Raw genomic sequence first — 114,692 nt, forward strand, 5'->3', positions numbered from 1 at the left:
ACAGAACTGGATCAATCAACTCCCCCGAAAGTCCTTTCACTACAGTTCGCCGGAGGAATTATTTCAGACTGTCCTACTTGATCTTGCAATCTAGAAAAAGTTAAAAAGTTAAAAAACTAAAAGTTTTAATTTTTATCAGTTGTATCTTTTATCTTCTGACCGCTGATACAGCGGTACAGCTGAAGCAGACACTCTGATCGGAATGTCTGCTTCAGCTGTATCCACTTTATATATGTGCTTGGCACGGCGACATATAAAACATCTCGCCCCTTTTACTGCTTTTCTCTTCTGCCCATAATGAACAGCACCAGCAGACCTGCCAAAAGGGTAGTAAACATTCCGGCAAAGACAACTGTCTCGCCAGTCTTCGGGAGTGATTCTGTTCGCCGTAACGGCGCACTCTCTGCCGGCGGCTGTATAGGATCGGCTGCGGAGATCACCGCTTCCGGTCTGACTGTCTGTTTCGCAGAAATCCGGCTTCCGCCCGTTCCTTTCGAAGTTGTTCCACTACCTGATGGAGCGCCATTGCTTGGGGTGTTCGGCTTATCCGGAATACTCGGTGTTGCCGGTTTATCCGGAACATTCGGTGTTATCGGCTTATCCGGCTTATCCGGCTTGTCCGGCGTCTCCGGCTTATAGTGATTCGTTATCTCTACAACCGCACCATTTTCACGAACCTCATAGCTTGCAGTGTAGCGTTCCCCTGCATACATGCTCTCCTGGACTTTCCACACAAGATGATACTCTTCATCTCGGCCAAAAAGGGCTCCAAGCGCCATATCCGCTGCCCGGTCAAGCGCTTTACCGATCTGTTCCGTGACGTGATTCCAGATATCATTCAGCACAGCACCGTCAAGCAGTGTTCCATCATCGTCGATCAGCGCTGCTGAAGGTGATGCGTCTGCGAGAGAGGCTGCCTCGGAGGCCGAGGCATCTGCCGCGCTCCTCTTAAACTGTTCCCTCGCCAACTTATTCACATTATTTCCGGACGCATTTGAAAGGCTGGCAATCGTCGGCAGTCCATCCCAGCCGTCATAGTACCAGAAGCCCTGTTCATCTGGTTCTATGTCGACAGAACGAATCTCATCTCTGAGCACTTTTACGACTGTTCCATCTTTTTTAACAAGCTCCGGCACCAGAACCAGATGAATGGAATTCGGACGCCGATCCGTCGCGTTTTCATCCCCACTCCAGTTCTTTCTCACAAACACTCCGGTCGTTTTGTCCCTGCGGTTTGCAAACAGCGCATAGAACGAGCGGTTGGCTTCCATAGCTCCCTCTTCTTCAAAGGAAAGCACTTCATAGCCCTCGCAGCTCTCTCTTAATTCTTCGATGAGGTAATGATTGCCTGCCGGGATCCCCGAAATGCTGAGCGCCTCACCATCGGAAAGCTCCACATCTGCATAATACTTGTATGCCGCATTATGTGAGCTCTGCGGCTTCTCTCCGGCAGCCTTTTTAAATTCAAGCTCCAGCCCTTCTCCATCTTTCGTAAGAACTGCGCCTCCCGGCATTTTCCGATCCAGCCACACGCGGAACTTAAATCTCCTGCCAGACTGCCGGTCTGCCTCTGCTCCTGTTCCGGAAAGGAGAAGTTTCAAACTCAGCACACCGGCGGGCTGAGCAAAAAAGCTGACTGCAGCAGTTTTCAGGCTCTGAATTGAGCGATTATCATTGATATCGAAATCAAGAGCCGGGCGAATAACATCCCTCATTCCGCTGAAGGCGGAGCTCAGCGCAGGATTTACCTTATATTTCACAGATACACTGCCGCCGTCTCCCTTGCCGAGCGCCACTTTTGAAACCATCATGATCATATTGGCATCCGCGGCATCCACCTCGTCATATTCCCCGGGCTGCGGCGACTGATCAACCCCGTAGCTCTGTCCATCCTTCACACGGATATAATGCAGGGTAAAGTTTGGAGACGCCTCCGCCCCCAGCAGCTCCAGCGGCAGATGATTGGCGCCCTCCGGCATAAAGCCCGCTCCGAGATCCAGTTCCTTTGTGAGCAGCGGGACAAAGAGCGTTGCGTGATCAATCACTTCCTCCGTGGTGTTCGTAACGGATATATCCAAAGAGGCTGTATCGCCTCTGGATAATACCGCTGTCGTATTCTTCTTTGTCTCCTCGCTCTGCGGATCATAACGATATACCAGGCTTCCTCCGTCAGGCTTCGGCACAGTCAGCACCGAATCTGCGCTGATGGCATAGGCCTGCTTTACCGCAATACCCGGCCGTTCTGCAAGTGAAACCAGTGCATTTCCGCTGTTCACCCTGTTGCCAAAAGCAGCTGTATAGCGCTCTAGGGTGATCCAGTTTGCACGATCCCACTTCATCGGCTTATTGACCGCCTCAATTTCCTTGAAATCCTTTGTGGTAAAGCCCATAAAGTCATTGATATGATAGGTGCCCACAGCTGCGCGCTTATTTGTCTTTACATCAAAGCTTATCAGGATATCTTTATTGGTGAAATCCGGCTGATACTGGCCGCGGGTCTCCTGACCAATATCAAGCATGTACTTCCAGACCTCTACCTTTCTCAGCTTGCCGTCACCCCTGAAATCATACTGAAAATCGCCTATCTTCTCAGGCGCTCCGAGAGCTGCATTGCTGACCGTCAGATTCTCATAGGAGAAGCCATCCGGCATAATCATGTAGAGCACCGGCTCCTGCAGGGGATTCCAGTCCCAGTTTGCATCATTCAGTCTTCCGGATATATGAAAGCTCTCGCCTCCGAGCACCTGTGTCCTGTCAATTTCCCCTACTCCGTTCAGCACTCTCGGCGCGCTGTATCTTCCGGTTATCACATGTGTGGTGGTCTCATCCGGAGTATCTCCCTCCGTATAAAACTTCACCGTGCTCTTCACATCCTCCTTGCTGCCCTTCTTCCAGCTTCCATAGACGCCGCAGGAAATACGATTCCAGCCATAGAACTCACCGCTGACATATGTATTCTTCGGATCCCAGCTGTCCAGAATGTCGGCCATCGGCTGTATCCCATCGTAGTTCGCAGGCAATTCCCCTATATTCAGCCTGATGGACTTAATGGAAACATCCCTCCCAAGTCCCAGTGCGGTATTGGTAATCAGTGCCGACACCTGATTCGATGTCTTCAGAACGCTTGCCGGAGCTATTCCGTGTGTTCCGTCAGAAGCTGTCCACTCGATGTCACTATACTGCATGCCCTCTTTATACGGAATCGTGACTCCTCTGATAATAGCTGTATCTGTCTCATCAATCGAAAGCTCCAGCATCTTTTTCTTTGTCGGTATCGCAAGTCTGTTTTTGACAAGCATCGCCCCCAGCCGCACATTGTAGCTTTCATACTTCTTATAGGCCCAGTCCGGTGCGTAGTCTACCAGATCGTGAAAGGCAAGCAGCTCCGGATCCTGACCGTCATAGATCAGTACGTTCATGGTCGCACTGCTATTCTGTGAACTTCTGTTTTTGTCCGGTGTATCGTTCCATACTGTTTTGGTCAGATTCTTAAGGGTGACCTGAAAGCTTGTAAGGTTTTCCCTCGGGCTGTCAGCCGGAACCTTAAGCTTCGGGAAAAAGCGATAGCCTCCGCTATAGGAACCCGGTTCATCCCACTCAAAGGTTGTCGTTTTATTCCGGCCGTCGTCCTCTGTTCTGACAATACGTCCCGCAGTGTGATAGACAGCAGTCTCCTCCAAAGAAATCAGCTCTATATCACTCGGATAGACCAGCTGCACGGTCGTCTTACTGTCTTTCTCAGTGAGCACACGGTCGGAGACCTTGCTCCATGCCGCAGAAAAGGAGGTCCCGGCCTGAATTTCTTTCGTCGTTCCGCCTTTTGAGACAACCTCATTTCCCTTCTCTGTCCAGAAGCCATAGCTGTAGGCGTCTGCCGCAGTCACAGCATAGCTTCTGGTGTCAATATCCGCCCCATCCTTTGTCCTGCGAAGACTCAGCCTGAAAGCATCTGCCATTTTCTGATTGGGATCCTCATTGATGAACGCCTCATCGACGGCAAAATAGATCTGCCTATTGGAGGACGCGCTGACCATTCCATTCTTTGTCTTAAGAATCAGTTCACCACTTCTCTTTTTATTCGCATTCACTTTATCTGCACTGTTAATATAGGCATCGGGATAGCCATAAGGCGCAGTTCCCGTACCGCTTGGCGTCTTGGTGAGTTCCTCATAGCCTGTCGCCTCGATTGGCCCCTCCTCAAATTTTGCCCCCGGAAGACTCGTAAAGTAAAGACCATTCCCAAGCGTCAGAGAAAAATAACTGGGCTGATACTGGAGCTCCTGCGGGATTTCATAAATGATCTCCAGCGCATAGGTCTCTCCCACCTTAAGCTTTGGAACTTCACCCTTCAGCAGATCCGCCAGCTTTGTGTAGTTGCCGCCCTCTGTTTTCCATACCTCTGCTTTTGTAAACCTGAGTTCTCCCGCCGCATGTACAGTTTCTCCTCCCGGCACAGTAAAACCTGTAACCAGAAGCAGCACCGCCAGAATAGAAGAAAGCAGTTTTTTAAAACGTTTCATCTCAACCCCTCCACTTGAATTCTGCCAAGATCTCTCCTATAACCCTAGGATTTGATTATAGCACATCCTTCTCCCGGTCAAAATTATTTCTTGATCTTCGTTCCCTTCCCGTCCCGGTGGGCCTGCTTCAGGCGATTCAGGCTGATGCTTCTTCCGCGGAAATCAACCGTGCTCTCCTCGCTCAGGAAATGCACTGCCGCTATACAGTCTGTCGCGCCGAGCTTCATCCCCCGCACGCCCCTGGAATTCTTCTTGAGCTCTGACACCTCCTCCAGCGCAAACCGCAGCGTAAAGTCCATATCACTGATCAGCACGATATCGCTCTGCGAATCAGCAATCACCCGCACCGCACAGAGGCTGTCTCCCTCTGCCAGCCTGGTCGAGACAACCGTCTTATTCACCGTCTCGAATTCCTCTGCCGCTACCTGCTTCAGATATCCCTGCTTCGTCGCAAAGAAAAGCTTCTTTCCGCTGATCTCCTCCGGCGTCGTGATCAGCAGTATCGCCTCCCGCTGTCCGTCGAATTTACTCAGATTGTCAATCGGCGTTCCCTTGTCCTTCAGCTTCCCCGCGGGGACATCTGCCGCCTTAACCTGGTGCATCTGCCCGGAATCGGTAAATACCAGAAGGCGCGAGGTGTTCATCACCGGGACAACTGTGCGGTACTCCTGTTCCACGCTCTCCCGGTTCCTGTCATAGCTTCCGCGATCCAGCGTCTTGCAGTAGCCGAAGCGATCCATCACAAAGATAAGCTCCTCCTCTGCAGGAGCCGCCTCTACATAGACCGCCTCCCTGCCATCCTCCAGCGCAGTGCGGCGCTCCGTCGCATACTCTCTTTTAATCGCCGCAAGATCTGCGATGAAGAGCGCATCCATCTGTTCCCTGCTTCCGAGATAGCGCTGATAATTTTCAATATTCTTCAGCGTGTTCCTGTGGTCCTTCAGAAGTGCATCGATCTCCAGGCCGATCAGCTTATACAGCCGCATATCCAGTATCGCCTGCGCCTGACGCTCCGTGAAGCTGAGCTTCATCGCGTCGCGGAGATAGGCCGGATCACGAAAATGAATTTTTGTAATATCCCCGCGTGTCAGGCAGGCCTTTGCATCCTGGAGTGTCTTTGCGCCGCGCAGCACCGCGATAATCACATCTATGCAGTTGCAGGCCTCGATCAGCCCCTCCTGCACCTCGCTTCTCTCGCGCTCACGCTCCAGCAGTATCGTATATTTTCTGGTCGCATTTTCATACTGAAACTCAAGATAATTTTTCAGAATCCCCTTGAGATCCAGAGTCTCCGGACGCCCGTGTGAGATGGCAAGCATATTGACACCGAAGCTGTCCTCCAGCTTCGTCTTCTTATAGAGTATGTTTTTTACCTTCTCCACATCCGCATCGCGGCGCAGCTCCAGAACAATTCGCATCCCGTCCTTCGAGGACTGATTGGAGATGTCCACGACCTCCGGCAGCTTCTTTGCCTCTACCAGAGCCGCCACATCACAGAGGAATTTATCAATTCCGGCGCCGACCATGGTATAGGGAATCTCTGTAATAACCAGCTTGTCCCGGTCTGCTCTCCGCTTTCCGAGCTCTATCTCCATGCGCCCCCGGAGCTTCAGCTTCCCCACGCCCGTCTTGTAGAGCAGCGCAAGATCCTTCCGGTTCGCAACAATCCCCCCCGTCGGGAAATCCGGTCCGGGCATGAGCTGAAGCAGCTCGTCCACAGTGATATTTCTGTTTTGAATGTAAGCCGTGCAGGCATCGCAAACCTCGCCGAGGTTATGCGGCGGGATTGAGGTCGACATACCGACCGCAATTCCCTCTGCCCCATTTACCAGCAGATTCGGCACGCGAACCGGCAGCACCTCGGGCTCCCGCTCCGTCTCATCGTAGTTTGGAATGAAATTTACGGTCTTATCGAGATCCTTCAAATAGACCTCCTCCGCAAATTTCTGGAGCTTCGCCTCCGTATATCGCATGGCCGCGGCGCTGTCTCCCTCGATGGAACCGAAATTTCCGTGTCCGTCCACCAGCGGCATGCCCCGCTTGAAGGCCTGACTCATCACCACCAGCGTGTCATAGATCGAGGAATCTCCGTGCGGGTGATACTTACCCATGGTATCGCCGACGATACGCGCCGATTTCCGGTGCGGTCTGTCGTGGTTCAGATGCAGTTCGCTCATATCATAGAGCACGCGCCGCTGCACAGGCTTCAGCCCGTCCCGCGCGTCCGGGATGGCTCTCGCAGTAATGACGCTCATAGAGTAGTCGAGGTAGCTCTTCTGCATTTCCTCGGAATATTCAGTTTTTAATATCGTCTCAGCCATCTTCTCCCTCTCCTCTTAGCTGCATTTTCCGCGAGGCCTTGCCTCAGCGTCACGCATCGATCTCCGCTTCATCCGCATGGTCGTGAATGAAGTCCCTGCGCGGACCGACCTCGCTGCCCATCAGGAGCTTTGTCACCTCACTCGCAAGGCGCGCATCCTCTATCTCCACCTGCTTCAGGACACGATTCTCCGGATTCAGCGTCGTCTCCCAGAGCTGCTCCGCATCCATCTCGCCGAGGCCCTTATAGCGCTGCAGGGTGAAGCTCCCTTCCGCGTGCTTCCTCCTATAGCGCTCCAGCGCCTTGTCATCGTAAATATATTCGCCCTCCCCGCGCTTCGGCACGACCTTATAGAGCGGCGGCATCGCGATATACACGTGCCCATCGTAAATCAGCTCCGGCATAAAGCGATAGAGGAAGGTGAGCAGCAGGGTGTCAATATGGCTTCCGTCCACATCGGCATCCGTCATCAGCACGATCTTGTCATAGCGAAGCTTTGAGATATCAAAGTCATTTCCGTAGCCTTCAGAGAAGCCGCAGCCAAACGCATTGATCATCGTCTTGATCTCCGCATTCGCAAGCACCTTGTCCATGGAGGCCTTCTCCACATTCAGGATCTTTCCGCGGATCGGAAGGATTGCCTGATACAGACGGTTCCTCGCCGTCTTGGCAGAGCCGCCTGCGGAATCCCCCTCCACGATAAAGATCTCGCACTTTGAGGGATCACGTGACTCGCAGTTTGCGAGCTTCCCGTTCGAGTCAAAGGAAAATTTTGGCTTGACCAGCATATTGGTCCTGGCCTTCTCCTCCGCCCGCCGTATCTTCGCAGACTTCTCCGCACATCCGATCACAGCCTTCACCGTCTCCAGGTTGCGATCAAAATAGCGCGTCAGCTCATCTCCCGCAACAGAAAATACTGCCCGCGTCGCGTCCGCACTCGCCAGCTTGGTCTTCGTCTGCCCCTCAAAAATCGGGTCCGGATGCTTGATCGCAAGCACCGCCGTCATCCCGTTCCTCGTATCCGCGCCGGTAAAATTGCTGTCCTTCTCTCTGAGAATTCCAATCTCACGCGCATAGCTGTTGATAAGCTGCGTGAAGCGCGTCTTAAAACCCGCAATATGCGTTCCGCCCTCCACCGTATAGATGTTATTGCAGAAGCCGAGTATCTTCTCCTCAAAGGCATCCACGAACTGAATGCAGCACTCGAGCTCCATGGTCTCGAACTTTCCCTTAAAATAAATCGGGTCGTGAATCGGCGTCTCCCCGCTGTTCAGTGCGCGCACATACGCGATCAGCCCCTCCGGCTCGTGAAAAACCTCGCTCTCCGCCTCTCCCTCTCTCCGATTCTCATAATAAATGCTGAGCCCCGGATTCAGATAGGCGGTCTCATGCAGACGCGACTTCAGCCAGTCCGCCTTAAAGCGCGTCTTCTCAAAAATCTCCGAATCCGGAATAAAATTGATCTCCGTCCCGCTGACCCTGCTCTTCCCGACCACCGGGAGCAGCCCCTTTAAAAGCTCTGTCGTAGGAATACCTCTTGAATAGCTGTCGCGGTAAATGCTTCCGTCCCGCGAGATATTCAGCGTCATGCGTTCCGACAGCGCATTCACAACCGAGGAGCCGACGCCATGCAGACCGCCGCTGGTCTTATAGGAGGTGTTATCGAACTTTCCACCCGCGTGCAGTGTCGTCATAACCACGCGCTCTGCGGATACACCCTTGCTGTGCAGCTCCACCGGGATGCCTCGCCCGTTGTCCCGCACTGTACAGGAGCCGTCCTGCTCCAGCGTGATCCAGATCGAGTCGCAGTACCCTGCGAGGTGCTCATCCACGGAGTTATCCATGATCTCATAGATCAGGTGGTTCAGGGCCTTCTGACCGACGCCGCCGATATACATTCCGGGGCGCTTCCGCACCGCCTCCAGTCCCTCCAGCACCGTGATACTGTCCGCATTATACTGTGTCTTTGCCATTTCGTTCCTCCGTGTTTCAATCAAGCTGTAGCTCCGGCTCTGCAGCAGGGGATCCTCCCCCCTTTGCAAAACAAAACACGGGAATCAGAAAAGCTTTGCGCCTTTGCCGATTCCCGTACCTAACTTCGCGGAGAGGATGGGATTCGAACCCACGCGCCCCGTAGGACAAACGGTTTTCAAGACCGCCTCGTTATGACCGCTTCGATACCTCTCCAAAATTCCTGTCTATTGTAGCTGCAAAGACCGGCTTCTGTCAACCGCTTTAAGAAATCCCTTTTTCTTTCCGCGTCCTGAGATATACCTCCGCCGCGAGCATATCCTCCGGCGTCGTGACCTTCAGATTCTGATAATCTCCCATAACAAGCTTCACACGGGTATCTGTGCAGCGCTCCAGTACCATGGCATCATCTGTGACGCCTCTTAAGAGCGCCGGGTCTCGCATCATTCTGTCATAAGCGCTGAGACAGAGCTCATAGCGAAAGCTCTGCGGCGTCTGTACGGCCCAGAGCTGCTTCCGCGGAAGTGTCTCCGCCGCGCAGAGCTCCTCGTCCGCCCGCTTGATTGTATCCTTCACCGGCACTGCAAGCACACAGGCCCCGTAAATCTCCGCCGCCTCACAGGAAGCGGTGATGCGCTCCGCTGTAATGAGCGGCCGCGCGCCGTCGTGAATCGCCACAATTTCGCAGCCGCTGCCCCGCAGCGCATTCAAGCCCGCGTAAACCGAGTCATAGCGCTCTGCTCCGCCCTCCACAACCGCAGCGATCTTCTCAAAGCCCCATTCCCCGACATATTCTCTGCGACAGCGCTCCACATAGCTCTCTGCGGCATCTGCCATCTCCACCGGTCTTACCCCTGAGACACGACCAGCCCTCTCCATGCCGTGCTTTTTCCCCGGCACGACCAGAACAAGCTGCTCCACGGGACTTTCAGAAAAAGCCCGCAGCGTATGCCAGAGCAGCGGGCGCCCGGCGAGCTCCAGAAACTGCTTCGGTGTGGCGCTGCCCATGCGGCTCCCGCTCCCGCCTGCAAGTATAATTCCGGCCCATTTTTTCATAGTTCACCTCCGGAAACGTTCTTCAGCGCTCTCCCAGCTTCAGTCCCGGCACAGCATTCAGATCAAGACCGCTGCGCCGTCCGGCCATATATTCATAATAAGCCGCTGCGCCTATCATCACAGCGTTGTCCGTGCAGAGCCCCGGCGAGGGATAGTAGAGCTTCAGTCCCTCTTCCGCACAGCGCCGGCCCATGGCTTCGCGCAGCGCGGTGTTTGAAGCGACTCCGCCCGCCATCGCAAGCTGACGGAAGCCACACTCCTTTGCCGCCGAAATGCTGTGCTCCACCAGAACATCAACCACTGCCTTCTGAAACGAGGCGACGAGATCTGCAGTGTTGATCTCCTCTCCTGTCATCCTTGCGTGATTCTGATAGTTCAGCACTGCGCTCTTCAGACCGCTGAAGCTGAAATCGTAGGGAGAGTCCGTGACCCTGGCCTTCGGAAAAACAATGGCATCCGGATTGCCCTCCCTCGCCTTCCTGTCTATCTTCGGGCCGCCTGGATAACCAAGCCCCACACTGCGCGCAACCTTGTCAAAGGCCTCGCCCGCCGCGTCGTCCCGCGTCCTTCCAAGTATGCGGAAGCTCCCGTAGTCCTCAACAACCACAAGATGCGTATGCCCTCCGGAGACAATCAGACAGACAAAAGGGGGCTCCAATTCCCTGTGCTCCACAAAATTTGCAGAGACATGCCCCTCGATATGGTTGACACCTATCAGTGGCTTCCCGGAGGCCCAGGCCAGCGCCTTTGCAGCAGAGACACCGATGAGCAGCGGCCCCACGAGTCCCGGCCCATAGGTCACCGCAACTGCATCCACCTCCGGGAGCTGCATTTCCGCCTCCCGAAGCGCCGCCTCCACGACCTGATTGATCTTCTCAATATGCTTTCTGGATGCAATCTCCGGAACCACACCGCCATAGAGCGTATGCGTCTCAATCTGAGAATATATAATATTGGAGAGCGGCTCCCTGCCATTTTTTACCACTGCTGCCGCAGTCTCATCGCAGGAGCTCTCAATTGCAAGTATACAGATATCTTTTTCTTCTTTCATGTATTCACCGTAATATTTCTGCAGGCTGTTCTCAGTCCGTAAAGCCGAGCTCCAGCGTCCATCCGTCCCGCGCTGCCTTCGCAGCCGGGAATATCTTCCTCACCGCATCCATGTACTCCTCCGGATAGTTCAGAGACGGGCTGTAATGCGTGAGCCAGAGCTCCTTCGGCTGCGCCTGTCTCGCGAGCTCCGCCGCCTCATACATGGTCATATGCTTATGCTCCCGCGCCTTTTTGAGCTTTTCCGGTTCCCCGTACATGCCCTCGCATATCATGAGATCGGCGTCCTTTGCATACTCTGCGATCACCGGAACCGGCCTCGTATCCGTACAGTAGCTGACCTTCAGCCCGCGCCGTGCATCCCCAAGCACCATATCCGGTGTGTAGATTCGCCCTTCATCCGTGACAGTCTTTCCCTTCTGCAGAGGATTCCAGAACTTTAAGGGAATATTCTGTGCCTTCGCGCGCTCCGCGTCAAATTTCCCTGTGCGCGGAATCGTGACGGCATAGCCGTAGCAGACAACATTGTGATTCACGCGGTAGGCATCGATCAGATACGGGCCAATTCTGTGCTGTTCTCGCGGCTCTGTCAGCTCCAGAAAGTGAATGGGAAACGGAAGCTCCGGCGCAATGCAGCGCAGCGCAGCGACGACGCGCTCCAGTCCCTTTGGCCCTATCATGAGCAGAGGCTCCGTTCGCTCCGCATTCCCCATAGTAAGAAGCAGGCCTGGCAGACCGCTGATATGATCCGCATGATAGTGCGTAAAGCAGATCACATCTATGGGCTTCGGGCTCCAGCCCTTTTTCTTCAGCGCAATCTGTGTCCCCTCTCCGCAGTCGATCAGAAGCGAGGATCCCTCACAGCGCGCCATCATGGAGGTGAGCCAGCGATACGGAAGCGGCATCATTCCGCCGGTTCCGAGCAGACAGATATCAAGCATACAGCACCCTTTCCCTCTTAAAATCCGGGCCGGCAGCCTTCTTGAGCACAGCCCGGTCAGTCCTTAAATACCTCTCTGAGAGTTCGGTTCCAGTAGATCAGCGCATCCTCCACAGGCGCACTGTAATAATTTTTTCGAACTCCCTCCAACACAAAACCGTGCGCCTCGTAAAGACGCACGGCAGCAGTATTTCCATTCCGCACCTCAAGTGTCGCCTCAGAGGCGCCGCGGCAGAGCATCTCTCGCAATCCGCTCCGGAGAAGAGGTACAGAAAGCCTCTGTCCACGGCTCTCAGGCCGCACGCAGATACGCATGAGCTCCGCCTCTGTTCCAAGCACTCGAATATTGATATAGCCTAACAGAGTGCCGTCCTCCGCAGTCATAACCGCCGCACTGTCCCAGCTGCTCCGGAGCATTTCCCGCAAAAGATGCTCTGACCACGCATCTGAAAAGCACGCACGCTCAAGAAGCGTGACAGCAGGAACATCTTCTTCCTCCATGGGGCGGATGCAATACGCCTCGGCCCCTGTAATCCCGCTCATCTTCCTCTCTCTCCAAGCTTCGACGGCGCAATTCCCGCGGCAAGCTCACGCTCGGCAGAGAGGCGCACCGCCTCCTCCCGCTCGCGCTCCGCCTGACTGAGCCGCAGATAGTCCGGCGAAAATGCGGCTGCCTCCACAACATCGCCCGTCTGAAAGAGCTCTGCTCCCAGCGCTGCAACACTCGCAGCTCTCTGACTGCTCATATGCGCCGGTGCGAAGGAATATGGAATCTGAAGCGTCGCTTCTGCACTCTCACGCAGCACCGGCACACCATCTCCCAGAAAGATAACTCGCTCCCCGCGCTGGTTCAGCTCCTTAAGAAGCTCTGTGACGGAGAGTGCCCGTGCGGGCACTAGGGTCTTAAGCCGCTCCGAACACCGGTAAAGCCCATTGTACACCTGATTGCGCCGCGCGTCCATAATCGGGCAGAGCAGGGCCTCACTTCCCCATAAATTATAGGCCAGCGCTGCCGTCGTCGGCACAGCGACGAGCGGACAACCGAGCGCCAGCCCCAGCCCCTTTGCAGTCGCAGCGCCGATGCGGAGCCCCGTAAAGGAACCCGGTCCCGCCGAAACTGCAACTGCATCTATATCCCCTTTGTCCAGCTCCGCCATTCTGGAAATTTCATCCAGCATGGGCAGCAAAGTCTGCGAGTGTGTCTTTTTATGATTCAGCGTATATTCCGCGGTGAGCAGACCATCTGTGACAATCGCCACAGATGCCGTCAGCGCTGCGCTCTCAATCCCCAGTATCTTCATCCCTGACTCATCTCTCTCCCGAAAGGACTGAAATCCAACCCTTCCACTGTAATTTTACGGTAATCAAAGCCCCTCGCTGCATCCTTCTCAAGTATCACATGTACTGCATCCTTCGGAATCAGCTCTGAAATGAGCGAGGCCCACTCCACAAGGCTCACGCCCTCTCCATAGAAACAGTCCTCAAAGCCGATCTCATACATCTCATCCGGATCCTCGATGCGATACACATCGAAATGCCAGAGCGGCAGCCTTCCGCCCTCATAGCCATGCAGTATGGTGAAGGTGGGACTGACTATCGGCTCTGTGATCCCGAGTCCCCGCGCAAAGCCCCGCGCAAAAACAGTCTTTCCCGTTCCGAGCTCCCCGTCAAGGCATATCACGGTCCCGGGCTCCGTGCGCTCCGCCAGCTTCGCGGCAAAGCGCTCCGTCTCCTCATCTGAATGTGTCTCTGCTGTCATGCAACTCCTCTACTTCTGTTCCTCCAAAACGCAGCCTCAGTCCAGTTCTGCGCGTATCATACTGATAATATTGGAAAATCCTGCTGCGATTGTGCGGTACTCCCGCTCTCTCATCCGCGGTGTGAGCAGGGCAAATTCTTCCGTTCCCTCGAGAACGATGAGCTCTGCCCTTCCAAAGCGCTCCGCCGCCTCCGCACCAAGCTCTGCCGCGTTTCCGGCAAAACGGACGAGATAGCGATGGCTGCTCTCTGCCACAGGCTTTGGTGAGAGCGCTTTTCCATGCCAGCCATAGAGAAGATTCTCCGCCGGATGCTTCGCTGCCTCCAGCATATCTGCAAGCACCGCACTCGCGGTCGGGAGCATTCCTGCTCCGCTGCCATAGAGCATGGTTGTGTCAAGCAGATTCCCCTTCACCAAAATGCCATTATAGACACCGCTGACAGAATAGAGCGGATTGTCCTGCGCAATCAGCAGCGGAAACACTGTAACCGCAATGCCATCCGCCTCCCGAAGCGCAGAGCCGACCAGCTTGATTGAAGCGCCAAGTTTCGCCGCATAGCGGAAATCAAGGCTGTCAATTTTCGTGATTCCCTCAGTATGGACCTCCTCAAAATTCACTTCTCTGTCCGTCATGATGGAGGCAAGAATGGCAATTTTACGACAGCTGTCATAGCCCTCAATATCTGCCTCCGGGTTCCGCTCCGCATAGCCCAGCTCCTGGGCCTCACTGAGAACCGCGGCAAAATCTGCGCCTTCTCTCTCCATACGCGTCAGAATGTAGTTTGTGGTGCCGTTCAGTATTCCGGTAATCTCTGTGATCACCTGACCCGCGTAGCCGCTTCCCAGATTGCGTATCACCGGAATGCCTCCGCCGACAGCCGCCTCAAAGAAAAAGTTGATCTGCTTCTCCCGTGCGATCTGAAGCAGCTCCGTGCCGTGCGCGGCGACAAGAGCCTTGTTGCTGGTGACCACCTGCTTTCCCGCGAGGAGACAGGCCTTCACAAACTCGTAAGCAGGCTTTGTTCCTCCCATGGTCTCAACCACAATGCGGATCTCAGGATCCGACACGAGTTCCTGAAAATCGTGTACCACCAGCTTCTCGAAGGGCTCCCCCGGAAAATTCCGGAGATCCAGAATTTTTGCAATGCGCAGCTCTTCCCCGAGCTCCCGCTGTATCACCTCCTGGTTCCTCTCTACCGCCTCATAGACGCCGGAGCCTATGGTTCCGCACCCCATAATTGCTGCTTTTATCATGATCTATCACTCCCTCGACAAAATCTTTACATCCTTCACGCCTGCAATCGCCTCCATCTCCTCGACCATCCTGGAGAGATTTCCTGTCTCCTTCAGCACCTCAATAGAGAGTGAGACAGACGCGAGACCACTCACCGGAATCGACTGATGAATTGTCATTACATTTGCGTGAAAGCGCGCCACGACTGCGAGCAGATCCGACAGAAGACCCGGCTCATCCAGTATCTCAATGGACAGGGTGATCATCCTGCCCTTCGCACTGTCGCTGAAGGGAAAGATATCCTCCTTATACTTATAAAAGGAGCTGCGGCTTATGCCGGTCCGATCTGTGGCCTCCTTCACCGTCATCCTTCGGTCCGCATTCAGAAGCTTTTTTGTCTCCACAACCTTCAGGAGAACCTCCGGAATTGCCTTCTTACGGACTACGTAATACTTACCTTCCTCTTCCATGTGTACGTCCTTTGAAAACACTTGTTTTTACTCTGCGCATTCTATCACGCGTTTTTCAAAAAATCAAGGGCCCATGGGGGCCCTCATCAAGGTGTTCGGTAATCAGTCTGCGCTGTCTGCGCCCTTCATATCCGGGCAGCCAAGGCTCTGCCAGGTAAGATAGGCCGTCATAAAATCATCAATCTCACCATCCAGAACAGCATCTACATTTCCTGTGGAGAAGCCGCTGCGATGATCCTTCACCATGGTGTAGGGCTGAAGGACATAGGAACGGATCTGATTGCCCCAGCCGATCTCCTTCACTGCACCGCGGATCTCGTCTGCCTTCTCCGCCTGCTGCTGCTGCTCCAGAAGGAAGAGCTTCGCCTCCAGCATCTGCATCGCCTTGTCCTTATTCTGGAACTGGCTGCGCTCATTCTGGCAGGTGACAACAATGCCCGTCGGAATGTGTGTGATGCGGATGGCCGAGGAGGTCTTATTGATGTGCTGACCACCTGCGCCGCTGGAGCGATAGGTGTCCACGCGAATATCATCGGGGTTGATGTCGACATGGATATCCTTCGAGAGCTCCGGCATAATGTCGCAGGACACAAAGGAGGTCTGCCGTTTTCCTGCCGCGTTGAAGGGAGAGATGCGCACCAGCCTGTGTACGCCGTGCTCGCTTCTGAGTCTCCCATAAGCATTCTCTCCATTGATCTGTATGGTCACGGACTTGATTCCGGCAACATCGCCGTCAAGAAGATCCAGCACCTCAACGGAGTAGCCCTGCCGCTCCGCCCAGCGGGTATACATGCGGTAGAGCATGGAGCACCAGTCACTCGACTCCGTGCCGCCCGCCCCTGCATTCAGACGCAGGATGGCATTGTTTCTGTCATATTCACCCGTGAGCAGAGTCTCCGCCTTCAGCGCATCCAGCTCAGAGATGAATTCATCCAGCATCTCCCGGATCTCCGGCACCATATCCGGATCATTTTCCTCATTGCCCATCTCTATCATGCCGCCAATATCCTCGAAGCCCACCGCAAGCTTCTGGTAGCGCTCCACGGTATCCTTCAGGCTCTTGTTCTCCCGCACGATTTTGGTGGATTCATCGGGATTGTCCCAGAACCCCGGCTCCTCCATCATGCGGTCCAGCTCAGCGATGCGCTTTTCCTTGCTCTCGAGATCCAGAGAGTCCTTCACTTCCTGAAGGGGCTTCTGATAGGTAGAGAGCGTATATTTCATGTTATCTAATTCGACCACGTATGCCTCCTGTCTCTAAAGCTTATATTGAAGCCGGCGGATTCTGATTTCCGTTCTGCAGGCTGTAAAGCTTTCTGCCGTGGCACTGCTTGAACTTCTTTCCGCTTCCGCAGGGGCAGGGATCGTTCGGATATATCTTCTGTGCCGCGCGCTGAACCGGCTTTCTCTCCAGCGATTCGCCGCGGTTTGTTCCCGTGACCTTCGCAGCCGGCTCTCTCTCCACCTTCTGCTCCACCTTGAGATGCGTGAGAATGCGAACTGTATCCTTCGTGATCCCCTCTGTCATCTCCTCAAACATATCATAGGCTTCCATCTTGTACTCAACCAGCGGATCCCGCTGACCGTAGGCCTGAAGCCCTATGCCCTGACGCAGCTGCTCCATGTCATCGATGTGATTCATCCACTTGCCGTCGATCACCTTCAGCAGCACAACGCGCTCCACCTCACGGATCTGGTCTCCGCCCGGGAACTCCGCCTCCTTCGCCTCATAAAACTTCGTCGCAGCCTCCTTCAGGCGGTGTGTCAGCTCGTTCTTCTTAAGCTGCGCCATGCCTTCCTCATAGAACACCGGCTGCATCGGAATCTCAGAGATGAGAAGCCGGTTCAGCTCCTCGTAATCCCACTTCTCCGGCGGAACCTCCTCGGAGACCGCCCGGTTCACAGCGCCCTCAACAACGTCGTTGATCATGCGCATGATGGTCTCGCGCATATTCTCGCCGTTCAGAACCTTGTTGCGCTCCTCATAGATCACCTCGCGCTGGTCGTTATTGACCTCATCGTACTTCAGCAGCTGCTCACGAATACCGTAGTTATTGGTCTCGATCTTGATCTGCGCCTTCTCAATCGCATTTGTGAGCATCTTGTGCTCAATCTGCTCGCCCTCCGGCACGCCCAGCGCATTGAACATGTTCATGAGACGCTCGGAGCCGAAGAGACGCATCAGATCATCCTCAAGGGAGATGTAGAAGCGGGATTCACCCGGATCTCCCTGACGGCCGGAGCGGCCGCGCAGCTGATTGTCGATGCGGCGCGCCTCATGGCGCTCTGTTCCTATGATCTTCAGACCGCCGAGCTCTCTCACCTCTTCATCCAGCTTGATATCGGTTCCACGTCCGGCCATATTGGTCGCGATGGTAACCGCGCCGAGCTGACCCGCGCCCGCAACGATCTCCGCCTCCTTCTCGTGATACTTTGCATTCAGTACCGTGTGCGGAATCCCCTCTTTCTTCAGCATCGCGGAGAGCATCTCTGAGGTCTCGATGGTGATGGTGCCAACCAGCACCGGCTGTCCCTTCGCATGCGTCTCCCTGATCTCCTGCACAACCGCGTTGAACTTCTCGCGCTTCGTCTTATAGACGACATCGTTTCTGTCAATTCTCTGCACCGGACGGTTTGTCGGAATCGCAATGACATCCATGCCGTAGGTATTGCGGAACTCCTTCTCCTCCGTGAGCGCCGTACCGGTCATGCCCGCCTTCTTCCGGAACTTATTGAAGAAATTCTGGAAGGTAATGGTCGCAAGGGTCTTGGACTCTCTCTTTACATTGACGTGCTCCTTGGCCTCAATCGCCTGATGCAGGCCGTCTGAAAAGCGACGTCCCGGCATGATACGGCCGGTGAACTCATCTACAATCAGGACCTCATCGTCCTTCACGACATAGTCCTTGTCCTTATGCATCATCTCCTTTGCGCGGAGCGCCAGAATGATGCAGTGCTGAATCTCCAGGTTCTGCGGATCGGAGAAATTCTCCAGCTGGAAAAACTTCTCCACCTTGGCGACGCCCTGCTCCGTGAGGTTTACAACCTTATCCTTCTCATCAACGACGTAATCGCCTGTCTCGGTGATCTCCTCGCCCATGATGGCATTCATCTTTGTAAATTCACCGCTCGCCTCGCCGCGCTCCAGCTGATTGGCAAGGACATTGCAGACCTCATAGAGCTTGGTGGACTTTCCGGACTGACCGGAGATAATGAGCGGCGTTCTCGCCTCGTCGATCAGGACAGAGTCCACCTCATCAATGATGCAGTAATCCAGCGCGCGGAGCACCTGCTGCTCCTTGTAGATCGCCATATTGTCGCGGAGATAATCAAAGCCCAGCTCGTTGTTCGTGACATAGGTGATGTCACAGCGATATGCCTCCTGACGCTGCTTGGAATCCATGCTGTTTAAGACGACACCGACAGAGAGCCCCAGAAATTCATGAACGGCCCCCATCCACTCCGCATCTCGCTTTGCCAGGTAGTCGTTGACCGTGACGATCTCGACTCCCTTTCCGGCCAATGCATTCAGATAGGCCGGGCAGGTGGAGACCAGCGTCTTTCCCTCACCGGTGCGCATCTCTGCGATACGTCCCTGATGCAGAACAATGCCGCCCAGAAGCTGCACGGGGTAATGCTCCATTCCGAGCACGCGCTTTGCGGCCTCTCGCACCGCGGCAAAGGCCTCCGGCAGAATATCATCAAGCGTCTCTCCGCTCTCAAGGCGCTCTCTGAATTTTCCGGTCTGTGCCTTCAGCTCCTCATCGCTCAGCGCCTGCATCGCCGGGCGCAGCGCCTCAATCTCTCTCACCCTCGGCCACAGGAGCTTTACTTCTCTCTCACTGTGTGTACCAAACATTTTTTCTATTAAATTCATCTTACGCTCCTGAATAAAATAACCCTAGAGTACCATAACCGCTATATTTTAACACCAAGGCTCCGGAACTGCAAGTTTGCATTCCAAACCACCGGCAGGAATCCCATAAAAATTTCAACATATTTTGCCTATATTGCGTTTCTATTCTTGAGAAAACTCTCTTTTTTTATTAAAAAGGAGAATTTTTCCATGAGAAACATGAATATATCCGAAAGAATTGACCTGTATAAAAAAGGCGACGGCGCACAGCTGGAACATATATGGCGGCAGATGCACCCCCTGATCAAAAAATATGCAGGCAGAACGCACTTCATGGAATATGCGGATGCCTGTCAGGAATATTCTCTGACACTGATTGAAGCGGTCCAAAAAATCAAAAGTTATGATACGGATAGACTATTTTTAGCCTATGCAGTAAAATGTATTAAAAATAAGTTCTGCACTTTATATAAAGAGCATTGTGCAGAGGTACCAACAGAATCGGATACAGAAATCCTTTTGGAAAAGAACAGTAATGCCTATACAGAGGAAGGATATCGCGATATTGTCCTGGCTATTGATCTGAACGCCTTCATCAGGGGGATCAATTCCGGGAAGAAGCAAAAAATTGCTATATTATTCCTGGTGTTCCAAAAAAGTGACTCAGAAATCGCCTCAATGCTGGGTGTCTCCCGCCAATATGTGAATCGAGTCAGGCGAGAGCTGCTGACAGAGCTTGCCTCTTTCTACTCGTAACTTTTCAGGTCGTTTGTGCCGCTGCTTTCAGGAGGAGATAGATGGAGCAAAAGAATGAGATCCTTGAAATCAGTTTGACAGATATAAAACCAGAAAAACTTTTAAACCATGTTGGCTATCAAAAGCTATTCCTATGGACTCTAAAAAGGATGTTTTCATTTCGCCTTGTGTGTTTTTTGCCGATTCTCGTTCTTTGTATTCCGCTTCCTTTCTTAGGTGCTGACATTTATTTTAAAGTTCCCATAAAAATACTGATTCATCATATTTTGTGGTTGGTGCCTCCTGCAACTCTGCTGCTTCTTTTACATACGCTCTATCCCCAAATATGCTACAGAATTCATTTTAAATTGAGCAGGCGAAAGTACGGAGACAGCTACACCGCAGTTTGCAGGGAAGACGGCATCCATCTTCACGCAAAAAAGGATCTGCTAATCGAATGGAAAAATCACAGAGTCATGGAGGGAGACTACGGTATCGCAATCGTTTCATTTTTTCAAATGATCGTCCTGATTCCAAAAGATGATTTTCCACCAGAAGGATATGAACAGATCCGGCGCTGGTGCTCCTTAAAATAAGAATAACAATCAAAGAGTGGTCTCCCGATCAAGAGAGACCACTCTTTGCAAATTTTATTTCTTAAAACATTATCTCGCTATTTTAACGAGCAGCGTTTAGCAGTATCAGCGAATACTGTCCAGCAATAAAACTTGGAAGCGAAACTCCTGCCCATCCACCCGTCATTAGTGTGGCAACTATAATTATAGCAATGCACGCAACAGCTACGGTGGCTCCCCATTCCTCAGAATTACTTGGCGAATAAACATAGTCGTGCACCGATACTGTTACAGGACTGAGCTGATTGTCCGGAACATTCCGTATCCAGATGGTAATTCCATAGGCAACCGTGTCCTCATGAACCTTCCCCTTAAAGATGGTACCCTCCGCAATATAGGACAGCTTCTGCCACTCTCCCTCGACACTGTACTCGATTTTAAGGGGGACATTCTCCGCGCTGAGTGTCAGCTTGGGAATGATACCAAGAATCTGCTCTTTATTTTCCACCCCCTCCAGTGCAATATTGATATTCGGTATCAGATTTATGCCCAGACTGGGAACCCCATAATCAACATTCATCTCAAAGGGACTGTCGGCATTCGCATACCAGCTGCTCTCTCTCGTGCACTTAAAGCTGAGCTTCATATAAGGATCCTGATAAAGCAGCAAATCCACGTTTTCAACAGGCTGGAATGGTGGAAGAAGCTGAAAGCCAAGGCCTTCCGTAATCTCAATAATCAGCTCTCTGACAGCCTCTGACACTTCATGCTCCGTCACTGCGGGAGGCTGCGAAATCGGAATACCTCCGTTGTCTCCATAGCCGTCAATTGTATAGTGGTTTCTGCTGTAGGTACGCCTTTCCACAGCATTCGCCGCAGTATTCCCCTCAATCGTAACGACCGTATCCTCATCTCCATCCACAACAATTCCGGTGTGTGTGACACGTCCTGCGGCATCGCTGTAAAAGAATATAATATCTCCCTTTTTCGGAATATAACCGCTGTTGCGTTTATGATATCTTCCTGCGCGCCTGTATTTCTCCATTCCGAAAGGGCACCACGCGTACCTTGGAACCAGAGAAGCATCCACTCCCGCCTGATCAGCACAATAGGATACAAACATGGCGCACCATGCCGCGCCATTCATACCATACCACTGACCATAGGGGGTGATATTGTTTGCGTTGTCTTCCGTAAAGCCCCAGTCAAGTTCATGTTCTGCCACCTGAATCAGCTTTTCCGCATCCGTTCCTGCAGGATTGATATGATAAAGCTCAAACAGCTTTTTCCATGTTCCGCTGCCAATCACACCGTCCGCAGTCAGATGATTCGCAGTCTGAAACGCAATTGCAGCTTCTCTGGTTTTCTGCGAAAAGACACCGTCGATCGGACTTGTATACCCCAGTTCATTCAGCAGACGTTGGAAATAACGAGTCAGAGAGCCGTTGGAGCCAAGCTGAAGCACGGCAGAGACCGTTCCGCCTCCGTTGCTTCCTCCCAGGAGCATAGCTTTGGTCGCACTGCCTATCATACCGTCCGCACTCAGCTGATGATCCTTCTGGAACTGAAGCACCGCATGATAGACCGCTTCTGTCGCAATTCCATCTATCAGTCCGACATGGTACCCTCGGTTTGCCAGTGCTCTCTGCAGGGGAAGGATATCCAATTTCATCTTTTCCCACGTGTCCGTGTCTATCTGACCATCCTCAGCGAGGTTCTTCCTTGCTTTATAACGATTTACCGCCGCCTGCGTCCCCGGGCCAAAGACACCATCCGTTCCGTTTGGGTTGATGCAGCAAATACGAAGTGCATACTGAAACTGCAGAACGCGCGGTCCTCTGGAATGCAGCTTTAACGGAAGCGCATCTGCTGCGCCGTCCGGGATATCACTGAACAGGAGCGCATAGGTCGAGGGTCCTACCTGACCGTCTGTGCTGAGCCAGTTTGCCTTCTGGTACTCCTTAATCACCTCTATCAGAGAGGAAGAGGCAAGCCCATTCACCACTGGAACGCTATAGCCCTTTGCCTGAAGGCGCTCCTGAATACCTGAAATCTGTCCTGTCAGATGATCCCAGACATTTTTATTTGCAATCCCTGTCTGCTCAAAGCCATATTTACTCTGATATCTTTTAACAGCATCGGAAGTATCATCACCAAAGATACCATCTGCATTCCCCGGACTGCAGCACAGAATTCTCAAACCATACTGCAAGTTCAGAACATAATCCCCTTTAGCACCTGCGCTGAGAGGCAAAATGGAGGCGATGCTTCCATCCTCTGCTTCATCAAATAAACGAGCCCGTGTCGTCGGGCCGACCATACCGTCATCTTTCAGATTGCGACTTCTCTGAAAGCTGAGAACCCCATTGTAGGTTCTGTCCGTAGCGACACCGGATATGACTCCGGAAAAAAATCCCTTCTGTTTTAGCGCCTGCTGAATGGATTTGATCTCATTGATAAGACAATTCCATGTGGCATTTCCAACAGTGCCATCGACGGACAGTCCCCATTCCTCCTGAAACTTTTCTACAGCAGCCTGCGTTCCCGGCCCATAAGAGGAATCCAAACTGCCCGGATTGCAGCACATGATTCTCAGTCCCTGCTGAAGATATTTTACCTGAATTCCACTGTCTCCATTTTTAAGTAACATGTTTCTCCCTCCTTGTACTATTTTGAATTTGCAAATTCAATTAGTAAGAAGTTCAAACAGAGGCAAATGTCAACCCAGAAGCAAGATTTTGCAAGAAGCCGCAGCTTCCTGCAAAGCACAAAGTTCAATTCAATTCTTCAGCTTGCCGTGTAATCTGTCGCTAAGAGTGTTTAAAACAGACAATTTTTCCGTCAGCTCCAACAGTAAACGCTGGTACTTTTCTTCTCTGCGCTCCTGTATCTCATCCAGACGATCATTTTTTCTAATGGTATACAGCAGCATAAAGACAAAAAGAACCGCCCAGACTCCCTGCGCCTGAATCAGCTGAATCAAAACTTTCTCCATTGTTTATCCCTCCTGTCACAATATGCATTTGAAAGTCCTGCCAATCAGACAAATTTCTGACTGCCTCGAAATTTGAACTCATGGTATAATAAAGCTATTCTGAGCCATTTTAGAAACAGGATATTTGGTCTTTTCTTAAATTTTTCACAGTTTTTCCACTCTTTTTTTTCATAACTATGGTATAATGTGCTCAAGCACAGGAGATGCCGATGAAAACAGCTCAAAGTCAGACATCTCAGACTACTTCGACATCCTTCCGTGCAAAACGTGAAAAGGAGTTGATGAATATGCGTATTACGATTACCGGAAGAAACATCGACCTCACGAACGGCCTGAAACATCAGGTGGAAAAAAAGCTCGGAAAGCTGGAGAAATACTTCATCCCGGATGCGGAGGTACGAGTCGTCTTAAGCCGGATAAAGGACCTTGAGAAGGTAGAGGTCACGATTCCGACCAAGAGCGGTTTAGTTCGTGCCGAGGAAGCGACGGACGATTTCTACGCCTCCATTGACCTTGTTGAGGAGGCAATCGAGCGTCAGATCAAGAAATACAGAACAAAGCTGATCGACAGGAGGCAGTCAGCTCCCACCTTCTCCGATCTCTTTCTGGAGGATGAGGAGGAGCTCCCTGATGAGGATATCCGCATTGTAAAGAACAAAAAGTTTGAGATCAAACCCATGGATCCCGAGGAGGCCTGCCTCCAGATGGAGCTTCTGGGACACAATTTCTTCGTCTTCTTAAACGGAGAGACGGAAGCGGTCAATGTCGTCTACAAGCGGCGGGACGGAAGCTTCGGTCTGATCGAGCCGGAGTTCTGAGCATCCTGACGCAGTCTGTCCTGCAGGAGCAGCAAATCATCTTTTGTTTTGAATACCGATATACAGAAGGACCGGCGGAAATTCCGCCGGTCCTTTGCTTTACACCTCAAACAACAGATCTCCGTAACATATGATGGGCCATATCTTCACATCCACCATGGTCTCCAGCGCATCAATCGGCGCACGGAGTGCTGCCATAGCCGGCACTACGTTCTCGCGGTAGTTCTCCGCTCTCTGCCGCGCAGTCTTCACAGCAGCGGCCTCCTCATTCGCTCTCTTCAATGCATTCAGAGCCCTCTGTGCCTCTGTGAGCAGTCTGCTGAGCTCCAGAAGCAGCTCCCGCTGTGCCTCCGTTCCCGCCTCCGGGCAGGCTGCCTTGACGGCCGCAAGGGAAGCGGCAACCTGACCTACATAGCTCACCACCGCCGGAATATAACGGCGTGACGCCATCTCTATCATCGTCCTCGCCTCGATATTGATCGCCTTGGCATAGGCCTCAAAGTCGATCTCCATGCGGGACACAAGCTCAGCCCTGGTGTAGACTCCGAAGCTCTCAAAGAGCTTCACAGCCTTCTCCGTACCCATGGCCGGAATTGCCTCCACCATGGAGCTGATGCACGGCAGTCCTCTCCGTCTGGCCTCCGCAGCCCAGGCCTCCGAGTAACCGTCACCGTTGAAAATAATTCTCCTGTGCTCCCGCAGCAGACCTTTGATCATATCGTGAACTGCCGCATCGAAATTCTCCGCCTGCTCCAGCTCATCTGCCGCCTCGCGGAAGGCCTCCGCAACAATCGTATTGAGCACAATATTCGGGCTTGCGATAGAATCCGAGGATCCAACCATGCGGAACTCAAACTTATTTCCCGTAAACGCAAAGGGCGAGGTTCTGTTTCTGTCCGTCGCATCCTTATCGAAATCCGGAAGCGTGGCAACCCCGGTCCTCAGCTTGTCGCCGTGTTTCGAGTGCGTGGCGGTTCCGGTGGCGCAGAGCTGGTCAATCACATCCTCCAGCTGCTCTCCGACAAAGATAGAGATGATCGCAGGCGGCGCCTCATTCGCGCCGAGTCTGTGGTCGTTTCCGACATTGGCCGCAGACATACGAAGCAGGTCTGCATGGCGGTCCACCGCCTTCATGATGCATCCGAGAACCAGAAGGAACTGTATATTCTCATGCGGCGTGTCGCCCGGATTCAGCATGTTGATGCCGTCGTCCGAGGTCAGGGACCAGTTGTCATGCTTACCGGAGCCATTGACCCCTGCAAAGGGCTTTTCGTGCAGAAGACAGACCAGTCCGTGCTCCTCCGCAATGCGCTTCATCACCTCCATGGTGATCTGATTGTGATCCGCCGCCACATTACACTGCTCATAGATAGGAGCCAGCTCATGCTGCCCCGGCGCGGCCTCATTGTGCTCCGTCTTCGCCGGAACGCCCAGCTTCCAGAGCTCATGGTCGAGGTCGTGCATGAAGCTTCCGATCCGCTCGCGTATCGTTCCAAAGTAATGATCGTCCAGTTCCTGTCCCTTTGGCGGCATGGCCCCGAAGAGTGTGCGCCCGGTGTAGATCAGGTCGTCGCGCTGCAAATACTTCTCCCGGTCCACGATAAAATATTCCTGCTCCGCACCGACCGAGGGAACCACCCGCCTGCTCGTCGTGTTCCCGAAGAGACGAAGAATGCGAAGCGCCTGCTTATCCAAAGCCTGCATGGAGCGAAGCAGCGGCGTCTTCTTATCCAGGGCCTCACCTCTGTAGGAACAGAAGGCTGTCGGAATGCAGAGCGTCACCCCCAGTGCGTCCTCTCTCAAAAAAGCGGGGGAGGTGCAGTCCCAGGCCGTGTATCCGCGCGCCTCAAAGGTGGCGCGCAGACCGCCGGAGGGGAAGCTCGAGGCATCCGGTTCGCCCATAACGAGCTCCTTGCCGGAGAATTCCATCAGTACCTTTCCGTTTTCTCCCGGCGCGGAAATAAAGGAGTCATGTTTCTCCGCCGTGACTCCCGTCAGCGGCTGAAACCAGTGTGTGTAGTGTGTCGCCCCGCGCTCAATGGCCCACTCTTTCATACCATGCGCAACGCTGTCTGCAATTTTGGGATCCAGCTCCTTGCCCGCGTCTATGGATTCTCTCAGTTCCTCATATACGCGCTTCGGCAGATGATCCCGCATCGCCGCGTCATTGAATACATTGTTGCCGAACAGTTCCGGAATGTTCTTTCCTGTGCTCATCTGTGCCCCTTCAGTTTTAAAATATCTGCGACCTCCTGCTCCATTGCATCCGGATCGCATTCTCTCCTGTGACGGATCTCCGCCTCACGTATCTCCTCCACCGCGGGAGGCAGCGGAATCCCGGCGGTCTCCTTAAGGAGCTCAAGAATCTCCCAGTCATCCATCTCTCCGAGCTCTCCGCGTATCGCCGTCATCACCGCACGGGAGAACTTAAAGGGACTTGCGGTCGATGCAATCACCGTTTTTGTCTCATCTCCGCTCTCGGCTCTGTACTTCTCATAGACCGCAGAGGCCACTGCCGTGTGCGTATCGATCACATAGCCCGTGTTCTCATAGAGCTCCCGTATTCTCACGGCGACCTCCTCCTGATCCGCATAATATCCGACAAAATCCTTCATGCGCTCACGCATATCGAGGGTCACCGTGTAGCGGCCCACAGACTTCAGCTGACGCATCATCACACGGTTTTCCGCGGCGTCTCCGCCACAGCTCATGTAGAGCAGCCGCTCAAGATTGCTGGAGACGAGAATGTCCATGGAGGGAGAGCTGGTCAGAATGAACTCTCTGTTTCTGTCATAGCGCCCGGTACGGAAAAAGTCAAAGAGCACCTTGTTGTCATTGGAAGCACAGATCAGCTTCTTTACCGGAAGTCCCATGCATTTTGCAAAATAAGCCGCCAGTATATTTCCAAAATTCCCCGTAGGAACACAGACATTGATCTGCTCGCCCTTTTCAATCTCCTCCGCCTCGCGGAGCTTCAGATAGGACCAGACATAATAAACTACCTGCGGCACCAGCCGGCCGATGTTGATCGAGTTTGCGCTGGAGAGCTGTATCCCCTGTGCTGCCAGGCGCTCCTCAAACGAGCGGTCTCCAAAAATATTCTTCACCGCGCTCTGCGCGTCATCAAAATTCCCGTGAATGGCAACCACCGAAGTGTTTTCTCCCCTCTGTGTCACCATTTGAAGCTCCTGAAAGCGACTCACGCCTCCCTTTGGGTAGAACACAATAATGCCTGTCCCGGGAACATCTGCAAATCCTGCCATGGCCGCCTTTCCCGTGTCACCGCTGGTAGCCGTCAGGATCTCTATGGTATTGCTGACGCCGTTTTTCTGCGCCGCAGTCGTCATGAGATAGGGAAGAATCGAGAGTGCCATATCCTTAAATGCAATGGTCTTCCCATGAAAAAGCTCCAGATAATAGGCGCCATCCGCCCTGGAGAGCGGAGCGATCTCCTCTGTATCAAATTTCCCGTCATAGGCGCTGTCGATGCAGTGCCGCAGCTCCTCCTCCGTATAATCCGTGAGGAAGAGGCGCATCACCCGGTATGCCACCTCCTGATAACTGGCTCCGATGAGCTCCTCCGGATCAAAATCAAAGCCCGGAATATGCTCCGGCATGAACAGACCGCCATCTCCCGCGAGTCCCTTCAGCACCGCCTGTGAAGCAGAGACTCCGCACTCCCCGCCCCGTGTGCTGTTATAGAGAACTTCTTTCATTCCTTCTCTCCTTTTGCCAAACATTCCATGTATCTGCCCTGACGGCGCTTCTCTGCCGCGCCTCACGCGCCGGCACCTCAGCAAAAACTCCGACAGTTCTTTTCATCATACTCTGCGGCGTCCGCCTTTGCAATCAAAAGCATGAACTTTACCGCTGCATACCGGCCGCTCAGAACTTCCTTCCGCCTCCGCCGTGGCGCATACCGCCCGAACTCATGTGCGTGGTGGAAGGACCAAAAGGACCGCTGCCGTTCCCGCCGCGCCCGGAAGCACCTCCCGACGGAAGGAGACGCCGCTCTGTACTGCGGTGCAGCAGCTCATCTGCCTGTGTGTGAAAGGAAAAGGCCGCCCCCGTGATCGCCAGAAGACCTGCTGCCGATGCGCTCGCCTGCGCCACACTGTCCTTCATCGCATACTTCCGCTTCACATTGCCGACCGCAGTGAGACCTGCCAGAGCGGACAGCAGCGCTGAAACCAGCAGCTTAAGAGGCGTGAGCGCGCGCTTTTTCACCGCTGCTGTCCAGCTCCCGCTCTCCGCGTCGTAGCTCCACCCTTTCTTCATCGCCTGATCATAGTAGTCTGAAGCCAGATGCAGCACGGCTTCCGCACTGCCCGCATATTCCGCGTCTGAGAGATAATGATAGGCCTCATTCAGGAGCTTCTCGATATTGGAATCTGAGAGCAGCTCTATCGCTCCTCCTGCCGTGGAGATATAGACCTCCCGCTCTTCCATGTCGATGAGATACAGAAAGCCGCTCCGCGCACTGCCCTTTCCATAGCCTCCCTGCTCATAAAAGAGATCTGCATAGGCCTCCGCGCTGTATCCCTCCTTATCCGTCGTCGTCACAATTACTGCATCTATCCCTGTGTGCTGCTGAAACGCCGCGATCCCCTCCACAAGTGCCGCTGTCTCATCCTCCGCAAAGAGCCCGGCCATATCCGCGACCGGGGTGCCTTCCGCGGCACAGACCGGCATCACGCACAGCAGCGCCAGCAGAAGACTCACAAGACCTATTTTCATCATTCGCTTCACAGTCTTTACCTCCTGTCAGAGAAAGAAATAGCTGAGCGCCAGCAGCGCTGCCAGTAAGGGGACAAAAATTTGCAGGAAATAAAGCGCCAGAGCCTTCCGATCCACCGGAAGCTCACCTATCACCTTGCCGCTCTGCCCGTTCAGAGAGAAGTAGTAGAGCTTATCAGATCCGGGATCCTTATAGGTCATAGTCCAGACCGGCATGAGCGCATACTTCCACTCTGCTCCGCTAAACTTCAAGTTGTCCCCGCTGACAGTGACATCCTCATAGCCCGAAATGCTTGACTTCAGCCTGCTCAGTGCATAGCTCCGGACCTCCTGCTCCACAGCCTGTGCAAGCTCCTCCGGCTTCGTATCCTTCCTCTCCGCCAGAAAGCCGGAGAGGTAACTCATATGAAAGGGCTTCAGGCCCTCCGTATTGAAGGGCTGCACCCCCTCTACCAGCACGCTGTTCGCCTTCTTCAGCGCGTTCTTTGCGACACTGTTCACAGGCAGTGTTCCTTCTCTCCGGATGTGATAGGTACTGGTCGTAATATTTTCATAGTCGCCCGCCCGGCTTCTCTCGATGCGTCTCGCGTTCACATCAATCGAACCGCTCACCTCGCAGCTGTAGAGCAGGTATGGGAAATAAACCCCTGAGAACTTCTCGATCTGCTGCTTATTATAAAAAGCGCGCGGCACAAACTTCTTCTGCCGTATCCAGCTGTCAAAGATCTCCAGTGCCCGTTTTCTCTCTATGGCAAAGGGAACCACATAATCCGGGCGGTAAGCCCCTCCGAGGCGCCCGGAGAGCACCACCGGGTTGTGACAGTAGTAACAGAAGGTCGCCGCAGTACTCTCATCTGTGACAATCTCCGCCCCGCAGCTCGGGCAGCTGTACTGCAGTATCTCCCCGCTCTCCGCGGCACCCTGCTCCTTCTCCGCCTCCGCTCCTGCCGCATCGGAGGATGCGTCCTGGCTCTCATAGAGCTTCTCCAGGGCTGCAAGATCAAAATGCGAGTCGCAGTACGCGCAGCCGTAATCGCCCTTTTCCGGCATGTAGCGAAGATCTCCACCGCAGTTCGGGCATTTATAGGATATCAGTTCAGACATTTTGCTTCCTCCTCCGCACTCCCGCGGAGCTCTCGCTCCTCTCCGTGCTCCATGTGGGTGCCCCCCAAGTACATCCTCCCTCTCGCAGGCAGGCCTGCGGCGGGAGGATGCACTTGGGTAGCTGTGATCATCATACCACACTTATCTTCTGCCGAAAAAGGAGGAAAATTGTTCCTGTCTCTCTCCTTCGCAGGACAGCGCCTTCTCCGCAAGGACGAGAAGGAGCAGGGAGAGCAGCAGCTCCATCGCAATTCCACAGACCGCAATCAGCTGTGCGGAAACTGCTATATCTGTATACAGAGCAGCCGGGAAGAGCGCCCCTCCGGATATCACAGAGAGCACCGCAGAGTATACCGTAAGCGGAGACAGAAAGAGTACCCATTTTGACAGCGCTGCTCCGCCAAGTCCCCGCAGCAGAAAATCGAGTCCATAGGGCGCGAAGAGGATCAGCACAAGCAGGGCATAGGTCTCCGCCGCCGCTGTGCTGCTCAGCGCTGCACGCGAGGAGAAGAACATCCCCGCACTTCCCACAAGCAGCGTCAGCGCTACACAGGAAAGGAACAAAAACAGCAGCCCTGTGAGCTGAACTCCTCCGTACAACAGCACCGCCGCAAAGACAGGAGCGGCAGAGACGAGCAATACCATCATGGAGCTGAGCTCTGAAAAAAGATTTCCCAATACAAGATCCATGCTCTTCATCTGTGTGCTCCGCAGAAGATCTAGGGTGCCGCGCTCCCGCTCCCCACTGATGCTTCCGGCTGTGCGCGCCGGCATGAGCACGGCCAGCACCGCGAATTCCATCCAGGCGAGGGCCCGGAAGAATTTCAAAAAGACCGCATATTGCAGCTCTCCCGTATTCCCCGCCTCCCGCAGAGCCACCGCCATAGAGAGCAGCGCCGCTGTCACAAGCACAGTATTCAGAATCAGCAGCAGCAGCGAATAGCGGCTGTTTCTCGCCGTCCGTCTCTGTTCGCGCTCATAAATCGGATTCATCATCATTTTTAAGAATCACTCTCTCCTCTCCTCCACCAGTCATCTGTAAAAAGAAGGATTCCAGATTCCCGGGCTCCCTCATAAAGCCGCTGACAGGAATATCGCTCTCGATCAGCTCTCTCAAGAGCTCCGCCTCCTGCTCGACCGTTCCCTCAAATGCGAGGCTGAAGCTGCGGTCCATGAGTGTCACCGAGCGCACCAGAGGATGTGCCCGGAATATCCCAAGTGCCGTCTTCTCTCCACTCAGAACGGAGATGCGCAGCGGATTGGAATTCTCTATCCTGGCCAAAATCTGCGACACCTCTCCGCTTACCTTGACCGCTCCGCTCTCCAGAATCGCAATATCCGTACAGATCTCGGAGAGCTCTGAGAGCACATGGGAGCTGATCAGCACAGTCTTTCCGCTGTCACAGAGCTCGCAGAGCATTTCCCGCACAGAAAAGCGACTCCGCGGATCCAGACCACTCGTCGGCTCATCCAGAATCAGATAAGCCGGATCGTGAATGAGCGCACGTGCAATGCTGATTCGCTGCTGCATTCCCCGGGACAGCGCCCTCAGCTCACTCCTGCTCCGGTCTGCAAGCCCCACACGCTCCAGAAGCTCCTCGCAGCGCACCCGCCCGGTTCTTCCGCACAGCCCAAAGCCCGCCGCAAAAAATTCCATGTATTCAATCACACTCAGATTGTCGTAAGCCCCGAAGTAGTCCGGGACATAACCAATCAGCATGCGGGCCTCCGCCGTCCTGCGCAGTGTGTCCAGTCCGTCGATCTGCACCTCCCCGCTGTCCGGGCGCAGCAGCCCCGCTATGATACGGAGCAATGTCGTCTTGCCCGCACCATTCTGCCCCATCAGCCCGAAGAGCGCGCCCTCCGGGACCTCCAGCGAGAGCTGCTTCAGGGCCCGCAGCTCCCCGTAATGCTTCTCCAATCTGGAAACCCTCAGCATCACTCCTCCTCTCCGATCACGGTGAGCATGGGGAGAGCTGTATCAAGCCGCCCCGCCGCGCTGTCTGTCCCCTCCGCGTAACGAACCGTGATCATATTGTCCGGAGAGAGATAATGCCTGAGCTCCGACGCCCGGAAGGAACGCTTGCCGCTCTCAATATCTTCAAAATTTCCGTTCTCATAGTTATAGAAGGAAATGCTTCCGCGGAAGCTGTGTGCACCGCTCTCTCCGTCTGTGTGCTCGAACAGTGCATCCGGCTCCTCCAGCACGAGCTCCTCTACCTTAAAGGAGCTTCCCAGCAGATAGCCCAGCACCACCGGGTCGCCGCGGTAGTAGGAGTTTGTCGCCGCAATATAATCTCCGCTCAGAACCTCCGGTGTCCGGATCAGAGCCGAGCGGCAGATGCTCCCGTCACGCTCATTGTTCACAGAGATCGTGGAGGTCACAAGCGTCATCCCAAAATTCTTAAGCCCGGCATCCAGCACAGGACTTTCGCCATCTGCGGACTCAGAAAAGGCAATAATACGCGCATCCGCGGAGTAGGAGGTCGTCGTATCTGAGAGATAGAAGGCGAGGAAATTGGCCCGCTCCAGTGCTCTGAGCCTTGCATCCTGCCCCGCGGCGCCGTCATAGACTCCGCTCAGAAAGGCCGCCACTGTCGCGCTGTCATTCAGCGGAATGTGATAGAGCGTGCGCTCACTCACATTGATGCTCTCTCCCTCCTTCATGCTGCCGAGCGGGATAATCTTCCCGTAGAGCACGACAGCTGCATTGGAGACTGCAAAGGGGAAATGATTTGTGACCTCCCCCGTACAGTCATCACCAAACACAGAGAGCTCTCCCGAAAACCCGATGCCCTCCTGATTTGCCCTGCCGCTCCTGATCTTAAAAAAATGAGAGCGGAAGGGTTCCGTGCTATTCACGGTCAGCTCCCGGGACTTTCCCTGCTCCCGGATGATCACATCTGCCTCCCCCCCCTCCGCGCGAAGCTGCTTCTGGTTCAGCGCTGTCGTGAGCGGTGAGAGCTCACTTCCATCCCGAATTTGTACGCTGTAGCTGCTGCTGTAAGGATTCCGGAGATTCAGGTAGCTCGTATCATTCACTGCATCCTCTCCCGCCTCACAGATACGGGCATAGGAATAAAAACTGTCCTCAAAGCGGGTTGCAGAGCTCAGGGCAAAAATCACAGCCGCAAAGCCCAGCGCAAGCACAGGCACAATCCGCCTGTAGTAGAGCTCCAGCGAGTGTTTTCTCAGCGTGAGATACAGCAGCGGTCCGACACAGAGCAGATAGAAACCCAGCACCGCACCATAAGCCCCGAGATTTGGAAGCAGACCCGGGGAGCCGCTGTCTATCAGGGACTGCGCAGACCAGTATTCGTCGTGCTCCGTCCCGTATGCCTCTGAGGCCAGCCGATCCAGCCGCGTGCTTCCGAGCGTTTTTGTGAGGAGCATATCCGTAAAGCTGCTGTGCGTCTCCGCGTAGGAGGAGATATCCGAAAAATCGAAGGAAGCTACCGCGAGCGCGCCCTTTCCCTTATTTGCAGCGGTAATCAGCGGCTCAGAATCCGAAGAAAACAGCACGGTGCCGCCGTGCAGAGAAAAGTGTACCAGCGGGAGCGTCAGCTCCTCCGCCCCCGGCGCATCCGCCTCCTGAAGCTCCGAGAGATTCAGCGTCAGCTCCTCCGGGCTCTCATAGATATCGTCCAGAAATTCCGGCGCGATGATGCCCAGCGTATCATTCACCCGCTCTCCGGTTCCCAGCATCAGCACGCCGCCGTCCCGCATCCACTGCATCAGAGCGCGCATCTGCTCGACATCCAGTCGCGAGAGCCTGTAGCCATTGACGACGATCACATCAAAGGAATCCAGCTGTCTTCGCTCGGAGGGGAAGCTGTCTCCCGCAAGAACATAGCTGTGGGTGCGCAGCTGCCCGTAATTCACAGAGGCGCGATCCAGATAGGAGAGCGCCTCGGGCCTGTCCGAGAGTATGCCAATGAAGAGCTCCGGCGTCGTCACATTGATATTCAGCGTATGTGAAGACTCCGAGACGAGCTCTCCCGCCTCATTTTTGATGAGCAGTACCAGCTGGTCCGAACCCACGCCGATCGGTACGACATACTGCGCCCGCTGCGTCTCTGCGGCCGCAAGCTCCAGCGGATATTCATAGGCGTAGCACTCGCCGTCCGACTGACGCGTCAGGATCTCAAGCGTTCCCTTCAGCTCTGTCTGCTCCTCATTCTTTAAGCTCAGCGTCAGGGGAAGCTCTCGCCCGCCCTTTGCGCTGTTTCCGTATCCATACTCAAGCTCGATCGCTACCATTGGCAAATTTTTCCTTGTCCAGATCCAGATGCACCGGCAGCGTCACCGTGAAGGAGGTCCCCGAGAGGTCGCTCGTCACCGCGATGCTTCCGCCGTGCATCTCAACAATATTTCTCGCAATTGCCAGCCCCAGCCCCGTGCCGCCGGTGTTCCGGGAGCGCGACTGCTCCACGCGGTAGAACTTCTCAAAAATCAGCGGAAGCTCCTCCGCCGGAATCACGCGGCCGTAGTTGATCACGCGAACGGTGACTGTCTCTGTCTCAGCCTCCACCTTCACGCGAATCTGCTTGCCCTCCGCCCCGTACTTGATCGCATTGTTTACGAGATTCTCAAAGAGCCGGGCCAGAAGATTCGGGTCCGCCGTAATCGTGAGCGCCGGGACATTGCTCTCCAGCGCATACTGAAGTCCCGCGGAGACAAAATTCGGATAGAACTCCGTGAGCAGCTGCTCCAGAAGCTTCACTATATCTATACTCGCAACCCGCATCGCGATCCTGCCATAGCTCAGCTTCGTCAGGCCAAAGAGATCATTGATGAGCTGCTGGAGCTTTCGCGACTTCGTGTAGGCGATCTCCAGATAGCGCTCCCGCGTCTCCCCGGGAAGCTCCTTCTTCTCCGAAAGTATCTCCAGATAACCGATGATCGAGGTGAGCGGTGTCCTCAGATCATGGGCAATGTTGGTAATGAGCTCATTTTTCGTGCGCTCGGACTCCCGCTCTCTGTCCATCAGCTTCCGTATATCCTCGGTCATGGAGTTCAGATTTGCCGCCATCTCCGCAAACTCATCGTCTCCCTCCACCTCCACAGAGGCATTCAGATCGCCTCCCGCAATGGCCTGCATGGTCTCTGAGATACGGCTGATGTAGACAAAGGATTTCCTCTGCAGCAGCCAGAAGACAAGCGCAAAGAGACAGATTCCGAACAACACAAAGAGAAGGACAGCAATCAGACGGAAATCTGCCACGGATGCCAGAAATCCTTCCTCTGAATGTAGCTCCTTCTCATAGTCCGCCACTGTGAGCAGATTCCTCACCAGAAAAAATTCAGCGACCAGCGTCACCAGAAAGCTGTAAGAAATCGAAACAAAAACCTTTCTGCGGAAGCTCTCCCCCGCATTTGGTCTCTCACTTTTCAATTTTGTATCCCACTCCCCAGACAGTCGTTATGATCTTCTCGCTGCGGGTGTCCTCCTTCATCTTGCCGCGGAGCCTGCGGATATGGACCATAACTGTGTTATTGGCCTCGTATACCTTCTCATTCCACACCTTCTCAAAGATCTCATCCGTCGAAAAGACCTTGCCCGGATTGCTCGCGAGGAGAAAGAGTATGTCAAATTCAATCGGTGTGAGACGTATCTCCTCCCCGTCGATTGTGACCTTGTGGTTGTCCCGGTTAATCTTTAGGCTGCGCACGGAGATCTCATTCTGACTCTGCTCCTCCACCGCGCCGCTTCTCGGATTGAGCTGCATATACCGGCGCAGCTGACTCTTTACGCGGGCCGTGAGCTCCAGCGGATTAAAGGGCTTCGTGACATAATCGTCCGCTCCGGTTCCGAGCCCCTTGATCTTATCGAGATCCGCGCTCTTTGCGCTCAGCATGATGATGGGAATATTTCTGCTCTCGCGTATCCTTTCGCACATCTCAAGTCCGTTCATTCCCGGCATCATAATATCCAGAAGCACAAGGTGGATTTCCTCCCGCTCCAGCAGCGCCAGTCCCTCCGCAGCGTTCTGCGCCTTCAGCACCCGGTAGCCGTCGCTCACCAGATAGATCTCCACCAGCTCCGCAATTTCCTTCTCATCGTCCACAACCAGTATCGTTGTCTGCTCCATTTCGCTCCTTTCTTCGCCTCCGCTAAAGACTCTCTCAGTCTGCCGGCTCCCCGCGAGGAACTCACACCTTGAAGCGGTAGCCCACGCCCCATATAGTCTCAATATACTGCGGCTTTGAGGAATCCAGCTCTATTTTCTCTCTGATCTTCTTGATATGCACCGTGACCGTCGCAATATCTCCTACGCTCTCCATACCCCATATCTCACGGAAGAGCTCATCCCGCGAATAGACGTGATTCGGGTTGGAGGCCAAAAAGGTCAGAAGGTCAAATTCCTTCGCAGTCAGTACCTTCTCCTCTCCATTTACCCAGACCTTTCTCGCAGTTCTGTCTATCTTCAGTCCCCGTATCTCCAGAAGCTCGTTCTTTCCGGAGCCTATGAGGCGCTCGTAGCGATCCAGATGCGCCTTGACGCGCGCCACCATCTCCCCCGGAGAAAAGGGCTTTGTCATATAGTCATCCGCGCCAAGTCCCAGCCCGCGTATCTTGTCGATATCCTCCCGCTTTGCGCTGATGATGATGATAGGAGTGTTTTTCTTCTCCCGCACCATGCGGCATATCTCAAAGCCATCCATTCCCGGAAGCATGAGATCCAGGAGGATGAGATCATAGCTCCCCTCCAGCGCCTCCTGAAGGCCTGATGCGCCATCCTCGCATATCGTCGTCTCAAAGCGGTTGATCTCAAGATAATCCCGCTCCAGCTCCGCAATGCTTCTGTCGTCCTCAATAATCAGAATTCTGCTCACGCTTAAAGTTCTCCTTCCACATATTTTCTCAGTGAAAAAATAACTGTCGTCCCGACGCCGAGCTCACTGCGGGCCCACACTCTCCCGCCGTGGTCCTCGATGATCTTCTTTACGATGGACAGGCCTATGCCGCTGCCGCCCTTTGGATTTCTCGCGCTGTCCGCGCGGTAGAAGCGGTTGAAAATATTCGGGAGCTCATCCTTTGAGATTCCCCGGCCGTTGTCCTGTATCTCCGCCAGGACAAAGTCTCCGTCATCCTTTAAACAGATCGAAATCTCCCCCTGCTCCTTATTGCTGTACTTCACAGAATTTCCCACGATATTATTGATGACCCGCTTCATCTGCTCCACGTCCGCGATCACCAGCACATCCTCAGGAACATTGCCCTCGTAGAAAAAGCGTATCCCGGCCGCAGCCATCTCCGTTCCCACCTCATCCGCGCAGTCCCGGAAGAAGGAATTCACCGCGATTTTTTCAAAATTGTAGGGGATGCGGTTCGCGTCAATCTTTGTGTAGAAGGTGAGCTCATCAATCAGACGATCCATGTCGTTTGCCTTGTTGTAGATGGTGCGGATATAGCGGTCCATCTGCTCCGGACTCCGGGCGACGCCATCGAGTATCCCCTCCACATAGCCCTTGATCGAGGTGATCGGGGTCTTCAGATCGTGGGTGATGTTGCTTAAGAGCTCCTTGCTGTCCCGGTCCGCCTGCAGCTTCTCCTCCTGATTCTCCTTCAGGCGGATGCGCATCTCCTCAAAATCCTCCATGAGCTGCCGCACCTCGCTGTTTACATCCTCCGCGTCCAGCGCGTCCTCCAGATTCCCTTCCCTGATCTCATGCATCGCCTGCTGAAGCTTCTCCAAGGGCTGGATTATGCCGCTGTAAACCCAGAATGCCATGGAAAAAGCCACTATAACAAGCACAGCGATCCCCGAAGTGAGCACCTGTGTGGTCAAGTGGGAATCGCTGTTTTTCCAGATTCCCAGGATGAACAGTGCCATGGGAATGATGATGATCATCAGGACCGAACCGAACAATCTGATTCTGGTCTGCTTCACAGACAGTCCCTCCGATATAATAAATAATTAAATCATCTGATATAGCTCTTTAGTGCCTCTGCCTTATCGGTTCTCTCCCACGGAAGCTGAAGATCATCTCTTCCGAAGTGCCCGTATGAGGCAGTCTGACGGTAGATCGGCCGCTTTAAATCCAGCATGCGGATGATGCCGGCCGGGCGCAGATCGAATTCCTTCCGGATAATCTCGCAGAGCTTTTCATCCGAGAGCACGCCGGTTCCGAAGCTGTTTACAGAGACCGAGGTGGGCGTCGCGACGCCGATCGCGTAGGAGAGCTGAATCTCCACTGCGTCCGCAAGTCCCGCGGCGACAAGATTCTTTGCGACATAGCGGGCGGCATAGGAGGCGGAGCGATCTACCTTCGAAGGATCCTTCCCCGAAAAGGCGCCGCCGCCGTGACGCGCATAGCCGCCATAGGTATCAACGATAATCTTTCTTCCGGTGAGACCGGAGTCTCCGTTCGGCCCCCCGATCACAAAGCGCCCGGTCGGATTGATATAAAAGCGGGTGTGCTCATCTATCATCTCCTGCGGAAGCACAGCGTCAAAGACATAGCGTCTGATATCCTCATGAATCTGCTCCTGCGTCACATCCGGATCATGCTGGGTGGACAGTACCACGGCATCAAGACGGGAAGGCTTCCCCTCTTCATCATATTCCACCGTGACCTGGCTCTTGCCGTCCGGGCGGAGGTAGGGCAGGGTTCTGTCCTTCCTGAGCTCTGAGAGCTTCAGGCAGAGTCTGTGTGCAAGAGAGATCGGATACGGCATGAGCTCCTCCGTCTCGCGGCAGGCATAGCCGAACATCAGCCCCTGATCTCCTGCTCCCTGATTCAGAAGCTCCTCCTCGCTCCCCTCTCTCGCCTCCAGCGCGTGATCCACGCCCTGTGCAATATCCGGCGACTGCTCATGAATTGCGGTCAGCACCGCGCAGGTGTCGCAGTCAAAGCCGTACTTTCCTCTGGTGTAGCCGATATCCCGTATTGTATCTCTCACGATCTGCTGGTAATCAATATGTGCAGTGGTCGAGATCTCCCCCATCAGGACGACCAGTCCGGTTGTGGTGCTGGTCTCGCAGGCGACCCGGCTCTCCGGATCAATTGTGAGCAGCGCATCCAGAACCGCGTCAGAAATCTGATCGCAGACCTTGTCCGGATGTCCCTCCGTCACCGATTCGGAAGTAAATAATCTTCTCTCCATCTCTCCATCCTTTCAATCATCCCGCACTGTCCGAAGCAGCCGCGCTGTCTCAGACTGCACAGAGCATGAACTTCTGCGCCTCCCGCTCATCATTCACAAGAGCGATCTCCGCGCCAAGCCCCTTGAGCTTCTCCTCAAAGTGCTCATAGCCTCGCTGAATATACTGAATATCCGAAACTGTAGTGATACCCTCTGCAGAGAGTCCTGCCAGCACCAGAGCTGCTCCGGCTCTCAGGTCGCACGCCCTGATCGGCGCCCCGCTGAGCTTCTCGACACCGGTGATAATCGCTGTATTTCCCTCTACCTTGATGGTAGCCCCCATGCGGGCGAGCTCGTCCACATATCGAAAGCGACTCTCGAATATACTCTCTATCACCACACTGGTACCCCGGGAGAGAGCCAGCGCTGTGCCGGCCTGCGGCTGCATATCTGTGGGAAACCCCGGATAAGGCAGCGTCTTCACATTGGTCGGACGCAGGCGCGCTGTCCCGACAACCCGGATGGAGTCATCAAATTCCAGTATCTCACAGCCCATTTCGATGAGCTTTGCGCTGATCGCCTCCATATGCTTCGGGATGAGATTTTTGACCATAATATCGCCCCGCGTGATCGCCGCGGCAAACATAAAGGTCCCCGCCTCAATCTGATCCGGAATAATGGAATAGGTCGTGCCGTGGAAGCGCTCCACGCCGCGGATCCGAATCACATCTGTTCCGGCTCCCTTGATATCCGCTCCCATGCTGTTCAGGAAATTCGCCACATCGACGATGTGCGGCTCCTTCGCCGCATTTTCAATGATGGTTCTGCCCCGGGAGAGCGCCGCCGCCATCATGATATTGATGGTCGCGCCGACAGAGACGATGTCCAGAAAGATATGGCTTCCGGCGAGCTCCTTTGCCCCTGCGACCACGCGTCCGTTCATCACCTGACAGTCCGCGCCGAGCGCCCGAAACCCCTTTAAGTGCTGGTCAATCGGCCTCGAACCGATATCGCAGCCGCCCGGCATGGGTACATCCGCCTTGCGGTATTTCCCGAGCAGTGCACCGATGAGATAGTAGGAGGCGCGGATGCGCTTCATATTATCACTCTCAACACAGACCTCATCGACTGAGCTCGCGTCAATATTGACCGTATGCCTGTCGATGCGCTCGATCCTTGCTCCGATCTCCCGTATCGCATCCAGCATCACATTGATATCTCTGACATCCGGCAGATTTTCAATCCGGACGGGCTCGTCCGTCATCACCGCTGCTGCCAGTATTCCAAGGGCTGCATTTTTCGCTCCGCTGACGGTGACTTCCCCAACCAGTGGATTTCCGCCCCTCATTATATATTGCGCCATGTTACTCCTTTGGGGGAGCCGAAAATTTCGGCACACCAAATAATTCATGTAAACCAGACATGATGAACACAGTATAGCACAGGATATCACATCATGGGGATAAAAATCTAGCGGACGCAGGCAAAATCATTTCTGCCTCTTAAGAACAGCTCCTCCGCATCCTGAAGGCCAAGCTTCAGCCAACTGCCGTCCGTCTGCTGCCAGAGCGATACGCTCGCCTGATCATAGGCGTAGATCAGGAGCGCAGTCCCGTCCTCAGTCCAGCCCATCACCGGAACGCCTCTGCTGACAAAATAAAGCACTGCGCGAAGATTGGCGCCATAGAGCTCTGTCGCCGTTCCGGCGCTCCGCGCCTCAAGTACCGCCTGCGCTGCGCTCTCTGCGCCGCGGAGGGTGCGTATGCTTGCCGTCCCGGCACGGCAGTAGCAGAGACTTCCGCCGCAGCGCACGTAGCCCATCGCCTCATAGGCAGCATTGACCGCGTCCCCCTGACGCACATAGCTTCCGAGATAGCTTCCATGGCCGTAGGCCGCATAGCATTTGCCGCGGGAGGGCTCCGTCGGAATTGTGAGCTCCGCACTGCTCTCATAGCGGATGGCTCCCGGCACGAGCACCTTCGGCTTTCCCGACGCAAAGCCATGCGAGAGCAGCAAGTGATAGCTGAGCCCTCTCTGCTCGGAGCTCTCCGTCTGAATCGCTGTGTCCGTCGCAGTCGGATGGTTGCACACGATGGTATCGCTCCCGGACATGCGAAAGCTGTGCTCCCCCGTCCTGATGAGCTTCGTCAGGTGTATCCGCGAATTCTCCGTCCGCGCATCTGTGAGCAGAACGCCCGCCTCCTCATAGTGCTTCTGGGAGTTGAGCGCGGCATCCACAATCTCCACTGCTGTATAGGGAAGCTCACGGTCTGTGCCGTTCAGCTTCCACACATTTCCCCGCTCCGCAATGCCGACTGCAAGATCCTCTCCGATATAGCCGATGGGACGCAGATACTGATTTTCACCGGAATTCAGCTCCTTTCTGTCTCCCTTCTCAAGATCCATGAGCTGAATCAACTCTGCGCCAAAGGGATCCGTCCCCTCCTGCCATGCGATTTCCGACTGGCTCGGACTGACGGCATACCCCCCTTCATGAAGTTTGTCACAGAGGACAATGTACTCGTTGCTCCGGACATCCAGCCCGTAAAAGCCATCCCCAAATTTAAAATAAAACATACCTCCGGCACTGAGATAGGACAGAACGGAGAGATCCGCCTCCACTTCCTCGCTGCCTGCCGCAGATGGGATAAAGGCACGCTCCGTCACCGCGTTCTCCCCGCGGTCATAGGAGAGGAGAGAGATGCCGACCTGCCCCTCCCGCTTTCCGCGATTCATATAACCGCCGACCAGAAAGTTCAGCTCCCCCTCATCTGTGAGAGAGAGAATCTTCACGCTGTGCTTTGTATAACCGCCGCGAAGCCCGGCATCCGTGCCGCTTCGGAAGGACCACACACGGATACAGCTGCTGCCGGCGCTGTCTGCCAGCCAGAGATCTCCGGCGCTCACAAAGGCGCAGAAGCTTCCATCCGGACTCTCCACAGACTGAAGCGCGGATGTCCCGCTGATGCCGAGCTGTATCCCCTTCTCGGAAAAGGCACTCTCTGCTCCGAGAAAGACCTCGTGCATACTGCGGCTGTAATCCATCATATAGATGCGCTCCGGCCCCTTTCGCATCACAAAGGTCTCACTGATCTCAAACTGAGAGAGCGCTCCGCCGCTGTCCTCTCCCGTCGCGGTGAAGTCGCGGCGGACAATTCCCACGCTGCCGCTGTACTCCAGGAGGCGCAGATCCGCCTCCCCCGTCGGGGTGAGGCTAAGCTTCCTGTAAGTCAGCTGATCATAGCCCGACTTCAGATTCACAGAGCTCAGATCCGTATCCTCTGCCCCCGCCCCGGGCTCCAGATAGGTCGTGTTCTCTCTCGCCGCGTTGTAATCAAAATTTCTTATTGAAAAGCCCTCGGCCAGTGCGAGCATGTCCGGTGCAAGCCCGGTCGAATCAAAGCCAACCCGCGCGTAATAGTGCAGCGCGCCTCTCTCCTCTGTATTGAGCACGACATCCAGCCGGTACTCCTCATCCTGCTTCAGAAGATTCTGAATTGGCAGTGTGAAGCGAAGACCCCGCTCTGTAGTCTCCCAATCCTTAAGCTCCGTCCGCTCAATCAGGTTGCTCCTGTCCGCTGAGCGGAGCTCATACTGAAGCCCCGTCACCGTGAGACTCCCTCCCTCCACGGAGAGCGGAAGTTTCCTGTCCTCCGGAAGCAGTATCAGCGTATCCGCAGCAATATCCGCAGCCGTATCCATCACATAACCGCGCATCACGTCGAGCCGGCGGCCGGCACTCTCCGCCCAGATCAGAGGAAAGCTTGGCTCCTCCAGCGTGGCATAGCGAAGCGCAGACTCCGCCCCTCCCTGCTTCACAGAGCTTCGAAACCACAGGCAAAAGGCTGCCGCAAAGAGAAGCAGCAGAATGAATATTTTCAGCTTCAATTTTTTTATCATGTACCAAAATCCTCGACATATATATATAACTGGTTTTTTTATTAACTCTTGTTGTTTTTTTCCCAAACTCTCGCTATACTGCTAGTAACAATATAAATGATGCTCTGGAGGTAAATACGATTATGGCAGCCGAAACAGTAGATCGCCGTGTCCGCAAGACAAGAGCTACCCTGCGCCTATGTCTCGGGAAACTCCTGAAGGAAAAGAAAATACAGGAAATCAGCGTAAAGGAAATATCCGAGCTCGCCGACATCAACCGCGGCACCTTTTATCTGCACTACCGCGACGTCTACGATCTTCTCTCCCACATTGAAAACGACCTGTTTCAGCAGTATACGGAGATTCTGGATCGTCACAAGCCGGCAGAAATCAAGGAGAGCCCCAAGATGCTCCTCACGGATCTGCTCTTCTTCATCCGGGAGAATGCGGATCTCGTGCAGATACTGATGGGGCCGAACGGCGACATTCAGTTTTTAAATCAGCTTCGCGATGTGTTTCGCATTAAGATCATGGAGCCCTGGGCCAGAACCATGCATAGCGTGACGGAGGCCAATTACCAGTACTTTTACGCCTATATCACAGAGGGAACCATAGGCATGATTAAGCGCTGGGTTGAGAACAGCACCGATCTCGCTCCGGAGGAACTCGCGGCGCTCTCCGAGCGCTTCATCATAAATGGCGCGGCAGGTATGATCAACAATCCCCTCTGACAATCAACGGATCGATTCGTCCTGCCGGCGGATGCTTTAGATGCACCCACCGGAAAGACTCATTCCTCTGACAGAAAAGAGCATCGGTCCAACCGATGCTCTTTTTATGCATGCAAAGTTCCAAATCTGCAATTTTTCAGTTCGCATCAGGCTTCTCAACCTGAACAATCGCAGTCTTCTGCATCGGAATGCGGCAGTTTTTGTTGTTGCCGAACTCTACAATCACGGTGTCCTCCGTCATATCAATCACAACGCCATAGAAACCGGCTGTCGTGAGAACGGAATCTCCGACTGCGACACTGGAAAGAAGCTGCTCCTGCTGCTTCTTCTGCTTCTGCTGGGGTCTGTACGCCATAAAATAGATCAGCGCTCCGAAAAATACAATGTAGACCACCCAAAACAGTATGTTATTCATGCCACCGACCAGCAAAATTTCCTTCATGCCTTCGCCTCCATACCTTCCATTTTTTTCTTCTTGTACTCCGCAAACCGGCCCTGCTCGATCGACTCACGAATTTCGTACATCATTGTATTATAAAAATACAGATTGTGCAAGACACAAAGCCGCATTCCGAGCATCTCCCCCGCCTTCAGAAGATGGCGGATATAGGCCCTCGAATAAGAGCGGCAGGCCGGACAGCCGCAGCCCTCCTCTATGGGGCGGGAATCCAGCTCGTACTTCCGGTTAAAGAGGTTCAGCTTGCCCTGATTTGTATACACGTGACCGTGACGGCCGTTCCTGCTGGGATAGACACAGTCAAAGAAATCCACGCCGCGCTCCACGCCCTCCAGTATATTGACCGGCGTTCCGACTCCCATCAGATAGGTCGGCTTCTCCTTCGGAAGGTGCGGCACGACGGCATCCAGTATGCGGTACATCTCCTCCGCGCTCTCTCCGACCGCAAGTCCGCCGACCGCATAGCCGTCGCAGTCCATCGCAGAGATCTCGTCCGCATGGGCGATGCGCACATCCTCCAGAATACCGCCCTGATTGATGCCAAAGAGCAGCTGCTCCCGGTTCACCGTGTCCTCCCGCCCATTGAGCTCCGCAATTTTTTCCTTGCAGCGCCTGAGCCAACGCGTGGTCCTCGCGACGCTCTTTTCAATATAGCTCCACTCCGCAAGGCTCGGCGGGCACTCGTCAAAAGCCATGGCGATCGTAGAGCCGAGATTTGACTGTATCGTGATGCTCTCCTCCGGCCCCATGAAGATCTTCCGCCCGTCAATATGAGAGTGAAAGGTCACTCCCTCCTCCCGTATCTTTCTGAGTCCGGCGAGGGAAAAGACCTGAAAGCCGCCGGAATCTGTGAGTATGGGTCTGTCCCAGTGCATGAAGCGATGCAGTCCTCCAAAGGCGCGGATCAGCTCGTCGCCGGAGCGCTCCCTGTCACCGGGACGCACATGCAGATGATAGGTGTTGGAGAGCTCCACCTGCGTGCCGATTTCTTTTAGATCGTCCGTCGACACGGCACCCTTGATCGCCGCAACGGTTCCCACATTCATAAAGACCGGCGTCTCAATGCTGCCATGCACCGTCTCCATATGCGCGCGCTTTGCGCGCCCCTCTGTCGCAAGTATTTTATATTTCATCGCTGCTCCCCCTCGCAGAAAGAGGGCAGGAAGACCCCGCCCTCAGCCTGTCTTTGTACAAGATTCCCCCCTGAACTCCTGACCCGACAACTTATTTTTCTTTTTTCTGACCGCCCTTGGCGCGCTTCTCTGCCTTTGCAGCCGCTGCTCTCTGACTCTCGGCGGCCTTTGCCTCCGCCTTTCTGCTCTCGCGGCGCTTCTCCATGAGATCCCAGAGCGGCGTCGCCACTGCAATGGAGGAGTAGGTTCCGCAGAGTGTTCCGATCATCAGCGGAAGCGTGAACTCGCGGATAGAGGACACACCCATGATATAGAGTATGAATATCGCCACAAAGGTCGTGATCGAGGTGAGCAGGGATCTGGAGAAGGTCTCCGTGATGCTCTTGTTTGCGATCTCCTGCCTGTCCGCTCCGTGCATGAGCCGCTGATTCTCACGGATGCGGTCGAAGATGACAATGGTATCGTTGATGGAGTAGCCGACCAGCGTCAGCATGCAGGCGACAAAGGTAGAACCAACGCTCCAGCGGAACACGACGTAGGCCGCAAAGAGCACCAGCACATCGTGGCAGAGGCAGAGGATGGCCGCCGATGCAAAGCGGATATCCGCAAAGCGGAAGCGGATATAGATCAGCATGAGGAGCAGCGCCACAATCACTGCCATCACCGCATCCCTCCGCATCTCTCCGCTGATGGTTCCGGAGATGCTCTCCGCGGTGATCTTCTCCTTCTCAATTCCAAACTGATCTGCCAGAGCCCGATCCAGTGCCTGACGCTCATCGACGCTCAGGCTTCTGGTCTTGATGATGACCTCATTCGTTCCCTGCACCTTGGAGGCCTGAATATCGCTGTCTCCCGTCACAGAGGCCACCACAGGCTTCACCTGCTCGTCAATCTGCTCCAAACTCAGATCCTCATTGAAGGAGACATTCGTGGAGGTTCCGCCCTTAAAATCAAGCCCCAGATTCAGCGGAGCTCCGCTCGTCGCGGTATGTACCGCCATGCCGATGAAGCCGGAGGCTATCAGAGCGATGGCTATGCCGAAGAAAACCTTGCTTCTTCCGACAAAATTAAATACCTTTCTCTCCTTCACCTCACCGAAGAGCTTCTTCTGATCCAGACCCAGATCGCAAAAGGCATAAAGCCAGGCTCTCGTGATGAGCAGCGCCGTGAACATGGAGACCACAACGCCCAGACCGAGGGTCGTGGCAAAGCCGCGTATGGTTCCGGTTCCCATGATAAAGAGCACCGCCGACGCAATGAGTGTCGTGATATTTCCATCCACAATGGCAGAGAGCGCCTTGCGGAAGCCGGTCTTCACCGCGCTTCGCACCGTCTTTCCGAGGCCGATCTCCTCGCGGATTCGCGTAAAGATAATCACGTTTGCATCCACCGCCATACCGACAGAGAGGATGATACCTGCGATGCCCGGAAGGGTCATCGTGATATCGAAGGCAGAGAGCAGGCAGATCGTGAGGCAGATATAGAGAGCCAGCGCGAGTGCCGCCGCAATTCCCGGAAGCCAGAAGATAGCTGCCATAAACGCCGCGATCACCGCAAAGCTCACTGCACCCGCTCTCAGAGAAGTGCTGATGGCCTTCTGACCGAGCTGCGCGCCGACGACATTGCTCCGCATCTCCTCGAGCTCCAGCTTCAGCGCACCGATGCGAATTGTGGAGGCGAGACGCTCCGCCTCCTCATAGCTGCTCATGCCGTCGATGGTGCACTGCCCGCCTGTGATCGCCTCGCGCACCACCGGGTTCGAGTACATGACGCCGTCGTAGATGATTGCAATCTGCTGTCCCACAAGACGCGTGGTCGCTTCTGCAAAGGCCTTTGTGCCCTCATCCGTGAAGCTGAGCTCTACCACGTACTGTGCCGCGCCGGTCGTATTGTCCGTCCCCTGACCCGCCTGCGCGCTCTTCACCTGATTTCCGTTCAGGATCACCTTCCCGTCCGGATCCACAAAGGTGAGGGAGCCGGGCTGACCGAGCTCCTCCAGTATCGTATTGGCATCAGAGACGCCCGGAATATCAATGTTGATCCGGTTCTTTCCCTCCTGATAGACCTGCGCCTCATTGGAGTAGCCGCTGACACGCTGCTGAAGCTTGTAGATCGTGTCCCGCATATCCTGATCGCTCGGGTTTTCCTCCTTGGCCTGGTAGGTGATGCTGACGCCGCCGGCGAGATCCAGTCCGAGCTTTATCTTCCCCTGGCTCAGGCTGATGTAAGCCAGGTAGATGAAGCCTGCGAGAATCGCTAGCAGCACGAGCAGACTTAAAGCGCCCTTCTGTTTACTGTTCTTCATGACACATCCTCCCCCTCTGGGTTCAAAATATTATATAAATCCCTTCCGGGATTCACTGTCATCTCTCTGCCGCGTCCATCATCTCCGCAGCCTTAATCATAATAGCACACTCGATGCGCTTTTTCTGCATCCTGCAGCCGATGTCATAGGCATCCGTGAGACTCTGATGAAACTTCCACGAATTGGCTGCGCAGCCGCCGCTGCAGTAGAAGCGCGCAAAGCAGTCCCTGCACTTTGGCTTCGCATAGACATTGCAGAGCTTGAACTCATCGCAGATATCCGTGCGGACAATTCCCTGATCCACTGAGCCGAGCAGATAGCGCTCATCTCCGACAAACTGATGACATGGGTAGAAATCTCCCCAGGGTGTCACCGCGAGATACTCCGTCCCCGAGCCGCAGCCGGAGAGCCGCTTCGCGACGCAGGGGCCCTGCTTTAAATCAATCTGGAAGTGGAAGAAGATGAATCCGCGCCCCTCACGCCTCCGCTTCACGTACTCCTTCGCAAGGATATCGTACTGCTCCAGTATCTTCGGGAGATCCTCCTCCCGGATCGCATAGGGCTCCTCGGGAAGTCCCACCACCGGCTCCATGCTCATCTTCTCAAAGCCAAGATCTGCGAAATGCAGCACATCCTTTGAAAACTCCAGATTCTCCCGCGTAAAGGTTCCGCGGATATAGTAGTCCTTGTCCCCGCGGGACTTTGCAAACTTCTGGAACTTCGGAACTATGATATCGTAGCTTCCCTTTCCGTTCCTGGTGGGGCGCATGCGGTCATTGACCTCCCTGCGTCCGTCCAGACTCAAAACGACATTGGCCATCTCCCGGTTGCAGAAGTCCATGATCTCATCGTTCAGGAGCAGACCATTGGTCGTGAGGGTAAAGCGGAAGCGCTTATTATGCGCCTCCTCCTCAGAGCGCCCGTAGGCTACCAGCTGCTTCACAACCTCCCAGTTCATGGTCGGCTCACCGCCGAAGAAATCCACCTCAAGATTCCGCCTTGAGCCCGAGTTCGCAATGAGAAAATCCAGCGCCTTCTTTCCTACCTCGTAGCTCATGAGCGCGCGTCTTCCGTGATACTCCCCCTCCTCGGCAAAGCAATAGCGGCAGGCAAGATTGCAGTCATGTGCAATATGAAGACAGAGCGCCTTGACGACGGTCTTCCGCGCCTTGAAATTCTCGATAAAGAGGCGGTAATTGTCCTTTGTAAAGAGCTCCTCCGCATCGATGAGCTCCTGCATGGTGACGATGATCTCCTCAATATCCTCCTGCGGATATTTCCCGGCGAGCCCCGTGCGGACCACGGCCTTTGCCGCCTCCGACAGCGGCTCCGGCTTCTCAAGCTCACCCACAATCGGCTCTGCCAGCTCCACCGCATCATAAAACAGCGGGTCCGCGACATGAACAGAGCCGGAATTTACGTCCATAACGATGGCAATGCCATTATTCACAAACTGATGAATCAAATGCTTACCTCATTTCATTTTCGATTGCTGCGCCCCGAAATAGCAGGCAAAGCGAAGCACCCCTACAATCTTTTCAGACCGTAGGGGTACCCCGATGCTCCCTCACTTTTGAACACAAAAGGACGGGCCTCATCGCGAACCTTATCTGTTCTCGTTCTCGCAGCTCTGGTTTCCGACGGTGCAGGAAGTCTTGCACGCGGACTGGCAGGAAGTCTGGCACTCGCCGCAGCCGCCCTTCTTCATGCTTTCCTTCAGGGGCTTTTCATTTAAGGTCATAACGTGCTTCATATCGTACTCCTCCTCTCGGTCAATGCTCTCGGAATTATAACACATCGCTTATAGGTTGACAACGGATTTCTCCGCGGGGCACCAGAGCCGGAGCTGCGCGACGCGGTTCTTCTCCATGCGCTCCACCCTGAGCCGCACGCCGGAGCTGCTCACGGACTCTCCCTTCTTCGGCAGATGGTCAAGCAGTCCCATCACCAGTCCGCCGACGGACTCGAAGTCCTCTGAGGAGAGTGCAATGTGCAGCACGTCATTCAGCTCGCTGATTCTCAGATTCCCATCCACAAGATATTCGCCCGGCGCGACGCGGCGTATGCTCTTCTCCTCGTCTGTGTCGTACTCATCCCGAATCTCTCCGACGATCTCCTCCAGTATGTCCTCCATGGTCACCATGCCTGCGGTGACGCCGTACTCATCCAGGACAATCGCGATATTTGTGAAATTCTTCCGCATCTCCACCATGAGCTCCGCGGTCTTCTTATGCTCATAGGTAAAAAGCGGCGCCCGCATGAGCTCCGGGATGCTGAAGAGCTGCTCTGCGTCGCGAAACAGAAGATCCTTCACATTCAGTATTCCCACGATCACATCCGGGGAATCTCTGCACACAGGAATGCGCGTATATTTCTCACGCCGGACGAGCTCCATCAGAGTCTCATAATCATCATGCTCCTCGACACAGATCATATCAATTCGCGGAATCATGATGTCCCGCGCGAGGATCTCCCCGAAGTCAAAGACATTGTCCAGAAGCACCCTCTCATCCTGCTCGATCACGCCCTCCTCGTGCCCCACGCGGACAATGGTTCTGAGCTCCTCCGCTGTCACTGTCTCCCGCCGTCCGGAGGAATGGAAGCCGAGCACCCGCAGCACCGCTGCAGTCAGCACATCGACCACATAAACCACCGGAGTGAGAAGAAACATCAGAGCGCGGATCGTGCCGGCCACCCGCAGCGAGATGCGCTCTGCCTCCCGAGTCGCCATGGTCTTCGGCGCAAGCTCACCAAATACCAGCACTGCAAGGGTCAGGAGCCCCGTCGCGGCGCCGACTGCCCGGTTCCCGAAGAGATGTATGGTGAGGGTCGTCGCGAGGGAGGAGGCGTAGAGATTCACCACATTGTTGCCGACCAGAATGACGGAGAGCATCTTCTCCGGCTGCTCAAAGACACGGAGCAGCAGCAGGGCCTTCTTACTTCCCCGCTCCGCGAGCGTCCGGATGCGGATACGGTTCACCGTCGTGAGCGCTGTCTCCGAGGAGGAAAAAAAGGCGGACAGCATCAGAAGTCCCGCCAGCACCAGTAAATTCAGTATATCAGTGCGTTCCAAGCCTTTTCCCTCCGCGTGCTCTGCCTGCGCCTGTGAGCAGTGCGCCAAGCGCGATAAAAACATCTCCCAGATTAAAAACGATCCTGTTGACCAGCGGCAGCTCCACATAGAGATAGTCCACCACGTGACCGCGGAAGAAGCGGTCAAAGAGATTGCTCAGGGCTCCGCCGAGTGCCGCCGAGAGACCGAGCTTCTCCAGGCTGTGCCCCCGCCGCGGCAGCAATAGAGAGATGCGAAACAGCATGATACTTGAAACCGCGAGCGGCAGACAGCGTATGAGCTCCGGGAATTCTCTCAGAGCTCCCATGGGAAAACCGCTGTTGTGCAGCTTCCTGAACTGAACTCTGCCCTTCGTTCCTGCAATGTCACGCGGAAACTCTTCCGCCCCCATGCGCTCTATCCCTGATTTGACAATGAGATCTGATCCCGCAATGAGCGGGATCAACCCAAGGTACAGCATATGCCACTCTCTTTCCCGCGCCGTTCTGTCCCTCTGCCGGCGCGCTGTTTTTCCTGATCAAAAGCTGCATTTTCAGCACTCTCCTCAAGAGGAATCCTTTCCCTTGCATGCTTTTTTTCATCATAGCACATCCCGCTTTCTTTTCATATGCGCTTTGAGACGCAGAATCCCCCGCCGCGGCCTCGGAAGGCCACAGCGGGGGAACATTCACTCAGCTGTCAGAATATTTTTGAATGCAGCTGCACTTTATACAGCGGAAGCCGCTTACCACTGGAACTGGAATCCGCCGTTCCGGAAGAAATCGTCGATGCTTCCCCAAGGTATGCGCCCGGAGCCTCTGTCGGAGGAACCCTCCTCCTCACTGCTGTCCGGCTGCTCAGCTGCACCGGAGGACCTTCCCTCGACACTTCCCTGCGCCGCCAGCGTGATCTGAATCTCCTTTTCCTCGTAGCTCTTGCCGCTCGGACGCTGCACCGTCAGCGTGACGGTCTCTCCCTTGCTGTAGCGGGTCAGCCGTTCCTTCAGCTCCTCAATGGTCGTGACGGTCTGCCCCTCAAATTTTGTGATGATATCGCTCTCCTGCAGGTCAGAATGCGCCGCTGCGCCGCCGTCCAGCAGCTTGTAGACAAAGATACCGACCGGCATATTGAATTTCCGGGCGGCCTCCTCATCCACATTCTGACCCTGAAAGCCGATGTAGCCTCTGTCCGCCTCTGCAACCTGCGCCCTCGTCTTCTGCGTTGACAGCGTCTCAATGAGCTGTGTCACACTGGAGATCGGGATTGCGTAGCCCATACCCTCGACTGTCGTATCGACGCTCTTTGACTCATTGATGCCGATGACCTGTCCCTGCATATTCAGCAGCGCTCCACCGGAGTTGCCCGGATTGATCGCCGCATCCGTCTGAAGAAGATTCTGAACCTTTGCCTTCTCACCCGTGGCGGCATCCTGTGCTGTGATGGTTCTGTTCGTCGCACTCACATAGCCGACCGTGACGGACTGTCCATAGCCGAGCGCATTCCCGATCGCGATAACCCCCTGCCCGACCTTCAGCTTCTCAGAATCGCCGACCTCTGCGACCTTGATCTCCGCCCTGGTCTCATCGGAGACATCAGACTTCTTCACCGCTATGACGGCAACATCCGCCGCGGAATCCGTGCCCTTCAGCTCTGCGTCCACGCTCTGACCGTCGATGAACTGTACCGACATGCTGGTCGTATTCGCGACAACGTGATTGTTTGTGACGATGAGATACTCCTCATCATTTTCGCCGATCAGAATACCCGAGCCGGCGCCGGAGGTCTCGTAGGTCTGTGCGCGCCCGAACCAGTCACTGACCTGCTGCTCCCCCTTCACATTGATGGCGACAACAGAAGGCATGGCCTTCTCGACTATCGCCGAGACATCCAGATTGGAGCTCCCGGCAAGCGTCTCGGAGGCTGCGTCCCTCTGGCTCTCCGCACTCTCCCGAGCCGGAGCCTGCGTCTGCTTCTCCTCTGCGCTTTCACTCCTCCCCGCCACGGCACTGCTCTCCGCCGCAGCGCTGCCCGCCGCGCTTCTGCCCGCCACATGGCCCACGCCTGACATGGTCACACCCGCGACGCAGCCGAAGACCAGCGCGCAGGCCGCGGAGGTTCCGAGCTTCCGCAGCAGGCTGCCGCTCTTTTTTGCTTCCTTCGGCCCCTCGTCCGGCGCCCCATAGCTGCCCCCGGAGCTTCCCGCCGCCGTGTTATCATAGGGCATATTGCTGTAATTCTGATACTGATTGTTCTCACCGTACATCGCAGATTCCTCCGTTTCTCTCTATCGGATTTTTGGAGCCTCCCGCGCCTGTCTCCTGACAGTACCGCTGCCCGGCTCCGAAGCTTCTTCCCGCTTACAGAAGATAGTATAAAGAAGCTTTGTGAAGGAACTGTGTTCGAAATCAGGAAGAACTGTGAAATCACAGCGCCCCGTGATTCACAGTTCTCCGCTTGATCCTGTTCTGTTTTGCCCCGCACAGTCCGCTCAGATCTGCGGAAGAGCCTCCGCCATCGGCGCCGCAGCCGGCGTCGGAGCTGTGGGAGCGGGCGCAGCCGCACTTGTCGCCGCTGCTGTGTGTCCCGGACCCGAGTTGACATATTCACTCTCATCCGCATCCTGAGAGCGGGGTGAGGGAGCTGCGGGGGCAGTGGAGGCCGCGCTCGTGCCGCGTGTTCCCTCCGCTCCCGGGTAAGCTGCTGAGCCTGTACCTGCACCCGGTCGCGCCGGAGACAGCCCTCCCGGATATTCCTCCGTGCTCGCTGCCGCGCTCTCTGTGGGCTGCGGAGACAGCCGCCCCGCGCTGCCGCTCTCTATGATGCTTCCATCCGGCGCGGTCTCACGGCGGGTGCCCGGCGCGCCGGGCAGGAGATTTCCGTGACTGTCCGTCGGCGGCTCATCATCCGCATCCGACTCCTCATAGTCATAGAGCGGATTTCCGTGGCTGTCCGTCTCGGGGACAAAGCGGCCGTCCGCATCTGTCGGGTGAAGCGGCCTTCCAAAATCATCGGTCTCCGGAACGGTATCCCCGTTCTCGTCGGTCTCCTGACTGCTCCTTTTGCCGCTGTCCGCCCTGCTGCTCTCCTCCTCTTCCTCGTCCTCTTCCTGCTCACGCTGCTGCTTCTCGTAGCTCTCGTAGCGATACTTTTCCCGATCCGAGGCGATGCGGTTATCAATCTCCCTCACTCTGCCGGAGACCGCATACTCCTGATCGGCAAAGAGAAAGGTGTGAAGCTGCTTTACATTGGACTCCAGCGTGTGCGGAAGCACACATGCGCCCTTCTTCCCCATATTGACCTCTCTGCGATCCATGGGGAAGCCCAGCGTGCCCGCAATGCTGTACTTCGTCACATTCACCGCGAGATTCATGCCGTCGTCCCACTTGAGACTCGTCGCGACCATGGACAGCATATTTCCGGCGAGATCCGAGAGCGTCTGCGCATCCGCGTGCTTCGCCTTCTCCACACAGAGCTGAATAATCTTCCTCTGTCGCTCCGTTCTCGTGTAGTCATTGTCCATGTAGCGCAGGCGTGCGTACGCGACGGCCTGAATTCCATCCAGATGGTTCATGCCCGGGCTCTTCAGCTGCACGGAGCCGATGCCTGTGCCCTTGACCGTCTCCGTGATGTAGGAATTGATATACTTGAACTCCGCGTTGCTGATATCCACATCCACCCCGCCGAGAATATTGACGCCCGTCGCGACAGCCTTCCAGTTGAAGGTGATGTAGTCCGTGATATTCAGATCCAGATTCTGGTTCAGCGCCTTGACCGCGAGCTCCGGTCCTCCGATCGCGTAGGCGGCATTGATCTTGCTGTAGGAGCCGTTTGCGAGTGAGAGGTAGGAGTCGCGGAACACGCTTGCGATCCGTATCTCTCCGTTCTCGCGGTTGATGCTGACAATCATGATGACATCGGAATTATTGCCGCGGCCAACTGAGGAATCGCGTGAATCCACACCGAAGGCCGCGATGTTCCAGTAGCCCTTCATCTTCTTGATGTCCTCGCTGGAGAGCTCCGTATTCTCGACATTTTCCGCCGCGAATTCCAGACGCTGTATCTTGCTGTACTGCTTTAATACATAGCGATAGGCGAAGATGCCCGCGAGCACAAACAGCTCCAGCACCGCGAGAAGGATGATTCTCCGCACGCGAAGCTCCGCCGCAGAGCGCCTTCTCCGCGGCTTGTCCTGCCAGGCGCGCTCGCGCCCTGCGCCTCCTGACTCCCGCGCGGTGCCTCTCCTGCGGCTCCTGCCGCGCAGCAGCTCACCCCTCACTTCATTATCCCGATCCTGCATGAACACTACTCCTCTGAGGCCCGCATGGGACAGCTGTCTCCCTGCCGCCTCTCTCAGTACGCATTTTTATTCACAAACCCGCGAAATATGGTCAGAAACATAATCTTTAAGTCAAAGCCCAGCGTCCAGTTCTCAATATAGTAGAGATCGTACTCAATCCGCCGCTCAATCGAGGTGTCTCCGCGCAGACCGTTCACCTGTGCCCAGCCGGTGAGACCCGGGCGCACCTGATGCTTGATCATGTAGTGCGGAATCTCCTCCCTGAACTTCTCCACGAAAAACGGCCGCTCGGGCCTAGGCCCGACGAGACTCATATCCCCCTTCAGGATATTGAAGAACTGCGGCATCTCGTCGATGCTGGTCTTCCGTATGAAGCGACCCACCGCTGTGACCCGCGGATCATGCTTCGTGGTCCACTCCTTCCGCTCCTCATCATCGACCTGAAGACGCATGGAGCGGAACTTGTACATGCGGAAGGGCCTCTGATGCAGCCCGACTCTCTCCTGCCTGAAAATCACCGGCCCCTCGCTCGTGAGACGCACCAGCAGCGCCGTCACCAGCATGACGGGCGAGAAGAGGATGATGCCGACCAGGGCCCCGACAATATCCACCGCCCGCTTCACCGCCGCATTGTAAAGCTCCGTCAGCGGAACGTGGCGTATATTGATCACCGGCATCCCGGCGACATCCTCGATATAGGGAATGGTCGGTATGACGCCGTAATAATCCGGTATAAACTTCGTGTGCACACCGGACTTCTCGCAGAGCTGCACAATCTCCTTGAGGCGCTCATACTGCTTCAGCGCGAGCGTAATCGCGATCTCGTCCAGCACATTGAGATCCAGTATCTCCTGAAGATTATCCACCGTTCCTATGACACGCACGCCGTGGTACTCCGTGCCCCGCTCCTCGCTGTCGTCAAGAATCCCCCGGATCCTGTAGCCCCACTCCGGATTGGTCAGAATGCGGTCAATATAGCCCTTAGCCGCCGTGCTGTAGCCAATGAGCAGGATCTGCTTCTGATTAAAGCCCTTTCTCCTGAGCCGCCGCAGCGCCGTGCGTATGAGATTGCGCCCGGCCGTCGTAAATACAATGCTGAGGAGATAGAAGACCAGAACCAGACGTCTGGAGAAGTGATAGAGATACTGGTTTTTTGAGCCGAGATACAGAACCAGTGTGAAGCACAGCAGCCCTATCGTGTTGACCTTCAGTATATTGGCAAATTCTGCCCGCCGCCCGCTGGTGCGCTTCGGCGCGTAGAGCCCGAAGACAGCATTTAAAAGAAGGTAGAGCGGAACGATCAGAATCAGCGCACGCAAATACACCGCGAAGGGCAGTATGCCCATTCCCGGATGTGCGGCAAATAAAACGCACCAGGCGCAGAGATACGCGGCTGCGACCAGAATGGCGTCCAGTACCACATGAAGTCTGTTCAGCTGCTTTTGAAAGTCTTTAATCATGAGCAAAAGTATAATCCATTTTCCCTGCTTTTACTATGGAAAATGAATCTCTTCCGGCAAAGATCATAGAAATTTAAGATTCTGTTCCTTCTGTTGCGCCCGCTCTCCGGCCGCGCCGGATGAGATGCTGGAGATATAAAAACGTCCCGATGAGCATCTCCCACTGAACTGATAACACCGCTGCGGGCGAAATCCGAGAAAAATCGACCCGGCTCACCCGCCCGAGTCCGCGAAAGCCCTCGGCGGTCCCGGATAGCCATGCGGAAAGCAGACCCTTCTTCGCAAAGAAAACAGCCTTCACCAGCATCCCCGCGAGTATCCACGGGAAATTCAGGATCAGCTGCCAGTCCGGCATATTCTTGTACAGCAGCCAGATATGGTTCCTTGAGGCGAGCCGAATCTTGAAGGCATTGTACTTAGAGCCGCTGGTTGCGCTGCCGTAGTGGAGCACCCGTGCCGCCGGACAGTAGCGGTTGTGATAGCCGCAGAGCTTCGCTCTCCAGCCGAGGTCTGTGTCCTCAAGGTAGGCGAAGTGCGCCTCGTCAAAGAGACCCAGCTGCTTAAGGAGCTCCGTGCGGTAGATTGCCGCTCCCCCGCAGGCGGAGAAGACCTCACAGCTCTCTCTGTAGCGCGCTGCCGGCTCCCCCGTGCCTCTCTGCCAGGCCCAGCCCGGAAGAGAGAGCGCATCTCCGGCATCATCCACCGCACTGTGATCCTGCGTCCGCAGCATGAGCGCGCTGACAGAAAAGATACGCGGATGGCGCTCTATCTCACGGAGCAGCATCTCCACAAAGCTTGGAAACACCTCCGTGTCGTTATTCAGAAGTATGACATAGGGCGTCCGCACCTTCCGTATTCCCGCGTTGACGCCGCCCGCAAAGCCGAGATTCTCTGTCTCCTGAAGAAAGGGAACGCCCTCTGCCCTGAGCCAGTCGGCACTCCCGTCCCGAGAGGCATTTTCCACGACGAGAAGCTCAAAGTCCTGCACAGTCTGGTGTCGCAGCGCGGCGATGCACTGCGGGAGATACCTCATGCCATTGTAATTTGGTATGACTACGGTCACGCGCTTCATAGGTATTTTTCTATCCCTTCGATGTGATAGGGCTCTCCGATTTGTTCCTTGTCGAGATCCCGCAGTGAGAAGTTCGATTTTCTGAGCGTCAGATTCGGATTGTAGTAGGGATCCCCGCTCCTTAAAATATCCGGCCAGCGCTTCATGAAGCAGGCTATCTCCCGGTTGAAGCGCTCCACCTTCTCCGGCGTGTCCTCCAGCCCCCGCGACTTCGACTCATAGTGATGCAGCAGCGCATAGGGATTGTAGACCACCAGCTTTCCGGCCGCCCTGAGCTTTAAGCACAGGTCAATATCATTGAACGCGACGGCGAGCTCCTCCGTGAAGCCGCCGACTGAGAGAAAGAGCTGTTTCTTTGTGAGCAGGCAGGCCGCCGTCACCGCAGAGTAGTCCTGCGCAGTCACTGCGCGGTGAAAATAGCTGTTCTGCAGCTCGTGAAGACCGATAAAGGTATGTCCCGCGATGCCGCCGAAGCCGATCACCACACCCGCGTGCTGCACTGTGTCGTCCTCATAGAGCAGCCGGCAGCCGACCGCGCCGACATCGGGACGCTGCGCGTAGCCCAGAAGCTCCCGCACGGTATCCGGATTGATGAGCTCCACATCGTTATTCATAAAGAGGAGATACTCTCCCCGCGCCGACTGCACGCCGAAGTTATTGATGGCAGAGAAATTGAAGGGGCCCTCCCAGCGCACCACTCTCACCGCGGGGAGCTCCCGCTGTATCCGCTCGTAGTAGTCCCAGGTCTTCTGCTCCGTGGAGTTATTTTCCACCACGATGAACTCCAGATTTTTATAGCTTCCCCGCTCCAGCAGGGAGCGAATTGCCGTGTCAAGATCCTCCGTGTGGTCCTTATTGGGGATGATGACAGACACCAGCGGCTCCTCGGAAAGCGCAAAAATCGTGTGGTAGATGCCATAATCCACACCCTTCCGGATCTCCGATATCTTAATCTCCGGCCACACCCTCTTGTAGTGCGCACGTATGGCGCGCGCACCCGCCTCGAAGGCATAGAGCTTGCTCTCCGGATTGGAGGCAGTCGAGTTCATGTGACAGCGCCAGTGATAGAGCACCTCCGGAATGTGGACAATGCGCTCCGCCTGCTCTGTCACGCGGAGTATAAAATCATAGTCCTGCGCGCCGTCGTAGGCAGAATCGAAAATCCCGATTTTCTCCTGAAGGCTCTTCTTCACCACAAAGAGGTGGCAGATGTAGTTGACGCTCGTCAGCATATCCTGATTGAAGTCCGGCTTGAAGTTCGGGTCAAAGAGCGAGCCGCCGTCCATATCGAGCTTGTCCTCGTCGGAATAGAGGCAGTCGCAGCCCGGGTTCGCCTCAATTGCCCTTTTGCAGGCATAGAGCGCGTGCTCCGGCAGAACATCGTCGTGGTCACAGAGGACAATGAAATCTCCCTTCGCCATCTGAAGTGCGGCATTGGTATTGCCGGAGATGCCCCGGTTCTCCCCGAGCAGCTCATAGCGCACCCGCGCATCCCGCGACGCATAGTGCTGAAGCAGCGCCCCCTTGTCTCTTCCTCTCGGGCTGCCGTCCGCAATGCAGACCTCTAGCTTCGGGTAGCTCTGCCTGAGTATCGAGTCCAGCAGCTCCCTAAGATACTGATCCGGCGTCGCATAGACCGGAATGACAATGGAAAAGAGCGGGTCGCTCTCCCGCACCGCCTCTGCCCGCTGCCGCAGAAGCTCCGCCTCTGTGGGCCTTGTCTTCTCGTACCACTCCGCGTACTCATAGTCGCTGTCTATGCCCTCAAGCTTGTTCTTTGACTTCAGGATGAGCGCCCGGAGGCCGTGCTTCTGAAAGTAGGAGAGAGCGACGCGCGCAGTCTCCATATTGCAGAGATCGCGCAGCTTCTCCATGCGCTTGTGCGCGACACTTGCCCGTTTCCCTATGAGCTCCTCGTTGTATTTGATGCGCGCCGTGCGCCCCTCGCAGCGGATCACCAGCCAGTAGTTCCTGCCGCGCTCGTAGGGAAACCGGATGTCAAAGCCGAGATCACGATCCACAACGCGCTTATAGTAGATCTGACTCACATCGTCGCGGCGGGTGGACACGATCTTAAATTCAATTGGCTGACGGTTTCCGTCCAGCACTGTATAGAGCACCGCGGACTCCGGCCTTTTCCCCACAACCCAGCCGTTCAGAGTGATGTAGTTCTCCCGTATTCGCACAACATCTATCTTATACTTCATACCGCTTCCTTTTCCTGTTCATTTGCCCCTCGTTCAGAAGTTCAGACGCTCCTCCTCCACAACCAGCGGACGCCGCATCACGCGCTGATTGATGGTCAGCACATACTCCCCCATCATGCCGATAAAGAAGATGATGACGGAGCCCAGAAAGAGCATGCCGATGAGCAGCGGCGCGAGACCTGCCTGAAAGCGATCCCAGTACATGAGCTTCATGACGAGGTAAATGATGGCGATCACCGTGCTGGTCACCATCGTGATCCCCCCCACAAAGGTCGCGAGCCGCAGGCCGAATTTCGTGTAGGAGGTGATGGAGAGCATCGCCGCATCGTAGAGCTTATAAAAATTATTGCTGGTCTTTCCCGCCCGGCGCTTCGGCTGATCGTAGGGAATCTCCTTCCGCCTGTAGCCGAGCTCCGCGACGATACCGCGGAGAAAGGGCGTGGGATCGTCGAGCTCCCGCAGCACCTCAATAAAATGTCTGTCGTAGAGACCAAAGCCCGTGAAGTGCTCGATCTGATCCACCTCGGAGAGTCGCCGTATCCACTTGTAGTACTCGCTCCTCAGCCAGTACATGAGCGGATTTTCCTCGCTGTGCGTCTTGATGCCGATGGCGATTTTATAGCCCTCCTCCCACGCGGCGACATACTTTGCGATCATCTCCGGCGGATCCTGGAAATCCGCCGCCATGAGCACAGTCGCATCCCCGTCGGACTGAAGCATCGCATAGTAGGGGGAGTTGAACTGTCCGAAATTCTTCGCGTTGAATATCGCCTTGATCTTCGGATTCCCGGCGCAGAGCACACGTATCCTGTCTCTCGTTCCGTCCTGGGAGTCGTTGTCTATGAGCAGGAGCTCATAGTCGTAATCCGGAAGCTGTTCATGAAACAGCTGCTCCACAGCCGCCGTGATCGGCCCGACATTTTCCTCCTCATTGTAACAGGGAATTACCACACTGATTTTCTTCATCTGCCCTCTCTTCACCTTGGCATCACCTGACAAAGCCGCCTCACGGCTTCACCATCACCTTGACCAGATCCTCCCGCTTATTCCGCATCAGCTCCAGCCCGTCCGCAATGCGGTCGAAGCCCGAAAGCTCATGCGTCACCAGCTTCCCCGGCTGTATTCTCCCGTACTGCACCATCTTCATAAGTCGCTCAATCCGCGCCCTGCCGCCGCGGCAGAGCTCCAGCTTCACGGTCTTTCCCGCCATGCCTCTTCCGCCGGAGAACTTTGGAATTTCCATGGCACCCTCTCCCGGAAAATGCTTCAGGTTCACCACCCGGCCTATGCCGTAGCGCACCATATCAATCGCCTGCGGGAGCGCGCTGTCGTCGCCGCCGCAGATAATCACCGCATCTGCACCGATGCCACCGGTTCGCCCGAGAACCTGCGCGGCGATATCCCCCTCCCGGTAGCTCAGCACCTCATTTGCGCCGAATTCCTTTGCGAGCCGCACGCTCACCGCGCGCGTCCCGACCGCAAGAATTCTCGCCGCACCCATGAGCGCCGCCCCCTGCACCGCCATGAGGCCTATCGCTCCGATTCCAAGCACCACGACCGTATCTCCAACGCGTATCTCCGCGGACTCTGCGCCGGTGAAGCCGGTTGTCACCACGTCCACGCACATGAGCGCATCCTTCAGAGAGACCCCCTCCGGAATATGTGCGAGCGTCGTATCCGCATCCGCGATCGCAAAGCGCTCCGCAAAGACGCCCGGTATGCTCCTGCCCAGTGCATTTCCCGAGAAGGGCCTCCCGGCGTGACGGTCATTGCCCTCCTGTATCGCCGTCTCGCGCCAGTCCGGCGTGATGGCCGGAACCGCCACGAGCTCTCCCGGCCGAAAATCCCGGACCCCGGACGCGACCTCTACGACCCGCGCCACGCACTCGTGTCCCAGAATCAGATTCTCCGGCTTTCTGGAGCCAGTCCCGTACACGGTATTCACATCGGAGGTGCAGGGCGCCATGGCAAGCGGTGTGAGTATGGCCCCGTAGGGCTCCTTAAGCTCCGGCTCCGGCGCATGCTCTGTGATCTCTGCGACGCCTCTTTTCTTCAGAATAAATGCTCTCATGCTCTCACTTCCTTACAGCTTCTGCAGCCGGTCTGTCCTGAGCGTCCACAGCTCCGTCCCCTTCGGGAAGCGGGCGCGGATCATGCCGGCGATCTCCTCCGTGTAACCCGGCGCGACAATCACAATCTTTTCCGTGGGGTGCTCTGCCGCGTAGTCGGGCGAAACAATCGGAATGTGTGATGCCGGAGCAATCCTCCCCTGCTTGAAGGGCGCGGAATCTATGATATAGCGCAGCCTTCCGCAGAGCCCGGTCGTTGCACAGAGCGTAAAGCCCTGATGAGAAGCGCCCCAGACCGCAATGTGCTTCCCCTCCCTCTCCGTCTCAGTGATCAGAGAGAGTACTTCATCTGCGATCTCCCGCTTCTTCCGGATGAGTCCGGAGACATCGGCCCTCTTTTTCTTTCGCACAAAGACAGAGAGCGTATCCCGGTTGATTCTCTCTCTCTCCAGCACGTCGAAGCCGCAGCGGTTCATGAGCGCCTCCAGCGTCTCCATGGTGAAGTAGGAGAGGTGATCCGGGATCAGCTCATAGAAGCTGCTCTGCTCCAGTATGTACTCAAAGCTCGGCACCGTCACCAGACCGCAGCCATCCTCCGTGAGATTCGCGGCAATTGCCCGGAGATATCCGGCAGGATCCGGCTGATGTTCCAGAAAGTTAAAGGAGGTAAAGGCATCGAAGGGCGCGTTTTCAAAGCGCTGCGTCTCCGATTCCGGATAGTCCTCCGCGACCCGGAGCCCCAGAGCCCTCGCCTTCTCCGCAAGCACATGGCTGTGCTCCATCCCGTAGGCCTCCACAGGATAGTCCCGCAATATGCTGAGAAACTCTCCCTGTCCGCAGCCAGCCTCCAGTATTTTCTTTCCCGCAAGTGAAAAGAAGGGGATCCACTTGTCGTACTGACTTCTCCTCAGTCTGTCCATGGTCGTGCTGTATCCCCCCGAGCGTATCACATCCCGGTAGTAGGGCACAGGCGCACTGGAGAGCTGAACGAGTCCGCAGCCGCGGCAGGCACAGAGACGCACCGTGATGCCGCGCTCCGTCCCGGCGTCCTCCGGCCCCGGCAGATGCTGCGCGGCAGCCGGCATATTCTCAATCACGAGCAGGGGCTCCTCAAAGAGCAAAGCCCCGCAGGCTATACATCGCTTCAATTGCTGCTCCTTTCTGTCACAGAGAGCCTTCTCTTAAGCTTCCGCCAAAGCCCTTCCGGCTCAGCACCCGGCTTCCCCTCTCTGTACATTCAGCATGATGCCAATTCCCTCGGAGAAGCTGTGCCTCTCACACCACCCTGTCCGTCTGCGAAGCTTCTCCGTGTCCGGACAGAGATAGGGCGTTCCCTCCGGCCCTGCCGGGCGCTCCGCAAAGCGGCAGCGTCCCCGCCGCTCCTGTGGAAGCTGCATGAAAATCTCCCGCACAAAGTCCTTAAGCTGCCGCGTATCCCGGCTCCCGATATTGTAGACAGCTTCTGTTTTCTCCTGCGCGCTGTCCTCCGCCCGCTCCGGGACACTGCCCCCTGCACTTCGCTCTGCGAGCAGGGCGACCGCCTCCGCGCAATCCTCTACATAGAGAAAGTTCCACTGCTGCGCACAGGGACCGAGCGTAATCTCCCCGCCCTCCGCCGCGCGCACGCAGGCTGAAACGAGAGAGCTCTCATGATCTCCCGGCCCATAGACGGAGAAGATGCGCATATGTACATAGCGGATACCACATGCGGCAGCCAGCGCGGAGCCCTCGTTCAGCACGCGGAGCTTCGCCTTTCCATATTCCGATACGGGACGGCAGTGCGCTGCTTCGGTAACTGCCCCTCCGCTGCAGCTACCCTCCCGCACGCGCTCCAGTGTGACGCCGTACTCCGCCTGCGAGCCCGCAAAGAGAAAACAGCCGCAGGAGAACTCCGAGAGTGCGCGCAGCAGTGTCAGCGTCGCGCGCACATTCTCCGCCTGTATCTCCGGATTCATTCTGCCCTGTACTCCCACGCCCGACCATGCGAAATGCAGACAGCAGTCAATCCTCTTTGGCATCCCCGGAAGGCCCGGAAGACGCGTGACCTCCTCCATCGCACAGTCAATGCAGGAGAGGCGCTCATGCTGCGGGAGCTGCGCCCTGTTTTTCGATCCGGGACGCACCAGTGCATACACGCGATGCCCGCGCCGCAGCAGGGCTCGCGTCACCGCCGCCCCGAGAAAGCTCGTGGCCCCCGTGATCAGGACGATCACGCCTGCATCCTCGGAACGATCATATTTGCATTCATCTCCTCCTCGGAGAGGAAGGGCGTCAGGTCCTCAAGCGGCGGGCTCACCATCGTGCCGTCCGGGAGGCGCTTTCCGGAGGACTTCGGCTCAAAGTTCTGATCCGTATCCACAAAGGCCTCGCAGAGCACAGGCCCCTCCGCTGCAAGCGCCTTTTCCACCGCGCGCCGAAGCTCCGAGTTGTGGCGGGCCGCAACATAGGGCAGTCCCAGCGCCTCCGAAAGCCTGCCGAAATCCGGGAAGCTCAGGTCCCCGCTGTCGGAGCCTATGCCTACCGGCTTCTGGTCCCCGAAGAAATTCCGCTCCGTCTGACGTATGCTGTGATAGCCGTCGTTATTAATCAGAAAGATCTTGATCGGCATCCCCGCGCCGACGATGGTCTGCAGCTCCTGAAGATTCATCATGATGCTGCCGTCACCGGTCACGAGGATGATATCCCTCTGATAGCAGGGGTCGTCGTGATTTGCCATATGCGCGCCGATCGCTGCCGGCAGATCATAGCCCATGGAGGCAATCGCGGAATTGGAAATGAAGCGCTGCCCCCGCTTGATTCTGTAGGCATGTCCGCCGACCACACAGGCCGAGCCGTTTCCGACCACCGTGATGCTCTCCTCCGGCACGCGCTCGCTGATCTCCCTGATAAAAGCATATACATTGGCCGGATGCTCATCCGAGACCTTCAGATGCTTCTCCTGCACCACAGGATAATGCCGCACCCAGTAGCGGCAGGTCTCGAGCCAGCTCATACCGCGGAGACCACTGCCGCCCTTCCACAGCGGCTTCTCCTCCGTCTCCAGCAGACGGCGCAGCACGGCGAGCAGCTCCCGCGCATCGGCGTGCACCGGCATGGACACGTGCAGCGTCGGCTTCTTCAGCTCCTCCGCGTCAATATCATTCACAATGGTATATGCCCCTCTCGCCCAGCCGCGCCAGTTGAAGCCGACCTGACGGACGCTCAGGCGGGAGCCCACAGAGAAGACGAGATCCGCGTTCTGCACCGCAAAATTCCCCGCCCGATCCCCGAAATTCCCCGGGCGTCCGGCGTAGAGCGGCCCGTCATCCGGATAGCAGTCCTCACTGTCCCAGCCGACCACCACAGGGATTCCGAGAAGCTCTGCCACCCTCAGAAAATCCTCATGCGCATCGGCGATGCGGATGCCATTGCCCGCATTGAAGACCGGGCGCTCCGCCGCCCGTATTCTTTCTATAATGGCCCGCGCGCACTCCTCGGAGACCGGCTCCGGAAGCAGCGGCCGGTACTCTCCCCTGCCGCCTTCATCCTCCGGAAGCCTGTGCCCGGAGCCTCCCGCCCATCCGTCTCCGCCCGCGCAGTAATTCTCCGGATCAAAGCCGAAAAGCTCCTCCGTCTCGATATAAGCCCCCTGCACGTCCAGCGGAATATCCAGCCATACCGGTCCCGGGCGGCCGGACGATGCGAGGTAGAGCGCCTTCTCCATACAGTAGCGGATGCGCAGCGGATCTATGACCATCTCACAGTACTTCGTCATGGACTGCACCGCCGTGCAGATATCAAATTCCTGATCTCCCATCGCGCGGATACGGACGCCGGAGGCGCGCGCCGTCCAGTCGTAGCGTATCTGTCCGGAGATCACAAGCATCGGAATGGAATCAAGCCAGCCCCCGACTACGCCGGTCAGCGCATTGGTTCCGCCGGGGCCCGTGGTGACACAGACCACAGCCGGACGATGGTTGATTCTCGCATAGCACTCCGCGGCAATGGCGGAGGCCTGCTCGTGATGGTTATAAGTGATCTCCAGTCCGTCCTGATGCCCGAGCGCATTGTTTAAGTGCATGGCTCCGCCGCCCACCACGCTGAAGCCGTGTGTGATGCCGCTCTCCACCAGCTTCATGGCAATATAATTGCTGAGCTTGATACGCATCCTTTCCTCCCTCTCTGCCTGCATTCAATCGCTGCTTCCCTGTACGGGTAAAGTATAGCCCATACTCCCTCATCCCGCAATCATGTTCAATATCTTACGATGTTCTTACACTCCTCGTAACCCTCTTTTCAGCGCGAATAAACTTGCTATAATGAGCGTAGATCAAAGAAAGGAGGGGCTGACCATGAATTTCATAAGAACACGGGCTGCTATTATGTTAGCTCTGGCCCTTTCCATATCTCAGGCGCTTCCTGCGTTCGCGATGCACGCGGTGCTGGACAGCAGCAGCTATGTGCTCACCGAGACTGCGGAGGGCGTCACCTGCACAGGAACAGACGGCAAGCCGGTCACCGGATGGATCTCCGATAAAGACAGCAATCTCTATTACTTCAACAAGGGTGAGATGAATCACGGATGGGACAAAATCAAGGGTGAGTGGTACTACTTCGATCCCGATACGGGGATCCTTGCTACCAACACCAAGGTTCTGAACTATGATGTGGATGAGGATGGAAAGATGGTGAAGATTCACGAGTGGTGAGTCTTCGGCTCTTCAGGAAAAGCTCTGATCAGAAAACTGTCGCCCTGAGTGCTTCCTTGCACCCGGGGCGACAGTTTTTTTGATGATCCAAAGCACTAGTGCCCCCGGCGGGATATCTCGCCGGAGGCACCAAAGCCTTAACTCAGTACGGACTGCGTCTTACAAAGCGGGTGATGCTCCCGTCCCGCCTGCGTCTCACGGCACAAACCTTGGGAGTCACTATCGGCTTCCTCGGCAACTACGCTCCTTGGGGAGACTGTCTCTTGCCCGAAACAGCGCGATGAGTGCGGCTGTAATATTCTTTTTCCCCTGTCCCGTCATATGATTCATCCCTTTAGCTCTGAGCTCCCCAAAACAGCTTACCTCTCTGTTCTCAGCAGCCTTCCCTTATTGTCTCCAGATTCCGTCCTCGTCCACATGGAAGGTGTCAATCACTCTGTCCCGCACCATCTCTCCGCTTGTCGGGTCAAAGTAGCGCCAGTAGCCGCCCGCCTGCTGCCACCCGCGCAGCTGTCTGCCATCTTTGTCGACATAATAGACCTTCCCATCGCGCACTACCAGCGTCTCCGCAGCCATCAGGCCATAATGCTTCCCGCTGTCCTCCTCAAGATAGTACCAGCTTCCGTTGATATCCTGCCAACCAACACGCATCGCGCCGTCCGGCCCCAGATAATACCAGCCCATGCCGGACTTCAGCCAGCCGATCTGCATACTGCCGTTTCCATCGAAGTAATACCAGAGTCCCTGAATCAGCTCCCAGCCATTTCTCTTCTCTACGCCGTTCGGATAGCGATAATGCCACATGCCATTTGTCTGATACCAGCCGACCTGTCCCGCAGAGGGGCCTGCATTGCCGTGCTCGTCCTCCCAGACGGCGCCACTGCCGTCTGAAACCTCCCAGGACTCGATATACAGGCTGTCGGACTCCACCCACTCGGAATTCTTTCCGTAGCGCTTTTCCTCCTCTGTATGCGGCACAGTGCGCACACGGAACTCATAGCGCCCCGCCTTTGTCATATAAGGATAGAAGTTGTAGCTGCGCCCGCTGTAGTCATAGACGCGCTTGATGATGCTGCCTCCGCGCTTTAAAAGAAGCTCGTAATAACCGCTGCCATCCTCCGCGCTGCTCCAGCGCGCCTTGCCTCGCTCATTTCTGCTCCACTCCGCATCGGCGGGACTGTCATAATTGCCCTTGATTCCACGAAGACGCACAGTCACTGTGAGCTTCTTCGCAGAGCGCCGCACCTCCGCAACGGTCGCGGCGCTTCCGCTGAGCTTTACATTGCTCCTTCCGAAGCCACTCTTAAAGATATAGTCATCGTCCGTAATGCTGAGCACCAGCTTCAGCTTGATTTCCTGTCCAACTGTCAGGTCACGGCTGCTGCCCTCGACTATTTTGGCGGAATCCAGACTGTACTTGTCCGAATCCACCCAGACACCGATCTCTCCCCGCTCCGGCTCATCAAAGACGATATCATCGCGATAGAGCACATCACCCGCTTCCACCCGACTCTTCACATGTATGGTCACGCTGCGAAGCTTCTCCTCTGAAGAGGCGTAGGCGGTGCAGGCTCCGAGCAGCGCAAAGAGCGCTGCAAGCAGGACGTACAACCACTTTCTGCTGTATTTCATGGTATTCCTCTCCTTCTATGCAATTCTTTCCCGTGTCAAATCCCTGGTTTCAAAGAACCGCTCCTTGAACCGCGGTCCTTCGCTTGAGGCAGCCTTTCTTTATTTTTATTATATCGCAGCGAATGCTCAGAATAACTTACAGATTTCTTGTGCTTATCGTAAGCTTCCGTTACAAAGAAATTTCCCCTGTACAATGCGAAAAGAACGCCATCTTTCGACGGCGTTCTCCGGTTCCATATTTGCTTTATTCAGCCCGCACTTCAGATGAGCTCCAGCAGGACCTCCATCGCTGCATCGCCCTTTCTCAGGCCGATCTTCACGATGCGGGTGTACCCACCGTTTCTTCCAGCATACTTCGGACCATACTCATCAAAGAGCTTCGCAACAAGATCTACCTTCTTGCTGTCCTTCTTTCTCTTGGAATCCACCTCAGTTACATCATAGAGCTGTGCAAGCATCTTTCTTCTGGCAACCATTCTGGACGGCTTGTCCTTCTTGATCTCCTTCTGAACCTCGTCGTAGACCACGACCTTCTTACCGTCGCGCTCTTCCTTCACTCTCTTGCCGTTTGCGTCCTTCTTCGGAACCTTGGCGGTAACCGTGACAGTCTCGAAGTTATCCTTCTCGCGAACCGCAAGTGCAATCAGCGGCTCAACGAACTTTCTGACTTCCTTGGCTCTCGCCTCGGTGGTGACAATCTTTCCGTTCGCAATCAGCGCAGTGACCTGGCTTCTTAAGAGTGCGCGTCTTACACTGGAGCTGCGTCCGAGCTTTCTGTACTTTGCCATTGTTTTTTCCTCCGTCTGGGAGCGTGCATCCGAGCACTTCCGGGCTTACCGAATACACACATAGATATAGTACCGTCGAGGCAGAGCCTCACGGCCGCGGTATATGAATCCGGGCATAGCCGCCCGAAAGCATTACTGTACTTCGTCTCCCTGCTTCAGCTGGAGATTCAGCTCACTCAGCTTCTCAAGCACCTCATCAAGAGACTTCTTCCCGAGGTTTCTGACCTTCATCATATCCTCAGGGCTCTTGTTGATGAGCTCCTCCACTGTGTTGATTCCAGCCCTCTTCAGGCAGTTGTAGGAGCGAACAGAAAGCTCCAGCTCATCGATATTCATCTCGAGAACCTTCTCCTTCTCATCGCTCTTCTTTTCAGACATAACTTCAACCTTCCGTGCGCTCTCAGAGAGATCGATAAAAAGGCTCAGATGCTCAGAGAGCACCTTGGCCGCAAGACTCATCGCCTCATCCGGTCCCAGCGTCCCATCAGTAAAGACGTCGAGGGTCAGCTTATCGTAGTCTGTCATCTGCCCCACACGGGTATTCTCGACGTGCATATTGACACGCTCTACCGGTGTGTAGATGGAGTCTACGGCAAGAACGCCGATCGGAAGATCCTCACTTGCCTTATTCTTCTCCGCGCTCACGTAGCCGCGGCCATTGGTGATCGTCAGCTCCGCAGCAAAGCGCGTGCTTCCACCGGAGATCGTCGCAATCACCTGATCCTTATTTAAAATCTCTATATCCGAATCACACTGAATATCCGCCGCGGTGACAACGCCCTCGCCCTCAAAATCAATATAAGCCGTCTTCGGATCGGAAGAGCTGGAGGAATTCTTGATGCAGAGACTCTTGATATTCATCACAATCTCTGTCACATCCTCCTTGATATGAGGAATCGATGAAAACTCATGCAGAACACCATCAATCTTCACCTGGCTTACCGCGGTACCCGGCAGAGAGGAGAGCATGATTCTTCTAAGGGAATTGCCGAGAGTCAGACCATAGCCTCTCTCAAGCGGTTCACACACGAATCGGCCAAACTTTTTGTCATCGGAGATCTCAGCAATCTCAATGTTTGGTTTTTCAAAATCGAACAAGAATGATACCTCCCTTTTGTTGGCCAAACAAATAACTTCTACTAAATAGACATATACAGATTCCGCCTGTATTGCCGGGGCAGAAGCAGTCCGCCGCCGGAAAAAGCGGAATCCGTATACGGTTCAATGCGTTAATTACTTGGAGTACAACTCGACGATCTGCAGCTCGTCAACCGGAACGTCAATCTCCTCACGGGACGGAAGCGCCTTGACAGCACCCTTCAGGTTCTCCTTATCAGACTCAAGCCAAGCCGGAACAATGCGGCCGGCGGTCATCTCAAGGATTTCCTTATATCTCTCGGAGGACTTAGCTCTCTCCTTAATTTCAATCGTGTCTCCGGCCTTGATGAGGCAGGAGGGAATGTTCACGATCTTGCCGTTCACAAGTACGTGTCTGTGACCGACAATCTGTCTCGCCTCACGTCTGGTTCTTGCGAAGCCCAGACGGAAGATGACATTGTCAAGTCTGCTCTCAAGGAGCACCATGAGGTTTTCACCGACCTGCCCCTTCATATTGGAAGCCTTCACAAAGTAATTGCGGAACGGCTTCTCCAACACACCGTAGATGAACTTTGCCTTCTGCTTCTCGCGCAGCTGGCTTCCGTACTCACTCATCTTACGGTTGGCTCTTCTTAATTCTCTGTTTGATCTCTTATCGATGCCCATGAAACCGGGTTCAAGACCGAGGGATCTGCATCTTTTAAGAACAGGAACTCTGTTAACTGCCACTGTATTCTACCTCCTGATTATACTCTTCTACGCTTCGGCGGACGGCAACCATTATGCGGCACCGGGGTCACATCCTTGATGCTGGTTACTTCGATTCCGCAAGCAGAAAGTGCGCGAATCGCAGCTTCACGACCAGAACCCGGACCCTTAACCATAACGTCGACAGATTTTAATCCATGAACGATAGCTGCTTTTGCGGCAGTTTCCGCAGCAATGGATGCTGCGTACGGAGTAGATTTCTTTGAACCTCTGAATCCCAAACCACCCGCACTTGCCCAGGAAAGAGCATTTCCCTGGAGATCAGTCAGCGTAACAATGGTATTGTTAAACGAAGACTGAATGTGCGCCTGGCCGCGTTCAACGTTTTTCTTAACGCGTCTCTTGGCCGAAGCCTTCTTCGCGTTTGACATTTGCTTTGCCATTAAACTAACCTACTTTCTCGTGTACTCTGAAATGAATCTTGCCGTTCCTGTTATTAAAACATACAACGTGATTCGATTCTGCAGTTACTAAAATTACTTCTTCTTATTAGCAACGGTCTTTCTCGGGCCTTTGCAGGTTCTTGCGTTTGTCTTGGTCTTCTGACCGCGGCAGGGCAAGCTCTTGCGATGACGAATTCCGCGATAGCAGCCGATCTCTGTGAGTCTCTTGATGTCCATGGCGGTCTGTCTTCTCAGATCACCCTCGACAATCTGGGTCTCGGCAATCACTTCAGCAATTCTCTTAACCTCGTCATCGGTGAGATCCTTCACTCTCGTGTTCGGATCCACTTCGGCCTGAGACAGAATTCTGTTGGAGCTCGTCACACCGATACCATAAATATAGGTGAGTCCGATTTCCACACGCTTCTCTCTCGGTAAATCAACGCCTGAAATACGAGCCATTGTGCTGTCTTCCTCCTTGTAGATTTCTTAATGCGTCTTAGCCTTGTCTCTGCTTGTGCTTCGGGTTCTCGCAGATGATTCTGATAGAGCCCTTTCTTTTGATGACTTTGCACTTTTCGCACATCGGCTTGACTGAAGATCTGACTTTCATTGTGTGATACTCCTTTCATCTGCCAACAAAGTCGCCAAAACAGTATACCACCCACATATTTCTTATGCAAGCGGTTCTTTGCAACCGGACAGATAATTTATTTATTTCTCCAGGTGATTCTCGCCTTATTCAGATCGTAGGGTGAAAGCTCTACAGTCACGCGATCTCCCGGAAGAATACGAATATAGTTCATACGCAGCTTGCCGCTGATATGTGCCAGAACCTGATGCCCGTTTTCAAGCTCAACCTGAAACATGGCATTCGGCAGCTTTTCTACTACTTTACCCTCCAGCTGGATAACGTCAGTTTTTGACATTCATGAATCCTTTCAGCATTTAAACATTTGCCGCAGAGCCGGATCTCAGAGACAGGATCTCCGGTTCACCTTCTGTGATCAGGATCGTGTTTTCATAGTGAGATGCGAGACTTCCGTCCGCAGTTGTGACAGTCCAGCCGTCATCTCCCCAGTTTACTTCGTAGCCGCCGAGTGTGATCATCGGCTCAATCGCCAGGGTCATACCGGCCTGAAGCCGTATTCCCTTGAAGCGCATCCGGAAATTCGGAACCTCCGGGTCCTCGTGCATCTCCGTTCCGATGCCATGTCCCACCAGGTCGCGAACCACTCCGTAACCTCTGCTCTCTGCGTAATCTCCGATCGCCGCGCAGATATCATTGAGATGATTGCCTGCCCTGGCGTATTTAATTCCCTCAAAGAAGGACTCCCGCGTCACATCAATGAGCTTCTGTGCCTCCGCTGATATCTCACCGATGGCCCAGGTGCGCGCCGCGTCGCTCTGCCAGCCCTTCCATATAACTCCGGTATCAAGGCTCACGATATCGCCTTCTCTCAGCACGCGCTTCTTCGATGGGATGCCGTGAACAATCTCATCATTGACCGAGACGCAGACACTGGCGGGATAGCCCTCATAGCCCAGAAAAGAGGGGAGGCAGTCATATCCGCGGATCAGCTTCTCACAGATCCGGTTTACCTCAAAGGTCGTCATCCCTGGCTTCAGCACCTCGTGGAGCTCCTCATGTACCTTTGCAAGGATCTCTCCTGCCTCGCGCATCAGCTGAATTTCGTGTTCTGATTTTACCGTTACTGCCATTTTTCACTCCTGACTCAGAGAACTGCCTGTATATCGGCAAAAACTTGCTCCATATCCTGCGTTCCGTCCACCGTCTTCAGCACCTGCTGTCCCGCATAGTAATCAATGAGAGGTTTGGTCTGTTCGTGGTAGACCTGAAGCCGCTTCTCAACGGTCTCCGGCCGGTCGTCATCCCGAAGGATCAGCTCTCCTCCGCAGAGATCGCATACGCCCTCTCTGCTGCTGGGATTGAATATGATGTGATAAGTCGCCCCACAGTGTGTGCAGACTCTGCGTCCGCTCATCCTGTGAACGATGTGCTCATCCGGTACGTCGATATTGATTGCTCTGTCAATGCGCTCTCCCTCGCGCTGCAGTGCCTCTGTGAGGCTCTCTGCCTGCGGGATGGTACGCGGAAAGCCATCCAGAACATAGCCGTTGCTGCAATCCTCCTCATGGATGCGATCCATCAGCATTCCGATGGTCACCTCATCCGGTACGAGCGCGCCCTGGTCAATATAGCTCTTCGCCTTCCGGCCCAGCTCCGTCCCAGCCTTGATATTGACCCGGAAGATATCTCCGGTGGAGATATGCGGAAGGTTATAGCGCTCCGCAATTTTCTTTGCCTGTGTTCCCTTACCGGCGCCGGGGGCGCCCAGCATTACGATCTTCATAGCTGCCTCCCTCACAGATGAATCCGACCCAGCACAGATACAGCCGGGCCGGAAGTTCCGATGGAGCCCTGCCCCTCAGCTCTGCCTCACTCGCTCAAGAAGCCTCTGTAGTTTCTCACCAGCATGGTGGACTCAATGGACTTCAGCGTCTCAATAATGACACCGACAATGATGATCAGCGAGTTTCCGGTAAACGACAGGCTGCTGATATTAAAGAAACCCGATATGATGATCGGAACCACAGCAACAATCGTGAGACCTGTCGCGCCGAGGAAAATAACGTAATTCAGAATTTTGCTCAGATAGTCGCTCGTCGGCTTTCCCGGACGTATGCCCGGAATGAAGCCGCCTGACTTCTTCATGTTGTTCGCGACCTCAAGCGGATTAAAAGTGATTGAGGTATAGAAGTAAGCGAACAGAATAATCAACACAATGTAGATCAGCAATCCGATGGAATACACCGGTCTGTCCATCTTCAGCCAGTTTGAGGAATTCAGAAGCATCAGCAGCTTCCCCGGAATACTGGTGTAATCAATGGGAAAGAACTGTGCGATCACCACCGGGAAGGACATCAGCGAGCTGGCAAAAATCACCGGAATGACACCTGCGGTATTGACCTTCAGCGGGATCTCGGCGGACTGTCCGCTGCCCATCATGCGGCGCCCCTGCACCTTTGCAGTATATTGCACCGGAATATGACGCTCCGCGTCGCAGAGCAGCACCGTGAACACCACCATGAGGAGCAAGCACGCTGCGATGATCAGCAGCGCAACGACCGCGGTCGCCACAGACTTGCTGTTCACAACAAAGCGCTCCCAGAGCGTGCCGAGATCTCTCGGCAGAGAGGAAATAATATTAATCAGAAGAACGATAGAGATACCGTTTCCGACTCCCTTCTCTGTGATGCGCTCGCCGATCCACATGAGGAAGGCACTTCCTGCCGTCATAGCAGAAATTGCTACGAGGACGCTCTTCGGTCCGAAGTGATAGAGCAGGCCCTGACTGCCGAAGCCCACTGCCATGGCGATTGACTCAATCAGAGCCAGTGCCACGGTCAGATACCTCGTGTAGCTCAGCATCTGCTTTCTCCCCTCCTGCCCCTCGCGCTGCAGCTCCTCGAGCTTCGGAATCGCGATGGTCATCAGCTCCATGATAATAGAGGAGGTGATGTAGGGGGTAATGCTGAGCGCCAGCACACTCATCTGCTCAAAGGAGCCACCGGTAATGGCGCTGAAAAAGCTGAACGCATTACCGGTTGCCTGACGCTGCTGCTCAAAGAAATTCTTCAGATACTCCGTGTTAACGCCGGGGATGGGCAGGTTGCTTCCGAAGCGGATCACAACCAACATCATAAACGTATAAAGCAGACGATTACGAGTTTCCTTGATCTTCAGTGCGTTTTGGAGACTCTTCAGCATCTCAGATCACCTCGCAGGTACCGCCTACAGCTTCAATTTTCGCCTTTGCGCTCTCGCTGAAAGCATTGACCTTAACGCTCAGCTTCTTCGTGAGCTCGCCGTTTCCAAGAATCTTGATCCCATCACGGGCATGAGAGATAATACCTGCCTGAATCAGGGTCTCCGCCGTCACTTCACTGCCCGCTTCAAGTTTCTCAAGCATATCGACATTGATCGAAACGATATCCTTGGTATTGCGGTTCTTGAAGCCACGCTTCGGAATGCGTCTGTACAGAGGCATCTGGCCTCCCTCAAAGCCCGGTCTCGGTGCTCCGGAACGAGCTTTCTGGCCCTTATGTCCCTTACCGGCAGTCTTACCGTTGCCGGAAGCGTGTCCGCGTCCGCGTCTGAAATTATCAGAATGGACGGAACCCTCAGCCGGTCTTAAATTAGATAAATCCATGACTGCACCTCCATTAATCTATAAATTACGCTTCAACTTCTTCGACTTTGACAAGATGTCTCACGTGCCAAACCATGCCTCTCACAGCATCATTGTCCGGCATCGTAACTGTCTTGTGCATCTTGGTCAGGCCCAGAGCCACCACCGTTGCTCTCTGCTTCGGGATAGCGCCGATCGGGGACTTGACCAGAGTGATATTAAGCTTCTTAGCCATTTGTTTGTCCTCCTCTTCAGCCCAGAATCTCTTCTACAGACTTGCCGCGTCTCTTCGCAATCTCCTCCGGAGTGCGGATAGCGGTCAGGCCCGCCAGCGTCGCGAGAACGACATTGGTCTTGTTGTTGGAGCCCAGAGACTTGGTACGAATGTTCTGGATACCCGCAAGCTCAACTACCGCACGCACCGGGCCGCCAGCGATGATACCGTTACCTTCAGGAGCTCTCTTTAAGAGAACGGACGCGCTGCCGAATCTTCCGATGAAATCGTGCGGAATGCTCTTATTCTCATCAATTGCGATGGAGACAACATTCTTCACTGCAGCTTCCTTGCCCTTACGGATCGCCTCCGGAACCTCTCCGGCCTTGCCAAGGCCGACGCCGACCCTGCCCTTGCCGTCGCCGACAACAACCAGAGCGGAGAAACGCATCGTGCGGCCGCCCTTGACGGTCTTGCTGACACGCTTGATGGCTACAACCTTGTCATTGAACTCAGAGTTCTTCTGATCGTTTCTTTCACGATTCATTGCCATTGTTCTCTATTCCCCCTCTTAGAATTGTAAGCCAGCCTCGCGAGCAGCATCTGCAAGCGCCTGGATCTTACCCGTATAGAGGAATCCACCTCTGTCAAATATAACTTCCTTAATACCCTTCTCAGCAGCTCTCTCAGCGATGAGCTTGCCGACATAAGCCGCAGCCTCAACGGTATTGGTGTGCTCGAGCGCGCTCTTTGCTTCCTTCTCAATCGTGGAAGCGGCGACAAGAGTCTTACCGACCGTGTCGTCAATAATCTGAGCGTACATATGGCTGTTGCTTCTGAAAACTGCCAGGCGCGGTCTCATAGCGGTTCCGCTAAGCGTTCTGCGCATTCTCCAGTGCTTCTTAGCCCGGACAGCCTTTCTGGATTCTTTGCTTACCATGCTTTATACCCTCCTAATTATTTCTTACCGGTCTTACCGACTTTACGTCTGATGGTCTCCGTCTTATACTTGATGCCCTTGCCCTTATACGGCTCCGGCGCCCTCTTCTCACGGATTACTGCAGCGTACTGTCCGACTTTCTCTTTATCAATACCCTGAACCTTGATGATGTTCTGACCCTCAAGTACGGTCGTAACACCCTCCGGATCTTCCATCTCCACCGGATGGGAGTAACCAAGGGACAGGACGAGTTTCGATCCCTGCTTTGCAGCTCTGTAGCCAACACCGTTGACCTCCAGAACCTTCTCATATCCCTCGTGTACGCCTACGACCATGTTCTTGATCAGGGTTCTTGTGAGACCGTGAAGCGCCTTATTTCTCTTCAGATCGTTCGGTCTCTCAACTATAATCTCGCTGCCTTCCTGCTTGATCGTCATCTCTGCGGGAAGTACTCTCTCCAGCGTACCCTTAGGACCTTTTACAGTCACAAGATTATTTTCTGCGATCGTTACGGTAACGCCCTCCGGGATCGCGATAGGCATTCTTCCAATTCGTGACATGCCGATTTCCTCCTATTTCTTTTAAATGGGGATAATTTGCACTTCATTCAGTAATCAGCGATTACCAGATAAATGCAAGAACCTCACCGCCTACACCTAGACGACGTGCTTCCTTATCAGTAATCACGCCCTGGTTTGTAGAGATGATTGCTGTGCCGAGGCCACCGAGAACCTTCGGCATATCTTCCTTGCCCGCATAGATGCGAAGACCGGGCTTGGAAATTCTCTTAAGACCTGTGATGATGCGCTCGTTCTTGGTCGCGCCATACTTCAGGGTGATACGGATATCCTTGAAGTTGCCGTTCTCAACAAGCTCATACTTCTCGATATAGCCCTCGTTGACCAGAATATCTGCGATCGCGATTTTTGTTCTGGAAGCCGGGACATCGACCACGTCATGCTTTGCAGTATTTGCATTGCGGATTCTCGTAAGCATATCTGCAATCGGATCGTTCGTTGTCATGGAATGTTTCCTCCTGTTGAATTCAATCAGCTCAAATTACCAGCTTGCCTTCATAACGCCCGGAATCTGACCCTTGTAAGCCAGCTCTCTGAAGCAGATACGGCAAATACCATACTTTCTGAGATAAGCGTGGGGACGTCCGCAGATTCTGCAACGGTTGTACTCTCTCGTGGAGAACTTTGCCGGACGGGCCTGCTTGATCTTCATTGACTTCTTAGCCATGAATCTTTACCCTCCTGATTATTTGGAAAACGGCATATTGAACAGAGTTAACAGGTAACGTGCCTCTTCGTCGGTATTTGCAGTTGTGACGAAGATGATGTCCATGCCGCGGACCTTATCTACCTTATCGTACTCGATTTCTGGGAAAATGAGCTGCTCCTTGATACCGAGCGCATAGTTTCCTCTGCCGTCAAACGCATTCGGGTTAACGCCTCTGAAGTCACGGACACGCGGAAGTGCGAGGTTGATCAGACGATCAGCAAACTCGTACATCTTCTCGCCGCGCAGCGTAACCTTGCAGCCGATCGGCATATCCTCACGGATCTTGAAGTTTGCAATGGACTTCTTGGACTTGGTGATGACAGCCTTCTGACCGGAGATGATCTCGAGATCGCGCACCGCAGCCTCAAGAACCTTGACGTTCTCCTTCGCTTCGCCGACGCCCATGTTGATCACAATCTTGTTAAGCTTCGGAACCTGCATCGGATTCTTGTATCCGAACTTCTCTTTCATCTTAGCGACAATTTCGTTGTCGTAGATTTCTTTTAATCTAGCCACCTTGAATGTTCCTCCTCTCCGTCTCAGTCGATTGCCTTACCGGTCTTCTTCGCGACGCGGACCTTCTTGCCGTCCTTCATCTCAAATCCGACTCTGGTGGGCTTTCCGTCCACAACAAGCATTACATTGGAGATGTGGATAGAACCCTCTTTGGTGACGATTCCGCCGTTCTGGTTTGCAGCGTTCGGCTTCGTGTGCTTCTGAATCATATTGCAGCCCTCGACAACCACTCTGTCCTTGGCTGTATCTACATGTAAAACCTTTCCGCTCTTTCCGCTGTCCTTGCCGGAAATGATCTGAACGGTGTCGTCCTTCTTAATCTTACGCATTGCGGTCCTCCTTATAATACTTCCGGAGCAAGGGAAATGATCTTCATGAACTGCTTATCACGAAGCTCTCTCGCAACCGGCCCGAAGATACGGGTTCCCGTAGGAGTCTTATCCTCCTTGATGATAACTGCTGCGTTTTCATCAAAGGTGATATAGGAACCGTCCTTACGGCGGGTCTTATGTACGGTACGAACCACGACCGCCTTGACAACGTCGCCCTTCTTGACAACGCCGCCCGGCGTTGCATCTTTAACGGACGCTACGATAATATCGCCGATATGGGCATATCTTCTGGTAGATCCTCCCATAACACGGATGCAGAGGAGCTCCTTCGCACCGGTGTTGTCGGCAACCTTCAAACGTGTTTCCTGCTGAATCATGCCGGATACTCCTTCCTAAGCCTCTATTATTTCGCCTTCTCGACGATCTTGACCAGTCTCCATCTCTTGTCTCTGGAAAGCGGTCTTGTCTCCATAATTTTGACTCTGTCGCCCACTCTGCACTCATTGTTCTCATCGTGAGCCTTGAACTTCTTGGTCTGCTTAATGATCTTGCCGTAAAGCGGGTGCTTTACGTGGTCCTCAACCGCAACCGTGATGGTCTTATCCATCTTGTCACTGACGACCTTGCCGACACGTGTTTTTCTAAGATTTCTCTCTTCCACGGTTTATCTCCTTTCGGCTCACGCTTTTGCCTGCTCAGTGATAACAGTCTGGATTCTGGCGATGTTCTTGCGAACCTCGCTGATTCTCGCAGTGTTATCCAGCTGGCTGGTCGCGTTCTGGAATCTGAGGTTGAAAAGCTCCTTCTTTGCGGAGACCAGCTCATCCTTCAGTTCTGCCGCACTCTTAGCTCTTAATTCTTCGACATACTTATTCGTTTTCACTCTGTTCACCGCCTTCTGCAGTCACCGCGGAAGCTTCGCTCACGCCTGCGTTGACATCTTCTTTGGACGCGATTTTGCACTTGCAGGGAAGCTTGTGCATAGCAAGGCGGAGAGCCTCTTTCGCGTCAGCCTCTGCGACACCGTCGATCTCAAAGAGAACGCGGCCCGGCTTAACTACAGCTACCCAGTACTCCGTGCTGCCCTTTCCGGAACCCATTCGGGTCTCAGCCGGCTTCGCGGTGACAGGCTTGTCCGGGAATACCTTGATCCAGACCTTGCCGCCGCGCTTGGTGTAACGTGTCAGCGCAACACGGGCAGCCTCGATCTGATTGGACTTGATCCAGCACGGCTCTGTGGCAACGAGTCCGTAGGAGCCGTGAGTAATTGTGTTGCCGCGCATCGCCTTGCCGGCCATGGAACCGCGGAACTGCTTTCTGTGCTTGACTCTCTTAGGCATTAACATAATTATTTAGCGCTCCCTTCTCTGGTCTCGGCCTTCGCCGGAAGAACTTCGCCCTTGTAGATCCAGACCTTGACGCCAACCTTGCCATAGGTGGTATCCGCCTCAGCAAAGCCGTAGTCGATGTCTGCACGAAGGGTCTGCAGCGGGATGGTTCCCTCAGAGTAGAACTCACTTCTCGCAATATCTGCACCGCCAAGACGGCCGGAGCAGCAGGTCTTGATTCCGAGTATGCCGGACTTCATGCTTCTCTGCATGGAAGACTTCATCGCGCGACGGAAGGAGGTTCTGTTCTCAAGCTGCTGCGCAATGTTCTCTGCGACGAGCTGAGCCTCTCTGTCCGGTCTTCTGACTTCCTTGATGTCGATGAAAACCTTCTTCTCGGTAAGCTTTGCAACTTCCTTCTTCAGCTTCTCAATCTCCGCGCCCTGCTTGCCGATCACAACGCCCGGCTTCGCAGTGTGGATGATGATGCGGACTCTGTCGGAGGCGCGCTCTATCTCGATGTCGCTCACGCCGGAGGCATACAGCTTCTTCTTCAGGAACTTTCTGATGTTGTAGTCCTCGACAAGATTGTCCGCGAAATCGCCCTCCGCGTACCATCTGGAATTCCAGTCCTTGATAACGCCGACTCTTAAGCCGTGCGGGTTAACTTTCTGTCCCATTCTTTACCTCCTCACCTTTCGTCCAGAACAACCGTGATGTGGCTCATTCTCTTGAAGATTCTGTACGCTCTTCCCTGTGCTCTGGGATGAATTCTCTTCATGATGGGGCCGTCGCCGGCATAGCACTCCGCTACGTAGAGCTTGTCTGCCTGCATATTGTTGTTGTTCTCTGCGTTCGCAATTGCGGACTCCAGGAGCTTCTTGATTACGCTGGAAGCGTATCTGGGATTGTAGGATAAGATGCCGAGAGCAGTCTGTACGTCCTTACCTCTGATTGCATCAAGCACAAAGCATGCCTTCTGCACCGGGATTCTCGCGTAAGAAAGCTTTGCAGACGGTCTCTTATCATTCTGTGCGTTTCTTTCTCTTTTAATCTGGGCTCTATGTCCTTTAGCCATTTTGAAACCCTCCTTTCAAACCTTTCTTATTATCTGGGCGACCCGACTTTTTTCTCGTCTGCGCCATGTCCTCTGTAGGTTCTGGTCGCAACAAACTCGCCGAGCTTATGTCCTACCATATCCTCAGTAATATATACCGGAACATGCTTTCTTCCGTCGTGTACCGCGATCGTCAGTCCGACCATAGCCGGGAAGATCGTGGAGCGGCGGGACCAGGTCTTAATGACATTCTTCTGGCCAGAGTTGTTCATTTCTTCGACCTTCTTGAGCAGGCTTGCGTCTGCAAAGGGCCCTTTTTTCAGTGAACGTGCCATCTGTTTTCTCCCCTCCTGTTAGTTTGCTGCAGAACCGGACTTGCCGTTTCTTCTTCTGACAATCAGCTTGTTGGAATGCTTGTTCTTCTTTCTGGTCTTGAGACCCATCGCAGGCTTGCCCCACGGTGTGCAGGGACCCGGGCGTCCGATCGGAGCTCTTCCCTCACCACCGCCGTGCGGATGGTCGTTCGGGTTCATGACAGAACCTCTGACGTGCGGACGAATGCCCATGTGTCTCTTTCTTCCGGCCTTACCAAGGTTGATGAGGCTGTGATCGCCGTTTCCGACGCTGCCTATCGTTGCGCGGCAGTTGATCGGAACCATTCTCATCTCACCGGACGGAAGACGCAGAGTTGCGTACTTGCCTTCCTTTGCCATGAGCTGAGCGGTAATGCCCGCAGCTCTCGCAAGCTGAGCACCCTTGCCCGGCTGAAGCTCGATGTTGTGGATCTCGGCGCCGACCGGAATCAGCGCAAGCGGAAGGCAGTTGCCGACTCTCGCCTCAGCCTTGTCTCCGCTCATAACGGTCTGTCCAATCTTCAGCCCCTCCGGAGCAAGGATGTAGGACTTCACGCCGTCTGCATAGCAGATGAGGGCGATATTCGCCGTTCTGTTCGGATCGTACTCAATTGCAACAACCTTTGCCGGGATGTTGTCCTTGGAATTTCTCTTGAAATCAATGATTCTGTATTTTCTTCTGGAGCCGCCGCCTCTGTGTCTGACGGTAATCTTGCCCTGTGCGTTGCGGCCGGCATTCTTTCTCAGAGCCTCAACGAGGGACTTCTCCGGCGTGGATTTCGTGATCTCGGCGAAATCGGATCCCGTCATATTTCTTCTGGACGGGGTATACGCGGTATACTTCTTGATTCCCATTGTTCTCTCCTTTAGTTTTTTATCACGGATTTGCACCGTATATGTCATGAAAGTCCCGGAAGGCGGACATGCAGGAGACGGATTTATCCGCACGACTGCATGGACATCTGACGGGCTGAACGCATGAGCAGGAGGGCCGAAGGGCCGAACTGCGAATGCGGGCAGAGGATGCGAAGCATCCGGCTTTCATGTATAGTGAAGCGTACTGCCAAAGGCTTGACGTCTTCATGTATAGTGAAGCGTACTGCCAAAGGCTTGACATCTTCATGTATAGTGAAGCGTACTGTCAAAGGCACAACGTCTTCATATGTGATAAAGCGCTCTTTAGAGCCCCTGGAACACCTCGATCTCCTTGGAATCAGCCGTCAGCTGAACGATAGCCTTCTTAGTCTTGGCTGTCTTTCCATAGGTAGCGCCTCTGCGCTTTGTCTTGGTCGGGCAGTTCATGGTGTTCACAGAAGCAACCTTGGTTCCTGCAAACATCTTTTCAACCGCTTCCTTAATCATGGTCTTATTTGCCTCCGGGTGAACGAGGAAGCTGTACTTCTTCTCGCCCATTCCGGCCATGCTCTTCTCGGTAACAAGCGGCTTGAGGATCACATCATAGTACTGAATGCTTGCCATTATGCGTATACCTCCTCAATTGCGGAGACAGCTGCCTTGGAAGCCACAACCGTATTGTACTTCAGGATATCGTACACATTGATGGTCTTCGGGGAAGCAGTCTTGACACCCGCGATATTTCTTGCGGAAAGCACAGTGTTCATCTCTCCCTCCGGAGCGACAACCAGGGCCTTCTCTACCTTCAGATTCTTAAGGGTTTCAACCATCTTCTTGGTCTTAATCTCAGCCATGCCGAAATCGTCAACCACGATGAACTTATTCTCCTGAACGCGGCTGGAGAGCGCGCACTTGAGTGCATGTCTCTTCTCCTTCTTGTTCAGGGTCATGGTGTAATCTCTCGGGGTCGGAGCAAATACGACGCCGCCGCCCTTCCACTGCGGAGCTCGCGTGGAGCCCTGTCTCGCGTGACCGGTTCCCTTCTGTCTCCACGGCTTCCTTCCGCCTCCGGAAACCTCGGAACGAGTCTTTGCTTTCTGGGTGCCCTGACGCATATTCGCAAGCTGTGCGACAACCGCCATATGTACAAGATGCTCATTCAGCTCAACGCCAAAGATCGCATCATTCAAGTCGATCTTGCCGACTTCCTGTCCGTCTGTATTAAAAACAGATACATTTGCCATTTTAAGCTTTCCTCCTTTCCTCTCGAATTACTTTCTGGCCTTTACGGTCTCTTTGAGGGTTACCAGAGCCTTTCTGGATCCCGGAACAGCGCCCTTCACCAGAATCAGGTTGTTCTCGGCATCAACGCGAACCACCTCAAGGTTCTGTGTCGTGACCTGAACATGACCCATGTGGCCAGGCATTCCCTTGCCCTTAAATACGCGGCTCGGGTCGGAAGAGGAACCATTGGAACCCTGGTGGCGGTGGAACTTAGAGCCGTGCGCCATCGGTCCGCGGGACTGTCCGTGCCTCTTGATTGCGCCCTGGAAGCCCTTTCCCTTGGAAATCGCAGTGGCATCGACCTTATCGCCGGCAGCGAAGATATCTGCCTTGATCTCGTCCTTTACCTTGTAATCTGCGGAATTCTCAAAACGGAACTCTCTTAAGAAGCGGCCCGCTGCGTAGACCTCTCTCTGGCCCTCGCCCTTCTTCACGACCTGCTTCTCAATCCCGGCCTTCTCAAGCTGACCTGCGTCCGGCTTGTTCACAAGCTTGGCGCGGATCTCACCGTAAGCGACCTGAACGGAATCATAACCATCATTCTCCTGGGTCTTGACTCTCGTGACCACGCAGGGACCGGCCTGAAGCACAGTTACCGGAATCAGAACGCCAGCCTCATTGTAGATCTGAGTCATACCGACCTTTGTTGCAAGTATTGCCTTCTTCATGTTTGACCTCCTGTTTATCCTACAGCGGAACGTCCGGGGACGTTCATACTAGAGCAGGATATTATTTTGTTTTCATCTTGATGTCGATGTGAACACCGGCCGGCATCTCAAGACGGGACAGTGCATCCACAGTCTTGTCGGTCGGAGTCAGGACATCGATGAGTCTCTTGTGGGTTCTCTGCTCGAACTGCTCACGGCTGTCCTTATACTTGTGAACCGCACGAAGGATGGTAACAACCTCCTTCTTGGTCGGCAGCGGAACCGGACCGGAAACCTTTGCTCCCGTTCTCTTCACCGTGTCGACGATTTTTCCGGCAGACTGATCAACCAGCTTGTGATCGTACGCCTTCAACGTGATTCTCATTACCTGATTTGCCATAAAAAAAGTCGCCTCCTTTTCGCACTTTTTTCGAAGTACGACAAGCGGTGACTGTACACATTGCCGGGTGTGTCATTTTAAACCCACTCAGCTGTTCCTTCAGCTTTGTCTTGAAAGAACATTCTTCATTTGTACAGTGACTTGTCGTCAGTATCAAGACTTGACATTCGCTCCACGGAATATCCCGCCGATGGCGGCAACCTCACGCTTCACAGCTATCATGTCACAGCGCTATGAACTATAACACACAAAAAAAACAGATGCAAGTACTTTTTTATTCCGGCGTCCTCTTTCTCTGCCTTTTTCTGCAGAGCTTATGCAAATCTCCCGCCGGAAGCATCTCTCTTCCTATATTAATTATACGATTACGGCATCCAGGGTACTGCCTCCCACGTACCGCACACAATCACCTTTTACCAATACATCACAATATGCAGGGAAACGCTGATCAGAGCGTTTCCCGCACATTCTGCGTTCCTCCGCTCTCTTACTGCTGTACAGCGGAGCTCTCTGCGGCAGCTGCACCCGTCGTCTCCTCTACCGCTGTCTCCGCGGCAGTCATCGCCTCAAGTACCTCTGCCGGAGGCTCTGCCGCTCCCTGCGTGGGCTCCGGCTTCTTGAGATTTCCGGAGCGATTCTTCTTGATCTTTGTCACCTTTCCGCTCGGTCCGTCAGAATTGTCCACAGGGGCTTCCTCCTCGGCCTCTATCTCCTCTTCTGCCTCCGTCTCTGCTGCCGGAGCTGCAGCAGTCTTCCGCTCTGTAGCTTCCTCCTGCTCCTCAGCTTCCGTCTCCTCTTCGCTGCTCTCCTCCACACTGCTCTCAACAGAGCTCTCTGCCTCCGTTGTCACAGCAGCCGGCTCTGTCTCCGCAGCGCTGCTCTTCTCTCCGCCGCCCTGACCGCAGGCATTCAGACTCAGCATCACAGCCGCCGCGATAAGCATTGCGCCAAATGTTTTTCTCCTCATAACATTTACCTCCAGATTGTCCATACCAGCCGTGCGGGTATACCGCCTGAGGCCGGTGAATGCTCTTATCATAACACATCAGACCCGCAGTTCAATTCATTTCATAAAATCATAAGACTTGATGTCGTGCAGGGCCTTTGCTAAACTGTCCGGGAGAGGGGGCGCGCAGCTTCCGCTTCCCCCTATTTAGTCTTAATTGAAATGGAGAAACACTATGCTGACTGCCAACTGCTGGAAAGACTATGAAGTAATCGACTGCTCCGCCGGAGAGAAGCTGGAGCGCTGGGGAACGCATCTGCTGATCCGGCCGGATCCCCAGATCATATGGAGTACGCCAAAAGAGCACAGGGGCTGGAGCCATCCCGCCGGCCACTATAAGCGGAGCTCCAGCGGCGGAGGAGAATGGGAATTCTTCGGGCTGCCGAAGCAATGGGAGATCGAGTATCGGCTGCCTGAGACCCTGCCGGTCCGAAAAAGCCAGTCGCTTCACTTCCAGCTGAAGCCCTTCAGCTTCAAACACACCGGACTCTTTCCCGAGCAGGCCGCAAACTGGGATTGGTTCTCTGCCCTGATCTCTGAGGCAGTGGCCGCGGGCCGCGAGATCCGGGTTTTGAATCTCTTCGCCTACACCGGAGGCGCCACGCTTGCCGCAGCAGCCGCAGGCGCCAGCGTGACGCACGTGGACGCCAGCAAGGGTATGGTCGCGTGGGCAAAGGAAAATGCTGAGCTCTCCAGACTTCAGGACGCTCCGATCCGCTGGCTGGTCGACGACTGCGCAAAGTTCGTGCAGCGGGAGCAGCGCCGCGGAAGGCACTACGACGCCATTATCATGGATCCCCCCTCCTACGGCCGCGGGCCCAAGGGCGAAATATGGAAGATCGAGGATGCCATCTACCCGCTGGTGAAGGACTGCGCTTCCCTCCTCTCCGAGCATCCCCTCTTCTTCCTCATCAATTCCTACACGACGGGACTTCAGGCGAGCGTGCTCTCCTACATTCTCGGCACAACCGTAGCCTCTGCACACGGCGGCGCACTGGTCTCAGACGAGCTGGGCCTTCCTGTGCGAGAGAGCGGGCTCATACTCCCCTGCGGTGCAAGCGGTCGCTGGGTCGCTGCGCGCTGAGGCAGGCAGAGAAAATAGCTGTGGTAGCTTAACACACTCTGCCACCACAGCTGTCATCCCCCATCCCGGCAGGCCGGGACCTTATCCATTCTATTATTTTTCTTGCAAATTTCCGAGTATCTCCCGCACCGCCGCAAGCAGATTGTCCGCCACAAGCTCCGCCGCAGCGCTGTACTTTCCGTCCGTGCCCGCCTGTCCCGTGCGCACCAGCGCCGTGTGACAGCCGGCGCGGCGCCCGAGCTCCATATCCACCGTGGAATCTCCGATCACCCATGAGGATGCAAGATCTATATTGTAGCGCTCTGCGGCCTTAAGGAGCATGCCCGGCTTCGGCTTCCGGCACGCGCAGTCAAGCTTGTACTCCGGCCGCTCTCCCGGAAAGCCCCGATCAGGGTGATGCGGGCAGAAGAAAAGATCATCCACAAATACGCCCTCTCTTCCGAGCAGTGTCTTCATCTTGCAGAAGATCGTCTGAAGCTCCTCCTCTGTCGTCTCCCCCCGCGCAATCACCGGCTGATTCGTCACAACGATCGCGAGATATTCCGAAGAATTGATACAGCGCAGCGCCTCACAGACGCCCGGAAGCAGCTCAAACTCCTCCGCGCACCGCACAAAGCCCCGGTAGACATTGATCACACCATCCCGGTCCAGAAACAGCGCCTTCTGCCTGTTCTTTAAATTCCGCTTTCCGATAAAGCCGGAGCGAATATCCTCCGCTGCCTTCTCAATCCGCTCCACCGTTCCCACATCCTTTACGTACTCCGGCGAGCGGTAGGCATACACAGCCTCCCCGCGCTCTGACATAGGCGCAAGCAGCCCCTTCTCAAAATCCAGCTTCTCAGGACGGTCGACCCGTGAGAGCATCTCCCTCTTTAATATGTAGAGACCCGCATTTACACAGTTATCGTACCAGTACTCCCTGACATTGTGCTTGGAATCAAAGGCTGTCACCCTGCCCGTCCCATCCGCGCGGATCAGATCCGAGTCAAAGGGGTGCGCATTCGGATGTGCAAAGAGCAGCACCTCCGCATCCTTCTCAAGGAAAAAGCGCTCCATCCTGTCGATATCAATATCGAAGAGCACATCTCCGAACACCAGCAGAAAGTAAGGCTCTGTGACTCGCTCCCTCAGGTAGTAAAAAGCTCCCGCTGTCCCAAGCGGCTCCTCCTCCTCGACGTAATCAATCTTCATGCCGAGGGCACTGCCATCCCCGAAATATTCTGTGATCCGTTCCTTCAGATGGCCCACAACCATGGTCACGCGGGTAATGTTCCAGCGCTTCAGCATCTCCAGCTGCCACGCGAGCAGCGGGCGTCCGAGCAGCGGCACCATGGGCTTCGGTATCTCTCCTCTGGTAAGTGCCTGAAGCCGCGTTCCCTTGCCTCCCGCCATAATCACCGCCTGCATCTCTCATCCTCCCGCTGTTCTTATATTTTCCCTCTGCGCTTTTCTGCCGCAGAGTCCGGCTCCCATCCGCTCCCGAGCTTCCCGGAGGGAACCGGTGCTCTTTTCCGCAGAGAGCCAGGATCGCCGCCAATCATCTTATCACAGCACAGAATGTGCTGTATAGACTCCTGTGAACGAGAATAGTTTACCACAGATCGTACAGGGTATGTATGAGCAACAAAATGAAACAGGGAATGATCAGAGAGACAGCGGAGCCTTTACACCCCGCTGTCTCTCTGTCTGTTTATCCTGTTCTATCTGCTCTTTTTCCTGTGGATGCTGTCTGCATCCACGGTATACCCATCCGGCGTCTTTTCATCTGCACACATCACCCCCCGCGCAGCTCCGGCTCCGCTCTCAGTACAGTCTCACTTCTTTCCTGCCGTGATAAACGGAGACAGCACACCGCCGAGCCGCGGCAGCGACATGGTCTGGATATACGCCTTTCCCGGTCCGATAATCACGGTATCCACCAGCCCCTCGCCGCCCAAAAGCTTGTTCTTCAGCCCCTTGACCACGCGGATATCCATCTGGCAGCTCTCCTCCATCAGCGCCACCACGCCGGTGTCGCACACCAGCTCCTCGCCCGGCATCAGGTCATACTCCTTCACATAACCGTCCAGCTCAAGAAATACCACGCCCGGCCCGGTCACCTTCTGCATGATAAAGCCCTCGCCTCCCAGAAAGCCCGCACCCAGCTTCTTCTGAAAATGCACGGCCAGCTCCACACCTGAGCTCGCGCAGAGGAACGCGGACTTCTGGCAGATCAGACTCTCTCCCGGGCCCAGCTCACGCGCAATAATGCTTCCCGCAAAGGACGAGGCAAAGCCGATCTCAGCCGGTCCCTGCGCGGTGTAATAGCTCATGAACATGTTCTCTCCGGAAAACATGCGCCCGATGCCGCCTCCGAGGCCTCCCGGCGCCTTTGTCTCCGTGAGTATCGTTCCCTTCGCCCATGTGCGCCCTCCCAGCTCACTGATGATTGTCTCGCCCGCATCCAGCTGAATGATAACCGCCGGCAGACTTCCTCCCTCAATCTGATAACGCATAAATTGTCCTCCTTTGTTTTCTATTATTCTTCCGCAGCTGTCTCTGCACTCTGTCCCGCGCATTTCTTCTGCGTAAAGCTTCCGTTTCTTTATTTATAAGCCTTTTTTCGAATAAAAGATATTATCCCAGGTATACTTTTGAGCTCAATTCCTCTGAAATCCGCAACAATATCCAATGGATCAGAAGAACTTGTATAAAAAACAGCAAAAAAATTATACACATTGCATAAATTTCCAAATTGCCTCCGAATAGTCAAGGTCTACAATAAGGCAGGCGCAACTCCTCTCGAGGACGAACCGCTTCAGGTAAAATAAACCGCTTTTCCGGTTGCTTTTTTGCCCTCCTGCGCTATACTGCTTTTGGCGGCAAGCTGCCGCACAACTTTGACTTGTATTACAGGAGGGGATTATGAAGAAGTTTATGGAAGAATTCAAGAGCTTTGCTCTGAAGGGCAATGTGCTTGATATGGCAGTCGGCGTCATCATCGGCAGTGCCTTCAGCGCCATCGTAAAGTCTCTGGTGGACGATATCATCATGCCGCTGCTCGGTATTCTGCTCGGCCAGATCAACCTCTCCGAGCTGGCCGTCACAGTTCCGAATCCGCTGGGCGGAGCAGATGTGAGTCTCAGCTACGGCCTGTTCCTTCAGAATATTCTGAACTTCATATTCATTGCCCTTGCAGTCTTTATGATCGTAAAGGCCGCAAATGCCATGATGGAGAATGCCAGGAAAAAGGAAGAGGAGGCTCCTGCCGAGACCCCGGAGCCGAGCAAGGAAGAGCTTCTGCTCACAGAAATCCGCGATGTGCTGAAGGAGATGAAGCAGTAAGTGCATCCGGCATCTGCCCGGTGGAGGCGCCCTGAGAGAAAATCCACCTTCCACCTATAGCAAAAAGAATCCGCTGTGCCTCTGCCGTCTGCAGGACACAGCGGATTCTTTTTGCTGAGACACAAACTTCAGGATGCCGTATTCCCTGTAAATCAAAACCATCAAAAGCCGGAAAGAGCAGCTACTCTATAATCAGAACAGAGCTGAGCAGAGTTCCAAATACCGGCGGATGCGCTCTGCCCGAGAGGTAAGCCGAAAACTCAGCCTCATAAAGTTCGCCCCATGAGGCAAGCAGCAGAACGTCGCCCTCTGCCCTCCTGCTCAGACCGACCACAGTCATATAGTGATCCCTTGCCTCTCCCGCCGAAGCACCGTGCCGCCGCAGCGGCAGCCCCCTTCTTCCTTCCAGGGCGAAACCGGGTCCCACAGAGAGTATCACCGGAATATCTCGCTGCAGCATACTGTATATAGCCCGACGCAACGCCTCTGCTGTGCAAAAACTCCCCCAGCGTGCGCGAAACGGAGAGCCGAGCGCTCTTGCACGCCGGTTGAAACTGCGCGCCAGCGAGAGTCCATCCACACCTAGCTCAAAGCGGCGCAGCGGAAAACTATGCCAGAGTTTCTCAAGCTCGCTCCTGTACTGCACACCGCTCTGCCTGAAGAAATCCGGATGTGAGCGCTCTCCCGCCTCACGCCACTTCTCCCGCTGCTCCAGATAAAAAAAGAGATCCGCAAGAGCAATCACACCGCAGCCGGAATGCTGAAATACCATGTCATCAAAGTCATTCTGACTCCCGGCCCCATAAGGCCCGATAAGCCGTAGTCTCTCCCGCATCAGCGTGTTCTCCCGGCTTGCATGAGATAGTAGACTGCAATATGCACAGCCTGTACAAAGCCGCCTTCCTGAATGAGGCGCTGCATCTCCGAACGTGGAACCACAATGGTCTCCATGCACTCCGTCTCATCGAGCTGCCGCTCTGCCTGCTTTCTGCACCCTTCTGCAAGATAGCAGTAGGCGTAATTGTCCGCAATCGTAGCGTTTGGCGCGATGCGTCCGAGAAAGCTCCAGCACTCGGAGACACAGCCGGTCTCCTCCAGCAGCTCACGTTTCGCCGCCTCCAGCGGCTCCTCTCCGGGCTCGATACCACCTGCCGGAAATTCTGTCGTCACCTCGGCAATTCCCGGACGAAACTGCCGCACACAGATAAAATCTCCTGCTTCATCCCGCGCAGCGATCACAGTGAAGCTGCGATTGTGATAGCTGTAATAGGGACTCAGCTCTCTTCCGTTCGGAAGCAGATAGCTCCTGCTGCGCAGATCTACCCAGTGATCCTTTTTAACTGTCTGCTCTGTGAGCAGCTTCCACGACAACGAATCGCTCATCTTATCTCCCCCCGCCAGCCGGCCTCCCGGCACGGTTTCTTCTGTGGTTCAATTGATTGTTTTGTAAATGTATCCGCCAGTGGGCTCGGCCCTGTCACTGCTTTGAGATCGCCTCCCTCAGTCTATGGCCGGCGGAGAGCAGTCTGTCCAGCACACGGTTTAAGCCGTAGCAGACAATCAGGAGGCTGGTGTTCCCAAGCGGGCTGTGATAAAAAAGTCCGATCAGACAGTAGACATAGGTGCAGGCTGAAAACCACACGAGAAACCAGAGTCCGAGTCGCACAAAGGGCAGGCGCACAGTCAGAAAAAAGAGGAGCAGCACAAAAGCAGAGCCCATAGTGACTGCCAGAAAGAGCGGCAGCAGCTCTCCTGCCTCCATTACCAGCAGAAACTCCTTCGCCGGAGTCCTCAGTGCATCTGCAACTGTATCTCCGGCCACCGCCCCCTGCGCGCTGTCCGCCGCGCGCCTCATAAATTTCGAGAGCAGCGGCAGCACCCATATCTGCAACAGCAGCATGTAGGCCGCATTCATCCAGCCCGCATAGCGCGAATGGTTCTCCAGCTCAACGAGGGACAGCACCCAGCGCACTATAAGGGACAAAAAGTAGGAGAGCGCGAGCGCCTGTGCGATGCGGAGATCCGCCAGCGCATAGAGATTGTTCTGATAGCTGTAGACACTGCTCGAGAAAATGAGCCGCATCACGGCGCCGAAGGAACGTATCCTGCCGAGATAGATTGTAAGCCCCCAGAGCAGCACACAGAGAAGTATCAGAAGATTCCGCCGTTTCTCATTGAGACTCAGCTTCAGCAGGGCTCTCCGCCTCCTCTCCTTCCGCTCGCTGCCAAGCTGTGCCGCATCCGTGAAATAATATAAAAAGAATCCAATCGCCACTGCCGTCACAGCACCGATTGAGAGCTGTTCGCCTCCCTTCAGCACGCACCAATGTGCCACAAGCCAGCCGAACGACGGAAGCAGAGCTGCGACCAGAACCGGCCAGAAATTTCGCGTGCCGAGAAAACTTTCCAGCAGCACAAAGGGGTAGACCAGAAGGCAGGCGCAGACCGCATACCATGCGACAGTATCATTCCAGTGAAATCCCCTGCCAAAGACACCCGCAAACAGGGTCAGGAGGGAGCGTATCAAAGTCGCAGTGTACTTTCCGGTCATGAGCCAGGCTGTCGTAAAGTGGTTGTCGAGAAGCGGATAGCCGTACAGGCAGGCATAAATATAGAGCAGCAGCGCGAGTACCGCGATGTACAGTGCGCGCAGCCTGCGGCTCTCCCCTGCCAGCACCGAAAGAGCCAGTGCGATCGCAAAAACGGCGGTGCAGAGCAGCAGAAACACGCAGAAAATGAGCACCATTGCGGTGAGCTCGCCGGGCGAGCGATAGCTGCGGTTTCCGATTGCTTCCGGCACACGCAGGATACCTCCGGCGGCATAGAGGATGCGCCAGAGCAGCAGTATCCCCGCTGAGCCTCCCCCGATTCGAAAAAGTAGCTGTTTCATTTCGTTCCTCCTGTGGCGATGCGCCTCCAGCAGCACCTCAGTTCCGCCAGAAAGCACGCCGCCGATTGGTCAGACACCGCAATAAAAAAGAGAGGACAGCCTCAACTATTCTCTCCTTCATACACCGGGCCACGGGCAGCATGACCCACAGTCAGCTCCTCTGCTTTTCCCTGCGTTCCTTCATAATCTCCTCAAACTGGGCCCGCTCGGAGGAGTAGGCCGACATGCATCCCATGCCGCAGGAGCCACAGTTTCCATTACAGGAAGAAGCCTTCTTGCTGCCGTGCTTTAAGATATAGCGCACTATGAGTACGATACCGACAAGAAGCAGTATCCCTATCACTGTTGTAAATCCGTTTGCCAAAGCTGTACCTCCCCGGGACTGAGGTCTCTCCCCGTCCCTCTGCTCTGTATTCTAGCCCTCTCCCCGCCCGCGGTCAAGTCTCTGCACTTTCTTCCTTGTATGCCCATCTGGAATGTGTTAATGTAAGTGCAAGCCAAGAAGGAGGTATCACAATGCAAATTCATGAATCCGCCGAGGACTATCTCGAAAAAATTCTGATGCTGAAAGAGCAGAACGGCCTGGTTCGCTCCATCGACATCGCCAATTTCATGGGGTTTTCCAAGCCGAGCATCAGCATCGCAATGAAGCATCTCCGGGAAAACGGCTATATCACCATGGACGGTGAAAACCATATCTTCCTGACCGATTCCGGTGCAGCGATCGCCTCCCGTATCTACGACCGTCACCAGCGACTCACCCGCTACCTCGTGAAGCTCGGTGTGCCGAAGGAGATTGCGGAAAAGGATGCATGCAAGGTGGAGCACGACCTGAGTCCCGAATCCTATGCGGCGCTCTGCGCGCATCTTGAAACACTGTAAACTGCTCATAACAGACGGCACACTGCCTCAGCAAGCCCGCTGCGTCAGCGTGCCGTTTTTTTTATTACCGGAGAATTTCTCAATTTTCATTTGCTTTTTTTCTGCTTTGGCGCTACATTGTTGAGTTGTATTACGAAGACAAATACTATTTTAACAACACGAGGTTAATGTTATGGGTACTTCTATGATTCCGGCGTGGCTCTGCATTCCCTTTGCCGGACTGCTTCTGAGTATTGCCGCGGCACCGCTCTTAAGACCCGAATGGTGGGAGCGCAACAAGCTCTGGGCCGTTCTGTTCTGGTCTCTGCTCTTTGTGCTTCCATATGCACTCTTCTACGGCCCCTCTTCTGCGACAGAGATTGTACTTGAGTGCATCCTGAATGACTATCTCTCCTTCATCATCATGCTCTTCGGGCTCTTCTGTGTGGCGGGTAATATCACCTTCACCGGAGATCTCGCAGGCTCTCCCGCCGTGAACCTGATCTTTCTTCTGATCGGAACGCTGCTCTCCAGTATCATCGGGACAACGGGCTCCTCGATGCTGATGCTGCGCCCCATGATCAAGATCAATTCCTGGAGACGCAGGAAGAAACACATCATGATCTTCTTCATCTTTCTGATCTCCAATATGGGAGGTGCGCTCACGCCGCTCGGTGATCCGCCTCTGCTCATGGGCTTCATGAGAGGCGTGCCTTTCCTCTGGAGCCTTCACCTGATGCCGATTCTGCTCTTCAACATGGTGATCCTGCTCTTCGTCTTCTGGCATCTGGACAGCATGAACTACCGCAGGGATGTGGCGCAGGGCTACCGCCCGGATATCAGCGAGCCCGGCACGGAGCTCTCCTTAAAGGGCGGGCACAATGTGATCTTTCTGCTGATGATCATCCTTGCCGTCGTACTGAGCGGAACCCTGCCCTCCAATCCGGCCTTTCTCGACGCAGAAGGGGCCGTGAAGGGCATCCATGTATTCGGCGAGGTGACACTCAGCTACCCCTCCCTCATTGAGATCGCTCTGATCCTCGCAGCGGCCTTCCTCTCCTTTAAGACTACGCCGGAAGAGATCCGCCGGGCAAACCACTTCACCTGGGGCGCCATTGAGGAGGTCGCACAGCTTTTCGTCGGAATTTTCATCACCATGCAGCCCGCCCTCATGATCCTGAAGGAGCTCGGCCCGAAGCTCGGCATCACCCAGCCCTTCCAGCTCTTCTGGGCGACCGGCGCTCTCTCAAGCTTCCTCGACAATACGCCGACCTACCTCGTATTCCTCACAACCGCCGGAACGCTCGGCGCGGTACAGGGTGTGCAGACCTCGCTCGGCATGATCCCGGTGAAGCTCCTCGAGGCCATCTCCTGCGGCGCCGTATTCATGGGCGCAAACAGCTACATCGGCAATGCGCCGAACTTCATGGTAAAATCCATCTCCGACGAGAACGGTATTCATATGCCTTCCTTCTTCGGCTACGTACTCTGGGCACTTACCTTCCTGGTGCCCGTGTTCCTGATCGACACACTGATTTTCTTCCGCTGAGGAGGTGAACTACAATGGAACAAAAGCAAAATAACTGCCGCGCACTGGCGGAACGCATCTATGATCTCGACGAGCGTGTATACAGACTGTCCGGCTCCACACTGGGCCGCACGCTGATCGGCGGAAGAGAAAAGGTCGTCGCGCTCCTGGAGCGCGAGCTGAGTCTGTTTCCCGACGGGGAGCTGATACACAGCGATCTGGCTCTGATCGGCAATATGGGCAGAACCATCTCCGACCCTGCTGCAAGAAAAGAGCTAATGATGGAGTACAACGAGATCCTCCAGGAAATCAGCGGCATGGAAACTGCACGCGATGCCTACGATATCGTGGATGAGCGGCGCATCACCCTGAATCCCTTCGCCACCGGCGCAAAGAAATTTACGACAGAGGACAGGCTGGTTATCTGCATCGGCCGCACTTACGGCAGTGCCGGAACCGACATCGGCTTTAAGCTTGCGGATAACCTGCACATCAACTACTACGACGCGACCATCTTCAAGGACGTGATTGAGCGTCTTCAGGCACAGAAGGAAACCCCGAAGAATCAATGCGTCGAGGACAGGCTGAAGCAGCTGCGCTCTCTCCGGGGCGTGCGCCTCATCACCAGCAATTTCAATCGCTATCACGGTCTTCCGGCCGAGGACGCGCTCTTCTTCAACCAGAGTCAGTACATTGAGGAGCGCTCCAAAAAAGAGGATTTTGTCGTGATGGGACGCTGCGCGGATGTCATCCTGCGCAATGCCGGAATCCCCCATGTCAGCATTTTCATCACGGCGCCCTTTGAGATCCGGGCGCGCCGTATTATGGAGCTGCACAGAATCAGCTACAGGGAGGCCTGCCGCGAGGTGCGCAGAGAGGACGGAAAACACGCGCGCTTCTACAGGCGTTACACCGGTTATGAATGGGGAAATGCAGTTCACTACGACCTCTGCATCAACAGTGCAAGCTACGGCATCGAGGAATCGGAAGAGCTCATCATCCGTGTGATTAAGGCACGTCTCCGTGACGATCTCGCAGCGGAGGCAGAGCGGCATGAGGCGGCACTCGCAGCAGAAGTCGCAAAAAGAGAGCAAAAACAGACGGAGTAACACAGCCGCGCAATCATGCGCATAAAGCAAGGGGCACAGACTGAATATGCCAGTCCGTGCCCCTTGTCCTTTTGATCCTGTTCCTGCAGTGTACAGAAAAGGTATTACAACAGATGTACGCGAAGCTCCTCAGCACTCAGCGGGCTCAGGTAAGCGGGCGCAATGTCAAAGACGGTCAGGCAGCCCTTCCGTCCCTCTGACGCAAGACGGTACAGCGCCCTCGCGTAGGCAACCAGTATGCTTCCGGTAAACTCCGGGTTTGAGTCGAGCTTTACGCTGTACTCCACAATCTCCTTATGCTCCTTCAAAAAGCCGGTCACTCCGCTGCGGATCACAAAGCCTCCGTGAGGAAGTCCCTGGTGGTTCTTCTGCATCTCCTCCGCAGAGATAAAGTGTACGCTGGTGTGATAATCCGCAAAGTAATTCGGCATGGAACAGATCTCTGCCTCAATTGCAGCGCGATCCGCCCCCTCCTCGGCCACGACAAAGACCTCTCTGGTGTGCATGTCTCCGGTCTGGAATTCCGGCTGCTCCCCTCTCCTCACACGCGCTGCGGACTCTGCCACAGGTATCGTATACTGTCTCGCATCCAGCACACCCGGTATGCGCCTGCACGCATCCGAGTGCCCCTGGCTCACGCCGCGTCCCCAGAAAGTATAGTTCTTCCCCTCCGGCAGAATCGCCGTCGAGATGAGACGATTCAGGGAAAACATCCCCGGATCCCAGCCGACAGAGATCAGCGCAGCCTTTCCGCCCTCCCGCGCAGCTGCATCCACCGCTGCAAAGTGCTCCGGGATCTTCGCATGCGTGTCAAAGCTGTTGATCACATTGAATTCTCTCGCGTACTCAGGCATCTGTTCCGGAAGATCCGTCGCGCTGCCGCCGCAGAGTACCATCACATCAATCTCATCTCTCCACGCCCGGATATCCTCAAGATGCACGACGGGAATATGCTCCGTGTGCAGCTTAACGCTCTCCGGCGCCCTTCTTGTAAATACAGCCTTCAGCTCCATATCCGGATTCTGCCGGATGGCGCTCTCCACTCCGCGTCCCAGATTTCCATAGCCCAAAATACCTATCCTGATGCTCACTCTGTCTACTTCCTTTCCCTGTGGCGGAGCCTGCGCTCCGCACCCTCAGTTAATTCTGAGAAAACAATTCTGTTCTCCTGCACTCTACAAAAAAAGCGCCGGAAAAACAAGCTTCAAAATATCCAAATTTCAGGCGCTTTACAGCAGCTCTTTGAACTCCGTTCTATCTCCCTGTTCCATGAGCAGCACCCGGTCGGAAATCCGCTGCGCCTCCGCTCTGTCATGCGTCACAAGAAGGGTCGTAATGCCGTGCCGCCTCTGCAGCGAGCGCAGCTGTACAGACAGCTCCTCCCGGAGCACCTCATCCAGACCTGTGAAGGGCTCATCCAGCAGGAGAAGACGAGGCTTCATACAGAAGGCACGGGCCAGCGCCACTCTCTGCTGCTGTCCACCGGAGAGCTCCTCCGGACAGGTGTCGCCGTAATCCTCCATACGAAAGAGACGCAGGTACTGCTCTGCCTCCGCACGAAGCCGGTCTCCGGAGAGACCGCCCGGCCGCATACAGATCTCCAGATTCTCCCGCACCGTGATCGCCGGGAGGAGGCGCCGCTCCTGAAAGAGCATCCCAATGCCGCGCTGACCCGGTCGAAGACCTTTTACAGATACTCCGTCAAAGAGAATCTCCCCTGATGATACTTGATGCAATCCGGCGATCACGCGCAGCAGCGTTGTCTTCCCGCAGCCGGAGGCTCCCAGGAGAGACAGCAGTTCCCCCTTCCCAATCCGCATGCTCAGATCGGAAAGGATGTGAGGCCCTCCGTAGGAAGTCGTAATATTTTGCAGCTCAACACACAGACCCAAGGCAGTGCTCTCCTTTTCCGTATTTCCTTAAAATGTGAGTCTCCGTCCCCTTCATCCCTTCGCTGTCCAAAAAGCACATGCTGCAGCTCCGCTTTTGTTGTATGATGGATGTATGATTCCCGGCACAGACAAAGACCCGCGCGGCGCCGGACAGAGGAGACCCTATGATCGAAGACTATTATATCAGAGAAATCGCTCTAAGCTATCCCCCGGAGCGCACTGCGCTCTCAGAATTTCTCAGCGCGCATGAGCTCCGCTTTGAGGAGGATATCGAGCTGGCCTATGGCGTCTATGATGAGGATGAGGTGCTGCACGGCTGCGGCTGCGCCGCAGGCGCACTGCTGAAGTGCTTTGCGCTTGACGCCTCGCTCCGCGGTCATAATATGCTGGGCGCACTCGTCTCAGAGCTCCTGCAAAACCGCTTTGCCGCCGGTATCTCGGAGCTCTTCGTCATCACCCGCAGACACAATGAGACGCTGTTTCTCTCCTGCGGCTTTCATGTGCTCGCGCATACGGAGCAGGTCACCATGCTGGAAAACAGAGCACAGGGCCCCGAGCGCTACGCTGCTGCGATACGCGCCGCCGCTCCCTCCGATTTCAAGGTGATTTCCGAAAAAGCTGCGGCTGATGCCGGACACGGCCCACAGATCGGCGCGATCGTCATGAACTGCAATCCCTTCACGCTGGGGCACCGCGCGCTCGTTGCCTATGCCGCGGCGCGCTGTGATTTTCTGTATCTCTTTGTCGTCGAGGAGGATCGCTCCATGTTCTCCTCCGCCGTGCGAATGGAGCTTGTGAAAGCTGCGACCGGCGATCTCAAAAATGTATACCCTGTATTCAGCGGGCCCTACATGATCTCTGCCTCCACTTTTCCCAGCTATTTCCTGAAGGCCGGGGAGGATGCCGCCGCTCTGCAGTGCGAGCTGGATATCACCCTCTTCGCGGAACGCATCGCCCCCGCGCTGAACATCACAGTCCGCTTTGCGGGCGAGGAGCCGCTGGATCCCACCACCGCGCGCTACAACCGCGCCATGCGGGAGCTTCTGCCCGCGCGCGGCATTCAGTTTACAGAAATCCCCCGGGTCTCCGATGCTTCCGCCCCCATCAGCGCCTCCCGCGTGCGCGCGCTCCTTAAGAAGCAGGGATGGACAGAGACGCTCCGCACTCTGGTGCCGCAGAGTACCGCAGCATACCTTGAGAGGACTTTTCCCCCGAAAGAGGAGGAAAGTCTGACAGACTGACCCTGTCACACTACATCCGCTTTCACGTCTTTACAGAAATACTTTCCGTCAGTATAAGCTCCCCTGCTTCCGTACCATGCAGTCTGTCTCAAATTCTCGTACATGCATTACTCTGCAAATATCCGCTTGCTTCCCCGGTACTCCCGCAGCTCTCCGACGCGCTGCACCTTTGGCACGCGCGCATCCCGGCGCAGAGCTGCCTCGAGCGCATCCGCTGCCTCCGGCGCGACAGCGATCATCAGTCCTCCGGAGGTCTGCGGATCGAAGAGCAGGTCCTGGAGCGCCAGCGGCAGGGCGCCAAGCTCTGTCGCCTGCTCCGCATAGCGCCGGTTCCTGTATGCCCCGGCCGGAACCAGGCCCAGCTCTGCGAATTCAAGTGCGCCCGGAAGAAACTGAAGCCTCTCTGTACAGATATGGATCTCCGCATCCGCCCCCTGTGACATCTCCAGGAGATGCCCCAGCAGTCCAAAGCCCGTGACATCTGTACAGGCATGCACGGGATACTGCACCATAATATCCCGCGCGTATTTATTCAGAGTCATCATAAGCTCATTCACTCTGCTCTGCTGCTCCTCTGAGAGCAGTCCGCCCTTCCCTGCCGTCGTCAGCACACCGATACCGAGCGGTTTTGTGTAGAACAGGATATCGCCGGGCCTGCCTCCCGCATTTGTAAGAATGCGCTTCGGATGCACGATACCCGTAACTGCCATACCGTACTTTGGCTCTCTGTCATAAATGCTGTGCCCCCCGGTGATCATCGCCCCCGCCTCATAGATCTTCGCATATCCGCCGCGAAGTATCCCGTGCACCTGTTCCCGCGGCATATCCTCCGGCACCATCATGATATTCAGCGCTGTCAGGGGCTCTCCCCCCATGGCATAGACATCGGAAAGTGCATTTGCCGCGGCAATCGCCCCGAAGGTATATGGATCGTCCGCGATGGGAGGAAAGAAATCCACTGTCTGAACAATGGCGGTATCCTCTGTGAGCTGATAGACCGAGGCATCATCGCTCTTGTCATAGCCGACCAGCAGCCGTGCATCCCGGTGCACCGGAAGATCCTGAAGGAGCCTGGCGAGCTCCCCTGCTCCGACCTTTGCACCACAGCCGGAACACTCTGTCAATTTTGTAAGCCTGATATTCTCCATTGCACGCTCCCTCACTTTCTTTATCCGCCCGGACAGTTCTGCACAAAACCATCTGTTCGGATTTTCCTCCGGAACAAACTCTCATATTCCTTCTCCTGTACGCAAACAGCGGGCGTCTCCGCCCGCCGCAGCCATTGTTCCTATACCCATCCCTTCCGGGGCAGTCTTTATTTCCCGCTGAGCCTCTCCTTTGCGGATACGACGACCGCACAGGCCGCATCGCCGGTGATATTCACAGTTGTGCGGCCCATATCAAAGATACGGTCCACGCCGGCCACCAGCGCGATTCCCTCTACCGGCAGCCCCACAGACTCCAGCACCATGGCGAGCATCACCATACCCGCACCGGGCACACCCGCTGTGCCGATAGAAGCGAGGGTAGCCGTGAGCACGATGGTGAGCATCTGGGAAAAGCTTAAGCTCAGTCCGTAGCAGGTTGCGATAAAGATGGCGCAGACACCCTGATAGATCGCGGTTCCGTCCATATTGATGGTTGCGCCGAGCGGCAGCACAAAGGAGTAGATATCCTTCGGAACGCCGAGCTTCTCTGAGCACTCCATATTCATGGGCAGGGTGCCGACAGAGGAGGCGGAGGAGAAGGCCAGAATGATAGCCGGCATCATCCCCCTGAAAAACTTCAGCGGGCTCATCTTTCCAATTGCCGCGACCGTCATGGAATAGACCAGAGCCGCATGAATGACATAGCAGATATAGGCGACCAGCAGCACCTTCGCGAGAGAGCCGATGATGGACGGGCCGTTCTCCGCGACGACGGGACAGAGGAGACAGAAGACGCCGATGGGTGAGAGTTTCAGTATCATCTCCATCGTTTTCATGCAGATCTCATTTACTGCCAAAACTGCATCCACGCTCTTTCCGGACTTCTCTCCCGCAAGGATGATCGCGAAGCCGATGAAGAGAGAGGCCACAATCACCTGCAGCATATTGGATTCCACAAAGGGCTTCATGAAGTTATTCGGGAAGACGCCGACCAGCGTGTCCATAAAACTCACGGAGGAATTGGCCTCGTAGCTTAAATCGCTCGTCTGCAATACCGGGAAGGTCCCCTTGAAAAGATTTGCAAAGATCAGACCTATCGTCACGGCGAAGGCAGTCGTACACATGTAGTAGAGAACGGTCTTTCCGCCTATCGCCCCGAGCCGGCGAATATCCTTCATGGAGATAACGCCGGACATAATAGAGAAAAAGACCAGCGGCGCGACGATCCACTTGATCAAATTCAGAAAGATGGTACCAAAGGGCTTGATGAATTTCGTCGCAAGCTCCGGATTTCCGGTAAAGGCGATGCCGGCGGCAATCGCAAGCACCAGTGCAATAAAAATCTGTGTAGACAGCGCAAGTTTCCGTTTTTCCTTCATGAATACACCCCTCTCTGTAAACTTCAATACGGTCATTTCGCAGCTTGTCAGTATAATTATAGCAATATCGCATAATTTATTCAATATTTTATTTCTATTTTTTATGCACTTTGCTATATTTTTAACAATAATCTACCGCTCCTCCAGACGATCCAAGCGCCAGATACGTATATTCATGACCTCCAGCTCTATCCCGCAGTACTGGCAGTGACGCGCCCCGAGATCCGTGACCGGCGCGCCGCAGTTCGGACAGTGCAGTCCTGTCGCGGCTCCCTCCACACGGGAGCTGTCCTGCACATGGATCAGCTCCAGCTGGAAGCGATGCTGCCCCTTCCGCACTTCCCCGGAGCGCTGCGCCTGCTCCCCCGACTGCCAGACCGGATGCCGGTACTCCAGCGCAGTCTGCACGATGATTCTGCAGAGCGCACTCTGCCGCTCATAGCGCGTGATCTCTGTCTGATGCACATATATCTCCTCAAAGCGCTCGCGTATGCCCCTTCGCACTGCGTCCTCAATACGAAGCTGAAGCTGCTCCCGGATCGCCTCTGAGCCGTCCGGAAGTCCCGCCCTGTTCTGCTGCTCCACTGCCTTCAGATAGCGCTTCAGCAGCAGCTCACAGCGCTGCCTCCACTCCGGCCAGTGAAATTCCGGAAAGTCCTCCCTGATCCGCGGGAGCTCCACGCGCGTCATCCCCGCCACGCTCTTCGGACCCTCCTCATAGAGCTCCTCCCGCCGCCTGAGCCCCTCAATGAGAGAATTTGTGCCAAAGAGCAGGCGTGAAAGCTGTCGTGACTTATGTCGCAGGTAGAAAAGCCCTCCCAGAAATGAGACGGCCGCCGCAATTCCAATGATCGTAAGTGCATTCATACTCTATCCCTCCGCGATCAGCTCTCCTTCCCCGCTGAATTCATAGAGATTGTCGAGACCCATATCGACATAGCCCGTTCCGTCGTCATAGAACGGATTCAGATCCAGGCGGTTCACAAGCCCCCACTGCGCCTCCGTGAGTGCAAGCGCCGGTTTTCCTTCCGCCCCCTCTGTCCACTGAAGCCCGGAGAGCGTCAGACTGTTGTCCGCAATATAGGCTGCTGCATGCCGCCGGTGCCGAGCCCCTGCCCCCTCCTGTGGACGCCCGCGCCCTGTCCTGTCACATGCTTCTCTCTCGCTCCCGGCCGATTCTCAGGCATGATATCCTCCCTTTCTCAGCCTTCCGCTGCCAATCTCTCACTCCCTGCGATGACGGGAAACATATCCCACTGTCCCCGTTCCTCTCTCGCAGAGACTGCGCCGCATTCTCTCATCTCCAAATACCATAGCGTTCCGCATACACTGCATGTATATAAGTCTGCCAAAGCTGTACCGCACTCCGCCCTCACATCAGCTGCGCGCGATCCACTCTCCCAGCACCGCAAACGGAAACAGCCTTCCGAGGCCCCAGCAGAGCGCCGCAAGCGGCAGCGCAGAGAGCGCATCAATCAGAACATGCTGCTTCGTGTACAGGGTCGAGAGCACAATCAGCGCGGACAGGATCACCGCGATGCCGCGAACCGGAAGCATTAGCCCCGGACTCACAAGCGCCATCGCCAGCACAATATAGCACATGGAGCAGTGCATGCTGGGCGCACAGTTCAGTCCCTTGTAGCTCCCCCGGTACACCAACTGCATGACAAGCCCCGTGGCGCTCTCCGGCGGCGCCGGTCGGCGAAAGGTCGTGGGATAGGCAAGGTAACAGATGAGACTCAGGACAATATCCGCAGCCATCGCAGTCATATAGCGCCCGTAGTGCAGCGGAGATGCAAAGTAGAGCGCCAGCGGAAACAGCGCGATGAGCGGAAACCACAGCACATAGATATACACCCACACGGGGGCAAAGGGAATGCGGCGGTCTATCCCGCGCTCCACATTGTGCGGAGGCCCCTCAAGCGCCTCAACACCGAAATAGAGCAGGCACTGCCCGCCCAGCAGGATGGCCTGTGCCAGTATCAGTCTCCGCAGCTCTCCCATACGCACTCTGTCCCCTTATCCCTGTCTTAAGTTCTCACAGACAGAGGCTCCGCTCCTCATTCTGAAGCTCCATGGTCTCCGTCTCTTTGCGCTTACACTATACCCTCTCACTCCCCGCTTTGCAATGCTGCAGTGCCTCTTCCTCCGCTTCGCACATCAAAAAACATAGTAAAAGACGCGGATGATGTCGGCACACCACCCGCGTATCGTATCATCTGTTTTTTCAGGCAGCAGTCCACTTCTCCTCAGCCTGCGATCTCCTTGCCCGCCTCTGCTCCTGTCAGCGGATTCTCTGCCCTCTGCTGTGCAAAGTGGAGCACAGACATCATCGCAAGAAGGAGGGCAGCGCCAACTGCAAGGGAGATGAGCGCGTTCTGCACAAAGCCCGCCACCACATAGGTGAGGAAAGAGATCAGGGCGCAGCTCAGTGCGTATGGCATCTGCGTGGAGACATGTGCGATATGGTCACACTGCGCCCCGGCAGAGCTCATGATAGTCGTGTCGGAGATCGGGGAGCAGTGATCGCCGCAGACCGCACCCGCCATGCAGGCGGAGACGCAGATGATAGCCAGCGGATTTCCGCTCTCAAGCGGGAATACCTTCAGCGTGATCGGAATCAGGATACCGAAGGTTCCCCAGGAAGTTCCCGTTGCGAAGGCAAGACCGCAGGCGATCAGAAAGACAATCGCCGGAAGAAAGTTCAGCATTGACCCCGCGCTGTGCTCCACGACACCGGCGACATACTCCGCCGCACCGAGGGAATCTGTCATGCCCTTCAGCGTCCATGCAAGGCAGAGTATCATGATGGCCGGAACCATGGCCTTGAAGCCCTCCGTCAGACAGCTCATGCAGTCTCTGAACTCCAGCACGCCGCGGAGAGAATACGCCGCAATCGTCAGTACCAGCGCCACAAAGGAGCCAAGCACCAGTCCCACCGAGGCGTCACTGTTTGCAAAGGAATCCACAAAGCTGGTGCCCTCAAAAAACCCGCCGGTGTAGATCATGCCCACGACACAGCTCACAATGAGGACTAAGATGGGAAGGACCAGATCCAAAACGCCGCCCTTGCCCGCAGCGCTCTCATTCTCTGTGCTGACCGGAGGATTGACCGTGAAAATATTTCCGCGCAGCGCATTTGCCTCGTGCCGCGCCATCGGGCCGTAGTCCAGACGCAGAACTGTCAGCGTCACCATCATGAGTATGGTGAAGAGCGCGTAGAAATTATAGGGAATCGCGTTGATAAAGAGCATCAGTCCGTTCGTCCCCTCAGGTGCAAAGCCGGAGATGGCCGCCGCCCAGGAAGAGATCGGCGCGATGATGCAGATCGGCGCCGCTGTCGCATCAATCAGATAGGCGAGCTTCGCCCTTGAGACATTCTGCCTGTCCGTCACCGGGCGCATCACACTGCCCACTGTCAGGCAGTTGAAGTAGTCGTCTATAAAGATGAGACAGCCCAGAAGGATCGTCGCAAGCTGCACACCAATGCGGGTCTTAAAGCGCCTCGCCGCCCACTGCCCGAAGGCCGCGGAGCCTCCCGCCCGGTTCATCAGTGAGACCAGCACGCCGAGGAACACGAGAAACATGAGTATCCCGACATTGTAGGGATCGGATATCTGCGCGATGAGCCCCTCGCTGAAGATGTGATTCAGCGTCCCCTCAAAGCTGAAGCCCGAGTAGAAGAGGCCGCCCACAAGAATCCCCAGAAAGAGGGAGCTGTAGACCTCCTTTGTGATCAGTGCCAGTGCAATTGCGACGATCGGCGGCAGCAATGCCCAGAATGTACCGTGAAATGCCATGATTCTTCCTCCCCTGAAAGCTTTGTCACAGGACGGAATGTCCCGAGGCTCCGTCCCGGAGCCGAAATAACTGTATCAATTAAGGGCATCATAACATCAAAAATTTATTTTGCACTTTTTTTCTATAATTTTTGATTTTTATGGACAGTATGTCCAGTCCTTTGGTAAAAAAACAGCTTCCTCCATAAAACTATGGATTCCGCCTGTTATTTCAACTGCTGATACCTATGCCTGCAGAGAAGCTCCAGCACACTGCCCGCAATGCAGCGCGACTTATCCGAGATCGTGCTGCAATTCTTCTGCTCGGATATCCGCGGATCAATATCCGCGATCTTCAGCCCCCGCTCCACCGGATAGCCGTCCCGGATGATGCCGCGGAGCACGCCGGATAAGCTTGCTCTGACCTCTGTCTCTCCGATTGTGGCGAGCAGCTCTCCCTCCCGCACAATATCCCCGATCTCACAGCGGTTGTGAATGCACCCGCTCTCCGGCGCGTGAATCACGCGAAGCGCGCCCTGCCCGGCGATGAGCCCCGGAACACCTGTATTCTGCGCCGCGCTTCCCTCTGTGATGATGCGCCCCAGATCGTGTCCGCGCTGCGTCTCGATCACAAAATCTGCATCCACGCCCGCGGTGAAGCCCGGCCCGAGCGCGATTGTGAGCGGAGCCATGCCGCGCGTCGTCCCGCAATTCCGCTTTGCGAGTATGGCGTCCACAAGCACAGAGGGCCGCAGGCGGGAAATGCTCTCTCCTGCCGGGTCCTGAAGGACCGGAACCTCATTCCTAAGAAGCACTGCATCCAGCTCCGCCGGACACTCGATGCGCACGGCACGCATTCCCTCTACCTCCGTACTTCCCTGAAACATCGCCTCGCTGACTGCGACTCTTCTGCGAATTGCGGAGGGATTCGGCAGCTCCAGCACCAGCACGCGAAAGCCGCTCCTCCACAGCCTGTGGATGGTCCCGGTGGCGATATCTCCTCCGCCCCGCACAACAATCAGTTCTTCACAAAGCATACTGTCCCTCCTCCCTCTCCGCCGCGGAGAATGCGCTCCACAGCCCTGCGATCCCATAGCGCTCCCGCAATTCCCTGAGTATGCGCTCCGCGCTTCTCTGAAGCTGCTCCGTGTCGCACTGATTCAGCACTGCAAGGTATCTGCGCCGAGCGACCGCCTTCCTGCCTCCCTGCTCTGAGGCGAGCAGACGCACGACATCCTCCTCCGTGACGCGGTGCTCCCCCGGAAGTCCCGAGAGCGCCCAGCGAAAGCAGCAGTCGCACAGTCTCTGTCCCAGCGCGGACATCCCGATCACCGCAAGCACGGTATCTGTCTCCGGATGCAGCGCCGGCTCATGTGCCGCGGGATATTTCATCGGAAGCATTCTCGCGCCATCTGCCTCTATCACACTGCACTCCGCCTTGCGTATCATTGCAGTGAGCAGCTCCGGCTCCGGCGCGCAGAGCTTTCGCACATCTCCCTCCCCCGGCTTCGCGGGACGTCCCAGAAGCGCAGCCCGACCGCTCCTCCACTCCCGGGCGCAGTCCTCCTCCGTCTCACAGAGAAGCCGCCGCTTCGGAAGATAGAGCTTCGTCGTAGTCGTCATGAGGACACGGCGCTTCCGCGACATCTTCTGCGGAACAAATTCTGCCCCACAGGCTTTCCACACCGGTGCAGCCCCCTCTGCATACCCGCAGGGTTCTGCCCCGGTGGGGATTTTCATTGCCTGCATGGCAAGAAAACAGAGCAGCGTCGTTTTACCGCCGCTGCCCACAAGGGAGATCACTCTGTTTTCTTTTATCAGCTCCTCGATCAGAGGCCCTGCATTCCAGCTCATTTTCATAGCTGTATTATGAGCCCGGTCTTGGTCAAAGTAAAGCGGGAATTACGGCAAATGCCGATTCATACCTCCCGTATGCCCTTCACCGTGTAATCCTTCGCCTCGACCGCCTGCTTCAGCGCCACATCCTCCGTGTTCTCCCGCAGTGTGACCAGTGCGCTGCCCTTCTCGTGGCTCACCTCTGCGCTCTCCACCTCCGGCAGCGCCTCCAGTGCCTTCTTCACAGCAGCCTCGCAGTGTCCGCACATCATGCCCTCAATCTCCATCAGCTTCTTCATCGTTCTTCCTTTCCCGCCGTCTCCGGCGATAAAATAATCTTTCTGAGCTCCGTCCTCTGTCTCAAGCTCCAGCTCTGCCATGTCAGCCTGTCTGCGACTTCTGTCGCGACGGGCGTCGTAAATATCCATAAGATTCAGCCGCAGCGCATTTGTCACCACGCAGAAGCTCGAGAGACTCATTGCAGCCGCACCGAACATCGGCGTCATGGTGATGCCGAAGAGGTGAATGTAGGCTCCCGCAGCCGCAGGAATGAGCAGGGTATTGTAGAACAGCGCCCAGAAGAGATTCTCCACAATATTCCGGTAGCTCGCGCGGCTCAGACGTATCGCTGCCGGAACGTCCGTCAGACGGCTCTTCATCAAAACGATATGTGCCGCATCGATCGCCACATCGGTTCCCGCACCGATGGCAATGCCAATATCTGCGCGGGTCAGAGCGGGCGCATCATTGATTCCGTCTCCCACCATGACAACGCTGCCCTTCTCCTGAAGCGCGCGTATCACTGCCTCCTTGCCGTCCGGCAGGACGCCCGCGATCACCTGATCGACACCCGCCTGTCTGCCGATGGCCTCCGCCGTGCGCCGGTTGTCCCCCGTCAGCATGACCACCCGAAGGCCCATTCGCTTCAGCTCCTGTATGGCCGCAGCGCTCTCCTCCTTGATGGTGTCTGCCACTGCGATCATGCCAAGGCAGCGCCCGTCCTCCGAAAAGAAGAGCGGCGTCTTTCCCTCTGACGCGAGCTGCTCCGCACGCCTTTTTACAGTCTCAGAGACCTCCGCAACCCCACTGATCAGCCCGAGGTTGCCGCCGTACAGCTCAAGTCCCCCAAGCCTTGCACAAAGTCCATTGCCGGGAAGCGCTGTAAAGTCGGAGACCTCTGCCTCCTTGATCCCTCTCTGCCTTGCAAATCTGACCACCGCTCCCGCGAGCGGGTGCTCACTCCGAAGCTCCAGCGCACAGGCCTTTTCAAGAAGCTCCGTCTCCGAAACGCCCTCCGCAGGAACAAGCTCCGTCACCTCCGGTGTTCCCTTTGTGATGGTTCCGGTCTTATCCAGCGCCACAATCTGAACATTCCCCGCCTCCTGTAGTGCCGCCGCATTCTTAAAGAGAATACCGTGTCGCGCGCCGACGCCATTGCCCACCATGATCGCCACCGGAGTTGCCAGCCCCAGCGCGCAGGGGCAGCTCACCACAAGGACGCTGATGCCGCGCGAGAGCGCAAAGCCCGCGCTCTGTCCCACGGACAGCCAAATCGCGACAGTGATGAGTGCCACCACGATCACCGCGGGCACAAAGACAGCAGAGATGCGGTCCGCAAGCTTTGCCACAGGAGCCTTTGTCGCTGCCGCATCGCTGACCATCCGAATGATCTGTGCGAGCGAGCTGTCCTCTCCGACCCGCGTCGCACGGCACTTCAGAAAACCGGACTGATTCAGCGTCGCGGAGGAGACCTCTGCCCCCTCGCTCTTATCCACCGGAAGGCTCTCCCCGGTGAGCGCCGCCTCATTCACCGCACTGCTTCCTTCTATTACAATGCCGTCCACCGGTACGGTCTCTCCCGGGCGCACCACAAAGATATCTCCGACGCGCACGCTGTCCACCGGCACAGTCTCCTCCCTCCCGCCGCGAAGCAGCACTGCTGTTTTCGGCGCGAGCGCCATGAGCCCCTTCAAGGCGCTGGTGGTCTTTCCCTTGGAGTGGGCCTCCAGCATCTTTCCGACCGTGATAAGCGCCAGTATCATAGCAGCCGACTCAAAATAGAATTCCATCTGATAGTGCATGGCCCGCGCATGGTCTCCATCCGCCAGCGCACGTGTCAGCGCAAAAAGCATCGCTGTGGAGTAGACAAAGGCCGCGGCAGAGCCCAGTGCGATCAGCGTGTCCATATTCGGCGCGCCGTGTACAAGCCCCTTAAAGCCGCTGATGAAGAAGCGCTGATTGATCACCATCACGATCGCTGCAAGCAGAAGCTCTGTCAGCCCCAGCGCAGCGGGATTGCCGTCGTAAAAGGCGGGCAGTGGCAGCCCCCACATCATATGTCCCATAGAGACATACATGAGCAGAATAAGAAAGGCGAGTGACGCAATCAGTCTTTTTTTTAACAGCGGCGTCGCCCTGTCCTTCAGCGCCTCCTCCTCCGCGGCGAGCTTCGCGCTAAGTCCCTGACGCTGTACAGCCGCTTCCTTTCGCGCAGCACCGTAGCCCGCATCCTCCACTGCCTTGATGACTGCTTCCTCTGCGACATCTCCCTCCACTCCCATGGAGTTTGTGAGGAGACTCACGGAGCAGGCCGTGACGCCCGGAAGCTTTGAGACTGCCTTCTCGACGCGCGCCTGGCAGGCCGCACAGCTCATACCCGTAACTGTATACTGTTCCATGCAATAACCTTCTTTCCACGCTCACTTCATGAGCTTCTGCAGCGTCTTCACCAGCTCATCCAGCTTCTCACTTCCGCCGCTCTGTACGTCCTCAACCACGCAGGAACGGAGATGATTGGCGAGCAGCACCTTGTTGAAGCTGTTCAGCGCGCAATTCGCGGCGGAGACCTGATTCAGGATGTCGATGCAGTAGGCATCCCGCTCCAGCATACTCTTGATCCCGCGTATCTGACCCTCAATGCGATTCAGACGGTTCATGAGATCCCGATACTCCTTCTCCCCTCTCTGCTTCGTCCGTCCTGAGCAGGCGCAGCAGCCTCCGCCCTCTGTCTCCATGCTCTCCGGACAGAGCGCTTCCTTTATTTCTATTTCATTGCTTCTCTTCAGCTCTGACATTTCCTCCACCCTTTCTCTGAATGAACTCTGCCATATATACCCCCACCCTGTATTTTCGATTTTATATTATACCATCACCGGGTATATTGCAAGCACATTTTTGATGACCGCGTCAAGGCTTCCGTCCCCTGCGCAAAAAGGCCTTACATACTTTCCTTCTGGCGGGGACAAGCAAAGAAGGGTATACTGTGGCTTATTAAGAACAGGCAAGCTGCAATACGGCAGATACTTCCGCCGCAGCCGTTCAGAACGCACGGCAGATGAACAGGAGGATATTCATGGCACTCACAATCAGCGACATCTTAAACCGCAGGCTCTTTCCGGGACTGCGCCTCGCATCGGGCATACGCGGCATCGAGAACCGCGTGACCTGGGTGAATATCATGGAGATACTCGACAGCCCCGACACCATCAAGCCGGGAGAGCTCCTCATCACGACAGGCTACGGACTCGCAGACCGCGGGAAATACGGAGACCTCATCGCAAGGCTGAAAAGCCGCGGCATCTCCGGCATCGCGATCCAGACCGGCTACTACATTGACCAGATCCCGGACTTTATTCTGGAGGACGCGAACTGCCATGCGCTCCCCATACTGAACCTTCCGCCGGACTATTCCTTCTCCGACATCCTCCGCACCCTGATCGGAGAGATCGGTGCGGAGCCGGAGCTCCTGACCCCCTCCGGCTTCGATGCGGGCTACTTTCAGCAGACGCTCTCAGAGCAGTTCACAGAGGAGGAGGCACACGCGGGCGATGCTGACCGTCCCGCACTCTTTGGCAGCGGGAGCTGCCTTCTCTGTCTCCGCGCAGTCAACGCAAACGCAGTACAGGCAGAAGCGGTAGATACGGCCTTAAGGCGCATCGGAAGCGCGCTCTCCTCCCGCTCTGCCCGCTGCCTCTCCGCCTTCCGCTCCGGCGGGCAGGGATGCTTTCTCCTGCGTCTCAAGGAGGGAGTGAGCTTCGCCGCACTCTCCCATGATATACAGATTCAGCTCACCCTGATCTCAGAACAGAGCGGCATCAACTTCTATCTCGGCGCAGATGCCGTACCCTCCGCGGACGCACTCTCCCGCGCCTTTCGAAACAGTGCGCACTGTCTGGCTCTTCTCCGGAAGATCGAGGCGCGGCGCGGGGTCTGCACCAATGAGAGCTACAGCTTTATCGAGAGTCTGGGGACTCTCTACCTCACGGGACGCACCGTCTTTGTCCAGAGCAAGCCCCTTCAGCTTCTCCTGGAGAAGGACAGGAGCAAGGGGAGCGAGTACGTCCTGACGCTCCGCATCTATCTCTCGGAGAACTGCAACACGACGCGCACCGCAGAGCGGCTCTTCATCCACCGTCACACCCTTTTAAACCGCCTGAAGACCATACGGGAGCTCTGCGGCATAGATCTGCAGAGCTACTACAGCCGCACTGCGCTGAGCTGCGCGCTGATGCTGCACGATTTCTACGGCGTGTGAGCAGAGAACAGCTTTGTTATAATGTTCCATCCTGAAATCGCAGTTTTTTAATAACTTTAACAGAATTGTCCCATTTCCTTCCTCTCCCCAAAATTTTATAATACAGAATATACAAGTAATTGCTCATGTAACTGTTATTATTTATCCATTCATTTCAGGAGGAGGAAGGAATATGAGAAAAGCATTGTCTGTCATCTTATCCGCTGCCATGGTCTGCTCGCTCGCAGCCTGCGGCGGAGGAAACACCGCCACAACAGCGGCACCCGCTGAGGGCGGCTCTGTGGAATCCGCAGCAGCCGCAGAGAGCAGCAAGAAGGATGACACAGCACTCACTGAGACTCAGAAGATCATCAAGGAGGCAGAGGGCATGAGCCTCGAGGAGCTTGCCAAAAAAGCCATCGAGGAATCCAACGGCAAGATGTTCTACGGCGTCGGCAACTCCAGCCGCGGCAAGACTGCGCTCCCGCTCTTCATCTCCTATCTGCAGAGCATAGATCCGAACTACAATATGGAGTTCGAGTGGCAGCAGCCGAAAAACAACAAGATCTTCGATCAGCTCAACGCAGACAATAAGAAGGATGTCGGAACCTTTGCGATGACCCTGATTCAGGACGGAAACCAGATCAAGACGAAGATGACCGATACCGGCATCCTCGACACCTTCATCCCGAAGGACTGGGCAGAGGCAAGAGGCACCACAGCTGAGAGCTACGAGGGCTTCCTGCCGCTGCAGACTCTGAACAAGGTCTTCATGTACAACAACACCGGCTCCAAGAGCTACACGAACTGCTGGGACTTCGTCGCAGAAGACGAGCACGGCCTCTTCATGGATGTCGATTCCGAGATCGTCGGAAAGAACTTCCTCTACATGCTGACCAGAGACGACTACGCAGCCATGATGAAGGAAGCCTTCGATGCGCTTCCGGATGACAAAAAGGCCTACTTCCAGCCGACTGTCACCGAGTGCCAGTCCGTCGCAGAGGAGTTTGGTCTCGGCGCAGACGCGGCTTACTCCCTCGCGTGGATCAAGCTCTGGATGGGCAGCTACAATGCACAGACAGACGACGGCCCGATCTGCAACACCCTGGTCGACGCCTCTGCAACCGATCAGTTCGGACTGCTGGTTTACTCCAAGCTCCGCTCCGTTGAGGAGTCTGCAACTGTCTCCGTCAACAACATCAATGTCGCAGCCTATGACGACGGCTACAAGGGCATCGGCGGCTTCGGCTACTGCCACTATCTCTTTGTCACTGACAACAGCCCGCTTCCGTGGACTGCCTGCGCCTTCATCGCCTACATGACCTGCACAAAGGACGGCTTCTCCGCTTGGGGCAAGGATATGGGCGGTTACTCCGCAAACCCGAAGGTCGCCGAGGAGAATGAGGCGGAGTATCACCACCAGCAGGGCGGCATGGCCGAGGACGGAACCACAGTCCAGTTTGCGGCAAAGAATGATCGCGGCTACGAGTGGTGGACCACCAACGGAAAGCTCGTTCTTGAGGATCCGGATTACTGCGCAGAGTGCGCATTCGGCATCGGCTCCTGGATCGAGGTTCTCGACAAGTACACCGCACAGTAAAAAACTCTGAAACCTCTCATGGCGCTCCGAGCGGGCTACAGCACGCCCGGAGCGTTTTCTGTACAGAGGGGATCACCGCACCAAAGCATGCGGTGCGCTCCTCTCCACATGTAAGGAGTGCCTATGTCTGCTACAAACGACAGAGGGACAAGCGCTTCCGCCATACGGAGAAACCGGATCCGGACTTACTTCTCAAAGCCGCACAATGTGATCCTGCTTCTCATGGGCATCGTCCTGACCTTCACCACCGTCGCACCCATCATCGCCATCGTTCAGGATACCTTCAAAATCCACCCCGGCACGATTGACGCGCATCTCACCGGTCAGGCGGAGGGCTACACCCTCGTAAACTATATTGATCTCTTCACCAGCAAACTGGCGAAGACAAATCTCTGGAACCCGCTCTTAAACACCGTCTGGCTCGCAGTTGGAACCTGCATCGTCTCTATCCTCTTTGGCGGTGTGATGGCCTTCCTTGTGACCCGCACGGATCTCGCATGGAAGAAGTACCTGAGCTCTATCTTCATCTTCCCCTACATCATGCCGCAGTGGACGCTGGCGGTCGTCTGGCAGCATCTCTTCAATTCCAACGCTGTCACCGGAACGCAGAACGGCCTCATCGCCGCGACGACCGGGGTGTGCATGCCGATCTGGTGGTGCAAGGGACTCTTCCCCAGCCTTCTGGTGCTGGGACTGCACTACGCGCCCTTCGCCTACATCCTGATCGGCGGCATATTCCGCAACATGGACGCAAACCTTGAGGAAGCCGCCACCATACTAGACACGCCGAAGTGGAAGATCATGACCCGCATCACCCTTCCCATG

The 114,692-nt window shown here is 55.2% G+C and carries 111 protein-coding genes and 1 tRNA gene (1 of these 112 running past the window's edge); 14 read left to right on the top strand and 98 right to left on the bottom strand.

All coding sequences use genetic code 11. The features are described 5' to 3' along the window. Positions 1-272: 272 nt before the first annotated feature. The 14 genes from J2S20_RS00005 to secA all read right to left on the bottom strand — a co-directional run bounded on the left by J2S20_RS00005 (position 273) and on the right by secA (position 19,197). The gene (locus J2S20_RS00005) at positions 273-4,520 is read right to left on the bottom strand and encodes a DUF7601 domain-containing protein (RefSeq protein ID WP_307251705.1); all 4,248 of its coding nucleotides are present in this window, start codon (positions 4,518-4,520) and stop codon (positions 273-275) included. 83 nt (positions 4,521-4,603) lie between these two features. Then, positions 4,604-6,841, bottom strand: a complete 2,238-nt coding sequence (locus J2S20_RS00010; protein WP_307251708.1) for a DNA gyrase/topoisomerase IV subunit A — start codon at positions 6,839-6,841, stop codon at positions 4,604-4,606. Positions 6,842-6,890: 49 nt separating this feature from the next. Continuing rightward, positions 6,891-8,813, bottom strand: coding sequence for a DNA gyrase/topoisomerase IV subunit B (locus J2S20_RS00015; RefSeq protein ID WP_307251710.1), 1,923 nt, complete (start codon positions 8,811-8,813; stop codon positions 6,891-6,893). Between the two features lie 128 nt (positions 8,814-8,941). Then, positions 8,942-9,027 (bottom strand) — tRNA-Ser (locus J2S20_RS00020). Positions 9,028-9,075: 48 nt separating this feature from the next. Continuing rightward, positions 9,076-9,867 (bottom strand): 2-C-methyl-D-erythritol 4-phosphate cytidylyltransferase, encoded by a 792-nt coding sequence (gene ispD / locus J2S20_RS00025; protein ID WP_307251712.1) that lies wholly within the window; start codon positions 9,865-9,867, stop codon positions 9,076-9,078. Between the two features lie 22 nt (positions 9,868-9,889). Next, positions 9,890-10,918, bottom strand: a complete 1,029-nt coding sequence (gene tsaD / locus J2S20_RS00030; protein WP_106612344.1) for a tRNA (adenosine(37)-N6)-threonylcarbamoyltransferase complex transferase subunit TsaD — start codon at positions 10,916-10,918, stop codon at positions 9,890-9,892. Positions 10,919-10,949: 31 nt separating this feature from the next. After that, positions 10,950-11,858: a ribonuclease Z gene (locus J2S20_RS00035; protein ID WP_106612345.1), complete on the bottom strand. Its 909-nt coding sequence runs from the start codon at positions 11,856-11,858 to the stop codon at positions 10,950-10,952. Positions 11,859-11,914: 56 nt separating this feature from the next. Continuing rightward, the gene (rimI, locus tag J2S20_RS00040) at positions 11,915-12,400 is read right to left on the bottom strand and encodes a ribosomal protein S18-alanine N-acetyltransferase (protein ID WP_307251719.1); all 486 of its coding nucleotides are present in this window, start codon (positions 12,398-12,400) and stop codon (positions 11,915-11,917) included. After that, entirely contained in the window at positions 12,397-13,158 is a 762-nt protein-coding gene (gene tsaB, locus J2S20_RS00045; RefSeq protein ID WP_307251722.1) for a tRNA (adenosine(37)-N6)-threonylcarbamoyltransferase complex dimerization subunit type 1 TsaB, read from the bottom strand. Before tsaB ends, rimI begins: the two co-directional genes overlap by 4 nt. Then, complete coding sequence (tsaE, locus tag J2S20_RS00050) at positions 13,155-13,616, bottom strand: tRNA (adenosine(37)-N6)-threonylcarbamoyltransferase complex ATPase subunit type 1 TsaE (protein WP_106612348.1); 462 nt, start codon at positions 13,614-13,616, stop codon at positions 13,155-13,157. Before tsaE ends, tsaB begins: the two co-directional genes overlap by 4 nt. A gap of 36 nt (positions 13,617-13,652) precedes the next feature. After that, on the bottom strand, positions 13,653-14,870 hold the full coding sequence (locus J2S20_RS00055) for a homoserine dehydrogenase (RefSeq protein ID WP_307251724.1): 1,218 nt from the start codon (positions 14,868-14,870) through the stop codon (positions 13,653-13,655). A 6-nt stretch (positions 14,871-14,876) separates the two neighbouring features. After that, entirely contained in the window at positions 14,877-15,320 is a 444-nt protein-coding gene (locus J2S20_RS00060) for an ACT domain-containing protein (RefSeq protein WP_106612350.1), read from the bottom strand. 102 nt (positions 15,321-15,422) lie between these two features. Further along, positions 15,423-16,562, bottom strand: coding sequence for a peptide chain release factor 2 (prfB, locus tag J2S20_RS00065; RefSeq protein WP_106612351.1), 1,140 nt, complete (start codon positions 16,560-16,562; stop codon positions 15,423-15,425). 22 nt (positions 16,563-16,584) lie between these two features. Continuing rightward, complete coding sequence (secA, locus tag J2S20_RS00070; RefSeq protein ID WP_106612352.1) at positions 16,585-19,197, bottom strand: preprotein translocase subunit SecA; 2,613 nt, start codon at positions 19,195-19,197, stop codon at positions 16,585-16,587. A gap of 189 nt (positions 19,198-19,386) precedes the next feature. Between secA and J2S20_RS00075 the strand changes: the two genes are divergently transcribed. Both J2S20_RS00075 and J2S20_RS00080 read left to right on the top strand, forming a co-directional pair. Continuing rightward, positions 19,387-19,932: a sigma-70 family RNA polymerase sigma factor gene (locus J2S20_RS00075; RefSeq protein ID WP_307251730.1), complete on the top strand. Its 546-nt coding sequence runs from the start codon at positions 19,387-19,389 to the stop codon at positions 19,930-19,932. A gap of 41 nt (positions 19,933-19,973) precedes the next feature. Beyond that, on the top strand, positions 19,974-20,507 hold the full coding sequence (locus J2S20_RS00080; protein ID WP_106612354.1) for a hypothetical protein: 534 nt from the start codon (positions 19,974-19,976) through the stop codon (positions 20,505-20,507). A gap of 82 nt (positions 20,508-20,589) precedes the next feature. On the opposite strand, the gene J2S20_RS00085 is transcribed toward J2S20_RS00080, so the two are convergent. Then, the gene (locus J2S20_RS00085) at positions 20,590-23,136 is read right to left on the bottom strand and encodes a peptidoglycan-binding protein (protein ID WP_307251736.1); all 2,547 of its coding nucleotides are present in this window, start codon (positions 23,134-23,136) and stop codon (positions 20,590-20,592) included. 129 nt (positions 23,137-23,265) lie between these two features. Then, complete coding sequence (locus tag J2S20_RS00090) at positions 23,266-23,481, bottom strand: BhlA/UviB family holin-like peptide (RefSeq protein ID WP_307251739.1); 216 nt, start codon at positions 23,479-23,481, stop codon at positions 23,266-23,268. 287 nt (positions 23,482-23,768) lie between these two features. Between J2S20_RS00090 and hpf the strand changes: the two genes are divergently transcribed. Continuing rightward, positions 23,769-24,299 carry a ribosome hibernation-promoting factor, HPF/YfiA family gene (gene hpf / locus J2S20_RS00095; protein WP_106612355.1) on the top strand — a complete coding sequence of 177 codons (531 nt, stop codon included), beginning with the start codon at positions 23,769-23,771 and terminating at the stop codon, positions 24,297-24,299. Positions 24,300-24,398: 99 nt separating this feature from the next. Here hpf and J2S20_RS00100 read toward each other — a convergent pair whose 3' ends face one another. From J2S20_RS00100 to J2S20_RS00165, 14 genes are all read right to left on the bottom strand, one after another. Continuing rightward, positions 24,399-26,516 (bottom strand): glutamine synthetase III family protein, encoded by a 2,118-nt coding sequence (locus J2S20_RS00100; RefSeq protein ID WP_307251743.1) that lies wholly within the window; start codon positions 26,514-26,516, stop codon positions 24,399-24,401. Continuing rightward, positions 26,513-28,015 (bottom strand): threonine synthase, encoded by a 1,503-nt coding sequence (gene thrC / locus J2S20_RS00105; RefSeq protein WP_307251746.1) that lies wholly within the window; start codon positions 28,013-28,015, stop codon positions 26,513-26,515. Before thrC ends, J2S20_RS00100 begins: the two co-directional genes overlap by 4 nt. A gap of 169 nt (positions 28,016-28,184) precedes the next feature. Continuing rightward, positions 28,185-29,039, bottom strand: coding sequence for a TPM domain-containing protein (locus tag J2S20_RS00110; protein WP_307252201.1), 855 nt, complete (start codon positions 29,037-29,039; stop codon positions 28,185-28,187). Between the two features lie 24 nt (positions 29,040-29,063). Beyond that, positions 29,064-30,140, bottom strand: coding sequence for a TFIIB-type zinc ribbon-containing protein (locus J2S20_RS00115; protein WP_307251749.1), 1,077 nt, complete (start codon positions 30,138-30,140; stop codon positions 29,064-29,066). Positions 30,141-30,281: 141 nt separating this feature from the next. Then, positions 30,282-31,139 carry an ABC transporter permease subunit gene (locus J2S20_RS00120; protein WP_307251752.1) on the bottom strand — a complete coding sequence of 286 codons (858 nt, stop codon included), beginning with the start codon at positions 31,137-31,139 and terminating at the stop codon, positions 30,282-30,284. Then, on the bottom strand, positions 31,117-32,079 hold the full coding sequence (locus J2S20_RS00125; RefSeq protein ID WP_106612361.1) for an ABC transporter ATP-binding protein: 963 nt from the start codon (positions 32,077-32,079) through the stop codon (positions 31,117-31,119). Before J2S20_RS00125 ends, J2S20_RS00120 begins: the two co-directional genes overlap by 23 nt. Next, positions 32,079-34,400 carry a hypothetical protein gene (locus tag J2S20_RS00130; protein WP_106612362.1) on the bottom strand — a complete coding sequence of 774 codons (2,322 nt, stop codon included), beginning with the start codon at positions 34,398-34,400 and terminating at the stop codon, positions 32,079-32,081. Before J2S20_RS00130 ends, J2S20_RS00125 begins: the two co-directional genes overlap by 1 nt. Beyond that, the gene (locus J2S20_RS00135; RefSeq protein ID WP_106612363.1) at positions 34,381-35,535 is read right to left on the bottom strand and encodes a sensor histidine kinase; all 1,155 of its coding nucleotides are present in this window, start codon (positions 35,533-35,535) and stop codon (positions 34,381-34,383) included. Before J2S20_RS00135 ends, J2S20_RS00130 begins: the two co-directional genes overlap by 20 nt. Further along, positions 35,525-36,232 carry a response regulator transcription factor gene (locus J2S20_RS00140; protein ID WP_106612364.1) on the bottom strand — a complete coding sequence of 236 codons (708 nt, stop codon included), beginning with the start codon at positions 36,230-36,232 and terminating at the stop codon, positions 35,525-35,527. Before J2S20_RS00140 ends, J2S20_RS00135 begins: the two co-directional genes overlap by 11 nt. Before the next feature lie 61 nt (positions 36,233-36,293). Continuing rightward, positions 36,294-36,977 carry a response regulator transcription factor gene (locus J2S20_RS00145; protein WP_106612365.1) on the bottom strand — a complete coding sequence of 228 codons (684 nt, stop codon included), beginning with the start codon at positions 36,975-36,977 and terminating at the stop codon, positions 36,294-36,296. A 2-nt stretch (positions 36,978-36,979) separates the two neighbouring features. After that, the gene (locus tag J2S20_RS00150) at positions 36,980-38,035 is read right to left on the bottom strand and encodes a sensor histidine kinase (RefSeq protein WP_211292210.1); all 1,056 of its coding nucleotides are present in this window, start codon (positions 38,033-38,035) and stop codon (positions 36,980-36,982) included. 32 nt (positions 38,036-38,067) lie between these two features. Beyond that, positions 38,068-39,252, bottom strand: coding sequence for a methionine adenosyltransferase (gene metK, locus J2S20_RS00155; RefSeq protein WP_106612366.1), 1,185 nt, complete (start codon positions 39,250-39,252; stop codon positions 38,068-38,070). A 49-nt stretch (positions 39,253-39,301) separates the two neighbouring features. Next, positions 39,302-40,594, bottom strand: a complete 1,293-nt coding sequence (locus J2S20_RS00160; protein ID WP_106612367.1) for a UDP-N-acetylglucosamine 1-carboxyvinyltransferase — start codon at positions 40,592-40,594, stop codon at positions 39,302-39,304. 107 nt (positions 40,595-40,701) lie between these two features. Further along, entirely contained in the window at positions 40,702-43,131 is a 2,430-nt protein-coding gene (locus J2S20_RS00165) for a hypothetical protein (RefSeq protein WP_307251762.1), read from the bottom strand. Between the two features lie 122 nt (positions 43,132-43,253). On the opposite strand from J2S20_RS00165, the gene J2S20_RS00170 reads away from it, so the two are divergent. Beyond that, positions 43,254-43,841 (top strand): TetR/AcrR family transcriptional regulator, encoded by a 588-nt coding sequence (locus J2S20_RS00170; protein WP_307251764.1) that lies wholly within the window; start codon positions 43,254-43,256, stop codon positions 43,839-43,841. Between the two features lie 136 nt (positions 43,842-43,977). Here the strand turns inward: J2S20_RS00170 and yajC are convergent, their stop codons facing one another. From yajC to J2S20_RS00255, 17 genes are all read right to left on the bottom strand, one after another. Then, a complete protein-coding gene (gene yajC, locus J2S20_RS00175) occupies positions 43,978-44,283 on the bottom strand; it encodes a preprotein translocase subunit YajC (protein WP_307251766.1) in 306 nt (101 codons plus the stop codon). Continuing rightward, positions 44,280-45,431 carry a tRNA guanosine(34) transglycosylase Tgt gene (tgt, locus tag J2S20_RS00180; protein ID WP_307251768.1) on the bottom strand — a complete coding sequence of 384 codons (1,152 nt, stop codon included), beginning with the start codon at positions 45,429-45,431 and terminating at the stop codon, positions 44,280-44,282. The genes yajC and tgt overlap by 4 nt, the downstream gene beginning before the upstream one ends. Before the next feature lie 91 nt (positions 45,432-45,522). Further along, a complete protein-coding gene (gene secF / locus J2S20_RS00185) occupies positions 45,523-47,736 on the bottom strand; it encodes a protein translocase subunit SecF (protein WP_307251770.1) in 2,214 nt (737 codons plus the stop codon). Positions 47,737-47,794: 58 nt separating this feature from the next. Beyond that, positions 47,795-49,201, bottom strand: a complete 1,407-nt coding sequence (scfB, locus tag J2S20_RS00190) for a thioether cross-link-forming SCIFF peptide maturase (RefSeq protein WP_106612372.1) — start codon at positions 49,199-49,201, stop codon at positions 47,795-47,797. Between the two features lie 141 nt (positions 49,202-49,342). After that, positions 49,343-49,489 carry a six-cysteine ranthipeptide SCIFF gene (gene scfA, locus J2S20_RS00195; RefSeq protein WP_106612464.1) on the bottom strand — a complete coding sequence of 49 codons (147 nt, stop codon included), beginning with the start codon at positions 49,487-49,489 and terminating at the stop codon, positions 49,343-49,345. Positions 49,490-49,537: 48 nt separating this feature from the next. Further along, on the bottom strand, positions 49,538-50,809 hold the full coding sequence (locus tag J2S20_RS00200) for an HlyC/CorC family transporter (RefSeq protein WP_307251776.1): 1,272 nt from the start codon (positions 50,807-50,809) through the stop codon (positions 49,538-49,540). Beyond that, entirely contained in the window at positions 50,796-51,269 is a 474-nt protein-coding gene (locus tag J2S20_RS00205; RefSeq protein ID WP_106612374.1) for a signal peptidase II, read from the bottom strand. The genes J2S20_RS00200 and J2S20_RS00205 overlap by 14 nt, the downstream gene beginning before the upstream one ends. A 264-nt stretch (positions 51,270-51,533) precedes the next feature. Beyond that, positions 51,534-53,051, bottom strand: a complete 1,518-nt coding sequence (locus tag J2S20_RS00210; RefSeq protein WP_307251781.1) for a S1C family serine protease — start codon at positions 53,049-53,051, stop codon at positions 51,534-51,536. A gap of 225 nt (positions 53,052-53,276) precedes the next feature. Continuing rightward, on the bottom strand, positions 53,277-55,085 hold the full coding sequence (locus J2S20_RS00215) for an LCP family protein (protein ID WP_307251784.1): 1,809 nt from the start codon (positions 55,083-55,085) through the stop codon (positions 53,277-53,279). Positions 55,086-55,138: 53 nt separating this feature from the next. Continuing rightward, positions 55,139-56,545, bottom strand: coding sequence for an undecaprenyl-phosphate glucose phosphotransferase (locus tag J2S20_RS00220; protein WP_106612377.1), 1,407 nt, complete (start codon positions 56,543-56,545; stop codon positions 55,139-55,141). A gap of 73 nt (positions 56,546-56,618) precedes the next feature. Then, positions 56,619-57,617 (bottom strand): glycosyltransferase family 2 protein, encoded by a 999-nt coding sequence (locus J2S20_RS00225; protein WP_307251787.1) that lies wholly within the window; start codon positions 57,615-57,617, stop codon positions 56,619-56,621. Then, complete coding sequence (locus J2S20_RS00230; protein ID WP_307251790.1) at positions 57,614-59,824, bottom strand: glycosyltransferase family 2 protein; 2,211 nt, start codon at positions 59,822-59,824, stop codon at positions 57,614-57,616. Before J2S20_RS00230 ends, J2S20_RS00225 begins: the two co-directional genes overlap by 4 nt. Positions 59,825-59,857: 33 nt before the next feature. Further along, positions 59,858-60,790: a glycosyltransferase family 2 protein gene (locus J2S20_RS00235; protein WP_106612380.1), complete on the bottom strand. Its 933-nt coding sequence runs from the start codon at positions 60,788-60,790 to the stop codon at positions 59,858-59,860. A gap of 40 nt (positions 60,791-60,830) precedes the next feature. Further along, on the bottom strand, positions 60,831-61,895 hold the full coding sequence (locus J2S20_RS00240) for a zinc-binding dehydrogenase (protein ID WP_307251791.1): 1,065 nt from the start codon (positions 61,893-61,895) through the stop codon (positions 60,831-60,833). A gap of 12 nt (positions 61,896-61,907) precedes the next feature. Next, on the bottom strand, positions 61,908-63,041 hold the full coding sequence (locus J2S20_RS00245; protein ID WP_106612382.1) for a class I SAM-dependent methyltransferase: 1,134 nt from the start codon (positions 63,039-63,041) through the stop codon (positions 61,908-61,910). A 60-nt stretch (positions 63,042-63,101) separates the two neighbouring features. Then, positions 63,102-64,106, bottom strand: coding sequence for an NAD-dependent epimerase/dehydratase family protein (locus J2S20_RS00250; RefSeq protein WP_307251794.1), 1,005 nt, complete (start codon positions 64,104-64,106; stop codon positions 63,102-63,104). After that, complete coding sequence (locus J2S20_RS00255) at positions 64,103-66,040, bottom strand: thiamine pyrophosphate-binding protein (protein ID WP_307251796.1); 1,938 nt, start codon at positions 66,038-66,040, stop codon at positions 64,103-64,105. The genes J2S20_RS00250 and J2S20_RS00255 overlap by 4 nt, the downstream gene beginning before the upstream one ends. Positions 66,041-66,224: 184 nt before the next feature. Here J2S20_RS00255 and J2S20_RS00260 point away from each other — a divergent pair, with 184 nt between their 5' ends. After that, positions 66,225-66,581: a hypothetical protein gene (locus tag J2S20_RS00260; RefSeq protein WP_170065394.1), complete on the top strand. Its 357-nt coding sequence runs from the start codon at positions 66,225-66,227 to the stop codon at positions 66,579-66,581. 387 nt (positions 66,582-66,968) lie between these two features. On the opposite strand, the gene J2S20_RS00265 is transcribed toward J2S20_RS00260, so the two are convergent. The 33 genes from J2S20_RS00265 to J2S20_RS00425 form a co-directional block, all read right to left on the bottom strand. Then, positions 66,969-68,213 (bottom strand): hypothetical protein, encoded by a 1,245-nt coding sequence (locus tag J2S20_RS00265; RefSeq protein ID WP_307251800.1) that lies wholly within the window; start codon positions 68,211-68,213, stop codon positions 66,969-66,971. 260 nt (positions 68,214-68,473) lie between these two features. Next, entirely contained in the window at positions 68,474-69,001 is a 528-nt protein-coding gene (locus J2S20_RS00270) for a bL17 family ribosomal protein (protein ID WP_106612387.1), read from the bottom strand. A 132-nt stretch (positions 69,002-69,133) separates the two neighbouring features. Then, positions 69,134-70,099 carry a DNA-directed RNA polymerase subunit alpha gene (locus tag J2S20_RS00275; RefSeq protein WP_106612388.1) on the bottom strand — a complete coding sequence of 322 codons (966 nt, stop codon included), beginning with the start codon at positions 70,097-70,099 and terminating at the stop codon, positions 69,134-69,136. A 135-nt stretch (positions 70,100-70,234) separates the two neighbouring features. Further along, entirely contained in the window at positions 70,235-70,828 is a 594-nt protein-coding gene (gene rpsD, locus J2S20_RS00280; protein ID WP_106612389.1) for a 30S ribosomal protein S4, read from the bottom strand. A 17-nt stretch (positions 70,829-70,845) separates the two neighbouring features. Continuing rightward, complete coding sequence (rpsK, locus tag J2S20_RS00285) at positions 70,846-71,238, bottom strand: 30S ribosomal protein S11 (RefSeq protein ID WP_330692712.1); 393 nt, start codon at positions 71,236-71,238, stop codon at positions 70,846-70,848. Between the two features lie 105 nt (positions 71,239-71,343). Further along, the gene (rpsM, locus tag J2S20_RS00290; RefSeq protein WP_106612391.1) at positions 71,344-71,712 is read right to left on the bottom strand and encodes a 30S ribosomal protein S13; all 369 of its coding nucleotides are present in this window, start codon (positions 71,710-71,712) and stop codon (positions 71,344-71,346) included. Positions 71,713-71,749: 37 nt separating this feature from the next. Continuing rightward, positions 71,750-71,863: a 50S ribosomal protein L36 gene (rpmJ, locus tag J2S20_RS00295; RefSeq protein WP_004604068.1), complete on the bottom strand. Its 114-nt coding sequence runs from the start codon at positions 71,861-71,863 to the stop codon at positions 71,750-71,752. 97 nt (positions 71,864-71,960) lie between these two features. Next, positions 71,961-72,179 (bottom strand): translation initiation factor IF-1, encoded by a 219-nt coding sequence (infA, locus tag J2S20_RS00300; RefSeq protein WP_106612392.1) that lies wholly within the window; start codon positions 72,177-72,179, stop codon positions 71,961-71,963. A gap of 19 nt (positions 72,180-72,198) precedes the next feature. Beyond that, positions 72,199-72,972 (bottom strand): type I methionyl aminopeptidase, encoded by a 774-nt coding sequence (gene map / locus J2S20_RS00305; protein ID WP_106612393.1) that lies wholly within the window; start codon positions 72,970-72,972, stop codon positions 72,199-72,201. Between the two features lie 14 nt (positions 72,973-72,986). Beyond that, positions 72,987-73,625 carry an adenylate kinase gene (locus J2S20_RS00310; protein WP_106612394.1) on the bottom strand — a complete coding sequence of 213 codons (639 nt, stop codon included), beginning with the start codon at positions 73,623-73,625 and terminating at the stop codon, positions 72,987-72,989. A gap of 86 nt (positions 73,626-73,711) precedes the next feature. Beyond that, complete coding sequence (gene secY / locus J2S20_RS00315) at positions 73,712-75,043, bottom strand: preprotein translocase subunit SecY (protein ID WP_106612395.1); 1,332 nt, start codon at positions 75,041-75,043, stop codon at positions 73,712-73,714. Position 75,044: 1 nt separating this feature from the next. Next, entirely contained in the window at positions 75,045-75,485 is a 441-nt protein-coding gene (gene rplO / locus J2S20_RS00320; RefSeq protein WP_307251831.1) for a 50S ribosomal protein L15, read from the bottom strand. Between the two features lie 25 nt (positions 75,486-75,510). Beyond that, positions 75,511-75,699 (bottom strand): 50S ribosomal protein L30, encoded by a 189-nt coding sequence (gene rpmD / locus J2S20_RS00325; protein ID WP_106612397.1) that lies wholly within the window; start codon positions 75,697-75,699, stop codon positions 75,511-75,513. A 16-nt stretch (positions 75,700-75,715) separates the two neighbouring features. Beyond that, positions 75,716-76,225, bottom strand: coding sequence for a 30S ribosomal protein S5 (gene rpsE, locus J2S20_RS00330; protein WP_106612466.1), 510 nt, complete (start codon positions 76,223-76,225; stop codon positions 75,716-75,718). A gap of 24 nt (positions 76,226-76,249) precedes the next feature. Then, positions 76,250-76,618 carry a 50S ribosomal protein L18 gene (gene rplR / locus J2S20_RS00335; protein WP_106612398.1) on the bottom strand — a complete coding sequence of 123 codons (369 nt, stop codon included), beginning with the start codon at positions 76,616-76,618 and terminating at the stop codon, positions 76,250-76,252. A 17-nt stretch (positions 76,619-76,635) separates the two neighbouring features. Next, complete coding sequence (rplF, locus tag J2S20_RS00340; RefSeq protein ID WP_106612399.1) at positions 76,636-77,178, bottom strand: 50S ribosomal protein L6; 543 nt, start codon at positions 77,176-77,178, stop codon at positions 76,636-76,638. Between the two features lie 61 nt (positions 77,179-77,239). Beyond that, positions 77,240-77,641, bottom strand: coding sequence for a 30S ribosomal protein S8 (rpsH, locus tag J2S20_RS00345; protein ID WP_106612400.1), 402 nt, complete (start codon positions 77,639-77,641; stop codon positions 77,240-77,242). Between the two features lie 36 nt (positions 77,642-77,677). Beyond that, positions 77,678-77,863, bottom strand: a complete 186-nt coding sequence (locus J2S20_RS00350) for a type Z 30S ribosomal protein S14 (RefSeq protein ID WP_102906444.1) — start codon at positions 77,861-77,863, stop codon at positions 77,678-77,680. Between the two features lie 18 nt (positions 77,864-77,881). Then, the gene (gene rplE / locus J2S20_RS00355) at positions 77,882-78,421 is read right to left on the bottom strand and encodes a 50S ribosomal protein L5 (protein WP_106612401.1); all 540 of its coding nucleotides are present in this window, start codon (positions 78,419-78,421) and stop codon (positions 77,882-77,884) included. Between the two features lie 23 nt (positions 78,422-78,444). Then, the gene (gene rplX / locus J2S20_RS00360) at positions 78,445-78,750 is read right to left on the bottom strand and encodes a 50S ribosomal protein L24 (protein ID WP_106612402.1); all 306 of its coding nucleotides are present in this window, start codon (positions 78,748-78,750) and stop codon (positions 78,445-78,447) included. A gap of 11 nt (positions 78,751-78,761) precedes the next feature. Then, complete coding sequence (gene rplN, locus J2S20_RS00365) at positions 78,762-79,130, bottom strand: 50S ribosomal protein L14 (RefSeq protein ID WP_106612403.1); 369 nt, start codon at positions 79,128-79,130, stop codon at positions 78,762-78,764. A gap of 26 nt (positions 79,131-79,156) precedes the next feature. Beyond that, a complete protein-coding gene (gene rpsQ / locus J2S20_RS00370; protein WP_106612404.1) occupies positions 79,157-79,414 on the bottom strand; it encodes a 30S ribosomal protein S17 in 258 nt (85 codons plus the stop codon). Positions 79,415-79,432: 18 nt separating this feature from the next. Further along, a complete protein-coding gene (gene rpmC, locus J2S20_RS00375) occupies positions 79,433-79,636 on the bottom strand; it encodes a 50S ribosomal protein L29 (RefSeq protein WP_106612405.1) in 204 nt (67 codons plus the stop codon). Continuing rightward, a complete protein-coding gene (gene rplP / locus J2S20_RS00380; protein WP_106612406.1) occupies positions 79,623-80,099 on the bottom strand; it encodes a 50S ribosomal protein L16 in 477 nt (158 codons plus the stop codon). The genes rpmC and rplP overlap by 14 nt, the downstream gene beginning before the upstream one ends. A gap of 2 nt (positions 80,100-80,101) precedes the next feature. Beyond that, positions 80,102-80,761 carry a 30S ribosomal protein S3 gene (gene rpsC, locus J2S20_RS00385; RefSeq protein WP_106612407.1) on the bottom strand — a complete coding sequence of 220 codons (660 nt, stop codon included), beginning with the start codon at positions 80,759-80,761 and terminating at the stop codon, positions 80,102-80,104. 11 nt (positions 80,762-80,772) lie between these two features. Beyond that, positions 80,773-81,159, bottom strand: coding sequence for a 50S ribosomal protein L22 (rplV, locus tag J2S20_RS00390; protein WP_106612408.1), 387 nt, complete (start codon positions 81,157-81,159; stop codon positions 80,773-80,775). 29 nt (positions 81,160-81,188) lie between these two features. Continuing rightward, complete coding sequence (rpsS, locus tag J2S20_RS00395; protein ID WP_106612409.1) at positions 81,189-81,473, bottom strand: 30S ribosomal protein S19; 285 nt, start codon at positions 81,471-81,473, stop codon at positions 81,189-81,191. An 18-nt stretch (positions 81,474-81,491) separates the two neighbouring features. Next, positions 81,492-82,346 carry a 50S ribosomal protein L2 gene (gene rplB / locus J2S20_RS00400; RefSeq protein WP_307251850.1) on the bottom strand — a complete coding sequence of 285 codons (855 nt, stop codon included), beginning with the start codon at positions 82,344-82,346 and terminating at the stop codon, positions 81,492-81,494. 324 nt (positions 82,347-82,670) lie between these two features. After that, entirely contained in the window at positions 82,671-82,970 is a 300-nt protein-coding gene (gene rplW, locus J2S20_RS00405; protein WP_106612411.1) for a 50S ribosomal protein L23, read from the bottom strand. Continuing rightward, a complete protein-coding gene (rplD, locus tag J2S20_RS00410) occupies positions 82,970-83,590 on the bottom strand; it encodes a 50S ribosomal protein L4 (RefSeq protein ID WP_106612412.1) in 621 nt (206 codons plus the stop codon). Before rplD ends, rplW begins: the two co-directional genes overlap by 1 nt. 27 nt (positions 83,591-83,617) lie before the next feature. Next, the gene (gene rplC / locus J2S20_RS00415) at positions 83,618-84,298 is read right to left on the bottom strand and encodes a 50S ribosomal protein L3 (protein WP_307251854.1); all 681 of its coding nucleotides are present in this window, start codon (positions 84,296-84,298) and stop codon (positions 83,618-83,620) included. 61 nt (positions 84,299-84,359) lie between these two features. Next, positions 84,360-84,677, bottom strand: a complete 318-nt coding sequence (gene rpsJ, locus J2S20_RS00420; RefSeq protein ID WP_106612414.1) for a 30S ribosomal protein S10 — start codon at positions 84,675-84,677, stop codon at positions 84,360-84,362. 487 nt (positions 84,678-85,164) lie between these two features. Next, the gene (locus J2S20_RS00425; protein WP_307251859.1) at positions 85,165-85,644 is read right to left on the bottom strand and encodes a hypothetical protein; all 480 of its coding nucleotides are present in this window, start codon (positions 85,642-85,644) and stop codon (positions 85,165-85,167) included. 214 nt (positions 85,645-85,858) lie between these two features. Here J2S20_RS00425 and J2S20_RS00430 point away from each other — a divergent pair, with 214 nt between their 5' ends. Next, complete coding sequence (locus J2S20_RS00430; RefSeq protein ID WP_307251861.1) at positions 85,859-86,767, top strand: class I SAM-dependent methyltransferase; 909 nt, start codon at positions 85,859-85,861, stop codon at positions 86,765-86,767. A gap of 93 nt (positions 86,768-86,860) precedes the next feature. Here J2S20_RS00430 and J2S20_RS00435 read toward each other — a convergent pair whose 3' ends face one another. Together J2S20_RS00435 and J2S20_RS00440 are read right to left on the bottom strand one after the other, a co-directional pair. Continuing rightward, complete coding sequence (locus J2S20_RS00435) at positions 86,861-88,174, bottom strand: HAD-IIIA family hydrolase (protein WP_307251863.1); 1,314 nt, start codon at positions 88,172-88,174, stop codon at positions 86,861-86,863. 407 nt (positions 88,175-88,581) lie between these two features. Beyond that, a complete protein-coding gene (locus J2S20_RS00440; RefSeq protein WP_106612417.1) occupies positions 88,582-89,262 on the bottom strand; it encodes an AIM24 family protein in 681 nt (226 codons plus the stop codon). A gap of 409 nt (positions 89,263-89,671) precedes the next feature. Between J2S20_RS00440 and mscL the strand changes: the two genes are divergently transcribed. Further along, positions 89,672-90,091 carry a large-conductance mechanosensitive channel protein MscL gene (gene mscL / locus J2S20_RS00445; RefSeq protein ID WP_307251868.1) on the top strand — a complete coding sequence of 140 codons (420 nt, stop codon included), beginning with the start codon at positions 89,672-89,674 and terminating at the stop codon, positions 90,089-90,091. Between the two features lie 181 nt (positions 90,092-90,272). On the opposite strand, the gene J2S20_RS00450 is transcribed toward mscL, so the two are convergent. The 4 genes from J2S20_RS00450 to J2S20_RS00465 form a co-directional block, all read right to left on the bottom strand. Beyond that, complete coding sequence (locus J2S20_RS00450; protein WP_106612420.1) at positions 90,273-90,926, bottom strand: hypothetical protein; 654 nt, start codon at positions 90,924-90,926, stop codon at positions 90,273-90,275. Next, positions 90,926-91,474 (bottom strand): NUDIX hydrolase, encoded by a 549-nt coding sequence (locus J2S20_RS00455; protein WP_106612421.1) that lies wholly within the window; start codon positions 91,472-91,474, stop codon positions 90,926-90,928. The genes J2S20_RS00450 and J2S20_RS00455 overlap by 1 nt, the downstream gene beginning before the upstream one ends. A gap of 94 nt (positions 91,475-91,568) precedes the next feature. After that, positions 91,569-92,981 carry a hypothetical protein gene (locus J2S20_RS00460; protein WP_307251871.1) on the bottom strand — a complete coding sequence of 471 codons (1,413 nt, stop codon included), beginning with the start codon at positions 92,979-92,981 and terminating at the stop codon, positions 91,569-91,571. A gap of 151 nt (positions 92,982-93,132) precedes the next feature. Beyond that, positions 93,133-93,345 carry a FeoB-associated Cys-rich membrane protein gene (locus J2S20_RS00465; protein ID WP_307251873.1) on the bottom strand — a complete coding sequence of 71 codons (213 nt, stop codon included), beginning with the start codon at positions 93,343-93,345 and terminating at the stop codon, positions 93,133-93,135. Positions 93,346-93,497: 152 nt separating this feature from the next. Between J2S20_RS00465 and J2S20_RS00470 the strand changes: the two genes are divergently transcribed. From J2S20_RS00470 to J2S20_RS00480, 3 genes are all read left to right on the top strand, one after another. Beyond that, positions 93,498-93,863, top strand: coding sequence for a metal-dependent transcriptional regulator (locus J2S20_RS00470; RefSeq protein ID WP_106612424.1), 366 nt, complete (start codon positions 93,498-93,500; stop codon positions 93,861-93,863). Positions 93,864-94,035: 172 nt separating this feature from the next. After that, positions 94,036-95,391, top strand: coding sequence for a sodium:proton antiporter (locus J2S20_RS00475; RefSeq protein ID WP_307251876.1), 1,356 nt, complete (start codon positions 94,036-94,038; stop codon positions 95,389-95,391). A gap of 14 nt (positions 95,392-95,405) precedes the next feature. After that, the gene (locus J2S20_RS00480; RefSeq protein ID WP_307251877.1) at positions 95,406-96,479 is read left to right on the top strand and encodes a cytidylate kinase-like family protein; all 1,074 of its coding nucleotides are present in this window, start codon (positions 95,406-95,408) and stop codon (positions 96,477-96,479) included. Positions 96,480-96,583: 104 nt separating this feature from the next. On the opposite strand, the gene J2S20_RS00485 is transcribed toward J2S20_RS00480, so the two are convergent. Both J2S20_RS00485 and J2S20_RS00490 read right to left on the bottom strand, forming a co-directional pair. After that, positions 96,584-97,570, bottom strand: coding sequence for a diaminopimelate dehydrogenase (locus J2S20_RS00485; protein WP_307251879.1), 987 nt, complete (start codon positions 97,568-97,570; stop codon positions 96,584-96,586). 138 nt (positions 97,571-97,708) lie between these two features. Next, positions 97,709-98,371: an ABC transporter ATP-binding protein gene (locus tag J2S20_RS00490; protein WP_307251881.1), complete on the bottom strand. Its 663-nt coding sequence runs from the start codon at positions 98,369-98,371 to the stop codon at positions 97,709-97,711. Between the two features lie 164 nt (positions 98,372-98,535). Between J2S20_RS00490 and citC the strand changes: the two genes are divergently transcribed. Next, on the top strand, positions 98,536-99,612 hold the full coding sequence (gene citC / locus J2S20_RS00495; RefSeq protein ID WP_307251885.1) for a [citrate (pro-3S)-lyase] ligase: 1,077 nt from the start codon (positions 98,536-98,538) through the stop codon (positions 99,610-99,612). Between the two features lie 107 nt (positions 99,613-99,719). On the opposite strand, the gene selD is transcribed toward citC, so the two are convergent. From selD to J2S20_RS00545, 10 genes are all read right to left on the bottom strand, one after another. Further along, complete coding sequence (gene selD / locus J2S20_RS00500) at positions 99,720-100,760, bottom strand: selenide, water dikinase SelD (RefSeq protein WP_307251888.1); 1,041 nt, start codon at positions 100,758-100,760, stop codon at positions 99,720-99,722. A 167-nt stretch (positions 100,761-100,927) separates the two neighbouring features. Beyond that, entirely contained in the window at positions 100,928-102,139 is a 1,212-nt protein-coding gene (locus J2S20_RS00505; protein WP_307251891.1) for a dicarboxylate/amino acid:cation symporter, read from the bottom strand. 132 nt (positions 102,140-102,271) lie between these two features. Beyond that, entirely contained in the window at positions 102,272-103,006 is a 735-nt protein-coding gene (locus tag J2S20_RS00510) for a zinc ribbon domain-containing protein (RefSeq protein WP_307251894.1), read from the bottom strand. Between the two features lie 194 nt (positions 103,007-103,200). Next, positions 103,201-103,326, bottom strand: a complete 126-nt coding sequence (locus tag J2S20_RS00515) for a hypothetical protein (protein WP_307251897.1) — start codon at positions 103,324-103,326, stop codon at positions 103,201-103,203. A 190-nt stretch (positions 103,327-103,516) separates the two neighbouring features. Beyond that, a complete protein-coding gene (locus J2S20_RS00520) occupies positions 103,517-104,143 on the bottom strand; it encodes a phosphatase PAP2 family protein (RefSeq protein ID WP_106612433.1) in 627 nt (208 codons plus the stop codon). Positions 104,144-104,388: 245 nt separating this feature from the next. After that, complete coding sequence (locus tag J2S20_RS00525; RefSeq protein WP_307251901.1) at positions 104,389-105,939, bottom strand: Na+/H+ antiporter NhaC family protein; 1,551 nt, start codon at positions 105,937-105,939, stop codon at positions 104,389-104,391. Between the two features lie 206 nt (positions 105,940-106,145). Then, the gene (gene yqeB, locus J2S20_RS00530) at positions 106,146-106,955 is read right to left on the bottom strand and encodes a selenium-dependent molybdenum cofactor biosynthesis protein YqeB (protein WP_106612435.1); all 810 of its coding nucleotides are present in this window, start codon (positions 106,953-106,955) and stop codon (positions 106,146-106,148) included. Continuing rightward, a complete protein-coding gene (gene yqeC / locus J2S20_RS00535; protein ID WP_307251906.1) occupies positions 106,945-107,778 on the bottom strand; it encodes a selenium cofactor biosynthesis protein YqeC in 834 nt (277 codons plus the stop codon). The genes yqeB and yqeC overlap by 11 nt, the downstream gene beginning before the upstream one ends. Before the next feature lie 59 nt (positions 107,779-107,837). Then, entirely contained in the window at positions 107,838-110,432 is a 2,595-nt protein-coding gene (locus J2S20_RS00540; RefSeq protein WP_106612437.1) for a heavy metal translocating P-type ATPase, read from the bottom strand. 21 nt (positions 110,433-110,453) lie between these two features. Beyond that, positions 110,454-110,768, bottom strand: a complete 315-nt coding sequence (locus tag J2S20_RS00545) for a metal-sensing transcriptional repressor (RefSeq protein ID WP_106612438.1) — start codon at positions 110,766-110,768, stop codon at positions 110,454-110,456. A 338-nt stretch (positions 110,769-111,106) separates the two neighbouring features. On the opposite strand from J2S20_RS00545, the gene J2S20_RS00550 reads away from it, so the two are divergent. The 3 genes from J2S20_RS00550 to J2S20_RS00560 form a co-directional block, all read left to right on the top strand. Continuing rightward, positions 111,107-112,288 carry a PucR family transcriptional regulator gene (locus J2S20_RS00550; RefSeq protein ID WP_307251910.1) on the top strand — a complete coding sequence of 394 codons (1,182 nt, stop codon included), beginning with the start codon at positions 111,107-111,109 and terminating at the stop codon, positions 112,286-112,288. Positions 112,289-112,460: 172 nt separating this feature from the next. Continuing rightward, positions 112,461-113,867 carry a hypothetical protein gene (locus J2S20_RS00555; protein ID WP_106612440.1) on the top strand — a complete coding sequence of 469 codons (1,407 nt, stop codon included), beginning with the start codon at positions 112,461-112,463 and terminating at the stop codon, positions 113,865-113,867. A 123-nt stretch (positions 113,868-113,990) separates the two neighbouring features. Beyond that, positions 113,991-114,692 carry the 5' portion of an ABC transporter permease gene (locus J2S20_RS00560; RefSeq protein WP_106612441.1) on the top strand. 1,128 nt of this gene lie beyond the right edge of the window, so only the first 702 of its 1,830 coding nucleotides appear in the window; its start codon is at positions 113,991-113,993; the stop codon falls past the right edge of the window.

It is taken from the genome of Moryella indoligenes (assembly GCF_030812885.1).
GTDB lineage: Bacteria > Bacillota > Clostridia > Lachnospirales > Lachnospiraceae > Moryella > Moryella indoligenes.

Bases quoted from the DNA above. Each gene is read 5' to 3' on its own strand.
- J2S20_RS00470 (WP_106612424.1), top strand. From the start codon at position 93,498: ATGCAAATTCATGAATCCGCCGAGGACTATCTCGAAAAAATTCTGATG.
- rplD (WP_106612412.1), bottom strand. From the start codon at position 83,590: ATGGCAAATGTATCTGTTTTTAATACAGACGGACAGGAAGTCGGCAAG.
- J2S20_RS00265 (WP_307251800.1), bottom strand. From the start codon at position 68,213: ATGAAATACAGCAGAAAGTGGTTGTACGTCCTGCTTGCAGCGCTCTTT.
- J2S20_RS00230 (WP_307251790.1), bottom strand. From the start codon at position 59,824: ATGAAGTATAAGATAGATGTTGTGCGAATACGGGAGAACTACATCACT.
- J2S20_RS00450 (WP_106612420.1), bottom strand. From the start codon at position 90,926: ATGCGGGAGAGACTACGGCTTATCGGGCCTTATGGGGCCGGGAGTCAG.
- J2S20_RS00205 (WP_106612374.1), bottom strand. From the start codon at position 51,269: ATGCTGTACCTTGGGTTGATCCCGCTCATTGCGGGATCAGATCTCATT.
- tgt (WP_307251768.1), bottom strand. From the start codon at position 45,431: ATGAAATATAAAATACTTGCGACAGAGGGGCGCGCAAAGCGCGCGCAT.
- J2S20_RS00235 (WP_106612380.1), bottom strand. From the start codon at position 60,790: ATGAAGAAAATCAGTGTGGTAATTCCCTGTTACAATGAGGAGGAAAAT.
- J2S20_RS00515 (WP_307251897.1), bottom strand. From the start codon at position 103,326: ATGCCTGAGAATCGGCCGGGAGCGAGAGAGAAGCATGTGACAGGACAG.
- J2S20_RS00090 (WP_307251739.1), bottom strand. From the start codon at position 23,481: ATGGAGAAAGTTTTGATTCAGCTGATTCAGGCGCAGGGAGTCTGGGCG.
- map (WP_106612393.1), bottom strand. From the start codon at position 72,972: ATGGCAGTAACGGTAAAATCAGAACACGAAATTCAGCTGATGCGCGAG.
- J2S20_RS00545 (WP_106612438.1), bottom strand. From the start codon at position 110,768: ATGGAGACAGAGGGCGGAGGCTGCTGCGCCTGCTCAGGACGGACGAAG.
- rplV (WP_106612408.1), bottom strand. From the start codon at position 81,159: ATGGCTAAAGGACATAGAGCCCAGATTAAAAGAGAAAGAAACGCACAG.
- rpsC (WP_106612407.1), bottom strand. From the start codon at position 80,761: ATGGGACAGAAAGTTAACCCGCACGGCTTAAGAGTCGGCGTTATCAAG.
- rplO (WP_307251831.1), bottom strand. From the start codon at position 75,485: ATGGATTTATCTAATTTAAGACCGGCTGAGGGTTCCGTCCATTCTGAT.
- yqeC (WP_307251906.1), bottom strand. From the start codon at position 107,778: ATGAAAATGAGCTGGAATGCAGGGCCTCTGATCGAGGAGCTGATAAAA.
- J2S20_RS00015 (WP_307251710.1), bottom strand. From the start codon at position 8,813: ATGGCAAAGACACAGTATAATGCGGACAGTATCACGGTGCTGGAGGGA.
- J2S20_RS00240 (WP_307251791.1), bottom strand. From the start codon at position 61,895: ATGAGAGCATTTATTCTGAAGAAAAGAGGCGTCGCAGAGATCACAGAG.
- secA (WP_106612352.1), bottom strand. From the start codon at position 19,197: ATGAATTTAATAGAAAAAATGTTTGGTACACACAGTGAGAGAGAAGTA.
- J2S20_RS00440 (WP_106612417.1), bottom strand. From the start codon at position 89,262: ATGCGTTATCAGATTGAGGGAGGAAGTCTGCCGGCGGTTATCATTCAG.
- yqeB (WP_106612435.1), bottom strand. From the start codon at position 106,955: ATGCTTTGTGAAGAACTGATTGTTGTGCGGGGCGGAGGAGATATCGCC.
- J2S20_RS00220 (WP_106612377.1), bottom strand. From the start codon at position 56,545: ATGATTAAAGACTTTCAAAAGCAGCTGAACAGACTTCATGTGGTACTG.
- rimI (WP_307251719.1), bottom strand. From the start codon at position 12,400: ATGAGCGGGATTACAGGGGCCGAGGCGTATTGCATCCGCCCCATGGAG.
- J2S20_RS00350 (WP_102906444.1), bottom strand. From the start codon at position 77,863: ATGGCTAAGAAGTCAATGAAGATCAAGCAGGCCCGTCCGGCAAAGTTC.
- J2S20_RS00520 (WP_106612433.1), bottom strand. From the start codon at position 104,143: ATGGGAGAGCTGCGGAGACTGATACTGGCACAGGCCATCCTGCTGGGC.
- rpsM (WP_106612391.1), bottom strand. From the start codon at position 71,712: ATGGCTCGTATTTCAGGCGTTGATTTACCGAGAGAGAAGCGTGTGGAA.
- J2S20_RS00120 (WP_307251752.1), bottom strand. From the start codon at position 31,139: ATGATGATGAATCCGATTTATGAGCGCGAACAGAGACGGACGGCGAGA.
- rpsJ (WP_106612414.1), bottom strand. From the start codon at position 84,677: ATGGCAAATCAGGTAATGAGAATCACGTTGAAGGCGTACGATCACAAG.
- J2S20_RS00505 (WP_307251891.1), bottom strand. From the start codon at position 102,139: ATGAAGGAAAAACGGAAACTTGCGCTGTCTACACAGATTTTTATTGCA.
- secF (WP_307251770.1), bottom strand. From the start codon at position 47,736: ATGAAGAACAGTAAACAGAAGGGCGCTTTAAGTCTGCTCGTGCTGCTA.
- selD (WP_307251888.1), bottom strand. From the start codon at position 100,760: ATGGAGAATATCAGGCTTACAAAATTGACAGAGTGTTCCGGCTGTGGT.
- rpsS (WP_106612409.1), bottom strand. From the start codon at position 81,473: ATGGCACGTTCACTGAAAAAAGGGCCCTTTGCAGACGCAAGCCTGCTC.
- rpsE (WP_106612466.1), bottom strand. From the start codon at position 76,225: ATGAATCGTGAAAGAAACGATCAGAAGAACTCTGAGTTCAATGACAAG.
- infA (WP_106612392.1), bottom strand. From the start codon at position 72,179: ATGTCAAAAACTGACGTTATCCAGCTGGAGGGTAAAGTAGTAGAAAAG.
- J2S20_RS00165 (WP_307251762.1), bottom strand. From the start codon at position 43,131: ATGATAAAAAAATTGAAGCTGAAAATATTCATTCTGCTGCTTCTCTTT.
- J2S20_RS00460 (WP_307251871.1), bottom strand. From the start codon at position 92,981: ATGAAACAGCTACTTTTTCGAATCGGGGGAGGCTCAGCGGGGATACTG.
- J2S20_RS00475 (WP_307251876.1), top strand. From the start codon at position 94,036: ATGGGTACTTCTATGATTCCGGCGTGGCTCTGCATTCCCTTTGCCGGA.
- J2S20_RS00100 (WP_307251743.1), bottom strand. From the start codon at position 26,516: ATGAGCACAGGAAAGAACATTCCGGAACTGTTCGGCAACAATGTATTC.
- rpsH (WP_106612400.1), bottom strand. From the start codon at position 77,641: ATGACAACGAACGATCCGATTGCAGATATGCTTACGAGAATCCGCAAT.
- tsaB (WP_307251722.1), bottom strand. From the start codon at position 13,158: ATGAAGATACTGGGGATTGAGAGCGCAGCGCTGACGGCATCTGTGGCG.
- J2S20_RS00035 (WP_106612345.1), bottom strand. From the start codon at position 11,858: ATGCTTGATATCTGTCTGCTCGGAACCGGCGGAATGATGCCGCTTCCG.
- scfA (WP_106612464.1), bottom strand. From the start codon at position 49,489: ATGAAGCACGTTATGACCTTAAATGAAAAGCCCCTGAAGGAAAGCATG.
- J2S20_RS00125 (WP_106612361.1), bottom strand. From the start codon at position 32,079: ATGCTGAGGGTTTCCAGATTGGAGAAGCATTACGGGGAGCTGCGGGCC.
- rplP (WP_106612406.1), bottom strand. From the start codon at position 80,099: ATGTTAATGCCTAAGAGAGTCAAGCACAGAAAGCAGTTCCGCGGTTCC.
- J2S20_RS00110 (WP_307252201.1), bottom strand. From the start codon at position 29,039: ATGATGAAAATAGGTCTTGTGAGTCTTCTGCTGGCGCTGCTGTGCGTG.
- J2S20_RS00430 (WP_307251861.1), top strand. From the start codon at position 85,859: ATGCTGACTGCCAACTGCTGGAAAGACTATGAAGTAATCGACTGCTCC.
- J2S20_RS00115 (WP_307251749.1), bottom strand. From the start codon at position 30,140: ATGTCTGAACTGATATCCTATAAATGCCCGAACTGCGGTGGAGATCTT.
- J2S20_RS00075 (WP_307251730.1), top strand. From the start codon at position 19,387: ATGAGAAACATGAATATATCCGAAAGAATTGACCTGTATAAAAAAGGC.
- rplR (WP_106612398.1), bottom strand. From the start codon at position 76,618: ATGGTAAGCAAAGAATCCAGAAAGGCTGTCCGGGCTAAGAAGCACTGG.
- J2S20_RS00055 (WP_307251724.1), bottom strand. From the start codon at position 14,870: ATGATAAAAGCAGCAATTATGGGGTGCGGAACCATAGGCTCCGGCGTC.
- J2S20_RS00140 (WP_106612364.1), bottom strand. From the start codon at position 36,232: ATGGAGCAGACAACGATACTGGTTGTGGACGATGAGAAGGAAATTGCG.
- yajC (WP_307251766.1), bottom strand. From the start codon at position 44,283: ATGAAGGAAATTTTGCTGGTCGGTGGCATGAATAACATACTGTTTTGG.
- J2S20_RS00215 (WP_307251784.1), bottom strand. From the start codon at position 55,085: ATGCAGGATCGGGATAATGAAGTGAGGGGTGAGCTGCTGCGCGGCAGG.
- metK (WP_106612366.1), bottom strand. From the start codon at position 39,252: ATGGAGAGAAGATTATTTACTTCCGAATCGGTGACGGAGGGACATCCG.
- J2S20_RS00435 (WP_307251863.1), bottom strand. From the start codon at position 88,174: ATGCAGGCGGTGATTATGGCGGGAGGCAAGGGAACGCGGCTTCAGGCA.
- J2S20_RS00225 (WP_307251787.1), bottom strand. From the start codon at position 57,617: ATGAAGCGCGTGACCGTAGTCATACCAAATTACAATGGCATGAGGTAT.
- J2S20_RS00310 (WP_106612394.1), bottom strand. From the start codon at position 73,625: ATGAAGATCGTAATGCTGGGCGCCCCCGGCGCCGGTAAGGGAACACAG.
- rplN (WP_106612403.1), bottom strand. From the start codon at position 79,130: ATGATTCAGCAGGAAACACGTTTGAAGGTTGCCGACAACACCGGTGCG.
- J2S20_RS00170 (WP_307251764.1), top strand. From the start codon at position 43,254: ATGGCAGCCGAAACAGTAGATCGCCGTGTCCGCAAGACAAGAGCTACC.
- J2S20_RS00130 (WP_106612362.1), bottom strand. From the start codon at position 34,400: ATGGTAGCGATCGAGCTTGAGTATGGATACGGAAACAGCGCAAAGGGC.
- hpf (WP_106612355.1), top strand. From the start codon at position 23,769: ATGCGTATTACGATTACCGGAAGAAACATCGACCTCACGAACGGCCTG.
- J2S20_RS00160 (WP_106612367.1), bottom strand. From the start codon at position 40,594: ATGGCGCAATATATAATGAGGGGCGGAAATCCACTGGTTGGGGAAGTC.
- tsaD (WP_106612344.1), bottom strand. From the start codon at position 10,918: ATGAAAGAAGAAAAAGATATCTGTATACTTGCAATTGAGAGCTCCTGC.
- J2S20_RS00425 (WP_307251859.1), bottom strand. From the start codon at position 85,644: ATGAGGAGAAAAACATTTGGCGCAATGCTTATCGCGGCGGCTGTGATG.
- J2S20_RS00260 (WP_170065394.1), top strand. From the start codon at position 66,225: ATGAATTTCATAAGAACACGGGCTGCTATTATGTTAGCTCTGGCCCTT.
- J2S20_RS00540 (WP_106612437.1), bottom strand. From the start codon at position 110,432: ATGGAACAGTATACAGTTACGGGTATGAGCTGTGCGGCCTGCCAGGCG.
- J2S20_RS00085 (WP_307251736.1), bottom strand. From the start codon at position 23,136: ATGTTACTTAAAAATGGAGACAGTGGAATTCAGGTAAAATATCTTCAG.
- J2S20_RS00480 (WP_307251877.1), top strand. From the start codon at position 95,406: ATGGAACAAAAGCAAAATAACTGCCGCGCACTGGCGGAACGCATCTAT.
- rpmD (WP_106612397.1), bottom strand. From the start codon at position 75,699: ATGGCTAAGAAGCTTAATATCACTCTGGTCAAGTCCCCGATCGGCGCT.
- tsaE (WP_106612348.1), bottom strand. From the start codon at position 13,616: ATGACAGCAGAGACACATTCAGATGAGGAGACGGAGCGCTTTGCCGCG.
- J2S20_RS00060 (WP_106612350.1), bottom strand. From the start codon at position 15,320: ATGGAAGAGGAAGGTAAGTATTACGTAGTCCGTAAGAAGGCAATTCCG.
- J2S20_RS00005 (WP_307251705.1), bottom strand. From the start codon at position 4,520: ATGAAACGTTTTAAAAAACTGCTTTCTTCTATTCTGGCGGTGCTGCTT.
- rpsK (WP_330692712.1), bottom strand. From the start codon at position 71,238: ATGTCAAACGCGAAGAAGGCTTCGGCCAAGAGACGCGTTAAGAAAAAC.
- J2S20_RS00550 (WP_307251910.1), top strand. From the start codon at position 111,107: ATGGCACTCACAATCAGCGACATCTTAAACCGCAGGCTCTTTCCGGGA.
- J2S20_RS00010 (WP_307251708.1), bottom strand. From the start codon at position 6,841: ATGGCTGAGACGATATTAAAAACTGAATATTCCGAGGAAATGCAGAAG.
- rplF (WP_106612399.1), bottom strand. From the start codon at position 77,178: ATGTCACGAATTGGAAGAATGCCTATCGCGATCCCGGAGGGCGTTACC.
- J2S20_RS00455 (WP_106612421.1), bottom strand. From the start codon at position 91,474: ATGAGCGATTCGTTGTCGTGGAAGCTGCTCACAGAGCAGACAGTTAAA.
- J2S20_RS00210 (WP_307251781.1), bottom strand. From the start codon at position 53,051: ATGTACGGTGAGAACAATCAGTATCAGAATTACAGCAATATGCCCTAT.
- J2S20_RS00525 (WP_307251901.1), bottom strand. From the start codon at position 105,939: ATGGCATTTCACGGTACATTCTGGGCATTGCTGCCGCCGATCGTCGCA.
- J2S20_RS00080 (WP_106612354.1), top strand. From the start codon at position 19,974: ATGGAGCAAAAGAATGAGATCCTTGAAATCAGTTTGACAGATATAAAA.
- ispD (WP_307251712.1), bottom strand. From the start codon at position 9,867: ATGAAAAAATGGGCCGGAATTATACTTGCAGGCGGGAGCGGGAGCCGC.
- citC (WP_307251885.1), top strand. From the start codon at position 98,536: ATGATCGAAGACTATTATATCAGAGAAATCGCTCTAAGCTATCCCCCG.
- J2S20_RS00555 (WP_106612440.1), top strand. From the start codon at position 112,461: ATGAGAAAAGCATTGTCTGTCATCTTATCCGCTGCCATGGTCTGCTCG.
- rplW (WP_106612411.1), bottom strand. From the start codon at position 82,970: ATGGCAAGCATTCAGTACTATGATGTGATCCTCAAGCCGCTTGTTACC.
- rplC (WP_307251854.1), bottom strand. From the start codon at position 84,298: ATGAAGAAGGCAATACTTGCAACAAAGGTCGGTATGACTCAGATCTAC.
- secY (WP_106612395.1), bottom strand. From the start codon at position 75,043: ATGCTGAAGAGTCTCCAAAACGCACTGAAGATCAAGGAAACTCGTAAT.
- J2S20_RS00510 (WP_307251894.1), bottom strand. From the start codon at position 103,006: ATGAATGCACTTACGATCATTGGAATTGCGGCGGCCGTCTCATTTCTG.
- J2S20_RS00255 (WP_307251796.1), bottom strand. From the start codon at position 66,040: ATGCGTATCAAGCTCAGCAATTATATTGCCATGAAGCTGGTGGAGAGC.
- rplX (WP_106612402.1), bottom strand. From the start codon at position 78,750: ATGCGTAAGATTAAGAAGGACGACACCGTTCAGATCATTTCCGGCAAG.
- rplB (WP_307251850.1), bottom strand. From the start codon at position 82,346: ATGGGAATCAAGAAGTATACCGCGTATACCCCGTCCAGAAGAAATATG.
- rpmJ (WP_004604068.1), bottom strand. From the start codon at position 71,863: ATGAAAGTCAGATCTTCAGTCAAGCCGATGTGCGAAAAGTGCAAAGTC.
- J2S20_RS00270 (WP_106612387.1), bottom strand. From the start codon at position 69,001: ATGGCAAAGTACAGAAAGCTCGGACGCAGCTCCAGTGTAAGACGCGCA.
- mscL (WP_307251868.1), top strand. From the start codon at position 89,672: ATGAAGAAGTTTATGGAAGAATTCAAGAGCTTTGCTCTGAAGGGCAAT.
- thrC (WP_307251746.1), bottom strand. From the start codon at position 28,015: ATGAAAGAAGTTCTCTATAACAGCACACGGGGCGGGGAGTGCGGAGTC.